A 114935-nucleotide genomic window follows, 5' to 3' on the forward strand; every position below is an offset into this window, starting at 1 on the left:
AACCACCCGAAGCCTTTAGGACGCTCTTCACCCATCGACCTGTTCTCCTCCCTCCAAGTAAAGCATGATCTTACTTTCTGGAATCTCCCAGCTCTCTGAAAGATATTTTTTTACCGGAAGCAGGTCGACAGTTTCTTCTTCGTTCGGTTGCTTAGAGAGGTCAACTCGGACCGTTTGAATCTCACGTGTAGTTGTTTGCTCCTCCATTTGTTCCTCTGACTCTCGAACAACCGCATGGATCTCTACTGCCTCCTCATCTTCCTGACCTCCCTGTCCCGTTTCTTGCAATACTTCTACACTTGCAAATTCGAGTGAGTAGGTGTCTCGCATTGTTTCTTCTGCTTGTTCTACTAGTTGGTCAGCCACCTGTTCAGAAATATATGCAGCTCGTACCTCTTCTAACCCACTTTTCTGCAAATTTATTTGACTTTCAATTGAATTTGTTTCGTAAGGGTCACTCGCTTGAAGATTCCGTACCCACTCATCTGAATCCATTGTGAATAAGGAGAGTACTGGCTTCAGCATGGCAACTAGGATCAGTAAACTAATCACCATTTTGACGTACCCTCTCATCGATGAATTCGGTAGTAGCATCTCAAGGATGATTGCAAGCATGATTAACAATACTAGTCCTGTAATCCAACCTGTCAGCATTCCCAAATCCTCACACCCCTAACGCATCATAAACGAAAGATTACTCGCTGCTACCATTAATGTGACAGCTAAGAAAAACATTAAGCTTACAAGCGCCAATGCAGCAAATACATACATGACTGCTTTTCCAATAATGGATAGGCACTCTATAATAGGACCGCCACCGAGCGGCTGCAAGATAGCTGCTGATAGATTAAAGATGATCCCCAGTGAAAGAACCTTTAGTAATGGAAACACACAGATCATGAACAAAATGCCAAGGCCTGTAACTCCTACTGTGTTTTTTAGAAGAACTGAGGCGCTCATTACTGTATCTGTTGCATCAGTAAACATCTTCCCAACAACCGGTATGAAGTTTCCCGCTATAAACTTTGCGGTCCGTATGGTTAACCCATCCGTTGCAGCAGTCGAAGCACCTTGAACGGAAATGACTCCTAAAAACACAGTCATAAATATCCCTAACAATCCGACAGCAATGTTTCGAAAAAAGTCAGCTAGCTTTGAAACCTTGTATTGATCGCTCAGTGTACTGACCATACCTAACACAGCCGAGAAAAAAAGAAGGGGCAGCACGAATTGATTTACTAAAATCCCGCTTGTATTTACAAGGAAAATAATGAGCGGGTGAAACAGAGCGGACGATGCCATACTACCCATCGAAGCCATTAATGCTAACAGCAAAGGAAGTAAAGCAATCATAAAGTGGATCATACTATTAATGGCTTCCGTTGCGTATGTGATTGCTACGTGGAAGCTATTAATGGCTAAAATCATCAGCACAAGATAGGTGACCCCGTAAGCTGCTTTACTTACATTTTGACTTTCAAAAGCGTTTTGGATGGTTTGCATGATCTGACTAAACAATGTCAATAGGATTAACATGCCAAGTAACTTACTGTTCACAATAAGCTCGTGAAGTAAAAACTTCACAAGTCCCATTCCCCATTCCTTTATTTGAAATTGCTTTTCCCCAGTTATAAATTCTCTAAAAGATCCCTTTTGGCTTTCAGGTAGAAACCCACCGTATTCTGTAGATACCTGCTCCCAATATTGTTGAATTTCATCTAGTTGAAGGCGTTCAATTTGTCTATCTATAAATGTTCCGTCTTCTGCAATGGCCTCTTCATCTGACGGGTTTACTTCATCTGCAGCTTGTACCACGCTCGGAGTTAAGAAAAAGAGAATGGCCATCACGACAATCAGAATGAAACGACGCAAGTGCTACTCCCTCCCTTCACTTAACCTGGTAGCAATGATAGAATCATTTCAATAACTGCTTTGATAATAGGAATGGCTAATACGAGAATTAAGATCTTTCCAGCAAGCTCAATTTTAGAAGCCATCGATGCTTGTCCCGCATCCTTTGCAATTTGGGCTCCAAACTCTGCGATATAAGCGATACCAATAATTTTTAGGATGGTCTGCAAGTACATGATGTGTACATTTGCATCTTTTGCAATTCCTTCGAGTAGGTGGATGATTTTCACTAACTCATCAACAACAAACAAGAAGATCATGACGCCCGCAAACAAGGTGATTAAAAATGCAAAAATTGGCTTTTGTTCACGAACAACAAGCGCTAAAAACGTTGCGATCAGACCGATTCCAACAATTTGAATGATGTCCATCGCAACGCTCACCTCTATCCTTGAAAGAGGAATACTCCTCTAATTTTTTGAAACAAATCATCAACAATGGTAGCTACCATATAAAGTACAACGACAAATCCAATCAATGTGACCCAGTGCGCCCAGTCTTCTTTCCCCATTTGCTTGAGTACCGTGTGAATCATCGCCACCACGATACCAATTCCTGCAATTTGGAAAATAGTATTCACATCATAAGCCAACTGTCATCCCTCCTTTTTTCTACTAAATCATCAGAATGACAATCAGCAGACCGAATAGAAAGCCTAGGCTTTTTAGCATTTTTTCGTAACGAATCTGATTGTCTCTTGCATCAGCCTCTTCGCGTTCAAGATGGACCATGGTAAGTTTGATTTGTTTTTGTTGCTGATCCCGATCATGCTGCCCTAGAGTCTGGCCAAATTGACGTAAGATTTCTCGCTCACTTTTTAATAAGCTTGTTAATGACCATGTTTCCTCTAAGCTTTGTTCCCATGCTATATGAGCCGACTCTCCCTTTAGTTCAAGCTTCCCGGCAAACCGTTCAAATAGTAGATTAACGGGATAACCCAGTTGCTTTGACAATCTGAAACTTGCCTCAGCAAGCGGCGTTAGTCCATATACCATCTCCGCTTCAAGTGCCTGGATGCCGACTTTTAACTGTCTTAATTGCTTTGGTCTGTTACTAATTCGTTTTGCCAGTTCAAAACCAATCCATGTGCAGGTAATAATGATGAGTATGGCCCCTAACCACTTCATAATCCCTTCACCGATTGCATGCGATTCAAGCTTTTCACTCGTCGAATTTGTCCTGGACTCTTCCCTCGCGTTAGCTCAACACACTTATCAAACGCTTTTTCCGCAAATAACGCACGTAAGGCTGGTCTAGAAGCGACTTCCTCCAAAGACGAACCATGTGCAGTAGAGATCACTCTCACTCCTGCATGAATGGCTTCCTGTACTGCCAAACAGTCTTCAGGCCGACCGATTTCATCAACAATTAAAACGTCTGGACTCATGGAACGAATCATCATCATCATTCCTTCTGCCTTTGGACAACCATCTAACACATCTACTCTTCGTCCTAGCTGATGCTGAGGCACTCCCTTGATACTTGCTGCAATCTCTGAGCGTTCATCTACGATCCCAATCTTTAATGGACGTATGCCAGCCGTTGAAACACCCGTACTGATGATACGGGCTAAATCTCTAAGCAGCGTCGTTTTACCACTTTGTGGAGGACCAATAAGTAAGCTATTTTTCCATTCACCTTCATACAGCGTAGATACAAGCGAATCAGCAGCACCAATCGTCTGTCTCGCGACCCGAATATTGAATGAGCTAATATCTCTAATCGTTTTCACTTCACCTTTTTCAAGCGTCACCTTACCTGCTAGCCCCACTCGATGTCCACCTTTAATGGTGATAAATCCTCGCTTTAATTCTTCTTCAAAGGCATACATGGAATATTGACTTAACTGATTTAAGATAAATTGCGCCTCACTTGGCTGCACAATCCATTCCTCTTCACCGTTTGTACTTGGATACATGGGTGTGCCTGCATAGATCACTTCAAGTGGTCTATGGATGCGGATCCGTATTTCCTCCAACCTTTTAATTATGTCGCTAGGAAGCTTCATTAATCGTTCACGTATGGCTGGTGGCAACACAGCTAAAATCTCTTCCATCCTGATTCCTCCTACATTCTCGCACCGATTAAAATGCAAGCAGCACCCGTACCAATTAGCATAAATTTCGGAATGGATAGCTTGTCTGTTAAACCAACTAATCCAATAACGATCGATAATATAAAAATAGTTGGCCCAATCAATGCGAGAATGCCATTTAAAAAGATTGCTTTCTCTATACTATTAAATCGAAGGATGAGCCCTGCTACAGTGATCTCAATTAATCCTGAAAGTACTCTTAGAAGGACCATAACGAGCAGTGTCCATTCAACGGCAACAAACCATTTCAAAATACATCCCTCCAGAATCCTCGTTCTTTAAAAAGGTATGCGAGTGTGGACGAGTTCAGAACATGATCTGGACTTCTTGTAAGACAGACTTCTAAGCTAGACTTCCTTTTGCTATACTAAGACCGAGACTAAGCGGATGAAAGTAGAAAAAGGAAAAGGGGAACAGATATGAGTAAAATAGAGAGGAATATTGTTCTTATCGGATTTATGGGGGCAGGAAAAACAACGGTCGGGAAAGAACTTTCACGACTTCTGGGTTTACACTTTGTTGACCTTGATCAAGCGATCGAAGAAGAAGCCAACCAAAGTATTCAAACGATTTTTAAGATGGAAGGTGAACCAGGATTCCGCAAGCGGGAACGGACACTTTTTCATAAGCTATCAAAGCAATCTGACATGATTTTTTCACTAGGAGGCGGCGCGTTTCTTCAGGAGGAAATCCAACACGCCTGCTTAAATGATAGTTTGGTCATATTCCTTGATATTGACTTCTCAATTTGGGCAGAGCGTATTCCCTTGCTTCAAAAGGATCGACCGCTTCTTCAGCAAAAATCACTTGAGGAAATGAAGGAGTTATACACTTCAAGAAAACAATCTTATTCAAAAGCGCATCTCATCATCCAAACAGGACGACTAACACCTCCACAAACCGCTGAAAAAATAGCAAAAACCATCCACCATGCGAAAGCATAGAGGATGGTTTTCTTTAATTGGTATACGCTTGAATTTCTCTGATCAGCTCGATTGGAGCTTGTCCAGGAGCAGAAGCCTGGTGACCAACGGCAAATGTCATAACTGAACCAAATTGGTCTCCTACTAATCGGCTAGAGATCCCCACACTACCCATCGCAATGGTAATGATCGGAACGGAAAGTGCACTTGATACATCTGACGTTAATGCTAGAAGTGAAAGAACGTCTTCTCTTGAATGTGGCATTACAGCTACTTTTACAAGATCTGCTCCAAGAGCTTCTCCTTTTTGGAGATACGAAAGCATTTGTTCATGTGTTGGTGTTTTTTCAAAATCATGTGTTGATCCAATCCATTTAATCTCAAGATCTTTGCAGAGTGATTTTATATCTTCATCCTCGGCAAATGGAGAAGCAACCTCAAAATCAATCATTTGAATCAAACCACTCGTTAGTACGTGTTGAATTAATTCTTTTTGTTTTGACGTGGGTAATGAAGTAGGTTCCCCACCTTCTTGCTCGGAGCGGATGGTAAACAGTAAAGGAGTCTCCCCTAAAATATTACGAAATGAGTTTAAGACACTTAGTACCGCGTTGGTATCTTTAAGTTCGTTAAAAAAATCCGCTCTCCATTCAATCACATCTGGCTTTTTTGATTGGATGAGTGTTATCTCTTCTACTAATTGAGCTTCAGTTGAACCAATCAATGAACAACAAATGGCAGCTTTGTGACCCTCTCCAAATGTTACTTGGTTCACACTCACTTTCTTCGCACACAACTGGAATCACCTCTCATTTGCTTTAAAACCGAACGAAAGGCGGCGATCTATGTATAGTGATCGCACGCCCTCCTGTTCTAAATCCATATTGAATCTGGATATGTTTTTACGCTCTTGACATATAAGACGTATTTCTCGTATCAATCAGAAGACGATCGCCTTGGTTTACGAAGAATGGCACTTGAACCGTGATGCCTGTTTCAAGCGTAGCTGGTTTTGTACCACCAGAAGCTGTGTCACCTTTAATACCAGGCTCCGTTTCAACAACCTCAAGTTCAACCGTGTTCGGAACCTCAACGCCTAACGTCTCAGCCTGATAACTGATTACTTGAACATCCATGTTCTCTTTAAGGAACTTCAATTCATGTTCAATTTGATTGGTTTGTAATTCAAGCTGCTCATATGATTCTGTATCCATAAATGTGTGCGTATCTCCACTTGCATAAAGATATTGCATACGTCTGTTTTCAATGTGAGCTTTTTCTACTTTTTCACCAGCACGAAATGTTTTTTCTTGGATGTTACCATTTCGAAGATTACGAAGCTTAGAGCGAACAAAGGCTGCGCCTTTTCCTGGTTTAACATGTTGGAAATCCAATACCTGCCAAAGACCATTATCCACTACAATCGTTAATCCTGTTTTAAAATCATTTACTGAAATCATGTTTTGTCCTCCGTATTCCTTGCATAGTTTGCGGAATGTTTCCCATTCATTACTATACCACAGCTTTGCGGCAAGGTGGATATGTAATAGGCCTGATTATTCTCCTACGTGAATTAATTCTTTTGGAGACGAAGTAAACGAACGGTTACCATCAGCCGTAATCAAGATATCATCCTCAATTCTTGTTCCACCTACACCTTGAATGTAGATTCCGGGCTCAACTGTTACAACCATACCTGGCTTAAGAATTGTATCCGATTTAAATGATAACCCTGGCCCTTCATGAACTTCCATCCCTAAACCGTGACCCGTAGAATGACCAAAGTATTCTCCGTAGCCTTTTTCAGTAATATAATCACGTGTTAGTGCATCAGCTTGTTTACCCGTTATGCCTGCTTTAATACCATTCATGCCACGCAGTTGCGCTTCGAGCACTGTATGATAAATGGTGGTTAGTTCTTCGTTCAATTCACCAACCGCAAGTGTACGTGTAATATCTGAACAATACCCGTTGTAATACGCACCATAATCTAATGTCACAAGTTCACCAGATTCAATTAATTTACCGCTTGCCACACCATGTGGCAGAGCCGAGCGATAGCCTGAAGCGACAATTGTATCGAAGGATGAACTTTGTGCGCCTTGCTTACGCATAAAGAATTCAAGCTCATTTGATACTTCAATCTCTGTTACGCCAGGACGAATAAACGAGGTAATGTGCTTAAAGGCCGCATCAGCAATGTCTGCTGCATCTTGGATGAGCTGAATTTCACTCTCATCCTTAATCATACGGACACCTTCTACTAAACCACTTACAGGCACACACTCAATGCCGTCCACAGCCATTTGTAATTGCTGATGCTGTTCATATGTAACATAGCTTTGTTCAAATCCTAAGTTCTTAATCTTAAGCTTTGATGCTTGTTTTCCGACTTCCTCCAGGATCGCAGCTTTGTGTTGAACAATCGTAAAGCCTTTCGCTTGATCTTTCGCTTGCTCAACATATCTAAAATCTGTAATAAAAAGCGCTTCCGTTCCTGTCAGTAAAAGCACTCCTGCACTTCCTGTAAATCCGGAGACATATCTGCGATTATATGGACTCATAATTAGTAGCCCGTCAATCCCATGCTCCTTAAATTCACTGCGTATCGCTTCTAATCTACTCATCATTCCACGCTCCTTCTAAAATTGATCCACAAGGTTAGTATCCACCCCTAGTGTACCACAGAGCGCATGGAGACTCGCAGTGAAATGTTTTCTTACTGTGGTTGTTGTTGCTGTTGATATTCATAGGAAATAGAGTACCCAATAAATAACCCATAAAGAACAAACAGACTAAAAGAGGTCACAAGCGAGTGAATCCCCATATGTTGCACACTTTTTAACCCAGGTATAAATGGATTACAAATATAAAAAACAATTACCCATAAAAGTGCTCCGAATCCAACACCCGCCCACATTGTATTCAGTTTTTGAAATAGCCACTTATAAATGAATGCAATGATAATTGAAACAATCGCAATCACAGCTATACCCACACTCTGCCCTAAGTACGTTGTTTTCCAATCACCTAGCGCCCAAGGCATCAGGATGAGTGCCGGCCCAAAGGTCATAAAATGAAAATAGAAACTAAAAAGGCCTAGGAGAGAGCTTAGCAATCCACCAAAAAAACCAATTAAAATGACTTTGGTGTTATATTTCATTGGCTTTTCTGTTTTGTTTTGTTCATACGCTTGATTCATCAAATCACCTCATTTCAGTATATCCCTAATCCGATCTATTTCATTCAGCGTTAGTCTCGATGAATAGTAATAGAGGAATTGTTTTGTTTCATGTAGAATAGTGAATATACAACACAGAAGAATAGGTTGGTGACTTATGGAAAAGTCTTCAAAACCAGCATATGGCGGTCAAGCCATTGTTGAGGGAGTCATGTTCGGAGGAAAACATACCACTGTCTCCATGATTAGACGTAAAGACGGAAGCTTAGATTCCTTTGAAGTTTGGCGAAATTCTCCCACTTGGGTAACAAAGGCAAAAAAAATTCCCTTTGTACGAGGAATTGCGGGAATTATTGAGGCAAGTATAAATGGATCTAAACATTTAAACTTCTCATCAGATCGTTATGATGTGGATCCTTCCGAGGATGAATCCATTAAACCGACCGAAAAGTCATCAAAGTTAAATTTAATACTCGGAGTAGCAGCGGTTGCTGTTTTATCCTTTCTATTTAGTAAGTTAGTATTTACACTCGTCCCAGCCTTTTTAGCAAACTTATTTACACCCATCCTACCTGGCCATATCGCACAGAATTTACTTGAGGGTGGATTTAAATTAATCTTATTACTTGGATATCTGTACTTATTGTCATTCACGCCTTTAATTCGTCGTGTGTTCCAATATCACGGGGCTGAACATAAGGTAATCAACGCATACGAAGCAGGTCACCCTCTCACTGTCCAGTCGGTTCAGGCGAGTTCAAGACTACACTACCGTTGCGGGAGTAGCTTTATCTTATTTACGGTCATTGTTGGGGTAGGATTATATTTATTTCTTCCATTTGACTCATTATTAGAACGAATCTTACAGCGTATCGTACTAATACCAGTTGTTTTAGGGATCTCTTATGAAGTCTTACAGCTAACAAACCGATTCCGTGACATTCCGGTTCTTAAATGGTTAGGATATCCTGGCCTTGCTCTCCAATTATTAACAACAAAAGAACCAAATGATGAACAAACAGAAGTGGCCATTGCATCCTTTAATGAAATGCTTACTCGGGAAGAATCCTACACACGATCTGCAAAGGCAGACATCGTATAGCTAGATGACATCATGGAGGTGTATAGAATGCGCAAATTCTTTAACGTTGCCTTTCCATTTATCATTATTTTAGCTGTTATTGGATTTGTTTTTACTGTGATAAATAATCCTATGCAGATTGTGCAATCTATTTTATTCCTTGCTGGTTTTATTGCACTCTTCTATTTAGGTTATCGTTTTTACTTATCAAGAAAATATGGGATGCCATTCCTTCGATCCGGTTCTAAGGATGGTCCAACTAGAGCTCAGCTAAAGAAAGCAAAACGAACCAGCTCGGTTCGTTCTGCCGGTCCAACTAACCATACAAAAGTGAAACCAAATAGCACGACTCAGATGAAACGGAATCATAAACCATTTAAGAAAACACCGAAACGAAGATCCGGTCCAACCTTAACGGTCATTGAGGGCAAGAAAAATAAAACGAAACCAAAGAAAAAGAATCGTGCATCCTTTTAGCACGATTCTTTTTTGCTCTTAAAACGACCAGCGACTTAGAAATTTAGTTGTTTTGGCCTCACCAAGCTTAATGAGTTCTTCTTTTTCAATTGGCGTTAAATCAAAATCAGTTGCTTTAACGTCAGTTACAGGAATAAAAATTACGTTCTGTGCATCCTCTTCCTCAATATGCCTTGCATCATGAGCAGCTGTCATTGTATCGAATACAGCTTTATAAAGATCAATTGCATTTTTGATGCGATGAGGCGGCTGATCTTCTATTTTCGGTTTGAGCTGCAACCCGATAACAGGACGTCTCCACGTATTTTTTTCACCATCTCGAAACAACCAGATCGGAAAATTGCTTAATAAGCCACCATCTACAATATATGAATAATGCCCCGAGCGATCGTACAATTTAACAGGCTCAAAAAAATAAGGGATACTGCAACTCATTCGAATGGCTTTTGCCACAGAAAATGATTCAGCTCTTATACCATACTTATCTAAGTCATCCGGTAGGACAACCATTTGACCTCTTGAAAGATCGGACACGACTACGCGTAACGACTGCTCAGGTAAATCACCAAAAGTCACAATACCTTTCGCTTTTAGTAAGTCGCGGATCCACGCTTCAAGGGCATCACCTCTATACAATCCTAGCTTCATATAGACATTGATCCATTTAAGAACCGTGAATGGAAGGAAGGATATCCGATCATCCTTAAACGAATCAATATCAATTTGATCAAGAATGGTCATCATTTCCTCACTTGTATAACCTGCTTTGACTAGCGCCGCAACAATTGAACCTGCACTGGTTCCAGCAACACGTTCAAATTCATAGCCCTTTTCCTCAAGCACCTTTAACGAACCAAGAAAGGCAAACGCTTTAACTCCCCCACCAGCAAAAACAGCATCAATTTTCAAGTGGAATCTCCTCCTATATACATCGTATGTATGCCATAACCATCGTATGTAGGTGATAAACGGGTTCAACGCAAAAACAGCATCAAAAAGTGTCGACTTTTTGATGCTGTTTCTTAGTTTTGATTGGTTTCTTCTTCATTTTTCCGTTGCACTTCACGTAACTCTGTCACACGTTCTTCTTTCTCTGTGAAAAATTGCACGACATCCCCAATACGATCAATGGCATCCCAGCTTATATGATGCTCAATTCCCTCAACGTCTTGATAGATGTGCTCTTTGTCAACACCAATAATTGTCATGAACTCTTCTAACAGTTCATGGCGGTACACAAGTCTTTTTCCGATTTTATTACCTTTTGCAGTTAAAATTAAGCCTCTATAACGCTCATAAACAAGATACTCACTTTTATCTAGCTTTTGGACCATTTTTGTGACGGAAGAAGGATGCACCTCAAGCGCCTCAGCAATATCCGATACTCTGGCATAGCCTTTCTCTTCAATCAACATATATATTCGCTCCAGATAATCTTCCATGCTTGGTGTAGGCATAGGGTCCCCTCCAATTTATCAACGCACAGATACAACACACGCATCCGAACTTATAGTAAAACCACCATCTATTTTACTATACTTGGGGGTAAATAAACAGTACAAATCGAGATCAGCTTGCTAATTACGTGAAGTATTCTAACTTCGCTTCTGGAAAATACTTATCAATATATGTTTGTATCGTGTCTTTAAGCTGACCTGCTTCATCATCTTTATACACATACTTTGTGCGTCCATATTTTCCCCATTTTACTTTACGATCTTCTTCATTCATTTCAAGCTTTGACTTCGGATACCGTTTCTGAATGATTCGTTTTGCCGTTTTTGTGAATCGATGCTGGATAAGCTCAAACGTAACATCCTTCTTGGCATATGTCGGCAGAATGGATTCTAACCGTTCAAACAATTCAAGATACCCTTTTTCCCAACCTTCGTACCAAACGATTGGCGCAACGATAAATCCAATTGGATAGTCTGCTTTGGCTACCTTTTGAGCCGCTTCAATTCGTTCAAGAAACGATGAAGTTCCAGGTTCAAAGTGCTTAATGACGTGATCCGAATTCACACTAAAGCGGAATCGTGTATTTCCGTTATGCTTTGCATCAAGCAAATGGTCCACATGATGATACTTCGTCACAAAACGCAAGCGCCCCCACTCTGTTTGGCCAATATGCTCAATTGTTTTCTTCAGAGAATGGGTTAGATGATCAAGTCCTACAATATCTGACGTACACGCCGCTTCAAAACGTGTAGGCTCTGGCGCTCGTTCCATCATATACTTATCCGCTGCATCAAAAATCTCGTCCAAATTTACATACGTGCGAATATACGGCTTATCTCCAAGCGTTGTCTGGAGATAACAGTAATGACAGTGACCCATACAACCTGTTGCAAGTGGGATGGCATATTCAGCTGACGGTTTTGATGTATCAAATTTCAATGTTTTTCGAACACCTATGACAAGCGTGGATTTGGCATTTCGATATTTTTGTAAATCATTTTTTCCTGGAATGTTTCGTACTTGGTTATGAGACGTTGTTTCTCGTATCTCAACGCCTTCTTTTTCAAATTTTTCTTTTAACTGTCTACCTAACGGATAGTCAAGAGCACCCGGCTCAATATAAACCAATTGCGGATAAAAAGCTTTCATGTTTGCACATCCTTTCGTACCTTTAGGGTGCGCTTGTATGAACCAAATGTTTGTGTAAGGTTCTGGTAATTTCACTCTAAGACTTTTCTTCATAGAGAATGTGGCGTAAAATGATTGACAATTTTTTTGGAACGTGTTCAGATTGTATGGAATTAATAAGTACATTGCGGAGGTCAAACAGATGAATTATGTAATAGATCATATGAACATTGTGCCTGAAAGTGAGGCTGGACTCTCGTTTAACGATCGATCTTATCACTTTGGGGACGGCGTCTATGAAGTCGTTCGAATTTATAATCAAACCCCATTCCAATTACATGAGCATTGGAATCGTTTGTTCCAGAGTGCAAAAAAACTCGATATGAATGTGACATTTACAGCTGAAGAATTAACAAACTTAACAAACAAATTAATTGAAGCAAACCAAGTGATTGATGGTGCGATATATATCCAAATTTCACGTGGTGCCACTCCAAGAAATCATCTCTATTCACGCGAGGAGACACCCGTTGTTACAGGATTCACAATGAATGCACCTGCTTCAAAACAAGAAGATGGCATTGCCGCTTGGGTAACGGATGACATACGCTGGCTCCGTTGTGACATTAAAACAGTGAACTTGCTCGGGAATGTCATGGCTAAACGTGAAGCCGCTGATGCCGATTGCCAGGAAGCCATCTTACATCGCGAAGGTACCGTTACAGAAGGCTCTTCTTCAAACTTATTTTTAGTTAACAACGGCACGTTATACACGCACCCTGCGACCAATCTAATTTTAAATGGCATTACGCGTCAGCTTGTCATCCAACTTGCTAAAGACGCAGGCTATTCAGTCATGGAAGAACCATTCCCGAAAGATGTTCTTGATCATGCTGAGGAAGCTTTTATCACAAGTACAACAAGCGAAGTAACTCCCGTTGTTGAGTTCAAAGGACAGATCACAGCTACGATGTCAATTGGTCCCGTCACAAGACATCTTCAAACATTGTTTAAAGAAGCCATCCAAAAAGAGCAGGAGCGCAAGGACGAGGAACCAACTGAAACAAACGAATAATGTACAGTAAAGAAGCTGGGGCATTACATTCAGGTCGATAGCAAAACTCGAACATAGCACAATATCCGCTACAGGAGAATCAGGTTCTCCTTCCACTTATTTTGTTAAATATACGAATGGCGAATGATTCAACTATAGAATCATTCGCCATTTTCTAATTGATTTTTAGTTATGTCTCAACCTCATCTTTTAAACAGCAAATAGAGAGCCAATCTTACTTTTTCCCGCTCATCTTCCTAAGCACGACGTATTCAATGACCCTCATTGGTAAAAGGGCTTTAAATAGAATCATCAGCCTTGTACTTTTACCAATCGGATACCTGAGCTTCGGACGGCTTACTTCAGAGATTGCAACAATTTTATGAGCCACTTCAATCGGGTCACCTGAAGAGGTCGCCGAATGAGAGGCTTGAGCGACCAAAGTCTGCGTAATTGCCTTGTAATCCTCATCATCAGAGAACTGCGCTTCCTCTAACCCCTTATCCCAAATGCTCGTCCGATAAGCTCCAGGCTCCACTAAACTAACATACACTCCAAATGGAAGCATTTCAAAACGCAAGGATTCACTAAAGCCCTCTAGAGCAAACTTTGAAGCGGAGTAAGGACCGAGTGCGGGAAATCCGAACCTCCCACTAATGCTGCTTAGCATAATGATTCTACCCCGCCTCTGTTTCCTCATGTCTGGTAAGAAAGCCTTAGTTACAGCAATGGCTCCAAGTACATTCGTATCAAATTGATTCTTCCATTTCTCCATTGACACACCTTCACTGGGACCACCTTGGCAATAACCTGCATTGTTAATGAGAACACCGACGGTTACCCCATCAGTATCAAGTTGTTGCTTGAGCTCTTTTAGATCAATTGCATTTGTTACATCAAGCTTTTTAATGATGATTTGCTCGTTAACATTGCGCTTTCGAGCTTCTTCTATCAATAACATGGCTTTTGCTGGATCACGCATCGTTGCAACGACAGTCCACCCATTTTCAGCAAATGCAACCGCTAAAAGCAAGCCAAATCCACTGTTTGCTCCTGTAATGAGCACACAGTCTTTCTTCATCTTGAAACATGCTCCATTTGATACGTCTCTTGTTTTGCTTCTTTTAAGAAAGAACAAGTCTCCCCAAGCGAGAAAAGAATGAGTTCGTGCATAGCTCTGGTACAGACCGTATAGAACAATGTCCGCTCATGTTCATGCGTGTAGATTTGATCGGATGCATCGTGTACAATAACTGCGTCAAATTCAATCCCTTTTGATAAATACGACGGAACCACGTGAATACCTTGTTCGAATTCATACGAGTCTTTCGTAAGTAATTTCAATGAGATTCGTTCATTCAACTTACTGTAGACTTCCTTGCTTTCCTCGGCTGTTTTCGTAATGATCGCAATGGATTGATGACCATGTTCCTTGAGTCGTTCTATATCGTGAATGATGACTTCTAGTAGCCCTTCTGAAGTGGAAACAACCTTTACTTCCGGCTTCTGCCCTTGACGATTAAACGGTTCAATTAAGTCACCTTTTGGAATCATCTGTTTAGTAAATTCAACAATGTCACTAGTAGATCGATAGCTTTTTGTTAAGTGCATGACGTTGTGTTGTTTCCCAGTATGGAGGCTTTCATCGAGCATCGTCCGTTGATGTTGAGACTGTGCATATACAGCTTGATTAATATCGCCTAAGATAGTCATTTGAGCGGTTGGATAGATTAATTTTAAGTACTCAAACTGAAACGGGGAATAATCCTGCGCCTCATCGATAAACACATGCTGAATGGCATGATTTGATTTACTGCCTGCAAGCTGATCTTTGACATACAAATAGGGCGTAACATCTTCAAAGCGAAGCAATCGGTCATTCAAATTTGTAAGTGTTTGTCTGCAGATGGTTTCCCAGTCATCAGGCGTATCCTCATGAGCTTGCTTAAAAAGGTTGACGAACATTCGATCAACATGAACAAAAGCCATTTTTTTAACTGCATTCTTCAACGGTTTAAATTGCTTTGCTACAATCTTTTTTGCTAATTGCTTGCGTTCAAACTTCGCTTCATCAAAATCTCCATCCTGATCCTCGTATTCCTGCTGATATTCTTTCCGTACTTCTTGAAATGCTTCTGCACCTAATAGTTCAATCTCATCTTCAACCCAACCATTATTTCGCTCCAATACCTCAAGACGTGTTAGTTTAATCAGCAGCCACTCTGCAGTGAGCTTCATTCGATTCGCCATTGAGATGGATTGATCTAACGAGTAGAAGTATGCACTGATACGCGAAGCATCGATTAACACTTCTCCCCGGAAACGAACCTGTTTAAATTGCATGCCTTGTTTTGATAATCGAGCTAGGTACCGATCAATAAGCGCTTTAAAAGCTAGGCTTGATTTGTACCGGATGCTTGAAACATTTTGATCGTATGTTGATTCATTAGAAAGAGTTAATAAATTTTCCGTTTGCGTAAATGCATCCTCTACTTCAAATGATTTACCAATGCGTTTTTGAACATATTGCTGGAAGGTGGTTTGCTCAATATTCTCTTCACCAAGCTCCGGTAGTACCTTTGAAACGTAGCTGTTAAATAACGGGTTTGGCGAGAAAAGCATCATTTGATTTGCTTGCAGTGTATCCATGTGACGGTAGAGGAGATAGGCCGCTCTTTGCAGGGCTGCTGATGTTTTCCCGCTCCCTGCTGCTCCTTGTACAACGAGATAACGACTAGACTCATCGCGAATCAAACGGTTTTGCTCAAGCTGAATCGTTGCAACGATACTCTTCATTTGAGGATTCGCTTCATTCCCTAACACTTCTTTAAGTAAATCATCGCCAATAGTTAAGCCGGTATCAAACATACTTACAATTGTTCCATTTTGAATGAGGAACTGACGCTTTTTAGTCATTTCACCCTTTGTTTTTCCTTCAGGAGATGTGTAATACGCTTCTCCTGGCGCAAAGTCATAATAAAGACTAGAGATAGGCGCTCTCCAATCATGGATTAAAAAGTTCTGTTTCTCTTCATCTAATAAGGATGCCACACCTAAATAAATAGGAACCGAATCGTCTTGACCCTCTTCTTTAAAGTCAATGCGTCCAAAATACGGTGAACTTTGGATCTTCTCTAACCGCCTAATCGTTTGGTCCATCGTTCCATGCGTTCGCTCTCGCTCACCAAGAAGCTCTGATTGCTGCTTTATACTTAAAACCGTTTCAAGCGCTTCCTCAGGATTGTCCATATTCACTGTGACATCTTCCCAAAAGGTTTTGCGCAACTGGATGATTTCAGATTTTGTTTTTTGATCGTGCTGTGTGAGCGCAGTGATCTCCCGCTTAACCTGCTCTTTAATTTGGTTGATCCGTTGCTGTTCCGACTCTTTAGAATGATTGGTTGTACTCATTCACTCACGCCCCTTAAAAAGTTACTTGACACCCTGATGGATGTTTGTTAAGATATAATAGAGATATACTGATTTCGAATATAATAAGTTAGACTTGAGCTCTTATCGTACCATGCAGACGTTGCAACAGCAAGGTCTTTTTTATATGAAGTATAGTCCCCTCTACTTGAGAGGGGATTTTTTTATCTTCTGAAATTCCATTCCTCTGTTGCGTATCTTTGATTAATGATTTGTTGAACCGCATGCTCTTCAGCCTCAGTCAGTTCATACGGTTCAAGCTGAATCGATAACCCTTTTTCAAATCCCTTTTTGAAGATCACACTTGCCTCTTCCACAGACATAGGCTTATCTCTTAACGTATTAATTGCTACTGCCTTATGTTTAAAATTGCGTTGCATCCGCTCTCTTAATCGTTCACTTGAATAATTAAATAGATCAAAGAGCTTGTCCTCATCTATATCGAGAATAATCGATCCGTGCTGCAAAATAACCCCTTTTTGTCTTGTTTGTGCACTCCCCGCTACCTTTCGTCCTTCCACAACTAATTCATACCAAGAAGGCGCATCAAAACAAACTGCAGAACGAGGATTCTTTAATGCTTCCTTATCAGCTTCTGAGGAAGGGATTGAAAAATACGCCTCTAACCCAGCCGCTTTAAATCCTTCAAGTAGACCTTCTGAAATGACTCGATAGGCTTCCGTGACTGAAACAGGCATTCTAGGATGTTCTTCTGATACGATAACACTATATGTAAGCTCTTGATCATGTAATACGCCACGTCCACCGGTTGGCCTTCTAATAAAACCTAGTTGATGATCGTTAACAGCGTTCATATTAATTTCTTTCTCAACTTTTTGAAAATACCCAATAGAAAGCGTCGCTGGATTCCAGCCGTAAAATCGAATGGTTGGTGGAATCTTACCCTCACTATGCCAATTCAACAAAGCTTCATCTAAAGCCATGTTGTACTCAGGAGAACGTTTGCCAGAATCAATGAATCTCCACACTTCAGTGTTTTTCATCTCTTTATGACCCCTTTCACTCTACTTCAGTGTATCAAAACTGTGGCGAATCAGCCAAGAAATTGGTGAACACGTTGCCAAAACGTGTTTTGAGCTTTATAATTTAGTAGAAAAGTTTTTTAGTTGAAGGAGCGTGCACCACCCGTTATGGATTTCCAGATTGTTTTAATTATCATCTTAGCAGCACTAATCGTGTTTTTAGTGGTTAGACGATTCTATACACCTAAGTATATTAAAAATTTAACCCAAGAAGAATTTATTAAAGGCTATCGTAAAGCACAGTTAGTTGACGTTAGAGAGCCTAGAGAGTATGACGGTGGACATATCCTTGGCGCTCGAAACATTCCAATGTCTCAAATTCGTCAACGCATCAACGAATTCCGTACGGATCAGCCAATTTATATCTACTGCCAATCAGGTGCTAGAAGTAGACAAGCTGCAAGCATCATACGTAAAAAACGTGGAAACACTGATATTTATCAATTAAAAGATGGCTTCCGTAAATGGTCAGGTAAGATTAAAAAGAAATAATGTAACCTAAACGCTCCTTCACTTAAAGTGAAGGAGCGTTTTTGTAGTAAAATACCTTCGCTTGCTAAGACGTGGAACTCATTGTACAGTATCTTTACAAACTTGTAGGTTGAGGTGGTATGCGAGAATGTTGGATGAAACTCGAATATTGATTGTTGAAGATGAACTGAGTATCGCTCGTATCCTTAAGTTAGAGCTAGAGCATGAAGGGTACCAAACCGAAACCGCTCCAGATGGATTAAAGGCATGGGAAATGATTCAAAACCATTCATGGTCACTTCTTTTATTAGACGTGATGTTGCCAGGTCTGAGTGGCATGGAAGTTCTAAGACGACTACGTGATCGGAATGATCAAACTCCTGTCATTATGCTAACAGCTCGTGACACGGTGATTGATAAAGTTTCTGGTTTGGACTTAGGTGCCAACGACTATGTAACAAAACCTTTTGATATCGAAGAACTTCTGGCACGTATTCGCGTCCACTTAAGGGGAGTTCAAACACTTAAACAAGAAGAGAATCAATTAAAAATTGCTGATTTAGAGATAAATACATCTTCTCATGAGGTTACACGAGCAAAAAAAGAGATTTCACTCACTGCTCGTGAATATGAATTGCTGCTATTTTTCGTCAATCACCCCCATCAAGTCCTCAGTCGTGATCAGCTCCTACAAAAAGTATGGGGTTATGATTATTTGGGAGATTCGAATATTGTTGATGTGTACGTTCGATACCTCCGCCAAAAAATTGATAAGGATGTATCACATAAGCTCATTCATACAGTTCGAGGCGCGGGGTATATGTTAAAGGACCAGAACGCATGAGGCTTCAACGTCGAATTATAGTCGTATCTACTGTTGGTCTTTTTTTGATCCTGTTACTCGTGAATAGTGCTGTGTATCTTTTTTTCAAACAATTTATGGAGCAATCCGAACTTACTCAGATTAAAGACCAAGGTCAGTCTATTGTTGAAACCATTGGAGATCACCAAAACCCAAGTGTATTAATAGACAACTATATCATTGGAGACGCTATGCTTCGTGTCATACGCCCGGGCGATCAAATTGAAAAGGTTCTTACAAAGTCACGCGAGTATCGACAGATCCCTACAACCTATTCCGAAAGCGAAAAATCCTTGATTGTTCACTTTGAAAACAGGGATTACGCAGTATATAAACAGCCTTTCATTTGGAATGATGGGACCGTTGTAACTCTAGAGTATGTAGAATCGATTTCTCACTATTCAAATGCTCTCAGTCTATTACGAACCGTACTAATAACTGCTTCTGTCCTAGTTTTAATACCTTCGGTTTTTGCGAGTGTATGGCTTAGTCGATTTATCTTAACTCCTATACGTGCACTGATTAAAACAATGAACGAAATTAGGAGCAACGGAACGTTTAAAAAAATGGACGTCTCTTCCAAAAATAAAGATGAGTTAACTCAGATGCGTATCACGTTTAACCAAATGATTGACCTGCTAAAAGATAATTTCGAAAAGCAACAGCAATTTGTTTCTGATGCTTCACATGAGTTAAAAACACCACTCACTGTTATTGAAAGTTATTCCACACTGCTTAAGCGCTGGGGAAAAAAAGATCCTGCCATTCTAGATGAAGCGGTTGAAGCCATTTATTCAGAAGCACTTCGAATGCGAGGAATGACGCAACAAATGCTTGATCTAGCACAAGGAGATCAGTATTCGACTCAACCATTAACGAAACTAAATGCAACTGATATTACACAAGAGACAGCTGAACGATTAAGCCGATCGTTTAACCGAGACATTCATTTCGTTGCAAAAGAGCCCATTTCATTCCTGGGGCAGGAGGATCTTTTCAAACAATTGCTTTTTATTTTGATTGAAAATGCAATTAAATATAGCAAAAAAGACATTCTTATCAGGCTGTATACCAATCAAAAATCCCTAACCCTTGAGATTGAAGACAAGGGTATTGGCATTCCTGAGAATGAGCAAACCGCTATATTTGAGCGTTTTTACCGCGTATCAGAAGACCGGAATCGGGAATCAGGAGGCTCCGGACTGGGACTCTCTATCGCCCAAAAGATAGTAGAGCAATTCCAAGGTACCATCCATGTTAAAAGTGAAATGGGGGTAGGATCCTCCTTTATCGTGAATATCCCCATAAGGCCATCTAAGGAGCTGTCTCCACATGATTAACTATCCCGTACGAATGATTCTTTCTATAGCTATACTTACTGGGATTGGTTTTGCCATCTACTTACTGTTCCCATCCTCTGATTCTTCATTGACTTTAGAGAAGGCAGCTGAACAGATTGAAGCTCAATATGGAAGTACCCCTGATGAAATTACTTTAGATGATGGGGTTTATACTGCTTTAATTGAGCGAAAAGAGGGTCATTATAAGGTTGAACTGAGCGAAGAGACAGGATCTATTCTTTCTTTAGTTTTAATTGAAACGATTGCAGGTCAACCGATAGGAGAATCTATATCCGCGAGTGACGCCCGGGAACTGATTCTTGAACTACTCCCTCCTCCAGCTACTATAAAAGACTTAGAGCTTCTCGAAATGGAGGACCCTCCTGTTTGGGAAGCAGAAGTTGAATTCATGGACAGAGGTGGCGAGATTACTCTTCATGCAGAAACAGGAGAAGTCATTCGAAATTCGTTTGAAGAAGATCTCTCACCGTCTTATCTATCAGAACAAGAAGCTATAAATATTGCTCTTCAAGAAATTAATGGCGTGGTGGATGATGTGGATCTTGAAGAGTCCGATGGAAGAATGGTCTATGAGATTGAGATAGAGGATCAGGATACGGATGAGGACGTAACGGTCATTATCGATGCAGTCACCGGACAAATCATACAATTTGAATATTAATCGTTCTCTCATTAAATTCTAATGTTCCATTCATTCTCCTTTCATGTTGAGTTACTATACTGCATATATAGCCAATCAATGAAAGGAAGATGAATATGAAAAAGCCAATGATTTTGACATTAACAACGCTACTGGCGATTGGAGGAACATCTGTTGCGATTGCATCAACAGGAGCAAATGCAACGGAAACGGAACCAACTCTGTCTTTAAATTCTAAGGAGAAGCCCGTGAATGAACAAGAGGCTTCTGCTTTAGCCGAAGCATTTATCGGAGGAAACGTGACAGATATTGAAAAGGATGATGACGGCACCATTGAGATTGAAGTGAAACGTGATAGAGAAGAATTTGATGTAGAGATTCTTCAACAAACTGGCCAAATTATAAATGTCGATGGGAATCTCTTGAAGATTGATCCTACAAATCAAGAGATCATTTCTGTAGAAGAAGCAGAAACAGCTGCAAAAAAAGCGGTTAATCAAGAGGACATCGTGAAAGTTGAACTTGAAGTAGATTACGGACTATATGTATATGAGATTGAATTTAATGTAGATGGTGAAGATGAAGATGTCAAAATCAATGCTGAAACAGGATCCATTATCTCAATGGATGATGCTTTTAAAGCGAATCTCCATGAGCAAGGAGATCTAATCTCTATAGATGAAGCCAAATCAATAGCAACTAGTGAGTTTGATCAACAAGCAACTGTAACAGAAATCGACCTTGATACGGATAACGGTTTATCTATATATGAAATGGAGTTACTAGTTGACGGTGTTGAATATGATGTTGAGATCGACGCTGTCTCAAAATCAATCCTTAAAAATGAAAGAGATTGAAGTGAAATCAAAAAACAAGGAAGGCTCAGAGCCTTCCTTGTTTTTTCCTTTAACCGTTATTCAGCTTTTTGATAACGTAACACTGGCTTACGTGCAGCTAGCGTTTCATCTAAACGTCCGATCACTGTGTGATGAGGAGCTTCTTGAACAATTTCAGGATTCTCTTCTGTTTCTTTAGCAATTTGAATCATCGCTTCAATAAACTCATCTAATGTTTCTTTCGACTCTGTCTCTGTTGGCTCAATCATCATGCATTCCTCTACATTTAGCGGGAAGTAAATCGTTGGTGGATGGTATCCGAAATCAAGAAGTCTTTTAGCGATATCAAGTGTACGTACACCTAGCTTCTTCTGGCGTTTGCCTGATAGGACAAATTCGTGTTTGCAATGCTGTGTATAAGGTAAATCATAATGAGGAGCTAGGCGTCTCATCATGTAGTTAGCGTTTAATACTGCGAACTCTGACACTTGTCGTAAGCCTTCAGGACCCATTGTACGAATATACGTGTATGCACGGACATTAATTCCGTAGTTTCCGTAATAAGGCTTCACGCGGCCAATTGAGTTCGGTCGATCGTAATCGAAATCGTACCCATTTTCTGTTTTAACTAGTAAAGGCTTAGGCAGGAATTCGATTAGATCCTTCTTCACACCGACTGGTCCAGATCCAGGACCGCCGCCACCGTGAGGTCCGGTAAATGTTTTGTGTAAATTTAAGTGAACTACGTCAAAGCCCATGTCTCCAGGTCTTGCAATTCCTAGAATGGCATTTGAGTTCGCCCCATCATAGTAGAGCTTTCCGCCCGCTTCGTGGATAATAGAAGCCATTTCTACAATATAGCTTTCAAATAATCCAAGTGTATTCGGGTTTGTAAGCATTAAGGCCGCTGTTTCTTCACTTACGACTTCACGTAAATGGTCAAGATCTACTAATCCGTGTTCATCAGTCCGTACAGTGATTGATTCAAAGCCCGCAACCGTAGCTGAAGCTGGGTTTGTACCGTGTGCCGAATCCGGAACGATGACCTTAGTACGACGAGCGTCCCCTCTCGCTTCATGGTACGCGCGGATCATCATGAGTCCAGTCCACTCTCCATGTGCTCCGGCAGCTGGTTGAAGCGTAACCTCGTCCATTCCGGTAATTTCAGCAAGTGACGTTTGTAGGTTATGAAGTAACTCCAAAGAGCCTTGCACTTGTTTTACTGGCTGATACGGGTGCACATTAGCAAGCCCATCAATACGTGCAACATCCTCATTAATCTTTGGATTGTACTTCATGGTACATGAGCCAAGCGGATAAAAACCTGAATCTACGCCATGATTCCGTTTCGATAACGCAGTGTAGTGACGCATAATTTGAAGCTCTGATACTTCAGGAAGCTCAGGCTCTTGGGTCCGAATATATTCATCAGGTATAAGTGAGCTAAGATCTACTTCCGGGATATCAAGATCTGGCAAGCTATGTCCAACACGTCCTGGTTTGCTTAATTCAAAAATCAATGCTTGGTTATCTGTGCTCATTGTAATGCCCCCAATTCACTCGCAAATGCATCTAGCTCTTCTTTCGTGCGTACCTCAGTTACACAAAGTAACATTTGACCTTTAAGTGACTGATCGTCACGTTCCAATTCATATCCTCCAATAAACCCTTTCTCAAGAAGCGTTTCATTTACTTCTTTTACAGATTGGTTTAATTGAATAACAAATTCATTAAAAGTTGGACCTTCATGAACAATGTGAATGCCTTCTTCTTTAAGCTTTGCTTTTAAATAAGCAGCTTTTTGTACATTTTGATAGGCCATGTCTTTTACGCCTTTTTTACCAATAGCCGTCATGGCCACAGATGCGGCAAGCGCATTTAATGCCTGGTTTGAGCAGATATTAGATGTCGCTTTGTCACGACGAATATGCTGTTCACGTGCTTGAAGAGTTAACACAAATCCGCGCTGTCCTTGATCATCAACGGTTTGCCCAACTAAGCGACCTGGAACCTTACGCATTAATTTCTTTGTTGTTGCAAAGTATCCACAATGCGGTCCACCAAATTGCATTGAGATACCAAATGGCTGTGCATCTCCAACCACAATATCTGCACCGAATTCACCTGGTGATTTAAGCAAGCCAAGCGCAAGCGGATTACTTGATACAGCAAGTAAGGCTTTTCCTTGATGAGTAATAGCTTCAATGTCTGCAAGAGGTTCTACATGGCCAAAGAAGTTAGGATATTGAACAAGCACACAAGCCGTATCATCATTATAATGTTCTTTCAAAAGATCTAAATCAGTTACTCCATTTTTTGTATCAATCTCAATCACTGTTAATCCTTGGCCATATGCATTTGTTTTAAGCACGTCGCGGGCTTCTGGATGAACAGCTTTTGATACAAGAATGGTTTTCTTTTTCGTATGACCGCAGCTCATCATAGCCGCTTCAGCCAATGACGTTGGCCCATCATACATAGAAGAATTCGCAAGATCCATTCCTGTTAGTTCACAAATCATACTTTGGAATTCAAAGATGGCTTGAAGTTCTCCTTGGGAGATCTCAGGCTGATACGGTGTATATGCTGTGTAAAATTCAGAACGTGAAATCACATGATTCACAATTGAAGGAATGTAGTGATCGTACACGCCTGCCCCTAGGAATGACGGCACGCTTTTTGTAGACGTATTCTTTGCGGCAAGTCCGTTAAAGAATTTAAGCAGTTCAGGTTCTTTTAATGCTTTTTCAATATTTAACTGCCCTTTAAAGCGAATATCGTTTGGGATATCAGCAAATAATTCTTCAATTGAAGCAACACCAATCGTCTGAAGCATTTCATCGCGATCCGTTTCTGTCATTGGTAAGTAACGATTATTCATATTCAACAAATCCTCCTATGGACGTGGTCGTTTGTAAAATGGAGTGCCTACAACTTCAGCTTGTATACGCTTCTTACGTATTTGAACTTCTACATTTGTGCCTAGCTCCGTATAACGAGTATCAAGTATCGCAAGGCCAATGTTTTTACCTAGAGTAGGAGATTGTGTACCTGTTGTCACAAATCCAATCTGTTCTTCACCTACATAAACTTCATACCCCGCTCTCGGAATCCCTTTATCAAGCATTTCAATTCCGACAAGCTTGCGAGTAAGACCGTCTTCTTTTTGTTTCTTAAGTGCTTCTTGTCCGATAAAAGGTTCTTCTTTGTTTACTTTTACCGCAAAACCGATGCCGGCTTCAAGTGGCGAGATGTCTTTTGTTAACTCTTGTCCGTATAATGCGAGCTTTGCTTCAAAGCGAAGCGTATCTCGTGCTCCTAGTCCACATGGGACAAGTCCTTCAGATTCTCCAGTAGAGAGAAGCTGTGTCCAAAGTGTTTGTGCATCTTCTGAAGCAACATAGAGCTCAAAACCATCTTCGCCTGTATAACCCGTTCTAGAAAGGAGAGCTTTCACTCCCGCTACAGTAACTTGGGTCTTAAAGCGGAACGGACGGATCTCATCAAGCGGTTCATCTGTTACCTGTTGAAGAATGGATTCAGCTTGCGGCCCCTGGATAGCAAGTAAAGCCATTTGATCTGACACATTTTTCATTTCAACAGTGCTGGGCTTATGTTGAATCATCCAATCCCAGTCCTTATCAATATTTGAAGCATTTACAACCACAAGATAGTCATTGGCCGCTTTTCGGTAGACTAATAAGTCATCAACGGTTCCACCATGTTCATAGCACATCGCTGTATAGATGGCTTGCTCATCAACGAGCTTTGAAAGATCGTTTGTGAGAAGTTTTTGTAAAAAATCTAGTGAATCTTCTCCCGTCACCTCAAATTCACCCATGTGAGATACGTCAAATAAACCGGCTTTGGTTCTGACTGCCGCGTGTTCAGCCTTAATACTACTAAATTGAACAGGCAGTGCCCATCCTCCAAAATCAATTGTTTTAGCATTGTACTCCTGATACAAATCATGTAATGGGGTTTGTTTTAAGTCAGCCATGCTTCTCCTCCTGATGAACGAATAGTTTGAACTATTAAACAAAAAAGGACAGACTGATACACGATAACTTGTGTATCACCCTGTCCTTGGACCAGAAAGTTTCACTCGGCTGGTTGCCGAATTGTCTTCGTGGGTGGCTTGCAAAGCAAGCTCTCTCCAGAGCTGCGTCACGTAAAAGTCTGTTTGCCTGAGAGATTCACATCACTGCTTGCTCCTTCGGCGTCGGGCCGTTTCGCCCGATCTCTCCCCTTACCTTCATCCGCAAAAAAGATTCGATTATGTTTTTTCAAAATTGGTACATACTACTAATATTCATGTTGCTCTATACACTGTATATCCTATCAATAGTCCTCATATGGCGCAACGATTTTTTTTAAAAGATGTCGAACGATTACGTTAAAAGGAGACCGCAGCTCATGACAGTTCCTATACATTTTGATGATTCATGGCGTTTTGAATTTCTTCACCGGCTTGATTCTGATGGTCAATGGGCCAGTTGGGAAAACTATTGTTTAGCCTATGAAGCTCACCACTATCAGAAAGTTGCAGATTTTCATGGCTTATTGGCTCCTGCACACTTACCCCAGCTCGAACCATTCCCTCATCAATTAGAGGTGGCTAAAACAGTGATTGAAGAAATGAACGGGAAAGCCATTCTCGCTGATGAAGTAGGGCTTGGGAAAACCATTGAAGCCGGTCTCATTCTGAAGGAATATATGATTCGAGGGTTAGCAAAAAAAATCTTGATTCTAGTTCCTGCCTCACTCGTAAGTCAGTGGGCCGTAGAATTAAATAGCAAATTTTATATTCCTGCCATTCCTCAAAAAAAATCATATGTGTGGGAACAATGCGATGTCGTTGTTGCATCAATCGATACTGCCAAACGACAGCCACACCGAGATCTTGTGCTTAACCAGTCCTATGACCTAGTTATTATTGATGAAGCACACAAACTGAAAAACCCAAACACTAAAAACTATGAGTTTATTCGTAGTCTTAAGAAAAAGTTCTGTTTGCTCTTAACGGCCACACCTGTCCAAAACAAATTAGAAGAAATCTTTAATCTTGTTTCCCTTTTAAAACCTGGTCATCTAGGAGACTTAACTAGCTTTGAAAAAGAATTCCGTTCAAACGGACGCTCTCCTAAAAATGACGAGAAGCTGCGTGCATTAGTAAATAAAGTAATGGTTCGAAACCGTCGCGAGGAAACCGGAATTAAGTGGACAAAACGAATTGTTGAAACGGTTCCTATTACCTTTAGTGAAGAAGAAAGAGCATTGTATGACGCCATCTCGCAAATGGGCGCGAACCACTTCTCCCTGCTTACACTAAAGCGTGAAATATGCTCTAGCCGCGAAGCGACATTTATGACATTAAAAAAACTGATTGAAAAAGCAGAAGAGGAAGGTAAAGACAACAAAGAAGCAACGGCTCTCCTAGAGCAAGCTGCAAAGGTTGAGCGACATGCCAAAGCTGAGAAAGCACTTGAACTCATTAAAAAGATTGATGGAAAAGTGATTATCTTTACTGAATATCGGGCTACACAGCTTTACCTCCAATGGTATCTAAAACAAAATGGTATTGTATCCGTACCGTTCCGAGGCGGATTTAAACGTGGAAAAAAAGATTGGATGAGAGAGCTTTTCAAAAATCATGCACAAGTACTAATTGCAACTGAAGCCGGAGGTGAAGGAATTAACCTTCAATTCTGTAGTCATATTATTAATTACGATCTCCCATGGAATCCAATGAGAATTGAACAGAGAATCGGACGAATTCATCGATTAGGTCAGCAGCACGATGTACGTATTTATAACTTCGCCGTCCAAAACACGATCGAACAAAAAATACTAGATCTACTCTATGACAAAATTCACTTGTTTGAAAAAGTCATTGGCCAATTAGATGAAATATTAACACGTATTCAACTACCGAATATCGATGAATATGTGAAGGATGTGATTCTGCATTCTGATTCAGACGGTGAGGTCAATATCAAATTATCTCATCTCGCCTCCGTTATGAACGACGCAGCAAAAGAAAGTGAAGATGAGAACGAGGAGGGGTATCATGAATCAGTCCGAAGTTCGTAAGTACGTAGAGCGGTATTTTGAAGCGAATGACTGTCCTCCTGTAGAACGTCAACCAGACTTTTTAACCGTTCAATTATCCATTGATATGGATAAATTACTTATGAACCGCCCTTTTTACTGGCACTACTTAGAAAAAACCGGTGGTTCACCTAATCCAATGAAAATGACGCTCATTACAGAATCCACGTCGAACACAAAGGAAATGAAGGGAGAATATATTCATTTTGGCTCTCCTCGTCTCCATCAACTATTTCAATCAACAAAATCACTCGGGTCTTTTATCAGAATGTATGAAGATGTTCAGGTGAGCCGGGGTCAATCAACTCCGCTTCAACCGTGGATCAATGTAAATGCAAAGGTATCGTTTCAATGCGATCGAAAAAAGGATGTTATTCTATCATTAGGATTAAATCTCATTCACGGACAGATTGTGACTGATTTCCATGCGAAAATGATGGAAATTCCGCTCACCCCTAAGCTTCCGGATTATTGTTTTACAATGGCTTCCCTTATTAAGCCTGCCAGTGGTCTCATTCGCTTGCAGAAAATGATACAAACCTTTGCTAACAATGAGCCCGACGATTGGGCCGTCCAAGCAAGGCAACGGTGGCAGCAGGATACAGAGTTACTTGAGAGTTTTTATGAAGAATACGCGGAGAAACCAGAAAGCTATCAGTTAGAAAAAGAGGCATTACGAGAACAGTATGAACCTCGAATTGAAGTAGAGATGATTAACGGGGGACTCTTCTTCCTGCAACAGCAAGTATTCACACAAAAAAATGGACATCTCGCTAATTGAGCGAATGTCCATTTCTCCTTACGGGGCACCTTCTCCAGTAGTAATTAATGAGTACAACGTCATTACGGAGAAAAACCCAAAAACTAAAACCGTTACAAACGAAAATCCTACAGCAAACAAGTTCATCCGTTTCATTTCACGAATTCCACCAATCACCGCAAGAATCGTAATAATAAAACACACGATGGCAAGAAACAAATTGAATTCCTCCTTCCACTTACTTCGTACCATTCACAAACGTGAATGTTTTGAACACTCCTAGAAAAACAGTTATGATACGTATATACACTTATTTTCACAAGGAGGATCAATATGACTTGGACCCAACTTCCGCTCGGACCTATTCAAACAAACGCGTACATTTTAACAAATTCTGAAGGTGACGCACTTATTTTCGATCCAGGTGGTGATGCGGACACATTACTTCAATGGTTACAGGATAAAGAGATCACCCCGCTCGCCATTTTACTTACACACGCTCACTTTGATCACATTGGAGCAGTAGACGCTGTTCGGGATGCCTATTCAATCCCATTGTATCTTCACAAAAACGAAGAAAACTGGCTTGAAGATCCTGAGCTTAATCGGTCCACTGCGTTTCTTGGTCGAACAAAGGTAACAGCCAGACCCGCAGAACAGATCATTGAAGGTGAACAAGTGCTACAGATTGGTTCATTCACCTGCAACGTCCTTGAAACACCTGGTCACTCACCTGGAAGCGTGTCCTTCTATTTTGAAAACGAAGGCATTGTCTTTTCAGGAGATGCATTGTTCGCAAGTAGTATTGGCCGTACCGATCTACCGGGAGGGAACCATCAACAGCTTCTCGAAAGCATCCATTCAAAGTTAATGGACTTGCCCGAGCAAACCATCGTCGCATGTGGTCATGGTCCTACAACTACCATTTTAAGAGAGATGGATTCAAACCCCTTCTTAAACGCATTGTAATAAATCAACCGGTGAAGCCTCTCGTACGAGAAGCTCTCCGGTTTTTTTAATGGTGTCCTCCAAAGCTTGGGACAAGAACAAAGGTTGAGTAATACGTAAAGCCAACAAAAAAGATTGTTAAATACGCGCCAAATATGTAGATATATACTCGCTCTGATAGATACAAATAACTTAAAGCAAGCAGGATCGCTGTTTGAGCAAAGAAAAGTAAAGCCATACTATGCATGTCTCCAGCAAAAAACAGTACAGCAAAGATTCCTGTCCAAAAAGCGAGCACACGATACATCCGTTCCATATGCTGTGCCTCCTTCATTAATGTATGCGATTACTAATGATTGCTTCTCTATTATATACCCTAATTTTCCCGTTTGTAAATGCTTTCGCCGCTTCTCATTTTTGAATGTTGGAAGCGGCGTCTATTTAATGGACGATGTTATTTTCTGCGAAAAAACCATCCAATCGCCATCGGTATAATCCCGAACGCCCGAAAAGATAAAGATGCACGTGCTGACTTACGTTGTTTTCGTTCTTGCTTGCGCAATGTAGTCGGCTTATCCATCTGAATGACTGCCTGCTGGGTAATAAATTTGACTAAATCCTGTAATGACAACTTTTCACTTCCCCCGCGACTTTTACCCCTAGTGTGCCCCATTCCCTCATGTTTAAGTCAATCCATATCTCGAAAAGTACTGATGGTTCTATTATCCATGTTGTAATGCATAATTGACCATCTCTTATGGGTCTCACCAATTTTAGCGTGTAACTCTACCTTAAGTTCTCCATCAGTATGTCCAAGCATTGTATACGTAACTGATCCTACTTCATATTGAAAACTACCTTGTTCATGAGCTATGTTTGGTTGCTGCAAAAAATCAACCACTGCCATTTGCATGAGATGGTCCATTTGCATAAGCTTTTCCTGCTCAAAAACAAACCGCTTTTCTAACTCGTACAATTGAATGGCATATAAACAGGATAGTGTGAGCACCGCTACAAGTAGCAACGTAACAGGATAGGCAAATCCCTTTTCACTGTTCATATTGAATACTCACTTTGCTAAACATGCTGCTCATTGAACGCTCGAATTCAAGACCATGCTTCATGACCGTTACACAACTTAATCTCTCTTCCGCATCTATCTCACATGTAAATGATTGAACTGAATCAAGCATCGGGACATACCCTCTCCCTTGAACAAATCGATAAATCGATTCTGTTGATAAATCGTAACGGATCTCCTCCTCTTTTATAAATAAACTCAACGTGTTTTCCTTCACAATGATCTCCTCAGCCCCTCGCACCTCGGAATGCAATTGATTATAAAACACTTGCAACTCAAAGCTTGAGTCATGTTTATAAAAAGGGGACCATGCGATTGAAGTGACAATAAGAGGAACTAAACTAACAATTAGAAGCGTTAAACCAAAAGCAATTGATGCTTCAAGGAGTGTGAATCCTTTTTCATTTTTTAGTATAAAGACAGCTTTCGTAATATCTCGAATTCGCTCCTTCCCACTTAAGACAGAATTGAGTTGAACCATCTACAACAACGTTTTGCTCTAAGTGATAGAGCGAGTGACTGAAAGATGCTGGAGAATCGCCATGCGTAAATGCAAGAGCAAGCTCTTCAAGCAAATAAATCGCTTCCTCCTGTTGTGTAATGACCACTCTTTCTTGATAGACTTTTATGAGAACAGGAAGAATAAAGATTGTGACGATCGACAACAGAACAAGAGAAATCATCACTTCAATTAACGTAAAGCCATTACGTTTGCTTTGAATAACGTATTCTCCCCTTTCCAAGATGGAGAGTATAGATATAGTGTTGTCGATTCGTTCGTAACGAGATGGTTCCAGCATATCTGGGATTGCCCACACGATTAAACATAACTAATGGACCTGTCAAAGACAGAGGTCTAATCTGCATGTCGCTCGTAGCATAAGGTCGTTCAAGATACGATTCCCTATTTAACAGACGAATATGATAGGCTTTTTCTGTAGGGAGAACAAGGGTTATTTCCCCTCTAGCCATTGCCAATTGTTGAGCTAATATGAGATCCTGTTTCAACTGCCAGGACACGTACTCTGATTCATGGGTTTCTCGTACATTGGAAAAAGCAAGCATCGGAAGGATTGTGAGGACAGAAAGAAGTGTGAGAGTAATAAGCATTTCAATTAATGTATATCCTTGCTCATTCATTAAGAGGGTTTGATAACTACAAGTTGGTTATTCAGCTCTAATAGGTCACCATTTGGGCAACTACCTTGATCTGCATATCCCCCATCTAGTAAATCGTCAATGGATGACGGGGCAACACCCTCTTCAATCTGATAGACCGAGACTTGAGACTGGAGTAGTTTTAACGTAGCTTCGCATCCTTTTTCATTCGCTACTTCATTGTTTTTTGTCATATTTGGAATGGCGATTAACAGAAGAATGGAGATAATCATTAACACAACTAACATTTCAACAAGCGTAAATCCTTTTTTACAACGTAACCATTTTTTCATCGATCGATCGCTCCTTTAGTTAGGGGAATGGAGCTGTGGGTAATATAAGGGGGCAAATCGTAACTCTTTTATCTATCCTCCTTTTACTGGAATACTATTCTTATTTGACATTAATAGGCTTGACTCCTTCTTTCAAAAAAAGAATGATTTCTTTTTTTTCTGCAATCTTATAAACTGAAAATGTAAGCGTATTCTTTATAAAAAGAGGGAGGATTAGAATGATCACTTTTTTAGTCGGAATCTTGTTATTAATTATTGGGTATTTTACCTATGGTAAAGTGGTCGAGCGTATCTTTGGAGTAAAAGAAGAACGCCCTACGCCTGCGTACGTGAATGCAGACAATGTTGACTATGTGCCAATTAGCACAACAAAAAACTCGCTCATACAGTTATTAAACATCGCAGGTACTGGTCCTGTGTTTGGACCAATTATGGGAGCTTTGTATGGTCCTGTGGCCTTTATCTGGATTGTTGTAGGCTGTATTTTTGCAGGTGCTGTGCATGATTATCTGACAGGGATGATTTCAATAAGAAATAAAGGGGCACATCTACCTGCATTAGCTAGTAAATTTCTCGGAAATATTATGAAGCATGTTGTAAATGCTTTTGCTGTTTTACTACTTCTTTTAGTTGGAACCGTATTCGTTTCAACACCCGCAAGCTTATTACATTTATTAATGGATGGCCGAATTGCTTTAGGTCTCATTATTGCGGCAATCTTTATTTATTATGTGTTCGCTACACTCATGCCGGTTGATAAGATCATTGGACGAATTTACCCATTTTTCGGTGCCCTTCTTCTTTTAGGTACAGCGGGTATAGGCATTATGATGCTTGTAAAAGGTGCTCCGATTCCTGAGCTGTCGTTTACAAATTTTCACCCTGACAACTTACCTGTTATGCCTTTAATCTTTTTCACGATTACCTGTGGTGCATTATCAGGATTCCATGCCACACAAACACCTATTATCTCAAGGACAACAAAACGAGAAAAGCAAGGCCGGAAGATCTTTTATGGCATGATGATTGCAGAAGGGATCATTGCCATGATTTGGGCTGCGGCAGCCATGAGCTTAGTAAATGGGTACGGAGGTTTAAATGAAATGCTTGCTGCTGGTGGGCCTGGAGCTATTGTTAACGAGGTCTCTACTCTGATGTTAGGAGCAATCGGAGGAACAATTGCTGTTTTAGGTGTTGTTGTATTACCCATCACATCTGGTGACACAGCATTTCGAAGCGCACGCATGATTATAGCCGAGTACTTAAATGTTGCCCAACGTAAGATTTCAAAACGTTTTCTTATTGCGGTTCCTCTCTTTTTAATCTCAGTAGGACTCACACAAATCGACTTTAATATTTTGTGGCGTTATTTTAGCTGGGCCAATCAAGCCACCGCCGTGATTGCTTTATTTGTAGGTGCAATGTATTTGTATATTGCCAGAAAGAACTACTGGATCTCTCTTGTTCCAGGAAGTTTTATGCTTGTCATGGTTATTACGTATATCTTAAATGCTCAAATTGGATTCAGGCTCCCTATGACAGCCTCTTGGATAGGAGGGCTTGTTGGTGCAGCTATTCTTATCACTTTATTCTTCCGAGCAGCTAAAAAGGCACGAGCAAATAATCTCCCTCTAGAGATTGATGTCTCGTATTGGAAGAAAGATTCAGCTTAATTTGTTTTTCATAAGATTTCTTTTAAAGGACCGTAACTCAAGTAGATACGGTCCCTTTTTTATGATAGAAGCCTCTATTATAGTCTCAGCTCACTACAATTAAATAGACAGAAAAAGAGCCTTGATTTTAGTTGATAAAATCAAGGCTCTTTCAGCAATGCGGGTGAAGGGACTTGAACCCCCACGTCATAAGACACTAGATCCTAAATCTAGCGCGTCTGCCAATTCCGCCACACCCGCGTATTTAATTTCTTCAAAATGGCGGAGAAGGAGGGATTTGAACCCTCGCGCCGCTTACACGACCTACACCCTTAGCAGGGGCGCCCCTTCAGCCACTTGGGTACTTCTCCAAGAGTCAAAAAGCATAGCTCTTATCTTAATGAAGAGTATGATGGGCCTGAGTGGACTCGAACCACCGACCTCACGCTTATCAGGCGTGCGCTCTAACCAGCTGAGCTACAGGCCCATACTCTAGAAAAGCGGGTGATGAGAATCGAACTCACATCATCAGCTTGGAAGGCTGAGGTTTTACCACTAAACTACACCCGCATATTCACATACAGCCAATTCATTCGCATACATAGTACAGCGAAGCGGAAGACGAGATTCGAACTCGCGACCCCCACCTTGGCAAGGTGGTGTTCTACCACTGAACTACTTCCGCAAAATGGCTGGGCTACCTGGGATCGAACCAGGGAATGACGGAATCAAAATCCGTTGCCTTACCGCTTGGCTATAGCCCATCAAACAAAAGGTAATTGCGGGGGAAGGATTTGAACCTTCGACCTTCGGGTTATGAGCCCGACGAGCTACCAGACTGCTCCACCCCGCGACGTTATAAAGTTAATAAAAATGGAGGAGGAAGAGGGATTCGAACCCCCGCGCGGTTTGACCCGCCTGTCGGTTTTCAAGACCGATCCCTTCAGCCAGACTTGGGTATTCCTCCGAGAAAAAACAATGAAAGTGGAGCCTAGCGGGATCGAACCGCTGACCTCCTGCGTGCAAGGCAGGCGCTCTCCCAGCTGAGCTAAGGCCCCTCGTTAGTCATGTGACTTGCTATGTATTTCGTTAGTGTTTCGCTGTCGTTCCGAATAACTATCGGCGACGTTTAATAATATAACACGGTACCTTTGATTTGCGCAACCCTTTTTCAAAAAAAGTTTAAATATTTTTTTTGAAAGGGAGAAAAGGCTTGTTTTCTCCCCTTATATTACCGCAAAGCTCCGATCATTTCAAACATGGGAAGCATAACGGATAAAAACACAACAAAGATAAATCCGCCCATACCAATGAAGAATACAGGCTGTAGAAGTGCCAGTCCCTTCCTTAACGATTCTTCAAGATCTATAAAGAGTAACTCACTGTAATTTTGTAAATCAGACGCTAGGTAGCCTGTACGATTTCCATTCTCCACAACAAATGAAAGATCTTTAAGAAAGTAATGACGATTTAAGAGCATCTGGCTGAGCGACTCTCCTTGCTGTAGTTCCCTTTTCATTTGATGAGCCTCGTGTTGAAAAAAAGGGAGATACGTCTGATTCTCGAAGATAGACAATGCATGCTGTATCGACATCCCTCCTCCAAGAAGTCTCCCAAATTGCAAAGAAAAATAGTAAGTAATGATTCTGCGGGTCACCCGTCGCGTTAACTTTAACTGTAATAGCTTATTGATCTTTAAATGCGGTGGGATGGGCTTAATCTTTATACGATAGTACATATAAAGAGAGAAAAGAATGATAAAGAAAACAGAAGCAATGAAGGGAAGATTTTCTAAGAACCTGAAGAAAAACGCGGTTAAAGCTGGAGGATTGCTGTTCATTGAGACAAACAAATTCTGAAAGTGTGGAACGATAAACTGTTGAACGATGATTAAAACCATAACGCCAGCCCAGCCTAAAACAAGTGGGTAGCGTAATAGCTTTTGAATTTGAACTCTTGTTTTCTCTCTCCCCTCAAATACGATTCCTGCCTGGATTAGCCCTTTAGCCACTTCGCCCTGCTCTTCATAAAAATAAATAAACGAAAGGATATCAGCAGGTAGATTCAAGTGTTCAAATGCTTCATGAATGCGTGCACCGCTGTGTAAGTCAGATTGTATTTGTTCAAGTTGAGCTTGAACAGACTCATTCCCATGTAAGGCGATAAATGAAAGGGCTGCATCCATCGAATACCCTTGCTCCAGCAAATTTCCTATTCGAATCAAACGTTTAGCTTGTTCCAATTGATTACGTTTTTTTCGTAATATAATCAGGTCCATTCCTCCATTCGTTTAACCATTGCACTAGAAATAAACCCCAATGCCCAGGCTTTCCTAGCTGCATGGATAAGTTGATAGTAGGCTGGACGTGTACCTGTTAATACAGCCTTCGTTAACAAATCGCCATCAAGGATCTCATAAAGAGCACGCTGGTGACTCCAAACTGTACCAACCAGCCTTTGAGCAACCATTGCTTGGCATACTTCTGCTAGTTCCATTTTTGACAACCCGTATTCCTGAAAACGCAACACAGCCTGATACGCATCTGTTGTATGAATACTTGCAATCACAAGATGCCCCGTTAAAGCTGCCCTGATTGCAAGCGCCGCTGTTTCTTTATCGCGAATCTCCCCTACAATGATGACATCAGGATCATGACGTAGAATGGCTCTAAGCCCAGTCTCAAAGGTCAAACCAGCTCGCCGGTTAACTTCTAGTTGCACAGTTGACGGCAACATCCGTTCTACTGGATCTTCAATTGTAATGAGAGATCTCGTATGTTCCTGGATAATTTCGTTTGCCATCCCGTATAACGTTGTTGTTTTACCAGAACCAGTTGGGCCACAGATTAAAATTAGTCCATTTCGAAGCTGGGTTAGGTGTTGGAGTTTTGTTAATTGAGTTGAGATAAGAGGTAATGCGTCTAACGATTGAAGCTCTGTTTGTGGGATTAGTCGAATGGCCAAGCTTTCCATTCCGTGTGCGGGTAACGTGGATAGTCTAAGTGAATAAAGACCTTTTGTTGAGTGCATATTCATTGCCATGCTTTGGGGTTTTCTGCGTTCGCCGATGTCCATACCAGACATGTATTTAAAATGGCTAATCATCCGTTCTGCTACATGATGCGTGAGCCGACGTTGCGATACCATTTCCCCATGAATTCGGTAATGGACAAAGCAATGATTTTTTTGTGGGATAAAATGAATGTCCGTTCCCTGCTTATGAATGGCATCTTCAATGAGACGGGTGCTTTCTTTATCGATTTCGTACAATGATTCACCTACTTTCTTTTACATCTGTTAAAATTCATTCGACATCTTTTTCTTTTTCCCTTCTATAATCATAAAATTTGGTTAAACGGACATACTAATAGAGTCAACATTACAATGGGCTATAGCCAAGTGGATGGTAGCGAACTCAGAACCCGCTAACGTTGGTTCGAATCCAACTAGCCCAATATATTAGACGAGCACATCCATCGGTGCGCTCGTCTATTTTGATTTCTTTCTTGTTTTTGGAATCGTTTTGGAGGGTTGTTTTCGTATCCACTTAATGAATCTTCTAACTGCTTCATCCTCTTGTAATTCTTTGATTGTTGATAGTCTGGCTGCAAGCTCCTCATTACTATACAATACATGAATTTGCTTATGGCAAGGAATACAAAGCATTGCAGTTTCTAGGTTAGCTCCTCCCTTTTGTCTTGGCGTTAAATGATGGAGTGTTCGTTCAACTTCTTCCCGCAAACAAAGCTCACACTGACCTATGTTCATCTTTTCACCTTCTTACATTCTCGAATGTTCACAACATTCTCCTGAAATTATTCTCCCTTTTCTTTCTTAAATTTGCTACGATTGATAGTATCTTTCTAGAGATGTAGCGATTGATGCAAAGGATGTTTTAGCATGCAAACAGCATTTTATCAACATAAATTAACGACCTTACCTATACTAGACCGTAGTGAGTGGCAGCGAGTGTACCAAGCTGCTAAAAGAGGAGAAGTCACCTGTCCTCATTGTCAGGAGCCTGTGCGTATGAGCATGAGCATAAAGTGCGCGCCCTCATTTGATCACCCTCATTCAGTATTTGATTGTGAGGAACAGGTAAAAAAACTGGAACAGGCACAAACAAAAACAGAACAACCTACTATAAATCAAACAGAAACGAGTGTCGGTGGGTTTATATTACCCAAAGGCCGCTCTATTGAATCTCAATCTAAGCCAGTTAATGATTTGGAGTGGAAGGAACCTGTTTCAATTCACAGCTTTCCCTCCTTTACAAAGTCTTCTTCAGTTAAAGCGAACCAGTCGCACCCTTACCGACAATCACTTGTGGAATCAAATATCGTTCTTGACGAAGCACAGTGGAACGCTGTCACGAAAACCGAAGGACCATTATTACTTGTGGCTGGTGCTGGCAGTGGAAAAACGCGTGTCCTAACAAGTAGAGCGGCTTACATGCTTCAGCACATCGGCATATTACCTGAGCAAATGATCCTTGTTACTTTTACGGCAAAAGCTGCAAGAGAAATGAAAGAACGGATGAAGATTTATCCTGGTCTTTCTAAACAAACCTTGCGGAAATTAATGATTGGAACCTTTCATAGCATTTTCTATAAAATGCTTCTACATCATGAGCCAGAGAAATGGGACAGCCGTTTTTTGTTAAAGGAGTGGCAACGAGTACAAATCATTAAAGAGGCAGGTCGCAACATGGGGCTTGATGAGAAAGAATTCGCCTATGATCAAGCTCTCACTCAAATAAGCTGGTGGAAAAATCACTTGATGACTCCAGATCAAGTGAAACCACTTGACCATTGGGAAGAGCGTTGCGCCTCTTTGTATAAAACGTATGAAGAAACAAGACAAGCTCGATCTACCTTTGATTTTGACGACATGTTAACAGGTTGTTATGACATGCTCACTTCCAATCAAACCTTACTTAAACGATACCAAGAACGGTTTTCTTATGTTTCAGTAGATGAATTCCAAGACATTAATAAAATACAATTTAAGCTGATTCAACTATTATGTGAGCCGAATCGCAACCTTTGTGTTGTAGGTGATGATGATCAATCCATTTACGCTTTTAGAGGAAGTGATCCTGAATACCTCCGCCGTTTCCCTGCTTTATATCCAGAAGGTGAGACGATTATTTTAGATCAGAATTACCGGTCCACTCATCCGATCGTATCCCTTGCCAATAACGTTGTTAAAACGAATAAGCAACGAATGAGTAAGGAACTTCAAGCCCAAACGACTTCAGAAACGGTTCCTTTTCTTTTCTTTCCTTATGATGAAGAAGAGGAAGCAACCATGATTGTGACAGATATGAATGAACGTATTCAAGATGGTGCACGTCCTTCTGATTTTGCCATTCTCTACCGAACAAACGTCCACTCAATGGCTTTATTTGAACGGCTAATTCAGTCGAGCATTCCATTTATGATTGAGCAGGACGGAGAATCCTTCTACAGACGGAAGGTAGTCAAAAAAGCGCTGGCTTACCTCCGGATTGCCCAGCACCCGGATAATACAGAAGCCATGAATGATTTGATTGGTGCGCTGTTTTTAAAACAGGAGCGATTAACAGAAATTAAGAGTCTAAGCATTCTGCATGACTGTTCTTTACTAGAATCCTTAAAGCATCTTAGTGGACTAAAGCCGTTTCAATTAAAAAAAATGGAGGATCTGCCCTCTCAATGTAAAGAGATTAATCAGTCAACTCCTTTAGAAGCATTAAACCGAATTGAAAAGGAGCTTGGCTTTAAGGATTATCTTAAAAAGCAGGGCAGCGAAGGAAATAAGATGGATAAAGGAAGCGATGATCTTGCCAGGTTAAAAGTATCTGCAAGACAACATAACTCGATTCCTTCTTTCATAGAACATGTTGATCATATGGTTGCCAAGCAAGATGAACAACGTGCGCAGCCGATTGATTCTGACGCAGTTCAACTCATGACCATCCACCGCTCAAAAGGGCTGGAGTTCAAACATGTATATATCCTTGGTGCGGTTGAAGGATCTATGCCACATGATTATGCATTGGATGCTTGGCGTGATGGTGATGATCAGCCTCTCGAAGAAGAACGTAGGCTCATGTATGTAGCCATGACTCGAGCTGAACAAGCACTGGCTATATCCATTCCAATGATGTACAAGGGAAAACGTGCACAACGCTCTCGTTTTGTACGTGAGATGAGTCGACAATTAGCCCCCAATAAAATACGATCCGAGGTGAAATGAAGATGAATTCAACAATCATTGCAGAAACCGAACAGTGGGTACGTGAAAAGCTTTCTAGCGATACGTCCGGTCATGATTGGTACCACATCGAGCGGGTGACAACCTTGGCTCGTTATCTTTGCAAAGATACTCGTGCAGACAAAGACACCGTCGTTCTCGCAAGTCTTCTTCATGACTTAGCTGATGATAAATTAATTGAAGATGAAGAAGCAGGTCGGCTAATGATTGCCAACTGGCTAAACGAAAAATCTGTATCTAAAGAGGTCATTGACCACATTCTCCTCATTATTTCTACGATGTCATTTAAAGGCGGAAGCGGTTCGCCTATGAAGACCTTAGAGGGACAAATTGTTCAGGATGCTGATCGACTTGACGCATTGGGGGCAATTGGTATAGCAAGGACCTTTACGTACTCAGGGCATAAGCAGCAACCGATGTATGACCCAAATTTGCCAACTAGAGAAGACATGACCATAGAGGAATATCGGCATGGTCAATCAAGTGCCATTCATCACTTTTATGAAAAACTGTTAAAGCTACCAGCACTTATGAACACTCCAAAAGGAATGGCCTTAGCAGAAGAAAGAACCCAATACATGAAGTCCTTCTTACAACAGTTTTATTCAGAGTGGACATTTAAGGAATAGAGAAAAGAGCCAAAACCATTTAAGGTTTTGGCTCTTTTTATTATCCTTTAAGTTTCATTGTCGTTGCAATATTCCTGGCTAGTACTTCAAGGTATTTCAACCCATTTCCCATCGCATCCTCAAGCGGAATCACCCCCGGAACTAATGAAAATGCCGCATCAATTCCGTGCTCGTGGATAACCTCATATCGCTCTCCCAATTGTCCAGCAACCGCAATTACTGGCACACCAGCTTCTTTCGCGGCTTTAGCCACACCAATTGGCGTTTTACCAAAAATCGATTGATGATCTAGCCGACCTTCGCCTGTTATAACTAGATCTGCTCCTTCTAGGTGTGAGACAAAGTTTGTCAATTCTAACACAAGCGTGATCCCTGAAGCTAAACGAGGACGAACAAACGCCAATAATCCAGCACCGAGTCCTCCGGCGGCTCCTGCACCAGGTGTGTCTTGAACAGTGAGCCCAACTTGTTCTTCTATCACACGTGCATAATGGGCTAGTCCCGCTTCAAGTTGATCTCGAATGATTTGAGTTGTAGCGCCTTTTTGTGGGCCATAAACTGCCGTCGCACCATTTACACCAAGTAACGGATTATCTACATCTGATGCTACCTCAATGGAGGTCTGAGTGAGTCCAGGATGAAGTTCATTGGTTTGAATCGTTGCTAGTGTATGTAAGGCTCCCCCTCCAAATGGTAGCTCTTGTCCTTCCCTATTTAAAAGTTTCACACCTAATGCTTGAGCCATTCCAGCTCCTCCATCATTTGTTGCACTTCCGCCTAGTCCTAAAATTATTTTTGTTGCTCCTTCATTTAATGCGTCCACCATTAATTCTCCCGTACCATAGGATGTTGTAATCAGTGGATCTCTTTGGCCCGGTGGCACTAAATGCAAACCAGAAGCAGAGGCCATCTCAATCACAGCCACTCCTGTGTCTTTAGAAAGTGCATAACTCGCCTCCACTGGTGTTCCTAAAGGGCCTGTTACGGTTACTTTTTTTATTTTTCCATGTAAGGCGTCAGCTAAAGATTCAACGGTTCCTTCTCCACCATCTGCCATTGGAATCTTGAGATATGTACAGCCAGGGAAAACCTGTTTAAACCCTTTCTCTATTGCATATGCAGCTTCGTTTGCTGAAAAACTCTCTTTAAATGAATCTGGAGCGATGATTATTTTTTTCATTTGTTTCTCCCCTTACAGCAAGTGATATATTTTAAATTGATAACGCTTACTATAGTGTTTATTTTATCTAACCTTAAAATCTTCTACAAGGAGAAATAATAAATAAAAAAGCCATTCGTACAAAATGTACGAATGACTAGTTGAATTATGATTTATCGGTTTCTTTATCCACCCAGGTATCAGCGCCTTTTAGACCAGGAATGTTTTTCTGATAAAAGACTGGATCCTTTCCTGCTTTACGTTGCTGTTGGTAATCTTTTATGGCCGCAAAAGCTACCTTACTTATTAACAGGATAACGACTAAGTTCACTGCAGCAGTAAATGCCATAAAAATATCAGCTAAACCCCAAGCTAATCCGATTTCAATATAAGATCCAACGACAATCATAAGAATAACAGCTAAGCGATATACCTGTAACCAAACAGTACCGTCCTTAATAAATTGGATATTTGATTCTCCATAATAATAGTTTCCAATTAAAGAACTAAAAGCAAAGAAGAAGATGGCAATCGCTACAAAACCTACTGCCCAACTACCTAAATGCTCACTTAACGATGCTTGAGTTAGAGCAACACCACTAGTAGCAGTTCCTTGTTGATAAACATCAGATAAAAGGATTGCAAAGGCTGTTGCTGAACAAATGATAATTGTGTCAAAGAAAACGCCTAATGATTGAACTAATCCTTGTTTAACAGGGTGACTTACGTGTGCCGCTGCCGCTGCATGTGGAACACTTCCCATTCCCGCTTCATTTGAAAATAGTCCACGTCTCGTACCTTCAATAAGCGCCCCTACTAATAAACCAACCCCTGCTTCTCTAAAGCCGAATGCTTCGGTAACGATTAAACTTAACACCGATGGAATTAAATTAACGTTTGTAATAACGACAAATGCTACAACTCCAACATAGAAAATAGCCATGACAGGTACGATGATCGAAGTAATTTTAGATATGCGCTGTACGCCACCAAAGATAATGATTCCTGTCAATAAAGCAACAACCATTCCAACAATTATTGGATTGAATGAAAAGGCTTCGTCTAATGCATTTGCGAGAGTATTTGCTTGAAGAGAGTTAAAAATGAGACCAAAAGTGATGGAAATGAGTACAGCAAATAAAACAGCCAACCATTTTTTCCCTAATGCAGTTTGAATGTAATACGCTGGCCCACCCCTAAAATTTTCTCCATCTCTCACTTTATAAATTTGTGCTAACAAACTTTCAATAAGTCCGGTAGCCATCCCAATAATAGCGACAATCCACATCCAAAATACTGCGCCAGGTCCACCTGCAGTGATGGCCATAGCAACACCCGCGATGTTCGCAGCCCCTACTCTTGAAGCTGCACTGATTGAGAATGCTTGAAATGCCGAGACACCATTTTTATTTTCTGATTTTTCCGTTATCACTCTAAACATTTCTGGAAAGAGCCTTACTTGTACAAAGTTTGTTCGAATTGTAAAATAAACACCAACACCGACTAACAAAATAATTAATATGTACGTATAAATAAAGTCGTTCACGTGTCCTATTCCGTTAATAAAAGCATCCATATTCTAACTTCCTCCTTACTTCATTGAATTTTTATCATACCTTTATTACGCGATACAAGCAATCCATGTAAAAAATCCCCATATTAAAAAGGAGAACGAATACCGTTCTCCCTAATTACTACCCAATCCTTATTCGTTTGAATCGTGCTTTGTTAAACCTAGTTCATGTTCAAGGAGTTTTTTATTTGCTAAGATTGTTGTATCCTTTGGTCGATACCCACGAGCCACTTCATTTTTTTCATAAGACTTTTGTTTATCACCTGTTCGATAATAACAAACACACATTTGAAGGTTTGGATACCATGTTGAATAGGCCGGATAACTAAAACTCCATTGATCTGGATCCGGTTTTAGATTCGCAGATACTTCGTACCAATAGATGGCATCTAGATAAAATGCTCTTGTCTGATAATTATATCCGATCCTTGAACAAGCTTCAGGTCTTGGTGTTCTCGTGTATAGGAAAGAATTAAACAACGCTTTAAGTTCTTCATCAACTTGATTTAAGGCCCGGTAACAGTCCGCTTTACCAATGCAAGCATGGAACGTGTCTTCAATCCAGCCATCTCCTTTTTTAATATGAAGGTTGTATTGCTCAATGGCCTTTTCAAATTTTCCTTTTTCTCTTAATTCATTCCCATAATAAAAATAATCTCTAGCAGAGAATTCCTCATTGTTCTCTTCTTTCTGTTGGAAGATTGAATAAATCACCCCTACATTAGTGCTTGCCTTCTCAGGAGTAAATTCTTTTTTATGGGTAATAGAAATGTCAGAGTTAATGATGTTTCCAAACACATTTAAGTACTCGTGTGCATCTCCTCCCCATAGAAAATTCTTCGATCTTTTTACTAATCGATTTCTACGATATCTAAGAGCCACATTACCCTCATCATCAACGCCATTGTCATAATACATGGATACTGAATCAACAGAAGGATCCAATGTTTCTTTTAACTTAAGTAATTTCTCTTGATCTTCCTCAAGTAACACATCATCTGCATCTAGATAAAGAATGTACTCTTTGGTTGCATGTTTAAAAGCTTCATTTCTAGCAGCAGCATAACTGTCGGTCCATTTATAGAAAAAGACTCGATCTGTGTAGGTCCGAGCTAATTCTTCCGTTCCATCTGTAGAACCTGTGTCCAAAATATTAATCTCATCGACAATGTGCTTCACCGTATCAAGGCAACGTCCAAGTAATTTTTCTTCGTTCTTCACAATCATACATAAACTGATCGTAATCATTTAGGCTCACTCCTAACTTTTATCTTCCTACTATCTGTATACTATGAGAAAAGTGTAAGTACGTGAAAAAACAGCTACTTGAAAAAGTAGCTGCTTTAAAGTCATTAAGATAAACGAACGATATTCAAACTAGCTCCAACACCTGGTTGTAACGTAGCTGCTCCGAGTAAGCTGTACAACTGGACACTAATTGTTGCTCCAGCAGGTACCTCTTGGATAAATTGGGCAGTGAAGAGATTTGTTGATATACCCGGCGCTACAACTGAGCGATCCACTTGAGTGCCATTTAGTAAAATCCTTGAGTTGAGTAGTAATCCGAGTGTAGTTTTAATGTTATAGCCAATTTGGTACGTTCCTGCTTGTGTAACCGTAAAGATGGTTCCACCAGCATTTGACGTTACACCTGATAGAAGCTGCAAGTTTGGTAAAGGGACGAGTGTTCCTAATAAAATAACTGCGATCGCTGTTCCTTGAGTGTTTCCAGCATAACCAAAGGTTGAGGTGACACTTGGTCCTGTGGGTCCTGTGGCTCCCGTCGGTCCGGTAGCCCCTGTTGCTCCGGTTGGTCCGGTTACTCCCGTCGCTCCCGTTGGCCCTGTTGCTCCCGTCGGTCCGGTTGCTCCGGTAGCCCCTGTTGCTCCTGTCGGTCCGGTTGGTCCTGTTACTCCCGTTGGCCCTGTTGCTCCTGTCGGCCCTGTTGCTCCCGTGGCTCCCGTCGGTCCGGTGGCTCCCGTTGGCCCTGTTGCTCCCGTGGCTCCCGTCGGTCCGGTGGCTCCCGTGGCTCCCGTCGGTCCGGTGGCTCCCGTTGGCCCTGTTGCTCCCGTTGCCCCTGTTGCTCCCGTGGCTCCGGTTGGCCCTGTTACTCCTGTTGCCCCTGTTGCTCCCGTCGGTCCGGTGGCTCCGGTTGCCCCGGTCGCTCCGGTTACTCCCGTGGCTCCTGTCGGCCCTGTTGCTCCCGTTGCCCCTGTGGCTCCGGTTGGCCCGGTTGGCCCTGTTGCTCCGGTTACTCCCGTTGCCCCGGTTGCTCCCGTCGGTCCGGTGGCTCCGGTTGCCCCGGTCGCTCCGGTTACTCCCGTGGCTCCTGTCGGCCCTGTTGCTCCCGTTGCCCCTGTTGCTCCGGTTACTCCTGTTGCCCCTGTGGCTCCCGTTGCCCCGGTTGCTCCGGTTACTCCGGTTACTCCTGTTGCCCCGGTTGGCCCGGTTGCTCCGGTTACTCCCGTGGCTCCGGTTGGCCCTGTAGTCCCCGTTGGCCCTGTTACTCCTGTGGCTCCGGTTACTCCTGTTGGCCCTGTTACTCCCGTTGGCCCTGTTGCTCCCGTGGCTCCCGTCGGTCCGGTGGCTCCTGTTGCCCCTGTTGCTCCCGTTGGTCCCGTCGGTCCAGTGGTTCCTGTTACTCCCGTTGCTCCGGTTACTCCGGTCGCTCCGGTTACTCCTGTTGGCCCTGTTGCTCCCGTGGCTCCCGTCGCTCCGGTTGCTCCGGTTACTCCCGTTGCTCCGGTTACTCCCGTCGCTCCGGTTACTCCTGTTGCTCCCGTTGCTCCGGTGGCCCCTGTTGCCCCTGTTGCTCCCGTTGCCCCGGTGGCTCCGGTTGGCCCTGTTGCTCCGGTTGCTCCTGTCGGTCCTGTTGGTCCGGTAGCCCCTGTTGCTCCCGTTGGCCCGGTAGCCCCTGTTGCTCCGGTTGGCCCTGTTACTCCTGTTGCCCCGGTTGGCCCGGTTGGCCCTGTTGCTCCGGTTACTCCCGTTGCTCCGGTTACTCCCGTTGCTCCGGTTGCTCCTGTTGCTCCCGTTGCCCCGGTTACTCCGGTTACTCCGGTTACTCCTGTTGCCCCGGTTGCTCCCGTTACCCCGGTGGCTCCGGTTGGCCCTGTTGCTCCGGTTACTCCTGTTACTCCGGTCGCTCCGGTTGCCCCGGTTACTCCTGTTACTCCTGTTGGCCCGGTTGGTCCTGTTACTCCCGTTGCCCCTGTTGCTCCCGTTGCTCCGGTTACTCCCGTCGGTCCAGTGGTTCCTGTTACTCCCGTTGCTCCGGTTGGCCCTGTTACTCCGGTTGCTCCTGTTGCTCCCGTTGGCCCTGTTACTCCTGTGGCTCCCGTTGGCCCTGTTACTCCTGTTGCTCCGGTTGGCCCTGTTACTCCTGTTACTCCTGTTGCTCCCGTGGCTCCGGTTACTCCCGTGGCTCCGGTTGCCCCGGTCGCTCCGGTTACTCCGGTAGCCCCTGTTGCTCCGGTTGCTCCGGTTGCTCCGGTTGGCCCTGTTGCTCCCGTGGCTCCCGTCGGGCCGGTGGCTCCTGTTGCTCCGGTTGCCCCGGTCGCTCCGGTTACTCCGGTTACTCCCGTCGGTCCAGTGGTTCCTGTTACTCCCGTTGCCCCGGTTGCTCCGGTTGACCCTGTTGCCCCGGTTACTCCCGTTGCCCCGGTGGCTCCCGTGGCTCCGGTGGCTCCCGTGGCTCCGGTTGGCCCTGTTACTCCTGTTGCCCCTGTGGCTCCCGTGGCTCCCGTCGGTCCGGTGGCTCCCGTTGGCCCTGTTACTCCCGTTGCCCCTGTGGCTCCCGTGGCTCCCGTCGGTCCGGTTGCTCCTGTCGCTCCTGTTACTCCCGTTGCTCCCGTTGGCCCTATTGCCCCCGTTAATCCAGTGGCTCCTATCGGTCCGGTTACTCCCGTTGGTCCAGTTGCTCCGGTTACTCCTGTCGCTCCTGTTTCTCCAGTCGGCCCGGTTGCCCCTGTCGGTCCCGGCGGACCAGGTGGGCCGGTCGGTGGCGGCGGACCCTCAAGTACAAGCAACCCGACATCATCTATAAGCATGTCTGATCCTCCCACCTGAGGGAGTGAGTTAAGTAGCACCATTGCTTGAGTGGCATTTAAAGGAACAGTGAAGGTCGTTTGGCTAATTTCTAGCCAAGTGTTTGTTGAGATACCTGGAATATTTTGAGGAGGAATACTTATAATTAGACCGTAGCCAATAAAATTAAAATTATCATCGTAATAGTTTACAGATATTGTTATAGGAGCTGCAACTTCAACATCTGAAACTTTTGAAATTGAAGTATAAAATTGAAATGTTTCTCCTGGAGCAATATTAACAATTTGATAAATATAAGCGTTATTAAATGTATCGTTTAAAAGAAGGCTATAAAATCCTGAATGGCTATATAAAGCTGTCACTTCTGCATTAAGTGGCACCCAAGGACTTATTGATCCTGTTTCGAATCCTCCATTTATAATTTTGTTTATCATTTCCTCTCCTCCTTAAACGCCATATAATCTATAAATATTCAACATTACTCATTTTGTTTGAACCTTCACCCACTTATTAAGTCCTGGTTTTTCTTCAATAAAAAAAAGCCCAAACGAATGGGCTTAAATCATTTATTAATCTACTCTAATCGCTACGAGTGAGGCACCTACTCCTGCTTGTAGTGTGGCTACTGCAACAACTCCAAATAATTGTAATCCAATTGTCGTTCCTGCAGTTAACGTAGTAATAACATCAGCTTCATAACTACTTAATGTTAAAACTGGAGATATAATTGTTCCAGGGATCGGTACTCCATTCACTACAGCTTGAGCCCCTGCTAACAATCCTGCAGTCAGGTTTATACGATAAGTGATAAAATATCTTCCAGTTACAGGTACTGTAAATAGAGTTGACGCACCATTTGCTACAAACCCATCTAAACTTTGAGCACCTGTTAATGGTACTGGAGTTCCTCCTAAAATAACAGCTACAATTCCTCCAGCCGTGTTCACTGCTGACATACTATTTGCAGTGACAGATGTTCCAGTTGAACCTGTGGCTCCCGTCGGGCCAGTGGCTCCGGTTACTCCGGTCGCTCCCGTGGCTCCCGTTGGTCCGGTTACTCCTGTTGCTCCGGTCGCTCCCGTGGCTCCTGTTGGTCCGGTTACTCCTGTTGCTCCGGTTACTCCTGTTGGTCCCGTTGGTCCGGTCACTCCGGTCACTCCGGTCGCTCCCGTTTCTCCTGTTGCTCCGGTTACTCCTGTTGGTCCCGTTGGTCCGGTCACTCCGGTCACTCCGGTCACTCCGGTCGCTCCGGTCGCTCCCGTTTCTCCTGTGGCTCCGGTTACTCCTGTTGGTCCCGTTGGTCCGGTCACTCCGGTCACTCCGGTCGCTCCGGTCGCTCCCGTTTCTCCTGTGGCTCCGGTTACTCCTGTTGCTCCCGTGGCTCCCGTTGGTCCCGTTGGTCCGGTTACTCCGGTGGCTCCCGTTTCTCCTGTTGGGCCGGTTACTCCGGTCGCTCCTGTGGCTCCCGTCGGGCCTGTTACTCCGGTCGCTCCCGTGGCTCCCGTTGGTCCGGTCACTCCTGTTGCTCCCGTGGCTCCCGTTGGTCCGGTTACTCCGGTGGCTCCCGTTTCTCCTGTTGGTCCGGTTACTCCTGTTGCTCCCGTTGGTCCGGTTACTCCGGTCGCCCCCGTGGCTCCCGTTGGGCCGGTTACTCCGGTGGCTCCCGTTGGTCCGGTCACTCCGGTCGCTCCCGTTTCTCCTGTTGGGCCGGTTACTCCGGTTACTCCTGTTGCTCCCGTTGGGCCTGTTACTCCTGTTGCTCCCGTGGCTCCTGTTGGGCCTGTCACTCCAGTTGCTCCCGTTGGGCCTGTTACTCCCGTTGGTCCGGTTACTCCCGTTGCTCCCGTGGCTCCTGTTGCTCCCGTGGCTCCTGTTGGTCCGGTTACTCCTGTCGGGCCTGTTGCTCCCGTCGGGCCTGTTGGACCTGTTGGACCTGTTGGGCCTGTTGGGCCTGGAGGTCCACTTGGTACAAAAAGAGCACCTATCGTGATCATTGAAACATCATCTACTACAATATCAGCTGTACCTAGCGAGGCGGCAACTGTTATCGTAATGGATGCGAATGCAGTTCCTACGGGTGCAAGTTCTGTTGTTTCATAGACTGTCAGCCACGTAGCAGCAGTGGCTTCTGGTACACCCTCCGAAAGAACATTTACGAGTAAACCTGAGCTTAAAAAGACAAAACTCGCATCGTAATAATTAACTGTAATTGTTACTGAAGGAGATGGTAAGACACTTGTTTTAGCAAGCGAGATTAGAACTTCAAAGCTTTCTCCTTCATTAACTGAAATGGTTTGTGATAAGGTTGACCCTATTGCTGGCAATTGAACTGCATATATGCCTGTATGACTAAATGTAGTTGTTATAAATCCATTTACACTAGTCCAAGGAGTCAAAGACCCTGTTTCAAACCCACTATTTTCAATTCGATTGATAACCATATTTCCCCTCCTTTGCTTCTAATGCTTCACACATAAGAAGCTGTATTATTTTATGAATCTTAAACTAAACGGACCGCACACTCGCCTAAATGTATCTATTTTTTCATCAACACATTAAGGATGTTCAATAACTAAATTGAAATCTAATGAAGGAGGAGCTAAGTCTTCACCGTTCTTTTTCACGTTTGATTGAAATGTCTTCTTAAGAAAAAGCGGGTTTTCTTCCAGTACACTTCTATTGCGTCCTCCATCTGAAAAACTTCCTCGAGCACCCTTTTCATCAATCCAATACTTGAACCCTTTAAGTATTGAGGACAGTATCATTTGCTCATTTTTTTCTATATATTTACTGGCTGGTATGGATAAGGGAGCAACAATGTGATGACCCAACTCAAGTAATTTAAGATGTCCCTCCCCTAAAGATTGAAAAGCAGAACGATTAAAATCTGAGAAGACGGATCGTTTTATCACGAATGGTGGAATCAGTAATGACGAACCCGGAAAATCGTGGCAACCAGCAGTCACATTTAATAATGTATTGCCTATATGAACGAGCATCATTTTTTCAATGGAGCTTTGGGTACTGGATTGATCATTTAGGCAAACATCAACTCCTGGTTTTTCAACTTCATCAAAAAACAGGAGAATTTCGTTTTTTGTGATTGGAATATCTGCCGAATGAAATAGTAATCGATTTCCTTGAGCAATCTGACTTCCAATATAGAAAGCCGTATCAAGTGAGCATGACTCGTCAATTGTGATATAAGGCATAGATTGATGAGCAAAAATATCAACTGCTTCTAGATGAGTTGACGCTATTATAGGGACCCACTCAATCTGATTGTACTCCAGTAAATCCTCAATATTTGATAGGTCAGCCCCATGTGGCACATAGAAAATGACGCTCCTGTCACTCGCTTTAGACAAGGCCTGCCACTTTAAACGATCTGAATAAAGGAGAAGAAATCCTTCTAATTGTTTTGGATAATGTAGTGTTGGTCCACACGTATCAAATAAATAATCAAGAGCTTCTATGAAATCGCCATGCATTCGTTGCATCGCCTCACCAATAACCTCTCCTGGCTTCGGTAGATGATTTGTACGCATTTTGTTCATTCCCAGTACATCAATCGTATGAGGAATTGATATTTTAAGCTGCTTTTCAACGGCGATTGTATTTGCTAAAACAGGGTTGGACAATTCACTGCGTCCAATTGTATCAAGCGCCTTACGACTAAAAGCATGTGGAATCGTTAAGATATTCTCCGCACGCAAATCTCTTCTCTCTTGGATGGCATTTAAGAAAAACCTAGATTGTGAGATAATATCCGCCTTTTCCACTTTCGTAATCCAATCAATTGAATTAATCGCCATATCTATCCCATTTTCAATATCTAGGATAAAGGGTAGATAATCCTCTGCTTTTATCACAATATCTCCATCCGTAAATAAATAAATATCTGCTTTTGCATCAAGCGCACCTATTGCTCGACCTACATCATTACCGAGCGGTTGAGCATAGTTTAAGACCTTTGCGCCATGCCACTCTGCAATGCGCGCGGTATGATCCTTAGAACCGTTCACAACCACGATGATTTGATCTGGTTTTAGACGCTTTAGCTCCGCGAGTACTCCAGGTAGCGTATCAGCCTCGTCCATTGCAGGGACAATTACGTGTAACGTATAGTCCAGATTTCGTTTGACAATACCAGTTGAAACAGGTTGAGGTAATTGCCCGTTCAACCGTTTTAAATAATCCTCTTTATTCGTGATCACTCGATAGGAAAAACTATTCCTCATGGGGCGCTCCCCCTTTTTAAGATTGATCTGCATGTTCCAATTCAATTGGACATATACACTATATAAACACTATTAATGAGGTGATTCGTATGGATAACAAGCAGACTTCCTTTCGAACAAAATTAACACCTGTTCAATTACAGCAACGTTTGATTTACACACAATCTGAGCTTAAAAAATATAAGGCGCAAGTTGAAAAATATCAAAATGATTATTATTACAATATGATTGATGAACTCAAAGAAAAGGAACAATCTTGGATTATAGAAAAGGATGAGCTTCAACAAAGCCTTTTAACGGCAAACGAAACCATTCAACTTCTTCAAAACGAGCTCACAACGTTGAAAGCACAAGAAAAGGCAGATCAAGCATCTGCCCCAAAAGGTAAAAAAGAAACACCTACTTCAACTCAGCCTGTCTTGGGTCCTGAAACTACTCAGGCAAAGGAAATACCTTTTCATCAAGGAGAAGAAGAAACATCTGTGTCAACTTCAAAAAACCAGGATTGGTTTTTACGATCCGTAAAAGGTTCTAAGAAAGACTCGTCTTTTGATAAGAAGTAACAAGTGCTTGAATGCCTTCGATTAAGTCTGTTTCAGGAACATAGTTTAAAAGGTTCTGGGCTTTCTTTATAGATGGTACTCTTTTTCTCATATCCTCAAAGCCTTCTCCGTACGCTTCCTCATAGGAGATTTGTTTGATGGGTGAGCTAGATTGAGTGCATTTTTTTACAACCTGAGCAAGTTCTGAGATAGATGTGCCATGATTCGTGCCAATATTAATAATTTGTTGATCTGTTTTTTTTATTAATACCAAAGCCGTTGCTTTAGCTGTATCTTTCACAAATGTAAAACAACGGCTTTGGGTTCCATCTCCAAAAAGAGTAATGTCTTTGTTTTCAATGGCTGCTTTAACAAAGATTGGAACGACTCCACCATAGATTGAATCGTTTGCTCTTGGCCCGTATGCATTAAAATATCTGAGTATGGTCACCGGTAGCCCTTCTTTTCCATATGCAAGACAAAGATGCTCTTCCATTGATTTAGCCGTTGAATAGCACCATCTGTGGATATGTGTTGAGCCAAGTAGGCGGTCACCATCTTCTTCATATGGAAGATCTTCACTTTTCCCATAGACTTCCGAGCTTGATGCAAAGATTACCCTTTTGTTGTATCGGGCGGCACTCTCTAAAATCGTTGAAGTCCCTGATAAATTTTCTTTAATGACCTTTAACGGTGAATCTACACAGTGCTTTACACCAAGCACAGCAGCCAAATGGAACACGACGTCATGCTTATCTATGAGTGGATCCACGGTAGGAACATGACTACAATCCCCTTCAATTAATCGAAACTTGGGATTTTCACGTAAATGGGCGACATTTGATTGATTTCCATTTGAGAAATTATCTAGAGCTGTGACATCATGCCCCAACTCCAACAGCTCTTCACAAAGGTGGGAACCAATAAATCCCGCTCCACCCGTAACCAGAAGATTCACACTCTCACCTCTTTTATAATCGTATTACATGATCATAGGTTCCTTTAATACAGTTTCTCGTATCAAACAATAAGGAAGCTCCTTTAATTAAAGCCTTATAATCAATTTGGCTATGATCTGTTAAAATAACAGCCGCATCATAGAAAGAAAGCTTTTGTTGATCATATTGAATACCGTGATATGTTTTACCTTGTAACGTAATGTCTTCTACAAACGGATCATGAAAATCAACGTTCCAGCCACGTTTGATTAGTTCCTCCATAACCGGAATGGATACAGATTCCCTCACATCGTTAACGTCTTTCTTATACGTTAATCCGATTAATAAAACGCTTGGTGTTTTCTTTTCTAAGCCAAGTGCCTTTTCTAAACGATCGACCACATACATAGGCTGCTCGTCATTCACCTTCTTGGCTAGATCAATAAATGGTGTATGAAGCTTTTGTTCGTTTGCTTTCCACTTTAAGTAAAGAGGATCAACGGGTATGCAATGCCCTCCAATTCCTGGACCTGGATAATATGGGGTAAATCCATATGGCTTTGTACTTGCCGCGTCAATCACTTGCCATATATCAATGTTTAGCTCGTGACAGATTTGACTCATCTCGTTCATAAATGAAATATTAATTAATCGCTGGGTATTCTCTAAGATCTTTGTCATTTCTGCTACACGCGTATTATCAACAGGTACAAGTGATGTAAAGGCCTTACCGTAAATGGCTTGCACTTCTTGTAAACACGCTTTTGTGACACCACTCACAACCTTTGCTATATCTTCCAGCTCATAATCTACATTCCCTGGGTCAATTCGTTCAGGAGAATAACCGAGAAATAAATCCACTCCTACCTTCAGACCACTTTTCTCTAGAAGTGGGACTAGAACTTCTTCTGTTGTTCCTGGAAAGGTTGAGCTTTCAAGCACCACAAGCTGCCCATGACGAAGATGTGGTAGCATAGCCTGCGCTGCAGACTCTAAATAACTTAAATCTGGATCTTGATGATTTCTAAGCGGGGTCGGAACACATAAAATGATTGCATGAGCTGTTTCGATTCTCTTAAAATCATTCGAGAAACAAAATCGCTTTGAAGCTGTCAGCTTTTTCATGTCTTCATCTGAGTAATCAGACAAGTAGGATGTGCCTTCCTCTAAGCAATCTAGCTTTCTAGAATCTATATCAATGCCAATTACGTCATATCCACTTTTATGAAATAATGTCGCCAATGGTAACCCTACATACCCGAGACCAATGACAGCAATTTGAGTCGTCATTCTTGCAGCCCTTCTTTCAAATGGTTAGATTATCAGTCTAACTATTGATATGTGGCTGTTTATTGATTCGTTAAAGCCAATATCCATATTCATCAGCTGAAAGAGCAAAATAATGAACTAGCCTACCTTGAAACAATCATTAACTTCTGACTCTTGCTGGGTTCCCAACTGTGACTGCTTTTTCTGGAACATCTTTAGTGACAACAGCTCCCGCACCAACAACGGCGTGCTCCCCTATTACAATGGCCGGTAAAAGTGTAGCATGGTTCCCAATTTTGGCATGCGCTCTAATATGCGGTCCTGTATGCGTTCCTTTGCCACTTGCCATATATTTATCATTCGACATGGAACAACATGGACCAATAAACACATGATCTTCAATGATGGTGTCCGCTGTCACATAACATCCGGTTTGAATGGTCACATTCTTTCCAATTCGGGTGTTCGGTTCAATCATGGCATGCCGGCCGATGATCGTATTCCGATCAATAAAAATCTGCTCACGTATACTGACATGATCTCCGATAAATACTCCTTCTGCTAGGGAAAGTCCTCTGTACAGAGTGACATGACTCCCAATCACGACGTTATTATCGATAGCGAGCGGTGCTAACTCAGTAGCTGGTTTTCTAGCCATCTTCTTATTTGAACCAGGGCGCTTCCCGAGCACTACGTGATCACCAATTTCCACGTCATTTCCTATGACTGTCCCTTCTTTGATTACGGCATGGGAGCCAATGCTGACTCGATCGCCAATGCGTACACCCATTTCAATGACAGCATATTCGCCTACTTCTACATTCGTTCCTAAAATGACACTTGAATGGATGCTCATTCGCTATTCAGTCTCCTTCGTAACCGTTTGATAGATTGATAGTAATGTTTGTGTGACGGTATTTGCATGATGATGCCTTTCTACATACATTCGTCCTTGAACTCCAAGTTCATACCGCTTTTCGGGGTGTAAAAGTAAGTCCTTTACAACTGTCTTAAACGTATCAGGGTTTGCTGATTGAACAGGAACATCCGTTGGAAGGGTTTGATACAAATCCGGTCTAATAAATGCTATAACTGGTTTACCTAATGCCATCGCTTCAATGCTCAAATTCCCATACATTCCACATAAAATCTGATCGATAATAAGATCTGCATTCCTATATTGTTGAATGGCCTCTTTATGACTCGTATTCTCTATCAGTTGAAAATCAAAGGAGCATTCGTCCTGTAAGTCTGAAAGTACGTCTTCAATGACATCCGTTCCTTTGAACTCCCGCTGTGAAGGTGCATGAACGACAAGAGGTCTCTCTTTATTAATACTTGGGTAGCTGGGTGTGTACTTTTGGACATCACATAATCTTGGAAGAACATAAATAGGTACGCCACTTTTTTCGTAATATGGTTGAACATATTTGTATAATTCATAGTCCTGTACGATGGCTACATCAATGAGTTCTGCGAAGACGGTTAAATTATGATGAATGGTCTCATCCGGCAAGGAAGATTCGGCATTTACATATTCGTTGCGATAGTCTTCGCCTTGTCTAGCCAATTGTCGTGTTCTTACATCGGTGCCACGATGATGCATAATGATTTTCCCACCGTGCTTTTTGATCCAATGTAAATCCCTAAAGTCTCCGATAAACGTACCGCTGTTATGAAAATGAAAAATATCAAAGAATGGGATCGCTGCGAGAGCTACTTTTTGCATATCAAACGAATCTGTTGGATACGTTCCAGGATAGTTAAAGCTTGTTTGGAAGTAATTAAAAGCAGCTGAGATAAAGCCTTCCTCACGAAGTTTTGTATTAATTAGACCCACCTGGCCTGCAATTTCCATTGGCGCGTGGCAAATTTTCAAACCAGCTCCCCCCTTATAACTTCTGGTAAATTAATTCTAGACTCTCAGCAATATGATCTGCATGATGAAACGTTTCAACAAATGCACGCGATCGTTTTCCAGTCTCATGTCTCAGTAAAGGATTTGTTACGTAAGTCTTTAACACCTCGATTAATGTATCAGGCTTTGCAATGACAATGGGGAAATCATCTGGCAAATGCGAACGGACGTCCTGACGAATGTTTGCCATGACTACTTTACCAAGTGCCATCGCTTCTACACTTAACACTCCGTAAGTCCCGCATAATAATTGATCAATAATGATGTCAGCCTCTTTATACAGTTCTAGTGCTTTGTCATGACTTAACTGTTCGACCTTCTTATATTCAAAGTCATAGCCTTCCGCCTCCAGCTGGTTAAGCGCCTCGTGTACATATTGCGTCCCTTTAAATGCTTGATTTGTAGGTGCATGAACGATTAAAGGCTTTGTAACTGTTGGTGAAGGATAGTGCGGGACGAATTTTTCTGTCTGACAAATGAGTGGAACCACGTGAACATTTTTATAGTATTCTTGTACATAAGGAACCATTTCGTAATCTTGAACAATCGCCGTATCAATGTACTGAGTGAGATACAACAATCTCTCATGAATGTATTCATCTGTGTTATAGCTTGGAGGAAGAGGGTAAGGATTTAATTCTTCAACCTTTTTAGCTGTTCGCACATCATTCCCCCAGTGATGCATCACAAGTTTTTTTCCTAGATCTTTTAGGTAAGGAAGTTCTTCTCCTTTTACAGTAAACGAATTGCCATTATGAAAATGACACACCTCTGCAAACTGACTGAGTGGAAGTAAGTATTTATATAGTTCATACGCATCCGTTGGTACAATATGATCCTGATAATTTAAATACGTGTGAAACCAATTTAATCCATTCACTTGATGTCCTCTTTTTTTTAGCGCATCACACATCATGCCCATTTGCCCGGATATTTCAGTTGGAACATGAATAATCTTCACTCGACATTCCCCCGATTCTTAACCTAGCTGCCTTTTCTATATCTATTCAACCAACCGCCTATTCGTTAACAAAAGCTGTGAAATGAAGCGAATCATTTTTTTATGGCGTCTTACATAAACTGTTCGTAGAGAAGAGTTTGGGGAAAGGTGGCATAAATATGAAAGGCTTGTTGAAAGGTGAGACCATAGGGGTTAAGAATCATCTTGCAATCATTAATATAGGGGGATTTGACGACCAAAAGATTAGATCGTGGGGGAAAGAGGAATTGCGTCCCGCTGTATCCTATCAATTAAACGGAGCGGCAACAGGCGAAACCTACTTTGAAGGATTTATTTTTAATCCCATCTCATCAAAGGATGATTCTTATATTCATCCTCTTTATGACGGATTCGGTGAACGTTCAACTGAAGAGGATTGGATTCTATACCTCGAACTTCTTTTTGAGGAGGAAGCCAATCTTCATGCCCTGCATTCATTAACTGAACATTCTCTAGATATTTGGATAGGTTTACCTTATCCGTTAGTCGGTGAAACCACCTTCGGGTTGGGAGGTACAAATACTCAATTAGTCTTTAACAACATGTCTAACCGACTAACAGCATTAACATGGTGGTATAAACTGTTCCTCCAAGCGTGGGATTCCGCCGGCTTTACAAAATTAAAGCTTCAAGGGTTCTACTGGATTAAAGAAGTATTAAATGAGCCTGATGAAGAGTTGATACAGCACATTAATACTCATATTCATGAAGATGGATTTAAAACGATGTGGCTTCCTAATTACGGCGGGTTTGGTGCGATGAAACCATGGAAAGGCGATCATTTAAAGTTTAATGTAACCGCCGTAAATACGAATTACTATGGGAACACCATGATGGGTACAGAGTGGATCAATTATGCTTGTATGTTCTCAAATGTATTTGGTTGTGGCATTCAAATGAACATTGGTAAAGGCTGGACCTTCAGCCCTTATCATGTCTATGACTTTCTGAATCTAGGCCTACCCACACGTAATAATTATATAGATAATTATTTACTCGTATTTAATTTCTATAACATTACGTGTAAAGAATTTGCGGAAGATCATCCAGCTGAATATCAGCAGGTGCGTCACTTTTTGAAGAAGCAATACGTCGATCAACAATATCCTGGAAGAGCGTATTAAATAACGATGAGTTTGGACCACAACTAAAAATTAATTAAAAAATGGCGAATGATTCTTCAATCGAATCATTCGCCATTCGTGATTTTATTTGAACCTGGGACTTCAACGGAACAGGATGCGGTGAAGGCACTCTAGCGGCGCCTTACCCGTTAAAGGGGTTGAGGCCGTCCTCATGGGTGGGAGGGATTCTCCTGCAGCGGATATTGTGCTTGTTCGTGTTTTGCTATCCACATTAATGTTATGATCCGGCCGCTCTATTTGATTTCTAACAGTCCAACAAAAATTGATAAATCTTATCTGGTTGACCTGGCAGCTGCTCATGTGCGAAATCAGGATATAACACATATGTTTTTTTACTAGTAATTTTATTATATGCGGCGAATTGAGTGGATGGCGGACAGCTATTATCCATTAAACCAACCCCCATTAATACTTCACCTTTAATTCGATTGGCTAAATTCTGAATATCAATATAACCAAGTGTTGTAAAAAATTCTTCCGCACGTTCATGTCTTGGATCAAACCGTCTAAAATAATTGTGGATTTCATTATAAGAAGAGTTCTGTGCATCAATTTCCCATACACGTTTATAGTCACTTAGAAACGGATAGTTTGACGCTAGCTTCTTCACCGTTGGCGCAAGTGCACCACATGCGAGTGTTAGAGCTCCTCCTTGCGAGCTACCTGTTGCAACAATTCGTTCCGCGTCCACTTCAGGCAGTTCTTGAGCGACTCTCACTAATTGCGCTGTATCCAAGAATACATTGCGAAAGAATAAATCTTTCGGGTTTTGCACACCACGAATAATATGTCCATTCAGTGTATTCCCTAGAACTTGTGCGTTATCCTCTGATCGTCCTCCCTGACCACGCACATCCATCGCTAGCACTGAGAATCCTGACGCTGCGTAACCGAGCAAATCTGACCACTCTGGAGAATGACCAGAATACCCATGGAAATGTAATAAGGCTGGGTGAGCGTCTTTCGGTAAGGCTGGCTTAATATACTTTGCATAAACACGGGCGCCCCCTACTCCGGTAAAGAATAGATCATAACACTCGGCAAAGGGTGCCTGAAAATCACTTTTCTCAAGTTGTACATTCGGGTCCGTGTTCTTTAATTCCTCTAGAGCTTCTTCCCAATACGAATCAAAATCATCTGGGCGTGGATTAATTCCCTTGTACTCTTTGAGTGCTTCAATTGGCATATCTACAAATGACATATGTATCCTCCCCTTTTAAAAGCGCTTACAAATAAATAGTATAATCGAAACAGAGAGAAATGGAAACATTTTCTCTGTTTCAATTTAATTCACTACAAGGCTGGAAGAGTGTGGTAAATATCTTTTATTTGTTTGGCTACTACTTGACTATCATGATAGGTTTCAACATACTTTCTTCCTCTTTGACCAATCTCTTGCCACAATTCTGGAGCGTCTAATAAACCTTTCACTGTTTCGTAGATGGTATTAGGGTTTGCATTCACCACAGGTGGGACCTCAGTGAACTTTGTGAGTAAGTCGTCTCTTACAAAGGTCACGACTGGTTTTCCTAAAGCCATTGTTTCAACAGAAAGTAATCCATATGAACCACACAAAATTTGATCTAAGATAATGTCTGCTTCTTTATACAGTTCTACAGCCTTTTCATGGTTCATATGTTCAATTCTTTGATAGTTAAAGGCATGCGTTTCTTTTAATTGTTTGATCGCACGTTCCACATGCACAGTTCCTTTAAAATAAGGATTCGTTGGAGCATGAACTAGAAGTGGTACGCTTTTTGGTGTGGTCTCAACCTGTTGAATTTTAGTTAGATCGATCGCAATCGGTACAACATGCACCCTTTTGTAATAATCTTTCACATACTCATATACTTCATAATCCTGTACAATAGCATCTTCAATCACTGAACTAATTTGTCTTAAGCGATAATCAATATATTCATTTGGTGGCGAGTCGCCTGTATAGGCATGGGGATTTTGAACTCTTGCCATATCATGAAATCTGACATCATTACCCCAATGATGCATAACCGCCTTTTTTCCACTTCCTTTTAATCGTTGCAAATCCGTATAATCATCTCTTAAAGATTGAGCATAATGAAAGTGAAACAAGTCATGCTGGTCAATTAACTGGTCAGCAATTTGAGCAATTTGTCCTTTCTCCATATAGTGCAAATGCTCTTCATAGCCTAAATAGGATTGAAAGGTATTATAACTGTTTACTTCGTGACCTTCCTTTTTGAATTCACCTGCCATAATTCCCATTTGCCCCGCAATTTCCGTAATTCCTTGAAAAATCTTCATTTTTGTCCTCCCATTATCCAGTCATGGGTTTGTTTAATCCCTTCTTCCAACGTAAATGCGGGTTCCCAGTTAAGAACTTCGCGGGTTCTCTTAATATCTAAACATCTCCTACTAATGGTATCGACTGTTCGTTTTGTGGCGAATTGCTGATTGACTTGTGCATCTCCAAAAACTTTTCCAATCTCAGTTGATAAGGCTACGACACTCGTCTCTATTCCTGTCGCTACGTTTAATGTTTCACCAATAGCTGCCTCGCGCTCTGCGGCTAGTAAAATCACATGAACGGCATCTTCAATGTAGGTAAAGTCACGCGTTTGACTGCCATCGCCGTAGATTGTCATGGGTAAACCGGCCATTCTTGCTTCAAAAAACTTCGCAACCACACCACAATAAGGGTTTGTTGCAACTTGCCCAGGTCCATAGACATTCGAAAGCCTTAAGATTGTTACTGGGAGCTGATGAAGGGAATGAAATACTTGTGCGTACTGTTCAGCCCCATATTTACTTGCTGCATAAGGCATTCGAATTTTTACTTCACCTAAAGGCGTCGGGATCTGATCAGCATCTCCATAAACGGAGGCTGTTGATGTGTAAACAAAGCGCTTTACTTGTTTACCATGCTTCCTAATTTGTTCAAGTAATGTGTAGGCTCCACGTAAATTCACTTCAAAATCTTGTTTCATGTCGGTGACAGACAAAACAAGATTTCTGCAAGCAATATGAAAAACAACATCAATATCGGGTAGAATGGATTCAAGTAGCTGTTCGTTTAAAATACTGTCCTCTAAAAATGTCACATTTGCATCGTTTGGAACTTCAGAAAAGGACCCGGTTGATAAGTCATCAATAATGGTGATTTTGTCTGCCTTTTTTTGTAGTGCGCGAACAACTCTTGAACCAATGAACCCTGCTCCACCAGTTACTAAAACATGCTTATATCTGGCACTCACTAATCAGTCACTCCCTTCATGTCCGTTGTTTTAAATTGATTTAATGGAAGAATAACAGGACTCTTTTGCTTATGAGATTGATATAATGCAAAAATGGTTTCTAATGCTCGTTCAGACTCATCAGCCGTAACCGCATCATTTGGTTGATTGTTTATATGCTTGACGATTTCCCGGTACATGATGGTTTGTTCATTTTTCTCAGATAGGAACTTTGTAAACTCTTTCTCACTTGGTCCGTCCTCAACCATATAAACGGAGAGCTGATCATAGTTTTTACCTTCTAAAATGATGGTTCCTTTTTCACCAAAAACCTTCAAGCCATAGCCATAATTTGTTGGCCATGTCACTGAGTTTGCTTCGATTAACCCTGTAGCACCTGACTGAAATTGAATGGTACCTAATGCAACGTCTTCTGTTTCCTTATGTGTATGAATCCATTGCAATTGCCCTGATACTGTCCTTACCTCTCCCAGATACCAACATAGTAAGTCAATCATGTGAATGCCTTGATTGATCAACATCCCCCCGTCTTGCTCCCATGTTCCTCGCCACGGAGCCGCTTTGTAATAGTCAAGTGGACGTTGAATAGCCATTGACACGGTCCCTGTATAAATTTGACCAAGTAATCCCGCTTCAATAAATCCCTTAATCTCATGGAGAGCCTTGCGGAACCTGAGTTGATGGCATACGAATAGATGCTTTTTTTGAACAGAAGCGAGAGTCCTTAACTCACGAGATTCTTCAATTGAAAGTGCAAGTGGTTTTTCAACAAGCACATGCTTGTTAGCTCGCAAGGCATCACGAGCAATCGAAACATGCGTTCCTGATGCCGTCGCTACTAGGATTAGATCACAGTCCGACAATAGTAGCTCATGATAATCCTCATACAGCTTTAATTCACTACTCTTAAAAGGTATTAATGCTTCAGCCTGTTTCATTCGTTCAATTGACAGATCACTTAAAGCAACGATTGATATCTCTTGTACTTGAGCTAATGCTAACAGGTGTTTTTCTGTAATTCTTCCACATCCTACGATTCCAAGCTTCATTTGTTAATCTCTCCCATTAACGATGAGATGGTTTCAACAATTTTTTTCTGTTCATCATTTGTAACAAACGGATGCATTGGAATGGCTAATAATTGTTTGGATTTTGCTTCTGCAACTGGAAAGCTACCAGCCTTGTACCCTAACGATTGGTACACCTCTTGTAAATGTAACGGAAGTGGATAATACACCCCATTAGCAATGCCTGCTTTCGTTAGACCTTGAGACAGCAGATCACGCTCATCAACCTCAATACAATAGAGATGGTAGATATGCTCGATCGTAGCCACCTCACGTGGAACTAACAAACCTTTTAATGAAGAGAGATGTTTTTTGTAATTGGCAGCAATGGTTTGTCTGTTCTGATTAAGCTCATCAATTTTCCTAAGACTAATCCGAAGGAACGCTGCTTGCAATTCGTCTAAACGACTGTTATAACCGATTTCCTTATGAAAGTATTTCTTTGTGCTACCGTGATGACGAAGCATACGAATACGTTCATTCACATGAGCATGTTTTGTTACAACAAGTCCACCGTCGCCCATCGTTCCGAGATTCTTAGTAGGGAAAAATGAGAAACATCCTACATCACCAATGGTTCCTGCTTTTTTCCCTTTATACGATGAGCCAAATGCCTGACATGCATCTTCAATGACATAAAGCTGATGTTTGTTAGCGATATTCATAATTGCATCCATATCTGCCGGGTACCCAAATAAATGAACAGGCATGATGGCCTTTGTTTTATCAGTCAAAGCCTTTTCAATTTTTTTAGGGTCTATGTTATATGTGTCTGTTTCAATATCAACAAAGATTGGAGTGGCCCCAACACGTGAGATCGCTTCAGCTGTTGCAAAAAATGTGAAGGGTGTCGTAATGACTTCATCTCCCACACCGATCCCTAGTGCATCCAAAGCAAGCACCAGTGCATCCGTTCCATTACCAACCCCAATGGCAAACGGGGTCGTAAGATACTGTTTTACTTCCTCTTCAAATGCCAGACCTTCCTTGCCGAGAATATATTGACCACTATTATAAACACGTGCCATTGCTAGTAACGCCTCATCTTTAATCATTTGAAACTGACGATCTAAATCAATAAGTGGGATCACAGCTTTCACTCCTTGTGCCTCATTTTTCTTCTGTCTACTTATATGAGAGGAGCGTGATCAAAGGAACGGCATTTCCACTCAATCGAGTAAAAAACCATCCATTTTTTCATAAATAAGAGCTCACATGAGAACATACTCTCAATGGAGCTCACACTTCAACATACATTAGCGTTGTCCACAGCACTTTAATGGTTTTGGTTGTTTGGGTTGAGGAGGTTTAGGCAGCGAAGCGAATGGACGTTGCTTTGCTTTTTGTCCCGCCGTTGGTTTCGCTTGATAAACGGGTCTAGCGTAAAGTGGTTTCATAGTAGGATCTTGATTCATCACAAACACTCCCTTTCTTCTATAGGATATGTAGGAGTCTAAGAATGGTTAGTTAAAAAATGATGCCCTCTTCAAAAAATCTTGGGACATTTTGCACCAATTTAGATGCCACTCATACAATACAGTAGTTTGAACACCCAGCCCGCAAGAAATTGTTTGGATGGGTAAACTTTAGAGGAGGTAAGATAATGAGTTTAAAAAAGCATAGCGTCGTAATCAATGTTCCCAAAGTATTTGATTGGGTTACTCGTCAAGTTGATCTTCAAACCATTAGCTTCAGAGAACCAGAGCTTTCTAATCTGTTCCCTGGATTAATCGGTCCATCTCCAGGTGAGAATGAATTATGCTCTTTCCTTCAAACTGTTCCTGGTTACACAACTGTTGCTCGTGTTTTAGATGAATCTCTATACACATCAGAAGTAACAAACCCATTAGATCGAGTGAGCGTTGAAGTAACACTTCCTAGTGGAAAAGAAGTTGTCCTTGAGAAGGTTAAAATTCTAGCTCGCGGATTATTAGAAGTAGATATTCTAGATGCAAATGAAAATATCATTCTTACATCTAATCCAATTGAGTTCGCGACAATTCAGACGTTCTACTTATCTGCACCAGATGATACGGTAGTAAGTGCATTTATCTCTTCTGGCCAGTGGGATGCTGAAGTTGTATGTGATTCTGCATTCTCTCAATTAGATATTTGCCTAACATTCTGCTTAGATGTTCATGTATCAGCTGATGTTCGTCTTGAAGTAGAAGCTTCTTATGTGAAACCTCGCCTAGAGTTCCCGATTTCTGACCTAATTTGCAGAAATCAAAACTACTATCCTAACCCTGTTTCACCAGTTGTCTTCCCTGGTCTAACAAGCGCAGAAACAGAATAGAAATGTGGGGCTGTATTCATATACAGCTCCATTTTTTCTTCTTTTATTTGATTTTCAGTCATACATATAAACTAATTGAGTCAGTAAGGGGGGGACACCGTGTCCAATCAATCAAAAGATAAAGCACCAGTTAATCATGATATACAATTGGAGCAGAAGCTTCTGCACTATCGTTCAGAAATTAAGAAATTTCAACGAATTATCCACCTACAAAAAAAGAAATTGAATTCTCAAGAAGAGGAGATCGAAGCATTTAAGCAGCAATCTCTCTTTAATCAGCCGCTGTATCAGCATAAACAGCCACCTATTAAGCAAAACCCAGAGGCGATGGCTGGTGTGTATTCTTTCTTTTCGTATTCAACCTTCTTACCAATAAAACCGTCAGCCGGTTCTGAAGAGCCTTGTTTTATTAATGGAAATTTCACCATTCGAAACGACTCTGGTGTACCGCTTCGTGACCCGTTAATTTGTTTAAGATTTAGTAAGCCTAATTTAGCTAACTTGTCAGGGAAGATGAATCAAAATAAACAAAATTATGCGAGCGAACACATCGTTGCAGACGAATCCGATCAAGCCTGGTCGTTTCTTCCTGATCACTCATTAAAGAAAGTAAGAGAAACAGGTGAGTTTTGGTTACGTCCTACAGTGAAACAGCTTGATCATCAAAAAGAACTAGTATTTCAGCAATTTGAAATCCTGCTCCCCTACAACGGGTCTAGTTTTTCTGTGAGTATTAATGGTTATATTTACGGCTTAGAGATTCCAAATGGTCGAAAAGCACTAAATACAATCATTTGTAACGTAACATAATGCGATGAAGGTATTATTTTTAAGCTCTGGCTACCGAGGCAGTTATACGTATATCGAACAATCGATCGTACATGCATTTCGTTTAGAATCCATCCCGATCATTCAAGACCAATGTCTAAACGAATTTCGCTTTCACAAGCTGGTCATGCTTTGTCAGACAGAAAAGCCTACATTTATTTTCACCGTACTAGGATATCAATTACCTCAAGCCTTTTTACGTTGGGCTAAAAATCAGCAGATCCCAGTACTATGTTGGTTAACGGAAGATCCATATCTGCTTGATCACTCATTAAAACTCGCTCCAGATGTAACTGCATTAATTACAGTTGAAAAAAGGGCTTGGAGTTACTATGAAGAACAAGGATATAACTCCCTTCACTTACCGCTTGGAGCCGATTATTCTATGTTTAAACCGAAAGATGCAGATCAAGCTAAACAAAGTGATCTCTGTTTGATTGGTTATCCTTACGAGGATCGTGTGAATTTGATTCGATATGTGGCAAATCAACTCCCGATTGAAATAACAGTCGCTGGAAATTGGTATCCTTATCCCTTACCAAAGAATGTAACTATCGCTTCCCTTTGGGTGACTCCAGAGGAAGCCGTTACGTATTACACAAGCAGTAGCATTGTGCTAAATACGTATCGAAAACGAAGTCAACCCGAAAATAAAAATGCAGTGGGGCTTGAAGGGATCAGTCCAAATAACCGAGTGTTTGAAGTAGCTGGCTGTAAGGTTTGTCTGTTAAGTGAAAGGCGAAAGGATTGGTCAACATGGTTCAATGAAGAGGATGTCCCTCTTTTCCAAACAAAGCGTGACCTTGTTGAAATGATTGAATCGCTTTTAAGTAATAGCAGCACCCGTGAAAAATACGCCTTAAATAGTTACGAGACTGCTTTGTCATCCCATTCCTATGCTCATCGTATCAAGCAATTAATCAAGTGGATCCAAGAAAAAAATCTGACTCCTTAGTCAGATCTCTTTAAACTCTCCTTCACACGATGGAGAGTTTCTTTTCGTTTTCGATAAATTCTCTCCGGGTTATTTACAAGCTCAGATACCTTTGAGATAAGCGAATGAGGAGTTTTGATTGAGACAACCCAACCTGCTTCTAACCGATTGACCACTTCTGCTTGTGCCCCTAAATCAAAGCATAAAACAGGATAGCCCATTGCAATGGCCTCATGGGTTGTATATGAAAAGGTTTCGGGACAAATAGAGGGAATGATAACAAAATCAATACGGTCTTCTTGCAAGAGGTGAGGAAGCTGTTTTGGGGAGGAGTAGCTACCTCTTTTAAAAAAATGAGGGAATTGATGCTTGTCTATTGTGCGACTTAGACCTCCATAATGGTAGAACTCACACTGAGTTTGCATTCGATTTGTCTGGATAAGCAAGGCACGTACTTCTTGATCACCTTTGTGATAGGCCAGGTTTCCAAGGAGTGCAATTCGTACAGGTACCTGAGTAGTCTTTAGTGGATTGTGTTTAACCGAGATAGCTAAGGAATGAGGTAAAACATTCATCTTCAAATCTGGCACATACTCCTGAATGATACGTTTTGTTGAATCACTAGGTACAATGACTTGATCAGCACCTTTTAACAATTGTTCAAATAACATTCGCCACTTTTTTATACTTGGTTCGCGAGATGAAAGCATTTGTTCCATTTGTACTCGTCTCGCTCCGTGTGTTGCACAAGCCTCACACACCCTCACCTGCTTAGGTCTGCCACAGTACTTCCCCTTTTGATCCACAAAGAAAACAAATGGACAAATGGCATAAAAATCATGGATCCAGAATGTATATGGAATCTTTGTTTCTTTAAGAACGGTTACTAAAGAAGGCAGCTCCATTTGCCAAAGATGATGAATGTGAATATACCCAATTGCTAATTGTATGATTTGTTCATCTAGTGCTAAAAAAGGAATTTGCAGATCTGACTGACCCTCCCAACGAAGGGTTAAGGTTTGATATTCAACAAACGCTTCATAGATAGTATAATCTTTGTGTTCATTCTTCCAACGAGAAATAAACTGACTGACCCCTCCTCCTCCGTTGTGATGAATAATAAGAACATTAGAATTCATCATGTAAACGCTCCTCCATGTATTCTTCCAATGCTTTTCTCCAATGTCGCACATCCTTTCCCGTGACTTGTTTCCACTTTTCATTTGAAAGGATTGTATGAGAAGGCCTTTGAGCCACACTGCTTTCACGAGTTGTTGCAACCGGTCGAAGTGATCCCTTTATTGATAGATACGAAACAATAGTTTTTGTCCATTCATATCTGCTGCATGCACCTTCGTTAACAAAATGATACACTCCCGGCGGATGCTGTAACAGTTGAAGTGAGCCTTTTACAAGATCCTTAATAAAGGTAGGCGTCCCAAATTGATCATCCACCATTGAGATTTCTTCTGTTTGTTTTATCTTTTGCAATATTTTATCGACAAAATCTCCTCTACCACCAAATAACCAGGAGGTCCTTATCATATAAACAGAAGGATGGGACTTAACTAATTCCTCTCCTAGCCATTTGCTGTAAGCATATATTGAATGTGGTGTAGGTGCCTCTGCTTCTTTATAAGGTATCAGTGAAGGTTCTCCGAATACATAATCAGAGCTAAACAGCATCAAAGGTCGTGTCCCTGCCGCTTCCACTATGTGAGACACCGCTAAGCTATTTATCATAAACGCCTTAAGCGGATCCCGTTCACACGCATCAACATTGGTCATAGCGGCACAGTGAAGAATGACGTCGGGGTTAACCTTCTCTACGATTTGGATAACCAGACTTCGATTTGTACAATCTAACATTTCCTTTGAGAAGGCAAATACTTCCTCCTTCTCTAGCATCGCTTGAAATGCTTTACCCACCCTGCCTTCAGATCCAGTAATGAGTACTTTCATTTTTAACCTCCTTACACTATTACTCCATGTATCTTTTAAAAACTGCTTCAAGTATGGCTGCTGCACCCGCCAAAGCTAATATTTGAATAACATAAATTGAAGGAGGGGATAACAAAATCCAACTTACATACAAAAGAGTTGTTGTCCAAATCCCCATACACCAGTAACAACTAAGAAGCATACCTATCCACCGTCTGATTCCTTTACCCTTTGGTTCAATATAATAATAGGGTTGATCGGTTGTATGATCTTCTTTCACCTCTAAAAAAGGCTTGCGCAACCAACTTGTAATCTGATCATGTATTAATAACCTAGTTAACCGAAAAGAAGCTAATACAAGGACAATCCATTCATATCCTCCTAACACCGACTCTCCCCCTTTTCTCATCTATACAAGATGTATGAGGAACGACGCTTGTCTTATTCATTCTTTCATTAGACAAACACCCACCTACTATAAGCTGCATATAGTATTGGAGAACTGTAAAGGAGAGATGACTAAAGATGAATGCATTTTTCAGACGAAACCAGCGTCAACAACCATCTGTATATCTTTTACCTCCCGTTGTGGTTGAGCAATATCTTAATCAATGGGTGACCACGACGATTCCAGGCTATGGACGTGTGATTGCCTATGTCGCGGATTTTAATCGGAACACTGGCATGGTATCCCTACTTGTGTATCAGCCCCCGTTTTATAATCAACAATTTGTTCAAGTTCACAACACTGATCTTGTTAGTATTAGTCCATACTTTGGACCAACTCCTCCAAGACCTGGTCAAGGTGGCGGCGGACAGGGTCCTTGGAATCCCGGCGGTGGGCAGGGCCCTTGGAACCCAGGTGGAGGTCAAGGACCGTGGAATCCAGGTGGAGGCCAAGGCGGCGGTGGTGGTGGATTTTGGCCATGGCTTTGGAATCAAGTTGGCGGAAGTCAGCGATAATAAAAAAACTGGAGACAAACGTTTTAGAAACGTTGTCTCCAGTTTGAACAGCAAATCAATTGATTTGTTGTTTTTTTATAGAGAAATAATGTTGTAACCACCATCTACATGTAGGATCTCACCAGTAATTCCTCTTGCTAAGTCACTAGCTAGGAATAAAGCCGTATCTCCTACCTCTTCTTGCGTGGTTGTTTTACGTAAAGGAGCTTTCTCTTCGATTGTTTTTAACACATCGTTAAATCCACCGATTCCTTTTGCAGCAAGCGTACGAATAGGACCTGCAGAGATCGCATTCACACGGATACCATCTTTACCAAGATCATTCGCTAGGTATTTTACACTTGCATCAAGCGTTGCCTTCGCTACACCCATGACGTTGTAGTTTTTAATCACTTTTTCTCCACCAAGATACGTTAGAGTTATAATACTTCCACCCTCAGACATAAGTGGACGAGCTTCTTTTGCTACTGCAGTCAGAGAGTATGCACTGATATTTTGCGCAAGTAAGAAACCATCACGTGTTGTATTCAAATACTCACCCTCAAGTTCTTCTTTGTTTGCAAAAGCAATGCAGTGAGCTAAACCATGAATGGTTCCAACTTCTTCTTTGATCTGCTTAAAAGTCGTAGCAATTTCTTCGTCACTCGTAATATCACAAGGTAATACAAGATGATCATCACGATCTAAGCTTTCTGCTAATTGACGAACATTTTTTTCTAGACGCTCACCAGCATATGTAAAAATTAAACGGGCTCCAGCCTTCGCTAAAGACTGCGAAATTCCCCAGGCAATACTACGTTTGTTCGCAACACCCATAACGACGAATGTGCGGTTTTCTAAAGATAATTGAAACATGAATTTTCCTCCTATTGGTTGTTGCTAGTAGTTGGTCCTAATGATTGTACCACATTTTATTCCGACTTTTCGAGATGAGCCAGTAATCGTCTAAAATCATCTGGTGGTTTTACTTCAAACACCAACCTTTTAAGGGTAAAAGGATGGGTAAAAGAAAGCTTATAGCTATGCAAGGCTTGGCGATCTAATCCTAAGGATTCTCCACCATATAGTTCATCTCCTGCTAAAGGATGTCCAATCGATGAAAAATGAACTCTAATTTGATGGGTGCGCCCTGTTTCAAGTGCGATTCGGACATACGATAACGAAGAGGTTGCTTCTTTTGTCTGATAATGAGTAACGGCTGGTTTACCATCTGATGTTACCATACGTTCAATAATACTATCAGGCTTCCGACCAATTGGTTGATTAATCGTGCCTTCCCGTGGTTCTACCACTCCTTGGACAATCGCCTCATATCGCCTTTGCAATCGTCCTGCTTTTTGCTGTTTGCTCATTTGATCATGAGCATATCGATGCTTTGCAATCACCAAAAGACCAGATGTCCCCCGATCTAGCCGATTAACCGGGTGAAATGTCGCTTGGATGTTGTGTGTTAGATAATAAGCTAAGACTCTATTTGCGAGCGTTCCTCGTGGATATTCACGTGATGGAATGGTTGCGATACCCGCAGCCTTATTGACAATTAGAAAGTGATCATCCTCAAACACAATCTCAAACGGATTCGCTTCTGGAATGAGCCCTTTTGAAGGAATTTCCGGAGAGAGCTGAACACTGACTTCATCCCCCTCCATCAGAATAGCTCTCACCGTTTTCTCCTCACCATTTACTCGTAATGAGCCGCCATGGTATTTAATCGAAGCGAGCATTTTTTTTGATAATTGTTTCTGGACTCTTAAAAAGGAGCGCAAACTTGTGTTTGCCAAAGAAGCTTCAACCGTCCAGACAAACGTAGGCTGATTATTCACCAATAAACGACTCCTTCACTCTTTTCCAAAATGGGAAAGGGCGAAAACGAGCAAATCTGATCTTCTCTTCCGCAACTCTACATTGAATGGAAGCAATCTCCTGGTGATTAATGGTATGATGGTCAATCGTAACTTGTACGTCTTCATTTTGAATGAGCTTTAACAAACAGGTATGATGCTGCGGCAAAACAAGCGGCGAGCCGATTGTTCGGTAGACGCGATTGTTAATAGAAGCCATCTCAGAGATTTGTAGAGAAGCAAGTGACGGATGAAGAATAGCACCACCGAGCGCCTTATTATATGCCGTACTACCAGATGGCGTAGAAATACAAAGCCCATCCCCTCGAAATGTTTCAAAGGTCTCCCCTTTTATTTCCACATTACAGACAAGGGAAGAGCCTTGAGAATTCTTAACCGTTGCTTCGTTAAGTGCCAAGTAACGCCTTGGCGTTGAACCATCCGCATAGCGTACAACCACTTCTAAAAGAGGATACTCTACTACTTGAAACGGTGTTTTTGCAATATGAATAATCAAATTCTCTACTTCGTCTGGTATCCAATCCGCATAAAAACCTAAGTGGCCTGTATGAACACCAACAAAAGCCGTTTCTTCAAGGCGGTGACTGTAATCGTGGAACGCTTGCAAAAGGGTTCCATCTCCGCCCACTGAGATAACAATCTCCGGTTCTTGTTTATTTTCTGTTAAACCAAATTCATTAAGTGATCGTATGATTTGTTCAACCAATGCATCTGATATTGAATCGCCACGTGATGCAACTGCATAATTCATTGGATCACCTCATTTCACATTACTGTATAGTTTGTTGCTGTTGATGTTTTGCTGATAGGAGCCGTTGGGCCTCCCTAACCTCGTCTCGAATAATGGACATTTCTTCATCTAATTGAAAAGCCGCTTCTGATGCTCGCATCAGTCTCATGCTAATATCTTCAGGAATTTCTCCACTATACTTATAGCGCAAGGAATGTTCGATTGTTGCCCAAAAGTTCATCGACAAAGTGCGTACTTGAAGTTCAACCTGAATCTTTTTTTCACCCTGGATGGTTTGGACCGGATACCCGATAATTAAATGATAAGAACGATACCCGCTCGGCTTCTGCTCGATAATATAATCACGTTCTTCAATAATTTCAAAGTCTTTCCGTTTACGAATGAGTTCAACAACCGTTTCAATATCTTCAACAAACTGGGTGACGATTCGAACACCCGCTAGGTCTTGTATCTCTTTTTCGAGGTCATCAAACGAAATCTTTTTGCGTGCAGCCTTATTTAAAATACTTGAAACAGGCTTAACTCGCCCTGTAACAAATTCTATAGGTGTATGGTTAGAGCTTTTTTGATATTGCTCCCTGATTCCCTTTAACTTAACCTTTAGTTCCTCAACTGCCTGTTTATATGGTGACAGGAGTTCATCCCAGCTATTCATTTATAATCACCACCTAATTAGTTTCGTTCAAATGAAATGCTGTTGATACGGCTTGTTCAAAGTCAGCACCGTAGTTCCCGTTGCCTTTTATATTTTCCAGAAGGAAATCAAATTCTTCATGGAATCCGGAAAGCTCCATTCCTTGATTTTCTCCTAGTTCAAGCCAAATAGGCTTTTTTGATTGATACGTTTTGTTTACGGTTTCCCACATTTCTTGATGGAACAAAATATGATGAAAACCTGTATCATCTTCAATTATGTATACAAATGCAAATCCATCAGAATCAACAAGCAAACGATTCCCTGGTTTCACCTTTTTTGCGGTTTCAACTGGTATGTTTTCATGACCTACAGCACGCCACTCGGCATCCGTTTCAATCATTTCTATAATGTGTATTTTGTGCATAGTATGTACCCCTCATTCTCAATGAAAAATCAAGCGTATCCCACTTACCAGTTTATCATATTTTTAATCATCAAAGAATTGATTCACCACAGAACTGAACCAAGTTGAGCTAAAAAAATCTCTATGTCATAATAGATAGATGATTAATCAGCTGATCAACCAGGAGGACTTTACCTAAATGGCTCAAGAACTTGAATTCGAAACAAAAACATTAGTACTTTCTGATGAATTTAAAGCATTACACACTTTTTTTCAAACAACAAATCAACAAGCGACGACGCAACATAATCACTATTTTGAAACGCTAGATTTCGGTTTGAAAGATGCAGGTTCTGCCTTACGCATACGAGAGAAAAACGGAAAATCCACCCTAACATTAAAACAACCTGCCCATAGCGGCGGGTTACTTGAAACGCATCAATCAGTAACTGAGGATGAACAAAAGGTGGCCATTCACAAAAACAAGCTGCCTGACGGAGAGGTATTAGAGCGAGTACATTCCTTACAGGTTCAGTCAAATGATTTGCAGTTTATCGGAACATTAACAACAGAACGCTTAGAATTCCCTTATGATGGAGGAACGGTTTGCCTTGATAAGAGTAGCTACCTTGGCGTCATTGATTATGAGCTTGAGTTTGAAGGAACATCAATGGAGCACGCTGAGCAAATATTAACCTCCATTCTTAAGCAAACTAACATTCAACGAAAAAACACACCGAATAAGGTCGCTCGATTCTTTGCACAAAAAGCGAGTAGCCATTCATAAACAGGATAGATGTACGAATAAATAAAAGACGAATGGACGGGGGTGTATCCCGTCCATTCGTCTTTTCATCATTTCAACTAGATCTGTAGGGGCTGTTTTACAACTAATTAAACAGTCTGAAACGTGTTCATCACTTTTGGAACATAGGCCATTGTTTCTTTAAATGGCGGGATTCCATTGTATTTATCGACATTTCCTGGACCAGCATTATAAGCAGCAAGAGCTTTTTCAATGGAACCATTGTATTTGGTCAGCATGCTTTTTAAATACTTTGCGCCTCCGTTAATGTTTTGTTCAGGATCAAATACATTTTGCACGCCAAGCCCTCTAGCTGTTGCGGGCATTAATTGCATGAGTCCCGAGGCCCCTGCATGACTTTTAGCATTTGGATTAAAATTTGATTCTTGTTTGATTACAGCATAAAGTAACTTAGGATCTAATGAATAGCGAGCTGCCGCTTTATCGATTAGATCTTTATAAGGAAATGCAACTCCAGAAGTATTTGTACTGACTGAAGTAGCTGCTGGAGCTTTTGATTGAGTAACCTGCTGCTGAATGGATTCAAACCGTTCTTTAGCTGCTTGTGATAAAAATAGATCGCTTATACCCGTTCGTGGAGGTTCCAACAAAGGTTGTTGATCAAGCTGATTTTGAAGTACATTAGAAAATAACTCACTTGCTTCGTTCGTCGAATCACCAAACCGTTGATTTGACCAGGATAGCTGAGTTTGGTTTCTCATATTTACTAACTGATTCTGTAACAATGAATAGTTCACATTCTCACCCTCATCTCTTCCATTCACTCTTTTAACTATACCAAAGCCGTTATTCCAATCCAACCATTAAACCAAGTTTAAATTCCAATATATTCAATTGTCGTACAGATTATTTGAAGTTCTTAATCAAGGTTGCTACAATGTAGAAGAGGTTGACAAAGGAGTGTAACTGTCATGCCAGATTCCAACTTTACTCCGTTTATAGCTCTAGGTGGTGAAGAGGTGCTTTCTAAATTAGTAGACACCTTCTATTTTCATGTAGGCAACCATACTCTATTATCGGAACTATTTCCTGCAGACTTAACAGAAACAGCGTATAAACAAAAACAATTTCTGACTCAATTTTTGGGAGGCCCTTCTCTATATACTGAAGAGTTTGGACATCCAATGCTTAGAGCTAGACATCTTCCATTCCCTATTACTGAGGAACATGCAAAAGCTTGGTTACAATGCATGGAGCAGGCACTCGAAGATGTACAAGTTGACCAAACAGTGCGTATGTATATGATGGAACGCCTTACTTTAACCGCTCATCATATGGTGAATACGCCTTAGAAAGGAGAATGACCATTGAATCCTCAAGAGATGTTAGCAACGTGTGATGATAAACAGGGCGTATGTGGTCTAAATCCAGGTGTATCTTATCCAACTAAACAATTAAAACCTATTGAAATTTATACTTTTATCGATCCACTATGTTCTGAATGCTGGGCCATTGAGCCTATTCTAAAGAAGCTGTACCTAGAGTATGGCGCGTACTTCCGTATCCGGGTGATCTTAGCCGGAAAATTAAAAGTTTGGAATGCCTGTCCTTCACTAGTTTCAACAAAAAGAAACAAACGCTTTAAGGAGGATCCTCCAGGTGCAAAAGGCATGTCCTGTGAAGGTGCTGTGCGATTTAAACCAGATGAGCTTGAACCTTATCGTGCTTCACTTGCAATTAAAGCGGCTGAGCTGCAAGGCCCACAAGCTGGAACAAGATTTTTGCGTAAGTTAAGAGAATACCTTTTTCTCGAAAAACTAAATATTACCGATGAAAAGGTGCTTAAAAACTGCGCAAGAGATGCTGGACTCGATCTTGAAGCTTTCACATTTGATCTGCATTCTCCTTCTTCCGCAAGGGCGCTTCAATGTGATGCTAAGACGACAAAAGAGATGGATGTAGAATCCGTACCGACGTTTGTTTTCTTTAATGATAATGTTGAAGAAGAAGGCATGAAGGTCTCTGGTCAGTATCCATATCACGTCTACGTTCAAATTTTAGAAGACATGCTTGGATTTAAACCTGAACCTGCAGAACCAATTGGATTAGAGGGATTTTTAAAGCAACATTCATTTGTAGCAACCGTCGAATGTGCAGCAGTACTAAATATTTCAGAGGAAGAAGTGACAAAGCAATTAAAATTGCTTAAACTTCAACAAAAGGTTGAAGCTGTACCATATAAGTATGGAACGTTTTGGCGCTACATTAAAAAAGAATAGCATGGACGATTTGTTCATTTCATAGACTAAAACAGGACACCATCACGGCGTCCTGTTTTTTCTATAGAAGGAGTGGAATCTGTGAAAGTAATTACGCTGATTTTTAAACTGAGCATCGTAATCGTGACGTTCTTTTTGTATTTGCTCGGCCTTATGAATGTAGTTCCCATATTAATTGGTGGGCCACTGTTCTTTCTTTCCATTCTCTTTTTGCTATACCCTTCAGTTAAAGCCAATCGGTTTAAGGGATTTCGCCCTTAGCTCTCCAGTAACTCTTCCATTTGATCAAGTGTTTGTTCAAACAACTGCATGGCCTGTTTGATAGGATCCGCTGTTGTCATATCCACCCCAGCCTTCTTTAGCATATCAATTGGGTATTCAGAGCTTCCGGTTTTTAGGAAAGAAAGGAATCGGTCTACGGCCGGTTGTCCTTCTTCTAAAATTTGTTTAGATAATGCTGCCGCCGCACTATAACCCGTAGCATATTGGAACACGTAGAAATTGTAATAGAAATGAGGAATTCTTGCCCACTCATATCCAATCTCTTTATCAATTACCATGTCCTGTCCATAGTACTTCACGTTTAAATCATAGTAAGCACGAGTTAATTCATCTGCAGTTAATGAGCCTCCTGCTTCTACTTTTTCATGGATAAGCTTCTCAAATTCAGCAAACATGGTTTGACGGAAAACCGTCCCCCTAAATCCTTCTAAGAAATAATTTAAGATGTAAAGTTTCTTTTCTTTATCTTCTAATGTTTCTATAAGGTGATGATGTAACAAGGCTTCATTTAATGTGGAAGCAACCTCCGCTACAAAAATTGTGTAATCACCGTACACATAAGGTTGATTACTTCTTGTATAATCACTGTGTAAGCTATGTCCAAACTCATGAGCTAGTGTAAACAGATTATCAACATCATCCTGCCAGTTCATTAGTATAAATGGCTTTGTTCCATACGTTCCTGATGAGTAAGCTCCACTTCGCTTCCCTTTATTCTCTTGAACATCTACCCATCTTTCATCAAACCCTCTTTTAAGTCGACTCACATATTCGTCGCCTAAAGGTTCAACTGCTTCAATGACCTTGTGCTTGGCTTCCTCATATGTAACGCTGAACTCTACATCCTGAACAATTGGCGTATAAAGATCATACATATGTAATTCTTCCACACCTAAACATTTTTTTCTCAGGCGAACATAACGGTGTAATAACGGCAGATGATCTTCTACAGTCTCAACGAGTTGATCGTATACACTTAATGGAATGTGCGTTTCAGATAAAGCGGCTTCTCTTGCACTATTATATTTTCTTGATTGAGCATGAAAAATATCGCCTTTTACTTGTCCGCTTAAAGTAGCAGCAAACGTATTTTTATAGGATTCGTACGTAGCATAAACCGCTTCAAATGTTGCTTTGCGGACCTCACGATTTTGGCTTTGTAAGAGCGAGACAAAACGACCATGAGTGATTTGAACCTCTTCTCCATCCTCACCCTTAATAGTTGGGAATTCCAGGTCAGCATTATTTAGAGCGCCAAATGCCTGACTTGATGCTAGAAGCGCTTCTTTTGCTCTGGCCAAGAGCTCTTCTTCCTTCTCGGAAAGAATATGATCTCTCTGCTTTTTAAGCTGGTCAAACATATGAGCAAATGCTTGTAGTTCTTTCTTTTCTGAAACGAAGGCGTCAAGCTCTTGTGGATCCATTGCTAATAGTTCCGGCGTTACAAATGCAGCCTTTTGATCAAGAAGCGACATAAGTCCATATGCTTGATCTTGTAATGCTGAGTAATACGAATTTCCTGTATCTTGATCATGTCTCATATGAGCATAAGTGAATAATTTACCAAGCTGTTCTTCAAGCTCTAATTGTTTGCTTAATGCTTGAAATAACGTATTTGAGGACTCATGAAGCTTCCCACGGAATTCATCCATTTCAGACATTTGCCCCTTGAATTGCTGGGCAACTTGCTCCCACTGTTCATCGTTTTTAAAAATTGATTCTAAGTCCCATGTATCTTCTACAGGTACTTCATGTCTTTCTAAGACTTTCTTATTCAATGAATACACCTCCAATAAACTAGCTCTACATATTGAGCTTCATTCACTATTATCTCTGAATTTGATGGATATTGGGAGTATTTTGACTTATTTTCGATAAATTTTGATCTAATTGATTGGCTTGATTAGGCGTTAAAGGAAGAGTAAGACTTTTTTGTATGACAAAGATCTGTTTATCTTTTTCATAACAAACACCAAACGATTTTAATAGACACATGTACTCCTCTATCATTTGATTGAGCAAATCAGAATCGTCATAAAACGGGTGTGAACGAAATGTAAGGATTCTATTATAGAGAAATGGGGTAAGATTGGTTTTAATTTCGGAAAGCGATATGATTTGGTTTGAAGTTAGGGGCAAGACACTTGTCACTAGTATAATGGTTTGCCATATGTGGGGAGAGGTTTGAATGAAATGTTGTACTGGGAGATACCAACCTGCTTCAGCAGGAAATTGACCAGGAGTGATGTTGTGGTGATAAAGCCACTTTTGATACAGTCGACGTTCTTTTGATTGATAAGGGTGTACAGGAGGAAAACGCCAGGCTCTTTTTACTCGTAGCCAAGATAGCGAATCAAGGGAAGGCATTATCGAAGGATTAAGAATATCGTTCAATGTGACAAGTTCTATCCTTTTGCAAATTAACTGTGCTAGTGCTCGAGTCGTAGAGAATGAACGGATTTGTTTTAAGAAGATCCACTGCGAGGCCTCCGGACAGTAATAGCTCATGTTCATCTGTTCCATACGATCTTTTCTAGCAGTCAGCCATTCAAATCCTAAGATCTGAAACACGTCTCCTTGCTTACGCCGGAGCCTATTCCCACCAATTACCCAAATCGGCGTTATTCCTATTTGCTGGTAGCCACGTGTGCGTTCCTGGTATCGCTCTTCAGATAATGAAGAACATTGAAATTCAATTGCAATGAGTTGGTTGCCTACTTTACAAAGCAAATCGGGACGTTGTTGGATGAGTGGTAAATACACTTCCAATGAAACGGGGATATTCTGTTTGATAAGCCAGTTGTATAGTCGTAACTTTCCGCTTAAGTGGTAAGGAGATTCTGGTTCAAGCGAGAGTCTGCATGTCGTATGTTTGTAATGAGCGAAGTGCCATTGACGTTTTGAACCTAGCTTTAAGGTCACTCTGGCATCACATGCAGGACACACAAACTGTTGCTTTGACCTTAAATCCTTTAATTCTTTTTCAAACCATTTATCAGCCATTGATATTTTTGTCCCATCTTCAAGGACAGCAGTTAGCATAGAAGCACCTCCATGCTACGTTAAGTTCGACAAAAAGTGTAGTAATCCTTTTATGCAATAGAAAAAAGTCTGAGACAAAACAAGAGATTATGCATTTTATAACATGAACATAGCCATCTATTCCCTACAGAAGAATCAGTACACCCGCGTGGAACGGTATAAGGTTCTCCTTTCGCTCGTCTATAAAAAAATAAAAAGATGGCAAAGGATTCAACCGTCGAATCCTTTGCCATCTTTTTTTGATATCAGTTATATCCATTCTCTAGCTCTTATGCTCTTTGTGAAAACTGTTGTCTTAATGTTTCAAGTGCAGACTCATCAATGATTGACTTTCCATACTCTGCCACACGATGAACGGTAATATCTGATTCAAAGCCATATTCCAGGATGTGGCTTAGCATGTTATCTTGTTCATCTTCGGTATATCGCTCATCATCAAAAACGATGTGCAAATAATAGTGTCCTTCAAAGTGGAAGAGTCTGTTATCCAGATCAACTTCTAAAAAGCTATGGCTTAAATCAATTAAGTCCTCAAAGTCTCTAAAACCAATCATAAGCTCTAGTGGCTCGTGAACGGATTCATCTTGATCTAGAAGCTCAGCTCCATTATCTGTTTCACTGTCTCCATCAGCAAGCGCTTGTTTGTCCTGCCAATCAGGTACGTCTAGCTTCATGCTTCCGTCTGTTACTTGTCCTCTTGTTACTAAGATTTCAAGGCCCCGGTCCATTGCATGAACCTGGATCCATAATGGACCATCTAATTCAAAATCATCACGATTATTGGCTTCATTCATCATTTCAAAGAAGAGCTCTTCTCCACGCTCACGATTGTACCAAATTTCGTCTCGTTCAAAACCTCTTGACTCTATATCTTTATACGTAATAAAAAATTTAATGGTTGTGTCATTCACGCGTTCGATATCCATAATCGCTCTCCTCCGATCATTTACTCTAAGCAAGACCTCTGCTTGAAAAGTATAGTTACACTTTACCCTTTGTATGAATAGGGTAACCTCATAATAAAAGGGATCGTAACTTTCTTCTATTTTATGATAGTTTAAGGAAAAAAGGAATGATAAAATCAGATTTTTCTAAAATCCATTTTATCTAATAAATCCTTTTGTAATTCCTTATTTTCCTTTATTGGATACGTACTGTCAAGTATACGAGCTTATAAATAAAACCTTCTACACATGACTGTAGAAGGTTTATTGTTAATTAACAAGTCGCTGTGCTTCTTGTAATTGGAATGTACGAACTTTTCTAGGTAAGAAGCGACGAATCTCAGCTTCGTTATAACCTACCTGAAGGCGCTTTTCATCGAAAATGATTGGTCGACGTAATAGACCTGGATTTTCACTAATAATTGTAAAAAGAGTTTGTAATGAAAGGTTCTCAACCTCAACATTAAGCTCTTGAAAAACTTTGGAACGAGTTGAAATGATCTCATCTGTTCCATCCTCAGTCATTCGAATCACTTCTTTAACCTCGTCCACTGAAAGCGGTGAAGAAAAAATATTACGTTCCTCAAACGGAATGTCATGCTCCTCTAACCATGCTTTTGCTTTGCGACAAGATGTACAGCTTGGTGAAGTTAACAATGTGACCATCTTACCAACCTCTCCCTTCAAGGAATCAATCTTTTGACTAAAAATGAGAACGTCTGTTTCACACTACTTATTATACAGAAAGTACGGTTGAAAGTACATAGTAGTTACAAAAAAGTTATACAAAACTTCTACATTGAAAGTCGATCGTTTAATATGTAACTAGTGATGTACATTCCCCGTAGTTCTTTAACTTAAACATAGTATACTAAAAATCTTTTTAAACAAAAATGTTTCATAACTATTTTACAAGTTGTTACTCAATTCAAAAAAAGTCCACCATAATGGCAGACATTTAAGCAATAATTTTACGATATGATTGAGGAGTTGTTTGTTTTAATGGCGACCTTTTCCAGTTATCAACATTTTTCTTTAGAAGGTCTTTTAACATTTCTCGCTTTTTCTTCTGATGCTTCGCTTTTTCTTTATTCTTCAATTGGCACACCACCCTTTGCCGAGTTGCCTTTAGTCAATCGCCTTTTCGTCCTTTTTGTACGTAACAGCCTGATCTACTGCATCATACGATTCACCGTATAAATCTTGATCCTTATACGTGTGAATAGTTTCATACGTGTGCTTCATTTTCTCATAAATACTATGCTCTGTTTCATCTGTCGGTGACCAGTACAAGATTTCAAGCTCATTCACTTTGTTCGTTGCCAAAGACTTTTTGCGGTATCCTACAGACTGGGCATGAGTAAACCCTTCTCTAGAATAAAATCGATTGCGTTTTACCGTATCTGTATCTTCATAATCAACCGGTTCAACTTCTAGAATAATTGGTTTATTCTTACGTTTAAGTTTTTCGAGTAGTTGCTTTCCTAGTCCCTGACCGCGAGCATCCTTGGAAACAAACAGATAATCAACAAAGACAAAGTCATTTGTTTCTACATACATAATAACATGATTCTCACCTTCGTCTTTATGGTAAATATCTGCTTTCTCTTTTAAGAGTAATTCCATATGCTCTTTTGATTTCATTTCTTCAATCGGAAAATACTTACTAAGTTTTTCATACCAACTCATTGTACACTCATTCCTTCCTTATTTCTTCATTACTTTTAACGTTTGGGCATTACTATATTCCTTTTTTTCAAAAAGAGTAAACGCTATCTTTTTTCATAAAGCAAAGTGCCTTAGACAAAATAGAAAAAAAATATTGAAAACACGAATATAGCAACAACTCCGCTATAGTTGCTTCACCACGCACTGTACCATAGAAGTCTCGGGTTCACCTTACGCTTGTTCAATAAAATCACGAATGGCGAATAATTCAATTAATGAATCATTCGCCATTGTTCAATTGATTTTTAGTTATGTCCTAAGGCCTTAACTTTTAGATTGTTTTCAATTGGTCTAAAAACCCTTAAGGAGAATAATTTACGCCTTGTGAATATGTGTTCCCGGCATTCCATAGAAGAAATTCAGTAATACCTTCCTCTTTTAAGCCTTTAATTTGATCTTCAACTTGCTCTTTTCCATATGTTTGCCACTCTCCAGAAGGTAAGTAACTTGCCGTAAAGTCTTGAAGCCACGGTCTAGAGACTGGACCTTCTTCAAGCTCGGAAAGAAGCTCATTTTCTACTTTAGCGTACTCTTTTGACATTTCATACGGATATAGATCTGGCTTATCAATTCCAAAGTATGATGTCCAGTGACTCGGATAAATCATGGAAGAAATGACATCGACGTTATCAGAAATACCCAAGAAGCTTTGTCCAATTCCTGGTGCATACTCTACAGTCGCTGCATATCCAAAAATATCAACCGATACATCTACGTCATATGCACTCAACTCTTCTTTTGCATACGCAACAAAATCGTTCACTGCATTTACGCGGCGGTGAATATTATCTCCATCGCCACCCTCATACTTTCCTGTGCTATATTCTAAGTCCTCATCACGATTCTCAAATCCTTCGGGGAAACGAACATAGTCAAACTGAATTTCTTGAAAACCCATTTTTGCAGCTTCTTCAGCAATATCTACGTTATACTCCCAGACTTCTTCAAGGAATGGGTTCACAAACGCCTCATTACGGCCATTTTTCCAAACTTTACCATTTTCTTTGAAAGACCATTCTGGTTTTTCTTCTGCAAGTACCGTATCCTTAAACACGACCACACGTGCAATTGGATAAATGTTATTTTCTTCTAATACGTCAAACATTTTTTCTGGATCACCTATGTAATTATGTGCGATATCATAGTAGGGTGAATCTTCGTCCGGGCGATATGTAAGATGTCCATTATCTTCTTTGATGTCAATAACCATTGAATTTAACTCTGTGTTATTTAACATGTCTACTAACGTATTAAAACGTTCCCCACCAGCTGAGTTACCTGTTACATAAATTCCTTTTACGCCATCCTCCGGGTAATCGAATTGTCGATCTGAAGAGTGAACAAATCGTGCCAGTCGGTCCGGCAGGCTGTAAGCTTTAAGTTCAGTTACTTTATGAGCAAGTTCTTTTGCTTCGTTCTCGTCCTCTGCTTGAGCCGTGTGGCTGATTCCCACTACAGCAAGTCCCATTGCAACAATGGATACTGCTTGCTTCCACATTTTTGCCACAACCCTTCTTTTTTAGATTAATCCTCATCCTTTGCATCCCAATCCTCAGGGATCGGTTCATTCATTTCATGCTCCATTGCTTTTCTTTTGAGATTAATCTGGTCCTTGTACCACTCAAACTGTTTCTTGCTTACTACATACTCTTCCCCATTATGTAATGCTTTGATGTTTCCTGCTGCAACCTGTCCTTTGATGTATGCAAGCGGAAGATCTAAGTATTCAGCTAATTCCGATAACGATATGTACATACGTAACCTCCATGGAGAGTATATCTTTTTTTGACAATATCCGACTACCCATGCTGGAAAAATAGATAATTTTACGTATTTATTCTCTACAATACCCGTTTTTGAAAAAAACATGCCTAAATTAAAAAAAGAGCCTGAATTCTTTCCAGACTCTTTACTGAATAGGCAAAATGTACATAATAACTAAAAAGAAATGGAGTACTGTTCCTCCTAGTACAAACAAATGCCATACAGCATGATGAAATTTAAATCCTCTCCATATATAGAAGATGGTTCCTAAGCTATACAAGACTCCACCACCAATTAAGAAAAGGGTTCCTTGAATTGGTAAGGTTAAAACAATAGGTTTGATCGCAAAAAGCGCCATCCATCCCATGAGTAAATAAAAGATTGTTGAAATCACTAAGAACTTCTTCACGAAGAAAATTTTAAATACAATCCCAATCGTTGCTATACCCCAGACAATACCAAACAACGTCCAGCCTAAGGCACCTTGCACAACGATGAACAAGATGGGCGTATACGTTCCAGCGATAAAAAGATAGATCGCCGAATGATCAAGAATCTCAAAGAGGTCCTTGGCTTTACCGGGCGGAAAACTATGCACAAGTGTTGAGGATGCATATAATAGGAGCATTGAAGTCCCATAGATGGAGAAGCTAACAATATGCCACGCGTTCCCATACAAACTCGCAAAGACAATTAACAATGTCAAGCAGGCAATACTAATTACAGCACCAATCCCATGAGTAATTGCATTAGCGAGTTCTTCGTCTTTTGAAAAAACATGTGTAGTTGCCAATCAGTCATCCTCCTTTATCAGGTTTCGGGTTCTTCATTATATGGAAAGGGTGAATTTTTGTTGCAACTAGGTTCATCCTGTTTATATAATAGATAAACTAATCGTACCAGTTTAATTGGAACTTTGAAAGGAGTGATTACATGAGAGATGTAACGCTTGTCCAAATCTTTGATCACCCCATCACACAAAAATATGTGAAACGATCAGGCATGGCTCACGCTATCGCTTGTGCGTACCATGCGTTTAAGTTAGCTAAAGAGTATCACGTGAACCCTGATTTAGCTGTAAAAGCCGCTCTTTTACATGATATTGGTCATTATACGTGGTATCGAAACGGCAAATGGGATTATTCGTTATATAAAGAAAACGATATTCATGCGATAAAAGGCGCAGAGCGCGCTCATAAATTACTCATTCGACTTGGTGAACACCCTAAAGCCGCAAAAGAAATTTCTCTAGCTGTTCTTTTGCATACAGATTCATACTTACCACAAGGCGAGCTTCATCTTAAACCTTTACAAAAGGTCGTGAACCTAGCGGACGAGGCAGATGAGGAACCAAGTGGTGGACATCATTATCGGGTGATTGATGATGACAAAGCACGGATCATGCTCGCAAAACTTGATCAAATGGTTGAAGACGAATTAACCAACATGAAACAAAAGGGCGAAGATTAATCGCCTTTTTTGTTTGCCATAATGTACGAAGATGCAATGTCAGAAGGAAGCATTCCATTAATCCGCTGAACTTCCTTTCCTTGCTCATCTAAAAAAACAGTAGTTGGTATCCCAACAATATGATATTTGTTCATCCACTCTCCAGTTTGATCAAGCCAAGGATCAAACGAAGCTTGATAATGACTTAAAAATGCTAGTAGCTGCTCAAGATCAGGGTCTACCTTTGTAAGGTGGATTGGCACAAACCCGACCCCTTCTTGCTCAAGTTTTTTGGAGAACTCAACGATGTCTGGCATTTCCTCTTGGCACGGTTGACACCATGTTGCAAAGAAATGAACCACTACTTTCTGTCCTTTAAAGTCATCTAATGTTTTGGCTTGTCCAGATAAACTTTTAGTTTCAATTTGGATCACTTGTTTTTCTGCTGCTACAGCCTGGTGAGGAGATAAAGAATAGCCGATTAAAAGGAGAAAAGCTGTTAACAGGTAAAGGAATATTTTTTGATTCATTTGACTCCTCCTTTTTACTGATACAAACCCTTGTTATACTTAAATTGAAAGGGAGTTGATTACGCATGACTAAAATTCAAATCAGTCAGGTTATCGCCATTGTTATCCTCATTGCTTTTATGTTCTATACATATCAAACAGAGGAGCGACTACTTTATTTATTTATTCCCATCGCCCTTATAAATATTCTGCTGTGGATTCTGCGTCAACGGGAACGCAAAGTGGCTCGTAACCGTTCGTCTCAACCATAATTTGTTGGATGATCTGCCTAGTTGCGTGAGGTTTACTTAGCGCTTGGGCTTGTTTAAGATACGCGCATCGTTTTTCTTGGTTAAATAAGACAGTTTGGACTGCTTTATGAAGCTGAACTTGATGTTCAGCAAATATCGCAGCCTTTTTTTCTTTTAAGAGGCGTGCATTCTCCATTTCTTGACCTGGCAAGGGTCGATAGATGACGATTGGTGCTGTTTCTGTAAGTGCTTGAGCAAGTGTAAGACCGCCTGCTTTTGTAATCAGAACGTCCGAGGCGCTCACATATGTTGTAAACTGTTTTGTAAATGGAATCACCTTTATCGTATGTTGATCATTCCTAAGTCGATTGAGCTTCAAAGAAATTCGTTGGTTTACGCCTGTAAAACAAAGAATGGTGCTCTGCTGGATGTCTTTTAATGCATTAATAATTTCTTCGTACCTTGCTATCCCTTCTCCCCCTCCTGCAATCATGATCACCGGCTTTCCTTTTGAAAGACCTAATGCTTCTTTCACCTTTGCTTTCATTGCATAGCCATTCACAGGGCGTTCTATAGGAATGCCATATGAATAGTAGCAAGAGGGTACGTCCATGTGTGGAGGAAAAGATTCTAAACCAGATAAAAAATATCCCGAAACCTGCGGGTGAATTGCTAGACGGTGTAATTTAAAATCAGTACTTATATGATAGAGTGGCATGTCCCTTTTGGACCACCTTATCCAAGTTGCAAGTAATCTTGTGATGAGAACATGAGTAGAAAGATAAAAAGGGCGAGGACCCTCGAGTATGGATTGACCGAATTTGATATAAAGGTTTTTAGCCATTCTCTCAAACAATCGATCCCCTTTCGTTGTCTTGGACGTATAGCGATAACACACGTCCCAGATAACAGGGGTATCAGAAATCATATGAAAGTACCCTTTGCGTATAATCCTTTGCTGCCAGACCGACAGACGATCGAATAGATCCACTACTTCAGGTTTATACTGGGTCAGGCGTTCACATTCACTTGCTAGTATCTTAGCGGTTTTTGTATGACCATAACCAATTGATGCATGAAGAATTAAGGGTTGTGCCTTCATTTTGACCAACCTCCTTAAAGCTTTTTAAGAACGTAATACAAGTATATGGACAACCTATTTCTTTATTCATTCGAGACTCAAATGTAATAGAGGAAAGAACACGATCAATTATGGTATGATACTCAGGAGACATACGTAGTAATGGAGGAGAATGTAATGAAAACCGTTTTTTCAGGAATACAGCCTAGTGGCACTGTGACACTAGGAAATTATTTAGGAGCGATGAAGCATTTTGTAGACATGCAGGAAGACAACCAGTGTTACTTTTGTATCGTAGATCAACATGCAATTACTCAACCTCAGGATCGTTTAAAGCTTAGAGAGAACATTCGCAGCCTAGCCGCTTTATATGTTGCAGTCGGACTTGATTCAAAAAAGGCTGTTCTGTTTGTTCAATCTGAAGTACCTGCTCATGCACAATTAGGTTGGATGATGCAATGTGTTTCATATATTGGTGAATTGGAGCGAATGACTCAATTTAAAGACAAATCATCAGGGAAAGAAGCGGTATCTGCCTCACTTCTTACGTACCCTCCATTAATGGCAGCGGACATTCTGCTTTATGGAACAAACGTTGTACCTGTTGGAGAAGATCAAAAACAACACTTAGAGCTCACTCGCAACCTAGCCGAACGCTTTAACAAGAAATACAATGATATCTTCACAGTCCCTGAAGTGCAAATTCCTAAAGAAGGCGCACGGATTATGTCACTCACTGACCCGACTAGTAAAATGAGTAAATCCAACCCAAATCCTAAAAGCTACATCTCAATCTTGGATGAGCCACAAACCATTCGCAAGAAAATAAAGAGTGCTGTCACCGATACGGAAGGAACCGTACGCTATGACAAAGAACAAAAACCAGGTGTTGCGAACCTATTAACGATTTACTCTTCAATTACAGGTGAGACTATTAGTACTCTCGAAGAACGTTATCATGGGAAGGGATATGGCGATTTTAAAGCAGATGTCGCTGAGGTTGTAGTCAATGCCCTAACGCCAATTCAAGAAAAATACCATGAACTTATTCAATCAGATGAATTGGATACGATTTTAGATGACGGAGCTACCCGAGCAAATACTCAAGCAGTTCGTATGTTACACAAAGCAGAACGAGCAATGGGACTTGGTCGACGTACTAGATAATCTCAGTTAGCAAACGATCCAGTTTGGGTCGTTTGTTTTTTTGCATAAAAAAAGCGAATGCAAAGGCACCCGCTTAGTATCCGTTATTCTTTTTCCAAACCTTACCTACAAAAAAGGACAGGCCTAACGTACCCACTAACAAAATCACTGTGAATACTTGCATGACTGTATAAGCTAAGCCATCCATTGTTTCTCCAACCATGTAACCGCCTCCACATACTATTTTCTTAAGTATAGTAGAAGTTGACAGGTAAGTAAACGGAAAATAGCTTATTTCACACTTTCAGGATGCTCTTGTTCCCACAACTTCTCAAAAAATGGTTGTCCTTTAATCATTGCTTCGCACAGTTCAATGTGACGACTTGTCCATCCTAGCTGGACTTCACTAATAAAATGATCCCAGGCTTCGTGACGCTGCATGCATTGAATTTGCTCATATGCTTCTGGCTTCCATTCCGTGTACCAATATCTAACCTCAGCATCCGTACCCGATTGATTTAATTCGTCTAATACCATATGAAGCAAAAGCTTTAATTGCCTTTCCTTACGAGTAAGACCGATCATTTCCTCAGGTGATGGGGACAAAATATGATATTCCTTTTGAAGTGGTGGATGCTCAAGTTCAAATACCTTCCATTCACCATTTTCTAAATGCTCATAAACAAGCTGTTGCTGTCTAGGTGTTAGACGGCTTTTTCGAATAGGTGTTTGAAAACCAGCTGTATCAACAGCTAAAATACGTCTGCCATCTGAGGCGATAAAGCAGTAATCAAGCTGGATTCTCGACATGTTTTTTCGCAAATAGCTTTTTTGGTACACTTCCTGCAACAAAGCTTCTGGTAATTCAGCTAAATCATTTTCGAGATAATCCATAAATGAATCGGTTACTTTCACTAAAATGGCCTGGTCCAGCACTTCTACCCGATCACTCGGACGCCATTCTACAAAATCACACACATTATAGCCGTTCTCTTCCCCTTCAAACCAGTTAACCCATACATCACGCATGACGACCATTTTAAACCCTCCTTGCGAGCATAATCGATAGTACCCACAGTATAGGCAATGGCTAACCAGTTTATTCCACGAAACTCATACTCTTTAAAACTTCTTTTAGCCAAGCCTTACAATTCGGCCCTTTAAACGTCAGCCAATCTGTAGTTGTCCAAGCTGGTCGTTTTTCGTGAGAGGTCTTAGCGAGTTGATAACCAACGTAGTAACCGAGCAACGGAGGGATCTTTAACCTGGCATCCCCATACAAGTATTTTCGATGAGCCGATCGACCCTTTACATTCAGATTAGGTGCTACCCATTTTTTGAACCACTTTTTATCAAAGCGCTCATCGTATAAGGATGTCCAAGGGGCCAATTGATCTTCTCCAACATATTCAAGTACAGCTAATTCGGCTAATCCTTCCATATAAATAGATTCAAGCAGCGAGATGGATTCTTCCGTCTCATCCGAATGCATTAATCGAACCGCATGATGATATTCATGAACAAGTAAAGAGTGGATCTCCTTATCACTCAAATGCGTGCCCACAAATAAAAAAAGAGCAAACGGAAAACTAATTCCTGCTTTTTTAGAAGAATCATCTATTCCTTTATTCACTGGCAGAAGATAGATAGGCAGGTCTGGACCATCCCACTCTTTTTTTAAAAGTAGAAATTGAGTTTGAACTTTCTCCCATATTGGCCTAGTAGCTAGCTCCTCTAGATCCTCCAACTCTTGCTCATTTACTAAAAATAATCCTTGCTCCAATAAAAACGGATGAAGCTGCTCCGTCATCTCTCCATCAAACCGTTTTACTAGAGGCTCCACAAACCATTTTTTCTGTGATAGATGCAACGTTTGTTGCGAACTTCTTTGCTGAGCCTCTTGTAAATAATATCTTATCCATTTATCTGTTCGAACGACGCTCATAACTTCCTCCTCCTCTCAACTCATAATTCTAGACAACGTTCCACACTCATTAACTTGACTTCGCATGCGCTTCCTTTCAAAATTAGAATAGATACAAGACATTATTTAAGGAGACATTCAATGGCTAATTTGGATATAAAAAACCTTCAGTCTTTTAAAGTAGAATTAACACGATTTATGATGACTTATAAATTTGCACTTGATGAAATGAATACAAAGATCAAGATCCTTCAGGAAGAATTTGAGTATGTCCATGAACACAATCCAATTGAACATATAAAATGCAGACTAAAATCACCAGAAAGTATTTTTAAGAAGGTTCTTCGCAAAAACTGTCAGCCTTCTCTTGAGAGCATTAAGGCTCATATAAAGGATATTGCCGGTATTCGTATAACATGTTCGTTTCTTTCAGATATCTATACTCTTTCTGAGATGCTTCAAAATCAAAGTGATATTCGGGTGCTTGAAGTAAAGGATTACATAAAGCATCCCAAAGACAATGGATATCAAAGTCTTCACCTTATCCTTGAACTCCCTGTCTTTATGACCGACCGTACCGAGTATGTTTGTATGGAGGTTCAGATCCGAACTATTGCAATGGATTTCTGGGCAAGCCTAGAGCATAAAATCTATTATAAATATGAATCTGATGTGCCAAAGCACCTACTACAGGAATTAAAGGAAGCTGCTGACTCAGCGGCCGCACTTGATCGGAAAATGGAAGGGATTCACAATGAAATTGATACGATCAAGAAACGAAAGAAAGTGTATGATGAGAATCACAAGCTTCAGATTAAAGATCAAACCTTCGAGCTACCAGCCGACCTTCTGAAGTTACTTGAGACAAAAGATGAATAATTGATTCGAAGAGCGGTACACTTTTAAAACAGTGCTACGGCTCTTTTTTTCAGTTTTTGTAAGCGACTTCTATTGATTCTACTCCCCTCAAGTGATACTCTGCTAACAGATACTCTTTTATCCCTTAAAGCGTTACAAGCAGGAGGGTGAACTCTCTAAAAGGAGATACGTATGTTAACTAAAACGACACCGACAACTACAGATGCGTACACAACTTTCACTAGAAGCGAATGGTCTTCGCTAGCGTATCAAGCCTCTGTAAGTCTCACAGATGAGGAACGAACACAATTACAAGGAATTAATGAAACCGTCTCGCCAGATGAGGTCGAGCAAATTTACGTCCCTTTAACGGAACTATTATATATGCATACATCTCATGCCGTTAACTTGCATAATGATCAAAATCGCTTTTTTCATAGAGAAACAAAGAAGGTTCCTTTTGTCATTGGCATTGCAGGCAGTGTATCTGTCGGCAAAAGTACAACCGCACGCTTAATCCAAGCCCTTATTAGCCGTTGGCCCAACCGCCCAAAAGTTGATCTTGTCACAACTGATGGATTCCTTTATCCAAATAAGGTACTTGAAGAACGTGGATTAATGAAAAGAAAGGGCTTTCCCGAAAGCTACGACATCCGGAAGCTTATTCGCTTTCTTTCCGATATAAAATCAGGTCGCAAAAGCACAGAGGTCCCACTCTACTCTCATCTTACGTATGACGTGTTAAGTGAAAAATCTCAGCCGATCGACGAGCCTGATGTTGTGATCGTAGAAGGAATCAATGTTCTTCAAGTAAACAAAAAAGACCGGCGCATTTCACCTGTCTTTGTCTCCGACTTCTTTGACTACTCTATCTATGTAGATGCAGACGAAGAAAATATTATCAAATGGTATGTCGATCGCTTTAAAGTGCTTCAACACACAGCATTTCAGGATCCAAATTCCTTCTTCCACCGATACCGACACTTAAGCGAATTAGAAGCCGAAGAAGTAGCCTTTTCCATATGGAAAACCATTAACGGCGTCAACCTCGAAAAAAACATACGCCCCACTCGTTACCGTGCTGACATGATCCTCACAAAAGGAACCGGCCACCGTGTGGAGCAAGTACAAGTGAAAAAGAGCTAAGAAAAACGGATCCCATTTAAGGGTCCGTTTTTTGCTGGAAGGAAGATCTGTTCCCATTATTGATTCTTTGCTCCCTTTGTTGATTCCTTACTATCTTTGTTGATACTGCCTTATCTCCGCCGAATATAGCTTCTCCGCACTACTCCCCCCGCTACTAGGTCAACCACATTTCCCTCGGGTTCAACTGATACACGCTTTCTATTCGGTTCATAAAGTGGCAGATGATCCATTCACGGCGAATGGTTGCATAGTCAGCAAAATATTGCTGAATGTGCTCATTGATTTCTTTTTCGCTATAGGATTCTCCCTCGATTAGTCCCCTCAACATATATTCCAAAACAATAAGCTTCTTTTTCCGCTGTGCGGGAAAGGTTTTAAGCTGGTTCTGTGCATTAAAGAAATTCTTGATCACAGCAGATTTTTGATCGTCGGTTACATGAAAGTCTTGATTCATTTCATTCTCCCCAATCTTGGTCACGGCCATTGCGAGCGCCATTAACGTTTTTTCGTTTAGATGATAATACACTGTGTTCTTATCTCGAACCTGTTTAACTACGTCAATCTCTTTTAATTTTGCCATGTGATGCGATATGGTTGGTGGTTTTAAACCGAGCTTTCCTGCAATCGCTTGACCGTGCAGCGGACCCTTTTTTAACATAGAAACGATTTGGATACGGGTTTTATCCCCCATAACCTTATGGAAGTTAACAATCCGACTTAATTGCATGGCTCTCCTCCTTCTACTTCGATATATATCTAATTTTATATTAATCTAATTAGATAATCATGTAAATAGATTACATAAAAAAAGCTCGTTGCAAATCTACCATTTGCAACGAGCCTACTCTAGTTATAAATTACCCTTTGAACATTTGAACGAACATCTTACCGTAAGGACCGCCATCAACAATACCGATTCCTACGTTTGTGTAGTCAGCTTTCAGAATGTTCTCGCGGTGACCTTGTGAGTTCATTAGTGCTTGGTGAGCTGCTTCTACTGTTTGGTTTCCAGCAAGGTTTTCACCAGCTGTACGATACTCGATTCCGAACTGATCCATCATTTGGAAAGGTGAACCGTATGTTGGAGAGTTATGGTCAAAATAGTTATTATCAATCATGTCTTGTGCTTTTACACGTGCTACTTTTGCAAGCTCTGGGTCAGCTTTAAGTGGAGAAAGTCCAACACTTTCGCGCTCTTTATTTACTGAATCTAGCATTTTTTGCTCTTCTGCTGAGAATTCAGATGATGCTTCTGAATCAGCTGCTTCTTCCTGTGAAGCTTCCTCTTCTGCTTGTAAATCTTCTTCAACTGGAGCAGGTGCTTCTACTGCCTCTTCTTCAACTACTTCTTCAGCTTGCTCAGGCTCTTCTACTACTTCAGCTCCTGGCTGCTCTGCTGCTTGTTCGAAATCAAATTGGTTAAAGAAATCGATTACCCATTGACCGTTTTCGAAATTAATATTTTCAGCTCCTGGGAACTTAGCAAGGCAATTAAAAGCCTGCTGTGCATCTTGAGCGTCAAATTGGATTACGTAAGGACCTCCTACCTGTGTATTGGAAGCTGCATCAGCTTGTCCAGAAAAACCTACTGCTGTAATTGCCGCTGCTGCAGCAGATGATAATACGATTTTCTTGAAATTCATCTTTGAATTCCTCCTCAGAAAGTTTGTGTTTCGTTTCTACAATTCGCATCTTAGCATAGCTTTTTTTACTAGAGCCATGGTAAAAGTTTCATCATTAGGAAGAGTACTAGATTCCTTCACATCGCTGATAATCGTTGTGACTCTAAGGATTATCCTTTCTATTAAACACTAAGTAAAAGGAAATATGTCAAAGATCCATTGAACTTTAATATTTCGTTACATAACTGTAAAAAAACGCATTGAAGCCACGGGTATCAAGGAAATCCTCCAATTTAGCGGCAGATTGGCTAAATTTACATGCACACTTACACTTAAAAGTTTGATAGGTTAGAAAGCAGATTGTACACAGGAGGTATTTTCATTGAAAAAGAAATTATTAGCCAGTTTACTAGTGATAGGGTTAGTTGCCACGAGTACACAAATAGTCGAAGCAAAATCAACTCATACCATTAAAAAGGGAGAAACCCTTTCAACCATAAGCAATCAATATGCCATACCAACGGCAGCAATTAAAAGAAGTAACAACCTTTCTTCTACTAACATCGTTGCAGGAGAAACATTAACAATCCCTACTACTGTTTCATCTAATGAAAAAGAATTGTTAGCGCGCCTTGTGCACGCTGAAGCAAAAGGTGAGCCATACGCAGGTAAAGTAGCAGTAGCAACCGTTGTATTAAACCGTGTCGATAGTGATTTATTCCCTGACAATGTAAATGACGTTGTTTATGAAAGAAGCGCATCCGGGCATTATGCTTTCTCTCCAGTTTTAGATGGTTCCATTTCAAATAAAGCAGATAGTGAGTCCATTCGCGCGGTAGAAGAAGCTACCCAATTTAGAGGACAAGGACAAAATTCTTTATACTTCTATAATCCGGCGACGGCAACAAGTAAATGGGTGTCCACTCGTGAACAGACGCTTGTAATCGGTGACCATGTATTTGCTAAATAAGTCATTCTCTTAAGACCCCAAAAAAAAAGGGGTCTTTTTTCGTAGCTTAATTTAATGGACAGAGGGAATAGAATGATATAGATAGACAAAGGAGGACCCAATTATGGTACGTATAACTAAAACACCGACTTTACAGATGCATCGTGTCTTGCAGCACCGTTTACAAAATGCTGTGCGTCCAAACTCGGCAGCACCAGTTGAAAAAGTGTCCTCCATAGCTCCAGTAACAGAAGTTGTAGCAAATGAGTCAGCCAATTATTTATATGAGTATGAACGTTATGGATGGGTCAACCGACTCCGTACAACATTAAAGACCTTTTACAAAAAAGAACGAGCTCTTTGGAAACAAGCACGTATGCAGCGACGAACGCTTGCTCAGTTTGAACAATTTATTGAGACTTGGAACGAAACGGCCAAGCAAATGGAGAAGCTTGAGCAAATGGGATTATCCTTTCAAGGTGACTTACGCACTTCCCTGAAGCAGCAGTCAGACTCACTTTCTAAAGTCGGTGTAACGGTTGATGGATTAACTCTTACGTTTCAAAAACAGTCTACCCGCCCCAAAAATCAATGGATTGATCAGTTACAATCAATAAAAGTTAACCTGTACCAAACCTATCATCAACTCTTTACACTCACCTTTCAGGAATCTAGTTCCCCTTACGAACAAGGTCCTACAGAACTACAAGGTCTGATCTACGAGAAACGTGGGTAGACTTTTAAGACACAGTCGTGACGAGCGACTGTGTCTTTTGCTACAATAAAGAAAGATTATAGATATGAGGAGACTCTATTAGATGAAATTACTTGCCTCTCATGTACAAATAGATTTTGATGGGCTGGCTTCATTAATTGCTGCCCAAGCCTTATATCCTGATGCCACCATTGTCCTTCCCTCACAACAACAGGAGAGCGTAAAACAAGTCCTTTCGTTGTATCGGGATACATTTAAAGCGGAAGCGATTGAAAAAATCGATTGGGGTGAGGTCACGGATATTGTGATTGTTGATGCTTCTTCACTTAAACGCTGTGGCATCCCTCAGGAAAAGCTGTCAGCTCTTAATACGTTAACAATCTATGACCATCACCAAACGGATCCAGATTCTTTTGCTACCAAAGTGGTTCAGGAACCTGTTGGTGCCTGTGCGACTCTGCTTATAGAGAAGTTCCAAGAACAGAACATTACGTTAAAGCCTTCAGAAGCATTATTACTCGGACTTGGGTTATACAGTGATACTGGTTCATTTCAACATATGCAAACAACAGAGCGAGACTTATCCGCTGCTGCCTATCTTTTATCTCAAGGGATGGACCTGGACGTAATGAAGCCATTTCTAGAAGACCATTTAACAGATACACAGGAATTACTGTATCAACGATTAATTAAATCTATCGACATATATGAAGAAAATGGCTTAGAGATCGCTATTTGTTCCACAACTTGTGATTCATTCATTAGCGGGCTCGCTCCAATAACTGAACGATTAGTTAACACTCTTAAGGCAGATACTGTTTTATCTGTTGTTCAAATGGGGTCAAACACTTACATAACAGGCAGAAGTCAAACCATGCGAGTGAATATTAAAAAGATCATGACGGCGTTTGGAGGCGGTGGACATGCTCAAGCCGCTGCCGCCTCCGTTAAAAGAGGAGTTGTACAGGATGTTCTTGAACAAGTGAAGTCTGAGCTTCCCTCAGCCATTCAACCTGCCATTACTGCAGGCATGATCATGAGTTCTCCAGTGCATACGATTGAAGAAAGCAACACCCTAGACGATGCGGCTGATGCCTTAATAAGATATGGGCACACAGGTATGCCAGTTTTAAACGCAACTGGGCAATTGTCGGGAGTTCTTTCGCGAAGGGATTTGGATAAGGCTCAACGTCACGGATTGGGACACTCCCCTATTCACTCTTACATGACAAAAGAGGTGCTTACATTAGGTCCAGAGGCATCACTTGAAACCATTCAAGAGTTAATGATTACCCATAATATTGGTCGCATCCCAATCGTAGATCACAAATCGTTAGTAGGTGTTGTATCAAGGTCCGATGTTCTTTCCATTTTACACGACGAAGCCAAACGAAAGCATTTCGAGTCAGAAGCTGAGCGGCTCTCCACACATGCCTTACAAAAAGCACTGGCTCAGCATTTTGATCCAGCCATCTTTGATTTACTTGTACTTATAGGTAATACAGCCAGCGATTATGGTTATAAAAGCTATCTGGTTGGAGGTGGCGTGCGTGACGTGTTACTTGGTCGCTCAAATGAAGATGTGGATATTGTTATCGAAGGAAATGCCATTGAATTTGGTGAACAACTAGTCGCTATTCATGGCGGTAGTACAAAGGCACATCAAAGCTTTGGGACAACCACTTGGACGACTCCATCAGGAATAAAAGTCGACCTTGCTACTGCACGGTCTGAACACTATGAGCAGCCTGCTTTGTTACCTGAAGTATCACCATCAAGTATAAGAGAGGATTTATCAAGGCGAGACTTCACGATAAATGCCATGGCCATTAGTCTCCATCCTGATACCTTTGGAGAGCTTTTAGATCATTTCCAGGGTCAACGTGATTTAAAAAATGGTCATATTCGAATTCTTCATTCACTTAGCTTTATTGAAGATCCAACGAGAATCTTCCGAGCGGTTCGGTTTGCCAATCGATTTACTTATCAGCTTCACCCTGAAACAGAAGCACTTGCAAAAGGAGCAAAAGCCTCACTACTTGGTTTATCCGCAAGCCGGGTGATGCACGAAATGGATTTAATGAAACAAGAAGATCAACTTCTATCTTCTTTTCACTCATTAGATCAACTTGATGTTTGGCATACTCTTCTTAAGACTGAAACGACTGAAAACAAGTGGACGCATATTAACCAATTAATGACACACGGATTTGTTGAGCCATTTCTATTTATGGCTGCGCTCTGCTATGAGGGAAATGGAGGTTTTGCTGAAGCTATTGACTACTATGCGTTAACGAGTATAGACCAACGTCTGCTTCGCACTGTCAGAGAAGCCGACATTTATCAAGACGTGGACAATCAAACGCTAGGAGAGTGGCATAAGCAGATCCACACCCTATCAGCGAGAGACCTACTATTTATTGCAACTAAGCCTGACTTTCAGTATAGTGAAACACTCATTGCTTATCTTCAAAAGCGCGATCACTTAGCTCCACTTCTTGCGGGAAAAGATCTTGTAACAGAGTTAAATCTTGACCCTGGACCAATCTTTTCTTCTATCCTCACTGGAGCGTATAGTCTTCAACTGGATGACAAACTGTCGACCAAGCAAGAAGCACTTGATTGGGCAAACGAATATTACAAAAAAAACGCTGACTTATTTTAAAGTTAGCGTTTTTTATCATTAATGAACAAGACCGTCCAGTAGGTGGGCTATATATACTTCGATACTTGTCACCAAAAAAAAGAAGGAAAAGATCGAATAGAGTAAGATGAGCACGGCCAAGCAAAGCGTAAGCAATAAAGGTTTCGCACGATCTCTCTTTAAATAATACAACTGTAACATGTATAAAAGAATTAAAACATAAACAGGAGTTGCCATACCTATGAAATATAAAAAGCTCGCTCCAAATGCCATACCGCCAAAGCCTAAGATACTTGCTTTCGTTAGTAGAGCTAAGCCTATTAATAGATTGACAGTATGGATAAAAACTCTTTTATCCTTTACCGAACCTCTAAAAAGTAAGAATGCTAATATCATGATGTTTAAACAAATAGCGATTAACAGAAGCAAAGGAAACATATACTGTTCACCATAAACAAGGTTTAAAGCACGGTACGAACTATAGAATAAGATAAAAAGTTGAACGTATAAAACACTATAAAGCCATTGCCGCTTAAAATCTGGTTTCAAAGAGAAAATAAATACGAGAATATGGAGAGCAACTAGTAGAATGAATTCGATTGAAGAAATAACAGAATGAAAAAATCCGGCAAACGAATAAATTCCAAACGTACTACTTAACCCTGCAAGACATAAAGCGGCCAATAAGATTCGCTCAAACGGAAAAAGATTCCCCTTCCCGATTTCCTTATCCATGTAATAATTCCTTTCATTGGATGATATGTTTGATCTTATTTTATGTCTAACTCTCCTTCATTACAACAAAAAATTAGAAATTGACGCTCCCTCTCGCTTCTCCTATACTAGTACCATTGCCTAACTTTCTTTAGAGGAGTTTATCCACATGGATTTTGAAATACAGTTTTTGTCCTTTTATTTAATTACGGTAGATGGTCGCGATGAGCAAGCAGACAAACGATTTAAGCATTTTAAAACGCTCGACAAACACGAATTTGAGCATAGTGAAATGAAGGACTTTCTTGATGGGGAGCTTAAGAAAATTGTGAAGCGAAAAGCCGAGCATCATCCTAAGTCCGATCAAGTCCCAACGAAGATCGGTCATTTTGTCACAGAGCCTGGTCACCCACTTGAATCAAATCCGAATTATGCGTTGCTTCACAAAACACGCTTTGCCGAGACAAAAGAAGACTTTAAAAATGTGAGTGAACAGCTTGTACGCATTTATCTAAATACGAGCGCAGTGCGTGGTGGAGTCTTTCTTGTGGCTACTGCCATTCCGCGAAAGTTCTTTGATGACTCTTTTGTATTTATTATGAAATGTGACTTTGAACCGAAAGTAGCTTCCATTGCTGATGAAGCTTCCCTCATTCAGAAAGTGGAGTATGCGATTACCACTAAAAACATGAAGTCGATTCAGTATCCCTATATGCCTGAAGAAGGCATGCTTGAACATACAGAGGTGAAGATTCATCAAGCCTCCCATGCCAGGTATTTTGAAGACTTCTTAAAGTATGTAGAATACGGAGAATCCTTACCTGTCATTATGAAAACCCAGGTCATGAATATGGTTCAGGAGCATGTATATGAAACATATGAGGAACAGAGCGAAGAGCGGCAGAAGTTTGAGCACGATCTTGAAATTTGGGAAGGAAGCGAAACGCGTGAGCTTCAGGAACGCTTGGATACGCATCAAGTGATGGAAGCTGCCGCTCAAATTGTTGATCATACACCAGAAGCCGAAATTAAGATGAAGGTTGGAGAAACGTCGATTAAAGGGCTCCTTGCTGACTTCGGTGAATCCATTCATCTCGGAAAAATAAATGGACGTTATGTGCTACTTTTAGATGCCGAAACCATTCAATTTGAAAAAGGGGTTTCCCCTATTGAATTTCATAAACCCGATGACTTACATCACATTATAGAAAAGCTCGCTCAAAAACCATCAAATCAATAAAGGTAAAAAGACTTCTTTCCACGTGTTGGAAAGAAGTCTTTTTGCGATTAGCTTGTTTTCAATTGTAACTGAGACATTTCTTCAACAGCCTGCTTAATGCTACCGCTGTTTTGAATGTATAGCGAATGCCAGATTAAGAAACAAAGAATCGTCCATAGCTTACGACTATTGTCTCTCTTCCCTGCCGCATGCTCTTCAAGTAAAGCGAGGGCTTCTTTTTGATTAAAAATGGTCCCTGCTGCTTGGTTGATTGTTAAAATATCCTTTGCCCAATCGTATAGCTCATTTTTCAGCCAATGACGAATCGGAACTGGGAACCCTAGCTTTTTGCGGTTTAAGATTGAATCTGGAACCACACCTTTAATCGCTTCACGAAGTACATACTTTGTTGTTCCGTTTGCGATTTTTGCGGATTCTGGAATTCGGCTTGCGACCTCAAATACCTCTTTATCTAAAAATGGTACACGTAACTCAAGTGAATGAGCCATCGTCATTCGGTCAGCCTTCACTAAAATATCTCCTGGTAACCACGTATGCAAATCAATGTATTGCATTTTAGTGGAATCTGTATAGGAAATCGCTTTTTGATAAAGCCCTTTCGTTAAATCAGTAAAGGAATAATCATTGTGATACGTTCTTAGTATTTGCTCTTTTTCAAGTTCTGTAAAAATCTTTGCATTCCCGATATAACGCTCTTCAATTGGCGTTGTCCCGCGAAGGAGATAGCTGCGTCCACGCATTCCCTCAGGTAATCCTAGTGCCATTTTATTAATCGTGCGTTTCATTTGGCTTGGCCAACGATTAAAATATCGAAGTGCTTGCGGCTCGCGGTAGATGTTATATCCACCAAACAGCTCGTCCGCTCCTTCACCAGACAGAACAACCTTTACATGTTTGCTGGCCTCCTTTGCAACAAAATAAAGAGGTACTGCTGCTGGGTCAGCAACCGGGTCATCCATATGCCAAATGATCTTAGGTAGTTCACGAATGAATTCTTCAGGTGTGATGTGCTTATGAATATTCTCGACGCCTAACTTCTCGGCCGAATCTTTTGCAATGTTCACTTCACTAAAGCCTTCGTGGTCAAAACCTACTGTAAAGGTTTTAAGATTAGGATTGTGTTCTTTAGCAAGTGCTACAATCGTTGTCGAATCAATTCCACTTGAAAGGAATGCTCCGACAGGCACATCACTACGCATGTGCTTCGCTACTGAATCCTTTAACACTTCAATTGTTTGCTTTGCATAGCTTGAGAGTGATTCGTTTCCTTGATGGAAGCTTTTTGTATAATAGGCTTTAATCTTTGCAGGCTGATCCTTTTTCTTCGTCAGCATATGACCTGGCTCAAGCTTTTGAACAGATGGCGCTAAGCTCATAGGCTCAGGAACGTACTGATAAGTTAAATAATGCTGGATGCCTTCTGTAGAAATCTCAAGCTGCGGATCAATCATACGAATGCTTTTTAACTCAGAGGCAGCAATAAGTCTTTCACTTGTCTCTATGTAATAAAAAGGCTTGATCCCAAATGCGTCACGTGCACAGAATAATTCTTCACGCTCATCATCCCAAATCATAAACCCAAACATTCCTCTAAGCTCTTTGACGCAGTCTTGTCCTTTTTGTGCGTATAATGCAACAATTACCTCTGTATCTGTATGCGTTTGAAATTCATACCCTGCTTCAATTAGATTCGCACGAAGCTCTTTATAGTTATAAATCTCACCGTTAAAAATGATGTGATACTTGTTTTGATAAGACAGCGGCTGTGTACCATGCTCTAGGTCAATGATACTTAGTCGTTTAAAACCAAAAGATATATAGTTGTTTTTGTATGTCCCAGTTGAATCTGGTCCTCTATGATGAATCGCTTCAAGTGCTTCTAACCATTTATCTTCATGGATAAATGAAGCACCTCCTGTAATCATTTCACCAATAAATCCGCACATATCTGTTCCTCCAACTGTTTAAACTCCAGAATATCGCTGTTCGGAAAAAGAGAAATAGATCTCTTTCATCACATGTTAAGCTTAAAAAATCTAGAATTCAATTACCTGTATTTACCTCAAATATTTCATTTGCGTTACAAACGATAATGATTTGTACACCTCATCTTACTTGATATGTTCTCTAAAGAAAACCCATTTTTCGATATTTTATATATTTTTTACAACAGAACAAGAGTTCGGAAATAAGTTAAAAAAAGAGTGCCACCTTGGACACCCTTTTCTTACCGCTTATTCTCTTAAACATACTTCTTAAAGATTAATGTCGCATTATGTCCACCAAAACCAAGTGAATTACTTAATACAGCATCAACCTCTGCGTTTCGTGCTTTATTTGGAACATAGTCCAAGTCACAATCCGGATCGGGTGTCTCATAATTAATTGTTGGCGGTAGTACCTGTTCCATTATCGCCTTAATAGAGAAGATCGCTTCTACAGCACCAGCTGCTCCAAGTAAATGACCAGTCATTGATTTAGTAGAGCTCACCGCCATGTTGTAAGCATGCTCTTTAAAGACAGACTTAATGGCCATCGTTTCAAATTTCTCGTTCATTGGTGTACTCGTTCCGTGCGCATTCACATATTGAATCTCTTCCGGCTTAAGACCTGCATCATCTAACGCCATTTGAATCGCACGTGCCCCACCTTCTCCACCAGGAGCAGGAGCTGTAATATGATGAGCATCTCCTGAAGCACCATACCCAACAATTTCAGCATAAATGTGAGCACCACGTGCTTGAGCAGATTCTAAGCTTTCTAGGATAAGAATTCCTGATCCTTCTCCCATAACAAATCCATCACGGTTTGCATCAAATGGTCTAGAAGCTGTAGCCGGGTCCTCATTATGCGTAACGGCTTTCGCTGAACAGAATCCAGCAATCGACATGTTTGTAATTGGCGCTTCGGCACCACCTGTAATCATGGCATCAGCATCTCCACGCTGAATTACTTTAAATGCATCTCCAATGGAGTTTGTCCCACTTGCACAGGCTGTAACGGAACAAGAGTTAACCCCTTTTGCACCAGTGATGATAGAGACCTGTCCAGAGGCCATATCAGGGATCAACATCGGCACAAAGAATGGACTAACACGACGTTGTCCTTTTTCAATAAAGTTATGGAACTGCTGCTCGTAGGTTTCCATTCCACCAATTCCTGAACCAATCCAAACCCCTATACGAGGTGCATTCGTCTCAGTAATCTCAAAGCCTGAATCTTTAAGTGCCATTAATGAGGCGGCTACCGCATATTGAGTAAAGCGATCCATTTTTCTTGATTCTTTCTTGTCCATAAATGAAGCTGGATCAAAGTCTGTAATCTCAGCAGCAACTTTCATTGGAAAGGCATCTGCATCCACGCGTGTTAGGGGACCTACTCCTGAAACACCTTCTTTAATTCCGTTCCACGTCGACTCTACATCAAGCCCAAGCGGGGTCACGGCTCCCATTCCTGTTACAACTACTCGTTTCTTTTCCATATTATCTACTCCTTTACGTAAGCTCTTATCTACCCCAACGAAGCGCCACCGCGCCCCATACTAAACCAGCACCAAAACCAACTAAAACAACGACATCTCCGTCTTTGATTTTGCCTTCATTTAATTCATCTACTAACGCCATCGGAATGGAAGCTGATGATGTGTTTCCATATTTTTTAACAGTGACAGACATTTTATCAACTGGTAAATCTAATTTCTCACGTGCTGATTCCATAATTCGGATGTTCGCTTGGTGTGGAATAAGATAATCCACGTCTTCCTTTGTTAAACCTGCTTTATCTATTACCTTTAAAGAAGATTCACCCATTTGACGAACAGCGAACTTAAAGACTTCACGACCGTTCATTTCCATGAATTCACCTTGTTTGTTAATATGCATCGCACCACCGCCATCAGAGCCTAGATCATAGGATAAAATTCCTTTTCCTTCTGACACGGGTCCAACAACAGCAGCACCAGATCCATCACCAAACAAAACAGCGGTGTTCCGGTCTGACATATCTGTAATCGTAGAAAGCTTCTCTACGCCAATGACTAAAACATGTTTGTAGGCACCATTCTCTATAAACTGTTGCGCCGTAACAATACCATAGATAAATCCAGCACAAGCCGCGCTGATATCCATAGCAGAAGCATTCACTGCACCTAGTCTCTTTTGTACAAGAGTGGATACCGTCGGGAACGCCATATCCGGTGTTACGGTTGCTACAAGGATTAAATCAATGTCTTCTGGCTTCACGTTCGCTTGATCTAATGCTTTAACAGCTGATTCATACGCCATATCAGATGTTTTCACATCATCACCAGCAAATCGACGTTCCTCTATTCCCGTTCTTGTACGAATCCACTCATCCGATGTATCTAAAACTTTCTCAAAATCTGCATTTGTAAATACTTTTTCAGGAACATAGCTACCCATGCCCAAAATTCCCGCATTCGTCATGTCTCTTTCTCCTCTCACAACGAGCGCTCACTCGCTGTTTCGACAAATTCTTAGTACCTGATACTAATTTTACTGTAAACTTTGCTTTCTGTCTAGACTGAACCTACGCTCAGATTCAGTGGAAAGGGGCGAATACCCCTACACATCAGGCTCTTTTAAACATACAGTAAAGAGAGGAGTTGATTTTTTGTGAGTGAACAAGACAATAAACGCGAGAATCAAGGTGATTTTTTTTCAAGCATGATGTTTGGTCGTAGACCAGAACCACCTAAAGAGGAAAAGAAAGAGAAAGAAACCAAACAAGACGCCAATCAGATTGAACAAGTAATTGAACTCGTGCAAGCGTTGGGTCCTGTACTGGAACAATTTGCTCCCGTTGCAACGGCGGCTAAAACATTCCTTTCAAAAAAATTAAAAGATTGGTCCGTTGATTCTAAAACAGACGATCCTAAAGAGTGAATCGATATCCGAGGATACGATTCCTCTTTTTTTATTCGTCACCAGCCATACGTTCCATTAATAAACGAAACCATTCGTCCATTTCTTTTTTTAGATGAGCTTCTTTGTCATTAGTAGGTGTAATACCTTGAACATCTTCATACGTTTGTAGAAATCCTTCAATGTCGTGAAGTCTGAGCTGGGCTAGGCCGATATTCACAAAAACACGCATTTGCTTAGCATCCCCTGCGCGCATGATTTCTGCAAATGGTTGAAGCTTTTCTAGGCCTTCCTTATCTTTCTTATCTCTTATTAATTCAATCCCCTTTTTCATTTCCTCGCCAAGCGCTTTTAACTTCGTTTCTTTATCCATTAAACTCAATCCTTTCTATAGAAAAAGACTCAAAACGTTTACCGTTCGAGTCTTATATATTTATTCTTTGATGCTTGCCTCTTCTTTTCCTAACTCATAGGCTTCTGTCATCACTTTTAGAAAAAGTTCCATCATCGGCTGTAAGTCTTCAAAGCCAAGTTCAATTCCTTTTTCTTGGAAAAACGCTTGTCCTTCAGGAAGATGCTTCATTGCCACCTGCATCAATTTCATATTAAGCTCTGGATTCGCCATGCTCTCCACCTCGTTCATTATTTTCTATACAAAGATACTATGTAGGTTGGTGAATCGCAAGTTTTAAGGTTGATACAACGAATATATCCGCTCCAGTGGGAGCTTCGCTTTCCGTGGGTGCGGCCTCAGCCTCCTACGCGGAAGTTCACCGCTTCATAGTCTTCACCACGCACTGTATCCGTTGGAGTCTACGGTTCTCCATTCGCTAGTTTACAGCTTTAAGACTAATGACTCGATTAGAATCATTAGTCTTTTGTAATCCATAATAAACTAGAACTAAATTAACCTTCCTTAACTCAACCCGCGTTGCTCGGTCAGATCCACAATTTTAACACTCATCACTTTAGATAGATTCACAAGCTCTCCTTTAATTGTCCACCAGTTTCCTTTAGCTTGAGTGATTTCATCCTCTAGTTGTTGGTAGGACTCCTTTGAAATCATAATTTGCTTTGAACTTGAATTCTCAAATTCGAATGTAATAATAAAGTCATGCATTTCTCATCGCTCCAATCATTAGATTCTCTCCCCTTCTTTACGAGAGAGCCTATAGATGATTTTCACTAAAATGAGGAATCTTAAACTTCAGATGAATTCAATCTCAATTATTGCTATAATAGAGGGCAGTGTGCATAGGAATGAATTAGGCTCAACTGATAGAAATGAGGACGGATCATGAATTATAAAGAATCAGTGAAAACAAGACGTACGTTTGCTATCATCTCTCACCCCGATGCCGGGAAAACCACGTTAACAGAGAAACTGTTGTTATTTGGTGGAGCCATTAGGGAAGCTGGTACCGTAAAAGGTCGTAAAAACAGCAAACATGCGGTGAGTGACTGGATGGAAATTGAGAAACAACGTGGAATCTCAGTAACGAGTTCGGTACTTGAATTTGAGTACGATGGATATAACGTCAATATATTAGATACACCTGGTCACCAGGACTTTAGTGAAGACACATACCGGACGCTGACCGCTGCCGATTCAGCAACAATGTTAATTGATGCTGCCAAAGGAGTAGAGGCACAAACGAAGAAGCTTTTTAAAGTGTGTCGGATGCGTGGCATTCCAATCTTTACATTTATGAACAAGCTGGATCGTCAAGGACGTGATCCTTTTGAATTAATGGAAGAGCTTGAAGACTTACTTGGCATTCGTTCCTATCCAATGGGCTGGCCAATCGGGATGGGGCAATCCTTTTCAGGAGTGTACGACCGTCATCAAAAGAAATTAGAGTTATATAACCCTAAAAATCCAAAAGACATTGATGTCATTCAATTAACAGGACCAAATGATCCTAAGTTGGATGAAGCCATCAACGATGAACAGCTAGTCGCCCAATTCCGTGAAGAAATTGAGCTTTTAGATGTTGCAGGTGATGAATATGATGCCGAGCTCATTGCTAAAGGCGAGCTAACACCGATGTTCTTTGGAAGTGCTGTATCAAGCTTTGGTGTACAAACGTATCTTGAGCATATGCTGACACTCGCACCAAGCCCTGTTCCACGTGAGAGCTCAAAAGGAATGATTGATCCACTTGAGCATGAGAAATTCTCTGGATTCATTTTTAAGATTCAAGCAAATATGAACCCTGCTCACCGTGACCGGATTGCGTTCTTACGTATTACTTCTGGGAAGTTTGAACGAGGTATGACCGTTAAGCATGTTCGGATTGGAAAAAACATGAAGCTTGCTCAACCTACACAATTACTTGCTCAATCAAGAAGTATTGTCGAAGAAGCCTATGCAGGGGATATTCTTGGGTTATTTGACCCAGGTAACTTACGCATTGGAGATACACTTGTTGAAGGAGATTCCTTTGAATTTGCGGAGATGCCACACTTCTCTCCTGAACACTTCAGTGCGATCTCTGTTAAAGAGGCGTTGAAGCATAAATCTTTTGAAAAAGGGATTCACCAACTAACTGAAGAAGGAGCTATCCAACTGTTCAAAACGTACAATCGCTTTGCAGAACAGCAAATAGTTGGTGTAGTTGGTGTGCTTCAGTTTGAAGTGTTGGAGCAACGACTAAAAAGCGAATACCATGTTGATATTCAACTGGACCGTCTACCGTTTACCTTTGCTCGTTGGGTCGTAGGACCGGCTGAAGCATTTGAGAAGTTTAAGAAAGCACAGAAAAACTTAGTGACGGATCGTGATTCTAGAATCGTTGCATTATTTGAAAATGAATTTCAGATGCGTACAGCGCAGGAGAAATACCCTGAGCTTTCCTTCCATGAAAATTCATTCTTTAAAACAGAAGAATAAGGTTAAAAAACCTAAAGCACCTGGAGCAACCGGGACGCTTTAGGTTTTTTCGTTTATCGACAGGATTCTACTTATGTCGCAACTCTCATCATGTACAATGTAAGAAAAAGGAGGAATAGATATGTCGACTTTTTTTAAACATATTCACCATGTACAACTAGCTGCACCCATTGGAGCTGAAGACGAGGCACGAACGTTTTATACAAAGGTACTTGGGTTTACTGAAGTTGAGAAGCCTGCTGAAATGAAGAAAAACGGCGGATGTTGGTTTGAGCAAGGAGATGTTTCTTTACACATTGGCATTGAAACGCCGTTTGTTCCAGCTGATAAAGCTCATCCCGCATTTTACACAGATGATCTTGAAGCCATTGTCCGCCATTTAGAAACATTTGGCGTCAAGATAGAGTTTGATACACGTTATCCAGGCTACAAACGTTTTTATGTGTACGATCCTTTCCAAAACCGAATCGAGATCCTTCAAAAACAATAAACTATCTCATTCTATTTCGTTTTTGAACATGTTCTTCCTGTTGTCGTATTCCTTCTTCTATTGAGATATCCGGCCTAAACTGCAAGTGTTCTTCGGCTTTTTTCGGCGAGAGTGAGGATTTTGTTTGAGACGCTTTGAGAAGCTCCTCCCCTGCTCCGAGTTGTTTTGCTCCAATAAACCATTGATCACGTTTTCCAGAGGTTAAGTGATACATGCTTGATTGATCTCCTTGGCCTGCTACCTGAACAAATCCCTTTACGGCATCTGTCACAAAAAGGGCATCCAACGTAGATCGATCTTGATAGATTTCTTCCTCGTTATTCAGTAATTGAGCAAAGGTCATGTCAGCGCGTTGCCACGGTCCATACACCGTTGGTAATCGGAGAATCGCATATCTAAGCTGATGGGCAACCGCTTCTTTTGCAATACTTTGTTCGAGTTCATATTTAATCAGACCATATGGTGAAGTCGGTTGTGGTGGCGTCTCTTCTGTAATAAGTCCTGGAACATCTCCATATACTTCAACGGTTGATGGAAAAATGAGCATGGCATCCTTTTTCATTGATTGACAAATGGTTTGAATCCACTTTGTTGCCTGCTGAACAGTTTGGTTTTTTAGTTGCCATTTACTTTCAAGTGAAACAGGTGAGGCCATATGAAAGACGGTATCGGCCTCTTTTAGTTTTGCATACATGCGCTCATCTTTATCATCCAAATCACCTAGCATCCATTCAAAGGATGCATTTCGTCCCACATACATCAGCTTTTCATCCAGCTCCGGGTATGCGTGTGGATCTTGCTTTTCAATACAAACCACTTCCACCCCATTCTCTAGAAGCTCCTGACATAGGTGGAATCCAATAAATCCTAAGCCTCCAAGTACAACAGCCCTTCGCACATACATTCTCCTTTCAATAGCTTTGACCCTCTCTGTTGAACAAAGAGGGTCATAACATTTGTTCATGTTTCTGAAAAAAATGAACAGTCGGCTCACTAATCGCATCAAAACGTCTTGTTGAGCTAAAAAGCTTTAACTGTACAGAATGCTTATGCTTTAACAGCTCACCCTCGAGTCTTCTTGAATGATTTGGCAGCGGGTAACGTCTTTCATTCACTTGATGAATTAACATCAGGGGCGGCCAGACTTTCGTAAGAGGTGGATTGGATATATGTCGAACCCATTGATGATTAATTCGTTCTGACTTTACACCATAGGCTTGAGATAATTCGTGCTTTAATTTTTTATAATACAGCTTGTTCTGATATTCAAATTCATAATAAGCTTCTAAATAAATACAAGGATTAAAAAATAACATGGACCGGATAGCCGTTCGTCCTCGTGAAACTAATTTAAGAGCAGTAATTGCCCCTGTTCCCTCGGCTAAAAGGTGAATGTGTTTGTTTAATATTTCTGTTTTAAGCAGATGTTGTACAAGCTGTTCACAATACGTACATGCTGCATCGTTCCCCCACTGCTTCGGATCTAGCTCCGTCGTCAAGATGGTGTATCCTCTAGCAAGTAAATAATCCATAAAATTCCTTTTCTCAGGATGGTTTTCCCATATACAACTAGCTTCCTCCACGGTTCCATCCTGACCACTTAACAAAAAAACAGCAAAGCCGTTTGGTTTTTCCGGAAGAAACCTAACATTCCACTTACCCTTCCACTTAAAGTATCGTACGTCAACCATCGTGCATTCTCCTAATCATGACACTTATTGCTCTGGTTAGCGTATGCATTCGTGACCCATTATGGACCACCTATCTTGGAAATAAGGACAGCTCTTCTCCTTTTTCTCTTATCTATCCATTATGCATAAATCCTCTTAATTAGAATTCGTCCCCTAAAAAACCCTCGTAAAAGGGTAATCCTTTTTCGAGGGTTTCTATAAGAGGTTATGGTTTTCGTTTGTACGTCCATTTACGATCTTGGTTTGTTAATTCAGGGAATGAGTCGCCTGCTTTTAACCTAACAGATTGTGGTGCATTAACGGTACTACCTGTTTCACCAATTTCAACGTAAATCCCATTATTGGGTGCTTTTTGCCCCGAAATAAATTGACGACTTTGTCCCAAATGAATCCCCTCCTGGAACTAGTATGCCCGTTTGAATTCGATACGCATGCAGAAGGTTTAACCAATTAAGGCAGCTAAAATGGCTTGCTGCGCATGTAGGCGATTTTCTGCTTGATCATAGACAAATGAATGTCTCCCATCAATCACGTCGGATGTCACTTCTTCTCCACGGTGAGCAGGAAGACAGTGTAAGAACATATAATCCTCTTTAGCTGACGTAAGAAGCGCTTCATTCACTTGATACTTGGCAAGAGATTGCTCCCTTGTTGTTTGCTCTGCTTCAAAGCCCATGCTGGCCCATACATCTGTATAAATGACATCTGCATCTTTTGCTGCAGCAACCGGGTCGTTTGTTTCTTCAATGATTGCGCCCGTCTGTTTGGCGATTTCACGTACCTTTGCAACAATGTCTTGATCTGCCTTATGTTCATCTGGAGTAGCGACGACAACATGCATACCCATCTTCGCTCCAGTCACTAATAGAGAGTGAGCGACATTGTTTCCGTCTCCAAAGTAAGCAAGCTTAAGTCCAGCAAGCGTTTGTTTTTGTTCAAGAATGGTAAGAAGATCTGCCACAGCCTGGCACGGGTGATACGCATCCGTTAACGCATTGATCACTGGAACCGTAGCATAATGTGCAAATTCTTCAACCAACTCATGTGAATTTGTGCGAATCATTATCGCATCCAAATAACGTGATAATACCTGAGCCGTATCTCTTACTGGTTCGCCGCGGCCAATTTGCAAGTCACGCGGACTTAAAAACAAAGCGTGACCTCCCATTTGTGTTAAACCAACCTCAAAGGAAACACGCGTGCGAGTGGATGCATTCTCAAAAATCATACCAAGTGATTTGTCCGCAAGAACCCCTTTTTTTGATTCGGGGTTCTCTTTATAGGATTTTGCTGATTGAAGCAACTGTTTGATTTCATCTGGAGTGTAATCAAACAATGTTAGAAAATCACGGCCTGTTAATGTGTGAGCTGGTACTTCAGTAGTCTGTGACATGTTTTCTCCTTCTTCCCACTTATAAAACGGGAATTTGATCGTTTTGCATCCATTCCTGGAGCGAGAATAGCGTATTTGATGTAGCTGTGCGTCCTTGAAGCATGACATCCAGCGTATTTAATTCTGTAATGACAGTTAGTCGTTTTCCAAGTGCAGCTATCCGCTGTTCTTTTCCTTCCTTAAAACCAAGTTTCGGAAGACTGATTAGAGCAATGGCCTCTTTTTGATTCAGCCACTGATCAAACTCATTCCGTACAATAGTGAAACCATGATCTTCTAAAAGCTGTTGGTATGTTTCGAACTGCTCTTCATAATCCGAATGAATATCAACATATACTAAACCTTTAGACTGATACAAGGCTGGCTTTTGCCCTTGAGCCCAAGCAAATGCTTTTTTGTAAGCCTCAGGTAGTGATGTGCTAATACTAATTAATTCACCTGTTGATTTCATCTCTGCTTCAAGAAGTGGGTCGAGTCCAGATAGCTTTAAGTAAGAGAAAACAGGAGCTTTTACTGTAAAGAAAGATTGTTCAGGTGCAAATCCAGGTGTTAGACCTAGATCGTTTATACTCGATCCAAGAAGCAATTGAACCGTTCCATCAATGAGCTGAACGCCAGTGACCTTACTGAAGATCGGCACTGTTCTTGACGCACGCGGATTAATTTCAATCACGTACAGTTGACCCTGGTATAAGACAAACTGAACATTAAAGATTCCTTTAAAGTTCATTCCATTTGCAATTTGTTTTGTATAAGCCAGAATCGTTTCTTTCACTTCAGCAGACAACGAGAATGGTGGTGTCACAGCCATACTATCTCCTGAATGTACACCTGCTTTCTCAACATGTTCAAAGATTCCAGCAATGTAAACGTCCGTTCCATCTGTTAGAACATCGACCTCAAGCTCTTTTCCAGGATAATATGCGTCTAACAATAAAGGATACAGAACCGTTTCCTCTTTATTTAAATAAGCTGTAAGCTCTTCTTCTGTTGTACAGATAAGCATTCCCTGACCACCAATGACATAAGAAGGACGTATCAATAAAGGATAGCCAAGCTTTTTGGCACGTGCGAGAGCATCTTCTTTTGAGTCAGCTGTTTGTCCCGGAATATGCGGGACATGTACGTCATTCATAAAGCTGTAGAAACGGCCCCGGTCTTCAAGCATATCAATCGTATCAAAACTTGTTCCATAAACATGCACGCCTGCAGCTTCTAGACCTTCTAAAAGCGAAATAGCCGTTTGACCGCCAAGTTGAATGATCACACCTTCAACGTTTTCATGCTCGACAACTGCAAGCACATCTTCAACCGTTAGCGGTTCAAAATACAGACGATCCGCTGTTACATAATCCGTACTCACGGTTTCAGGATTGTTGTTCATAATGATCGTTTCGTACCCTAACTTACGCAGGCTATACGCACCGTGAACGGAACAATAGTCAAACTCAATTCCTTGCCCAATCCGAATGGGACCTGATCCTAGAATTAAGATTTTTTTGTTTGAGGAAGGAATAGCTTCATTCTCTCCGTCCCAGCTTGAATAATAATAAGCAGTTGATGCAGCAAATTCACCTGCACATGTATCTACCATCTTATAAGAAGGCTGTAAATCATGGGTTTTACGTAGCTCTCTCACTTCTGACTCTTCAACATTCCAGCTATCTGCTAAATGAGGGTCCGTAAACCCTAGTTTTTTATAATGTAAAAGCTCTTCCTTCAAAACGCTCATAAGCGACGTTTTTTTGATTTCTTTTTCTGCTTTCACTAAGCGGGCATAGGCTTGAAGGAAGTATGTGTTAATGCCTGTAGCACTAGCCATCTCCTCAACCGTAACCCCTTGTCTAAGGAGCTCAAGCATCGAGAAAAATCTCCGGTCGTCGGCTTCCTTTACAACTTGCCAATGCTGTTCAGTGGTCCAGTTCGCTAAGGCATTTAGCGAAAGTCCAGACGTTTTTAACTCAAGAGAACGAATGGCTTTTTGTAATGCCGCTTCTAAGTGACGCTCAATTGCCATGACTTCGCCTGTCGCCTTCATTTGTGTACCTAACAACCGATCGGCTTGCGTGAACTTATCAAATGGCCAACGCGGAAATTTAACGACTACATAATCAAGTGCTGGCTCGAAGCTCGCATACGTATGACCGGTTACCGGGTTCTTAAGTTCATGAAGCATATAACCAATGCTTAATTTGGCAGCCATTCTGGCAATGGGATAACCTGTTGCCTTTGAAGCAAGTGCAGAGGAACGACTTACCCGCGGGTTCACTTCAATTAAATAGTACTGCTTACTATTCGGATCAAGCGCGAATTGAATGTTACACCCTCCAACAATTCCTAGAGCGCGAATGATTTTAACCGATACAGTACGGAGCATTTGATACTCAACATCCGTTAGCGTCTGTGAAGGGGCAACAACAATCGAGTCTCCTGTATGAACTCCAACAGGATCAATATTCTCCATATTACAAACAGTAATACATGTGTCGTTTGAATCACGCATCACTTCATATTCAATTTCCTTAAACCCAGCAATACTTTTTTCAATTAAGCACTGATTGATTGGGCTTAGATCAAGACCACCCTCGACAATTTGAGCAAGCGCGTGCGTGTCCTTTGCAATGCCTCCACCAGCTCCACCTAATGTGTAAGCTGGTCTAACAATAATCGGATAACCAACCTTATCCGCAAAAGCTAAAGCTCCTTCAGCTGTTGTCACAATCTCACTTTCAGGTACAGGTTCGTTTAACTCATTCATGAGTGAGCGGAACAGATCCCTATCCTCTCCCTTTTTAATCGAATCAATCGGCGTTCCTAAAAGCTCAACATTGTTTGCTGCAAGAATACCTGAATCATGAAGCTCAAGTGCCAAGTTTAACCCCGTTTGACCTCCCAGTGTAGCAAGTAAGCCATCTGGTTTCTCTTTTTTAATGATTGCTTCAATA

Annotated in this window: 122 protein-coding genes, 10 tRNA genes and 1 riboswitch (2 of these 133 only partly in view); of the genes, 37 read left to right on the plus strand and 95 right to left on the minus strand. The window is 41.0% G+C overall.

What is annotated here, in order from left to right; all coding sequences use genetic code 11:
• The 8 genes in view from spoIIIAG to ACQKKO_RS06720 are tightly spaced (at most 22 nt apart) and all read right to left on the minus strand, a layout consistent with a single transcriptional unit that may run on beyond the window.
• Positions 1 to 35 carry the beginning of a stage III sporulation protein AG gene (gene spoIIIAG / locus ACQKKO_RS06685; protein ID WP_498645528.1) on the minus strand. Its footprint begins 631 nt before the window's first position, so only the first 35 of its 666 coding nucleotides appear in the window; it begins with the start codon at positions 33 to 35; its stop codon lies off the left edge, out of view.
• Positions 28 to 654, minus strand: a complete 627-nt coding sequence (gene spoIIIAF / locus ACQKKO_RS06690; RefSeq protein WP_498645803.1) for a stage III sporulation protein AF — start codon at positions 652 to 654, stop codon at positions 28 to 30. Before spoIIIAF ends, spoIIIAG begins: the two co-directional genes overlap by 8 nt.
• An 18-nt stretch (positions 655 to 672) precedes the next feature.
• Entirely contained in the window at positions 673 to 1872 is a 1200-nt protein-coding gene (spoIIIAE, locus tag ACQKKO_RS06695) for a stage III sporulation protein AE (protein ID WP_498645530.1), read from the minus strand.
• Between the two features lie 20 nt (positions 1873 to 1892).
• Positions 1893 to 2282, minus strand: a complete 390-nt coding sequence (spoIIIAD, locus tag ACQKKO_RS06700; RefSeq protein WP_203090700.1) for a stage III sporulation protein AD — start codon at positions 2280 to 2282, stop codon at positions 1893 to 1895.
• Between the two features lie 14 nt (positions 2283 to 2296).
• Positions 2297 to 2503: a stage III sporulation protein AC gene (gene spoIIIAC / locus ACQKKO_RS06705; protein WP_010898943.1), complete on the minus strand. Its 207-nt coding sequence runs from the start codon at positions 2501 to 2503 to the stop codon at positions 2297 to 2299.
• 22 nt (positions 2504 to 2525) lie between these two features.
• Positions 2526 to 3038, minus strand: coding sequence for a stage III sporulation protein SpoIIIAB (gene spoIIIAB, locus ACQKKO_RS06710; protein ID WP_498645533.1), 513 nt, complete (start codon positions 3036 to 3038; stop codon positions 2526 to 2528).
• Positions 3035 to 3967, minus strand: coding sequence for a stage III sporulation protein AA (spoIIIAA, locus tag ACQKKO_RS06715; protein WP_498645535.1), 933 nt, complete (start codon positions 3965 to 3967; stop codon positions 3035 to 3037). The genes spoIIIAB and spoIIIAA overlap by 4 nt, the downstream gene beginning before the upstream one ends.
• A gap of 11 nt (positions 3968 to 3978) precedes the next feature.
• Positions 3979 to 4257, minus strand: coding sequence for a YqhV family protein (locus ACQKKO_RS06720; protein WP_498645537.1), 279 nt, complete (start codon positions 4255 to 4257; stop codon positions 3979 to 3981).
• Between the two features lie 168 nt (positions 4258 to 4425).
• Between ACQKKO_RS06720 and ACQKKO_RS06725 the strand changes: the two genes are divergently transcribed.
• Positions 4426 to 4950 carry a shikimate kinase gene (locus ACQKKO_RS06725; RefSeq protein ID WP_498645539.1) on the plus strand — a complete coding sequence of 175 codons (525 nt, stop codon included), beginning with the start codon at positions 4426 to 4428 and terminating at the stop codon, positions 4948 to 4950.
• 13 nt (positions 4951 to 4963) lie between these two features.
• Here ACQKKO_RS06725 and aroD read toward each other — a convergent pair whose 3' ends face one another.
• From aroD to ACQKKO_RS06745, 4 genes are all read right to left on the minus strand, one after another.
• Positions 4964 to 5725: a type I 3-dehydroquinate dehydratase gene (aroD, locus tag ACQKKO_RS06730; protein WP_498645540.1), complete on the minus strand. Its 762-nt coding sequence runs from the start codon at positions 5723 to 5725 to the stop codon at positions 4964 to 4966.
• A 106-nt stretch (positions 5726 to 5831) separates the two neighbouring features.
• Positions 5832 to 6389 (minus strand): elongation factor P, encoded by a 558-nt coding sequence (gene efp / locus ACQKKO_RS06735; RefSeq protein WP_203090706.1) that lies wholly within the window; start codon positions 6387 to 6389, stop codon positions 5832 to 5834.
• A 96-nt stretch (positions 6390 to 6485) separates the two neighbouring features.
• A complete protein-coding gene (locus ACQKKO_RS06740) occupies positions 6486 to 7556 on the minus strand; it encodes a M24 family metallopeptidase (protein ID WP_498645543.1) in 1071 nt (356 codons plus the stop codon).
• A 92-nt stretch (positions 7557 to 7648) separates the two neighbouring features.
• Positions 7649 to 8131: a YqhR family membrane protein gene (locus ACQKKO_RS06745; protein ID WP_498645545.1), complete on the minus strand. Its 483-nt coding sequence runs from the start codon at positions 8129 to 8131 to the stop codon at positions 7649 to 7651.
• Positions 8132 to 8267: 136 nt separating this feature from the next.
• On the opposite strand from ACQKKO_RS06745, the gene ACQKKO_RS06750 reads away from it, so the two are divergent.
• On the plus strand, positions 8268 to 9212 hold the full coding sequence (locus ACQKKO_RS06750) for a DUF1385 domain-containing protein (RefSeq protein WP_498645547.1): 945 nt from the start codon (positions 8268 to 8270) through the stop codon (positions 9210 to 9212).
• A 27-nt stretch (positions 9213 to 9239) separates the two neighbouring features.
• Positions 9240 to 9668: an SA1362 family protein gene (locus ACQKKO_RS06755; RefSeq protein ID WP_498645549.1), complete on the plus strand. Its 429-nt coding sequence runs from the start codon at positions 9240 to 9242 to the stop codon at positions 9666 to 9668.
• Positions 9669 to 9686: 18 nt separating this feature from the next.
• Here the strand turns inward: ACQKKO_RS06755 and ACQKKO_RS06760 are convergent, their stop codons facing one another.
• From ACQKKO_RS06760 to splB, 3 genes are all read right to left on the minus strand, one after another.
• Positions 9687 to 10577, minus strand: coding sequence for a patatin-like phospholipase family protein (locus ACQKKO_RS06760; protein WP_498645552.1), 891 nt, complete (start codon positions 10575 to 10577; stop codon positions 9687 to 9689).
• Positions 10578 to 10690: 113 nt separating this feature from the next.
• Entirely contained in the window at positions 10691 to 11125 is a 435-nt protein-coding gene (gene mntR, locus ACQKKO_RS06765; RefSeq protein WP_479825081.1) for a transcriptional regulator MntR, read from the minus strand.
• A gap of 124 nt (positions 11126 to 11249) precedes the next feature.
• The gene (gene splB, locus ACQKKO_RS06770) at positions 11250 to 12275 is read right to left on the minus strand and encodes a spore photoproduct lyase (protein WP_479825079.1); all 1026 of its coding nucleotides are present in this window, start codon (positions 12273 to 12275) and stop codon (positions 11250 to 11252) included.
• A 181-nt stretch (positions 12276 to 12456) separates the two neighbouring features.
• On the opposite strand from splB, the gene dat reads away from it, so the two are divergent.
• Positions 12457 to 13329 (plus strand): D-amino-acid transaminase, encoded by an 873-nt coding sequence (gene dat, locus ACQKKO_RS06775; RefSeq protein ID WP_498645555.1) that lies wholly within the window; start codon positions 12457 to 12459, stop codon positions 13327 to 13329.
• Positions 13330 to 13543: 214 nt separating this feature from the next.
• Here the strand turns inward: dat and ACQKKO_RS06780 are convergent, their stop codons facing one another.
• The 3 genes from ACQKKO_RS06780 to ACQKKO_RS06790 all read right to left on the minus strand — a co-directional run bounded on the left by ACQKKO_RS06780 (position 13544) and on the right by ACQKKO_RS06790 (position 17741).
• A complete protein-coding gene (locus ACQKKO_RS06780) occupies positions 13544 to 14389 on the minus strand; it encodes an SDR family oxidoreductase (RefSeq protein ID WP_498645557.1) in 846 nt (281 codons plus the stop codon).
• Positions 14386 to 16719, minus strand: coding sequence for an RNA polymerase recycling motor HelD (gene helD, locus ACQKKO_RS06785; RefSeq protein WP_498645559.1), 2334 nt, complete (start codon positions 16717 to 16719; stop codon positions 14386 to 14388). Before helD ends, ACQKKO_RS06780 begins: the two co-directional genes overlap by 4 nt.
• 182 nt (positions 16720 to 16901) lie before the next feature.
• Positions 16902 to 17741, minus strand: coding sequence for a lipoate--protein ligase family protein (locus ACQKKO_RS06790; protein ID WP_498645561.1), 840 nt, complete (start codon positions 17739 to 17741; stop codon positions 16902 to 16904).
• A 147-nt stretch (positions 17742 to 17888) separates the two neighbouring features.
• On the opposite strand from ACQKKO_RS06790, the gene ACQKKO_RS06795 reads away from it, so the two are divergent.
• From ACQKKO_RS06795 to ACQKKO_RS06815, 5 genes are all read left to right on the plus strand, one after another.
• A complete protein-coding gene (locus ACQKKO_RS06795; protein WP_498645563.1) occupies positions 17889 to 18272 on the plus strand; it encodes a rhodanese-like domain-containing protein in 384 nt (127 codons plus the stop codon).
• A gap of 127 nt (positions 18273 to 18399) precedes the next feature.
• Positions 18400 to 19095, plus strand: a complete 696-nt coding sequence (locus tag ACQKKO_RS06800; RefSeq protein WP_498645565.1) for a response regulator transcription factor — start codon at positions 18400 to 18402, stop codon at positions 19093 to 19095.
• Positions 19092 to 20453 (plus strand): HAMP domain-containing sensor histidine kinase, encoded by a 1362-nt coding sequence (locus ACQKKO_RS06805; RefSeq protein WP_498645567.1) that lies wholly within the window; start codon positions 19092 to 19094, stop codon positions 20451 to 20453. Before ACQKKO_RS06800 ends, ACQKKO_RS06805 begins: the two co-directional genes overlap by 4 nt.
• Positions 20446 to 21135: a PepSY domain-containing protein gene (locus ACQKKO_RS06810; protein WP_498645569.1), complete on the plus strand. Its 690-nt coding sequence runs from the start codon at positions 20446 to 20448 to the stop codon at positions 21133 to 21135. Before ACQKKO_RS06805 ends, ACQKKO_RS06810 begins: the two co-directional genes overlap by 8 nt.
• 95 nt (positions 21136 to 21230) lie before the next feature.
• Positions 21231 to 21971 (plus strand): PepSY domain-containing protein, encoded by a 741-nt coding sequence (locus tag ACQKKO_RS06815; protein WP_498645571.1) that lies wholly within the window; start codon positions 21231 to 21233, stop codon positions 21969 to 21971.
• Positions 21972 to 22027: 56 nt separating this feature from the next.
• On the opposite strand, the gene gcvPB is transcribed toward ACQKKO_RS06815, so the two are convergent.
• The 3 genes from gcvPB to gcvT are packed head-to-tail and all read right to left on the minus strand — an operon-like array spanning position 22028 to position 25950.
• Positions 22028 to 23491 carry an aminomethyl-transferring glycine dehydrogenase subunit GcvPB gene (gcvPB, locus tag ACQKKO_RS06820; RefSeq protein WP_498645573.1) on the minus strand — a complete coding sequence of 488 codons (1464 nt, stop codon included), beginning with the start codon at positions 23489 to 23491 and terminating at the stop codon, positions 22028 to 22030.
• Positions 23488 to 24831, minus strand: a complete 1344-nt coding sequence (gcvPA, locus tag ACQKKO_RS06825) for an aminomethyl-transferring glycine dehydrogenase subunit GcvPA (protein ID WP_498645575.1) — start codon at positions 24829 to 24831, stop codon at positions 23488 to 23490. Before gcvPA ends, gcvPB begins: the two co-directional genes overlap by 4 nt.
• Positions 24832 to 24846: 15 nt before the next feature.
• Positions 24847 to 25950: a glycine cleavage system aminomethyltransferase GcvT gene (gene gcvT / locus ACQKKO_RS06830; RefSeq protein WP_498645577.1), complete on the minus strand. Its 1104-nt coding sequence runs from the start codon at positions 25948 to 25950 to the stop codon at positions 24847 to 24849.
• A 165-nt stretch (positions 25951 to 26115) separates the two neighbouring features.
• Positions 26116 to 26209: riboswitch (glycine riboswitch) on the minus strand.
• Between the two features lie 157 nt (positions 26210 to 26366).
• Here gcvT and ACQKKO_RS06835 point away from each other — a divergent pair.
• Positions 26367 to 28043: a DEAD/DEAH box helicase gene (locus ACQKKO_RS06835; protein ID WP_498645579.1), complete on the plus strand. Its 1677-nt coding sequence runs from the start codon at positions 26367 to 26369 to the stop codon at positions 28041 to 28043.
• Positions 28021 to 28842: a YqhG family protein gene (locus tag ACQKKO_RS06840; RefSeq protein ID WP_498645583.1), complete on the plus strand. Its 822-nt coding sequence runs from the start codon at positions 28021 to 28023 to the stop codon at positions 28840 to 28842. Before ACQKKO_RS06835 ends, ACQKKO_RS06840 begins: the two co-directional genes overlap by 23 nt.
• Before the next feature lie 18 nt (positions 28843 to 28860).
• On the opposite strand, the gene ACQKKO_RS06845 is transcribed toward ACQKKO_RS06840, so the two are convergent.
• The gene (locus ACQKKO_RS06845; protein WP_498645585.1) at positions 28861 to 29040 is read right to left on the minus strand and encodes a DUF2759 family protein; all 180 of its coding nucleotides are present in this window, start codon (positions 29038 to 29040) and stop codon (positions 28861 to 28863) included.
• A gap of 114 nt (positions 29041 to 29154) precedes the next feature.
• Between ACQKKO_RS06845 and ACQKKO_RS06850 the strand changes: the two genes are divergently transcribed.
• Positions 29155 to 29790, plus strand: coding sequence for an MBL fold metallo-hydrolase (locus tag ACQKKO_RS06850; RefSeq protein ID WP_498645587.1), 636 nt, complete (start codon positions 29155 to 29157; stop codon positions 29788 to 29790).
• A 46-nt stretch (positions 29791 to 29836) separates the two neighbouring features.
• Here the strand turns inward: ACQKKO_RS06850 and ACQKKO_RS06855 are convergent, their stop codons facing one another.
• The 7 genes from ACQKKO_RS06855 to comGC all read right to left on the minus strand — a co-directional run bounded on the left by ACQKKO_RS06855 (position 29837) and on the right by comGC (position 32301).
• Complete coding sequence (locus ACQKKO_RS06855) at positions 29837 to 30085, minus strand: DUF2626 domain-containing protein (protein ID WP_203090729.1); 249 nt, start codon at positions 30083 to 30085, stop codon at positions 29837 to 29839.
• Between the two features lie 138 nt (positions 30086 to 30223).
• Positions 30224 to 30400, minus strand: coding sequence for a YqzE family protein (locus tag ACQKKO_RS06860; RefSeq protein ID WP_498645590.1), 177 nt, complete (start codon positions 30398 to 30400; stop codon positions 30224 to 30226).
• A gap of 57 nt (positions 30401 to 30457) precedes the next feature.
• Complete coding sequence (comGG, locus tag ACQKKO_RS06865) at positions 30458 to 30829, minus strand: competence type IV pilus minor pilin ComGG (protein ID WP_498645592.1); 372 nt, start codon at positions 30827 to 30829, stop codon at positions 30458 to 30460.
• The gene (locus ACQKKO_RS06870) at positions 30819 to 31331 is read right to left on the minus strand and encodes a competence type IV pilus minor pilin ComGF (RefSeq protein WP_498645594.1); all 513 of its coding nucleotides are present in this window, start codon (positions 31329 to 31331) and stop codon (positions 30819 to 30821) included. The genes comGG and ACQKKO_RS06870 overlap by 11 nt, the downstream gene beginning before the upstream one ends.
• Positions 31252 to 31650 carry a prepilin-type N-terminal cleavage/methylation domain-containing protein gene (locus tag ACQKKO_RS06875; protein ID WP_498645596.1) on the minus strand — a complete coding sequence of 133 codons (399 nt, stop codon included), beginning with the start codon at positions 31648 to 31650 and terminating at the stop codon, positions 31252 to 31254. The genes ACQKKO_RS06870 and ACQKKO_RS06875 overlap by 80 nt, the downstream gene beginning before the upstream one ends.
• Complete coding sequence (gene comGD, locus ACQKKO_RS06880; RefSeq protein ID WP_498645598.1) at positions 31556 to 31990, minus strand: competence type IV pilus minor pilin ComGD; 435 nt, start codon at positions 31988 to 31990, stop codon at positions 31556 to 31558. Before comGD ends, ACQKKO_RS06875 begins: the two co-directional genes overlap by 95 nt.
• A complete protein-coding gene (gene comGC, locus ACQKKO_RS06885) occupies positions 31990 to 32301 on the minus strand; it encodes a competence type IV pilus major pilin ComGC (protein WP_498645600.1) in 312 nt (103 codons plus the stop codon). Before comGC ends, comGD begins: the two co-directional genes overlap by 1 nt.
• A 218-nt stretch (positions 32302 to 32519) precedes the next feature.
• Between comGC and ACQKKO_RS06890 the strand changes: the two genes are divergently transcribed.
• The gene (locus ACQKKO_RS06890; RefSeq protein ID WP_498645602.1) at positions 32520 to 33974 is read left to right on the plus strand and encodes a carbon starvation CstA family protein; all 1455 of its coding nucleotides are present in this window, start codon (positions 32520 to 32522) and stop codon (positions 33972 to 33974) included.
• Between the two features lie 158 nt (positions 33975 to 34132).
• On the opposite strand, the gene ACQKKO_RS06895 is transcribed toward ACQKKO_RS06890, so the two are convergent.
• The 11 genes from ACQKKO_RS06895 to comGA all read right to left on the minus strand — a co-directional run bounded on the left by ACQKKO_RS06895 (position 34133) and on the right by comGA (position 37223).
• A tRNA-Leu gene (locus ACQKKO_RS06895) sits at positions 34133 to 34214 on the minus strand.
• Between the two features lie 19 nt (positions 34215 to 34233).
• A tRNA-Ser gene (locus ACQKKO_RS06900) sits at positions 34234 to 34324 on the minus strand.
• A 42-nt stretch (positions 34325 to 34366) separates the two neighbouring features.
• Positions 34367 to 34440, minus strand: a tRNA-Ile gene (locus ACQKKO_RS06905).
• Between the two features lie 12 nt (positions 34441 to 34452).
• Positions 34453 to 34523, minus strand: a tRNA-Gly gene (locus tag ACQKKO_RS06910).
• Positions 34524 to 34566: 43 nt separating this feature from the next.
• A tRNA-Gly gene (locus tag ACQKKO_RS06915) sits at positions 34567 to 34638 on the minus strand.
• A 4-nt stretch (positions 34639 to 34642) separates the two neighbouring features.
• Positions 34643 to 34717 (minus strand) — tRNA-Gln (locus ACQKKO_RS06920).
• Between the two features lie 15 nt (positions 34718 to 34732).
• Positions 34733 to 34806: transfer RNA gene (locus tag ACQKKO_RS06925), tRNA-Met, on the minus strand.
• A gap of 21 nt (positions 34807 to 34827) precedes the next feature.
• A tRNA-Ser gene (locus tag ACQKKO_RS06930) sits at positions 34828 to 34920 on the minus strand.
• Positions 34921 to 34938: 18 nt separating this feature from the next.
• Positions 34939 to 35011 (minus strand) — tRNA-Ala (locus ACQKKO_RS06935).
• A 173-nt stretch (positions 35012 to 35184) separates the two neighbouring features.
• Positions 35185 to 36231 carry a competence type IV pilus assembly protein ComGB gene (comGB, locus tag ACQKKO_RS06940; RefSeq protein ID WP_498645604.1) on the minus strand — a complete coding sequence of 349 codons (1047 nt, stop codon included), beginning with the start codon at positions 36229 to 36231 and terminating at the stop codon, positions 35185 to 35187.
• Entirely contained in the window at positions 36222 to 37223 is a 1002-nt protein-coding gene (comGA, locus tag ACQKKO_RS06945; protein ID WP_498645607.1) for a competence type IV pilus ATPase ComGA, read from the minus strand. The genes comGB and comGA overlap by 10 nt, the downstream gene beginning before the upstream one ends.
• A gap of 115 nt (positions 37224 to 37338) precedes the next feature.
• Between comGA and ACQKKO_RS06950 the strand changes: the two genes are divergently transcribed.
• Positions 37339 to 37408, plus strand: a tRNA-Leu gene (locus ACQKKO_RS06950).
• A gap of 34 nt (positions 37409 to 37442) precedes the next feature.
• On the opposite strand, the gene hlpB is transcribed toward ACQKKO_RS06950, so the two are convergent.
• Entirely contained in the window at positions 37443 to 37721 is a 279-nt protein-coding gene (gene hlpB, locus ACQKKO_RS06955) for an HNH nuclease-like protein HlpB (RefSeq protein ID WP_498645609.1), read from the minus strand.
• Positions 37722 to 37853: 132 nt separating this feature from the next.
• On the opposite strand from hlpB, the gene ACQKKO_RS06960 reads away from it, so the two are divergent.
• Both ACQKKO_RS06960 and ACQKKO_RS06965 read left to right on the plus strand, forming a co-directional pair.
• Complete coding sequence (locus ACQKKO_RS06960) at positions 37854 to 40193, plus strand: ATP-dependent helicase (RefSeq protein ID WP_498645611.1); 2340 nt, start codon at positions 37854 to 37856, stop codon at positions 40191 to 40193.
• A gap of 2 nt (positions 40194 to 40195) precedes the next feature.
• Complete coding sequence (locus tag ACQKKO_RS06965; RefSeq protein ID WP_498645613.1) at positions 40196 to 40840, plus strand: HD domain-containing protein; 645 nt, start codon at positions 40196 to 40198, stop codon at positions 40838 to 40840.
• Between the two features lie 40 nt (positions 40841 to 40880).
• On the opposite strand, the gene ACQKKO_RS06970 is transcribed toward ACQKKO_RS06965, so the two are convergent.
• The 6 genes from ACQKKO_RS06970 to ACQKKO_RS06995 form a co-directional block, all read right to left on the minus strand.
• Positions 40881 to 42020: a glycerate kinase gene (locus tag ACQKKO_RS06970; RefSeq protein ID WP_498645615.1), complete on the minus strand. Its 1140-nt coding sequence runs from the start codon at positions 42018 to 42020 to the stop codon at positions 40881 to 40883.
• Between the two features lie 145 nt (positions 42021 to 42165).
• A complete protein-coding gene (locus ACQKKO_RS06975; RefSeq protein ID WP_498645617.1) occupies positions 42166 to 43575 on the minus strand; it encodes an alanine/glycine:cation symporter family protein in 1410 nt (469 codons plus the stop codon).
• A gap of 129 nt (positions 43576 to 43704) precedes the next feature.
• Positions 43705 to 44820, minus strand: a complete 1116-nt coding sequence (locus tag ACQKKO_RS06980) for a glycosyltransferase (RefSeq protein WP_498645619.1) — start codon at positions 44818 to 44820, stop codon at positions 43705 to 43707.
• Between the two features lie 104 nt (positions 44821 to 44924).
• Positions 44925 to 48053, minus strand: coding sequence for an NTTRR-F1 domain (locus ACQKKO_RS06985; RefSeq protein WP_498645621.1), 3129 nt, complete (start codon positions 48051 to 48053; stop codon positions 44925 to 44927).
• A gap of 135 nt (positions 48054 to 48188) precedes the next feature.
• Positions 48189 to 50060: an NTTRR-F1 domain gene (locus ACQKKO_RS06990; RefSeq protein WP_498645623.1), complete on the minus strand. Its 1872-nt coding sequence runs from the start codon at positions 50058 to 50060 to the stop codon at positions 48189 to 48191.
• 114 nt (positions 50061 to 50174) lie between these two features.
• Complete coding sequence (locus ACQKKO_RS06995) at positions 50175 to 51860, minus strand: glycosyltransferase family 2 protein (RefSeq protein WP_498645626.1); 1686 nt, start codon at positions 51858 to 51860, stop codon at positions 50175 to 50177.
• 89 nt (positions 51861 to 51949) lie between these two features.
• Here ACQKKO_RS06995 and ACQKKO_RS07000 point away from each other — a divergent pair, with 89 nt between their 5' ends.
• Complete coding sequence (locus tag ACQKKO_RS07000) at positions 51950 to 52423, plus strand: hypothetical protein (protein WP_498645629.1); 474 nt, start codon at positions 51950 to 51952, stop codon at positions 52421 to 52423.
• Here ACQKKO_RS07000 and ACQKKO_RS07005 read toward each other — a convergent pair.
• From ACQKKO_RS07005 to ACQKKO_RS07025, 5 genes are all read right to left on the minus strand, one after another.
• Positions 52392 to 53360, minus strand: a complete 969-nt coding sequence (locus ACQKKO_RS07005; RefSeq protein WP_498645631.1) for an NAD-dependent epimerase/dehydratase family protein — start codon at positions 53358 to 53360, stop codon at positions 52392 to 52394. The genes ACQKKO_RS07000 and ACQKKO_RS07005 overlap by 32 nt on opposite strands.
• 13 nt (positions 53361 to 53373) lie before the next feature.
• On the minus strand, positions 53374 to 54630 hold the full coding sequence (locus ACQKKO_RS07010; RefSeq protein ID WP_498645633.1) for a nucleotide sugar dehydrogenase: 1257 nt from the start codon (positions 54628 to 54630) through the stop codon (positions 53374 to 53376).
• Positions 54631 to 54769: 139 nt separating this feature from the next.
• Positions 54770 to 55465: an N-acetyltransferase gene (locus ACQKKO_RS07015; RefSeq protein ID WP_498645635.1), complete on the minus strand. Its 696-nt coding sequence runs from the start codon at positions 55463 to 55465 to the stop codon at positions 54770 to 54772.
• A gap of 3 nt (positions 55466 to 55468) precedes the next feature.
• The gene (locus ACQKKO_RS07020; protein ID WP_498645637.1) at positions 55469 to 56488 is read right to left on the minus strand and encodes a glycosyltransferase; all 1020 of its coding nucleotides are present in this window, start codon (positions 56486 to 56488) and stop codon (positions 55469 to 55471) included.
• Between the two features lie 13 nt (positions 56489 to 56501).
• Positions 56502 to 57488: a glycosyltransferase family protein gene (locus ACQKKO_RS07025; RefSeq protein WP_498645639.1), complete on the minus strand. Its 987-nt coding sequence runs from the start codon at positions 57486 to 57488 to the stop codon at positions 56502 to 56504.
• A 158-nt stretch (positions 57489 to 57646) separates the two neighbouring features.
• Between ACQKKO_RS07025 and ACQKKO_RS07030 the strand changes: the two genes are divergently transcribed.
• Entirely contained in the window at positions 57647 to 58651 is a 1005-nt protein-coding gene (locus ACQKKO_RS07030) for a DUF4855 domain-containing protein (protein ID WP_498645642.1), read from the plus strand.
• 265 nt (positions 58652 to 58916) lie between these two features.
• Here ACQKKO_RS07030 and ACQKKO_RS07035 read toward each other — a convergent pair whose 3' ends face one another.
• The 6 genes from ACQKKO_RS07035 to ACQKKO_RS07060 form a co-directional block, all read right to left on the minus strand.
• A complete protein-coding gene (locus tag ACQKKO_RS07035) occupies positions 58917 to 59873 on the minus strand; it encodes an alpha/beta fold hydrolase (protein WP_498645644.1) in 957 nt (318 codons plus the stop codon).
• A 92-nt stretch (positions 59874 to 59965) separates the two neighbouring features.
• The gene (locus ACQKKO_RS07040; RefSeq protein WP_498645645.1) at positions 59966 to 60955 is read right to left on the minus strand and encodes a glycosyltransferase family protein; all 990 of its coding nucleotides are present in this window, start codon (positions 60953 to 60955) and stop codon (positions 59966 to 59968) included.
• Complete coding sequence (locus tag ACQKKO_RS07045; protein ID WP_498645647.1) at positions 60952 to 61905, minus strand: NAD-dependent epimerase/dehydratase family protein; 954 nt, start codon at positions 61903 to 61905, stop codon at positions 60952 to 60954. Before ACQKKO_RS07045 ends, ACQKKO_RS07040 begins: the two co-directional genes overlap by 4 nt.
• Positions 61905 to 62954, minus strand: coding sequence for a Gfo/Idh/MocA family protein (locus ACQKKO_RS07050; protein ID WP_498645650.1), 1050 nt, complete (start codon positions 62952 to 62954; stop codon positions 61905 to 61907). The genes ACQKKO_RS07045 and ACQKKO_RS07050 overlap by 1 nt, the downstream gene beginning before the upstream one ends.
• Entirely contained in the window at positions 62951 to 64063 is a 1113-nt protein-coding gene (locus ACQKKO_RS07055) for a DegT/DnrJ/EryC1/StrS family aminotransferase (RefSeq protein ID WP_498645805.1), read from the minus strand. Before ACQKKO_RS07055 ends, ACQKKO_RS07050 begins: the two co-directional genes overlap by 4 nt.
• A 165-nt stretch (positions 64064 to 64228) precedes the next feature.
• Entirely contained in the window at positions 64229 to 64387 is a 159-nt protein-coding gene (locus ACQKKO_RS07060; RefSeq protein ID WP_498645651.1) for a hypothetical protein, read from the minus strand.
• Between the two features lie 188 nt (positions 64388 to 64575).
• On the opposite strand from ACQKKO_RS07060, the gene ACQKKO_RS07065 reads away from it, so the two are divergent.
• The 3 genes from ACQKKO_RS07065 to ACQKKO_RS07075 all read left to right on the plus strand — a co-directional run bounded on the left by ACQKKO_RS07065 (position 64576) and on the right by ACQKKO_RS07075 (position 67051).
• The gene (locus tag ACQKKO_RS07065; protein WP_498645653.1) at positions 64576 to 65268 is read left to right on the plus strand and encodes a BMQ_0737 family morphogenetic spore coat protein; all 693 of its coding nucleotides are present in this window, start codon (positions 64576 to 64578) and stop codon (positions 65266 to 65268) included.
• A gap of 99 nt (positions 65269 to 65367) precedes the next feature.
• Positions 65368 to 66078: a hypothetical protein gene (locus ACQKKO_RS07070; RefSeq protein WP_498645654.1), complete on the plus strand. Its 711-nt coding sequence runs from the start codon at positions 65368 to 65370 to the stop codon at positions 66076 to 66078.
• A gap of 4 nt (positions 66079 to 66082) precedes the next feature.
• A complete protein-coding gene (locus ACQKKO_RS07075) occupies positions 66083 to 67051 on the plus strand; it encodes a CgeB family protein (RefSeq protein WP_498645656.1) in 969 nt (322 codons plus the stop codon).
• On the opposite strand, the gene ACQKKO_RS07080 is transcribed toward ACQKKO_RS07075, so the two are convergent.
• Genes ACQKKO_RS07080 through ACQKKO_RS07090 form a run of 3 tightly spaced genes read right to left on the minus strand, consistent with a single transcriptional unit; the run spans position 67048 to position 69359 of the window.
• On the minus strand, positions 67048 to 68172 hold the full coding sequence (locus ACQKKO_RS07080) for a glycosyltransferase (protein WP_498645659.1): 1125 nt from the start codon (positions 68170 to 68172) through the stop codon (positions 67048 to 67050). The two genes, ACQKKO_RS07075 and ACQKKO_RS07080, sit on opposite strands and share 4 nt — an antisense overlap.
• Positions 68159 to 68992: a dTDP-4-dehydrorhamnose reductase gene (gene rfbD, locus ACQKKO_RS07085; protein WP_498645660.1), complete on the minus strand. Its 834-nt coding sequence runs from the start codon at positions 68990 to 68992 to the stop codon at positions 68159 to 68161. The genes ACQKKO_RS07080 and rfbD overlap by 14 nt, the downstream gene beginning before the upstream one ends.
• Before the next feature lie 19 nt (positions 68993 to 69011).
• A complete protein-coding gene (locus ACQKKO_RS07090; protein ID WP_498645662.1) occupies positions 69012 to 69359 on the minus strand; it encodes a DUF1360 domain-containing protein in 348 nt (115 codons plus the stop codon).
• A gap of 137 nt (positions 69360 to 69496) precedes the next feature.
• Between ACQKKO_RS07090 and ACQKKO_RS07095 the strand changes: the two genes are divergently transcribed.
• A complete protein-coding gene (locus tag ACQKKO_RS07095; RefSeq protein WP_498645664.1) occupies positions 69497 to 69934 on the plus strand; it encodes a hypothetical protein in 438 nt (145 codons plus the stop codon).
• Between the two features lie 75 nt (positions 69935 to 70009).
• Here ACQKKO_RS07095 and fabI read toward each other — a convergent pair whose 3' ends face one another.
• From fabI to ACQKKO_RS07120, 5 genes are read right to left on the minus strand one after another with little or no spacing between them, the layout of a single operon-like run.
• Positions 70010 to 70789, minus strand: coding sequence for an enoyl-ACP reductase FabI (gene fabI, locus ACQKKO_RS07100; RefSeq protein WP_498645666.1), 780 nt, complete (start codon positions 70787 to 70789; stop codon positions 70010 to 70012).
• A gap of 56 nt (positions 70790 to 70845) precedes the next feature.
• Positions 70846 to 71757 carry an RluA family pseudouridine synthase gene (locus ACQKKO_RS07105; RefSeq protein WP_498645669.1) on the minus strand — a complete coding sequence of 304 codons (912 nt, stop codon included), beginning with the start codon at positions 71755 to 71757 and terminating at the stop codon, positions 70846 to 70848.
• Positions 71750 to 72547: an NAD kinase gene (locus tag ACQKKO_RS07110; RefSeq protein WP_498645671.1), complete on the minus strand. Its 798-nt coding sequence runs from the start codon at positions 72545 to 72547 to the stop codon at positions 71750 to 71752. The genes ACQKKO_RS07105 and ACQKKO_RS07110 overlap by 8 nt, the downstream gene beginning before the upstream one ends.
• Positions 72548 to 72566: 19 nt before the next feature.
• Complete coding sequence (yjbM, locus tag ACQKKO_RS07115; protein WP_498645673.1) at positions 72567 to 73202, minus strand: GTP diphosphokinase; 636 nt, start codon at positions 73200 to 73202, stop codon at positions 72567 to 72569.
• Between the two features lie 13 nt (positions 73203 to 73215).
• Positions 73216 to 73608, minus strand: a complete 393-nt coding sequence (locus ACQKKO_RS07120; protein WP_498645674.1) for a UPF0738 family protein — start codon at positions 73606 to 73608, stop codon at positions 73216 to 73218.
• Positions 73609 to 73786: 178 nt separating this feature from the next.
• Between ACQKKO_RS07120 and ACQKKO_RS07125 the strand changes: the two genes are divergently transcribed.
• Entirely contained in the window at positions 73787 to 74374 is a 588-nt protein-coding gene (locus ACQKKO_RS07125; RefSeq protein ID WP_498645675.1) for a CYTH domain-containing protein, read from the plus strand.
• 107 nt (positions 74375 to 74481) lie between these two features.
• Here ACQKKO_RS07125 and ACQKKO_RS07130 read toward each other — a convergent pair whose 3' ends face one another.
• Positions 74482 to 75150 (minus strand): lytic transglycosylase domain-containing protein, encoded by a 669-nt coding sequence (locus tag ACQKKO_RS07130; RefSeq protein ID WP_498645677.1) that lies wholly within the window; start codon positions 75148 to 75150, stop codon positions 74482 to 74484.
• Positions 75151 to 75324: 174 nt separating this feature from the next.
• Between ACQKKO_RS07130 and ACQKKO_RS07135 the strand changes: the two genes are divergently transcribed.
• From ACQKKO_RS07135 to ACQKKO_RS07145, 3 genes are all read left to right on the plus strand, one after another.
• Positions 75325 to 75705 carry a globin domain-containing protein gene (locus ACQKKO_RS07135; protein ID WP_498645679.1) on the plus strand — a complete coding sequence of 127 codons (381 nt, stop codon included), beginning with the start codon at positions 75325 to 75327 and terminating at the stop codon, positions 75703 to 75705.
• Between the two features lie 15 nt (positions 75706 to 75720).
• Entirely contained in the window at positions 75721 to 76632 is a 912-nt protein-coding gene (locus ACQKKO_RS07140; protein WP_498645680.1) for a ClpXP adapter SpxH family protein, read from the plus strand.
• Between the two features lie 123 nt (positions 76633 to 76755).
• Entirely contained in the window at positions 76756 to 76893 is a 138-nt protein-coding gene (locus ACQKKO_RS07145; protein ID WP_498645807.1) for a hypothetical protein, read from the plus strand.
• Here the strand turns inward: ACQKKO_RS07145 and pepF are convergent.
• From pepF to trhA, 9 genes are all read right to left on the minus strand, one after another.
• Positions 76890 to 78707, minus strand: coding sequence for an oligoendopeptidase F (gene pepF / locus ACQKKO_RS07150; RefSeq protein WP_498645682.1), 1818 nt, complete (start codon positions 78705 to 78707; stop codon positions 76890 to 76892). The genes ACQKKO_RS07145 and pepF overlap by 4 nt on opposite strands.
• Positions 78708 to 78741: 34 nt before the next feature.
• Positions 78742 to 79956 carry a competence protein CoiA gene (locus ACQKKO_RS07155; protein ID WP_498645684.1) on the minus strand — a complete coding sequence of 405 codons (1215 nt, stop codon included), beginning with the start codon at positions 79954 to 79956 and terminating at the stop codon, positions 78742 to 78744.
• Between the two features lie 269 nt (positions 79957 to 80225).
• Positions 80226 to 80882 (minus strand): adaptor protein MecA, encoded by a 657-nt coding sequence (mecA, locus tag ACQKKO_RS07160; RefSeq protein WP_498645686.1) that lies wholly within the window; start codon positions 80880 to 80882, stop codon positions 80226 to 80228.
• A 288-nt stretch (positions 80883 to 81170) separates the two neighbouring features.
• Positions 81171 to 81566, minus strand: coding sequence for a transcriptional regulator SpxA (spxA, locus tag ACQKKO_RS07165; protein ID WP_203090215.1), 396 nt, complete (start codon positions 81564 to 81566; stop codon positions 81171 to 81173).
• Positions 81567 to 81858: 292 nt separating this feature from the next.
• Positions 81859 to 81999 carry a hypothetical protein gene (locus ACQKKO_RS07170; protein WP_479821993.1) on the minus strand — a complete coding sequence of 47 codons (141 nt, stop codon included), beginning with the start codon at positions 81997 to 81999 and terminating at the stop codon, positions 81859 to 81861.
• A 29-nt stretch (positions 82000 to 82028) separates the two neighbouring features.
• Complete coding sequence (locus ACQKKO_RS07175) at positions 82029 to 82589, minus strand: GNAT family N-acetyltransferase (RefSeq protein ID WP_498645689.1); 561 nt, start codon at positions 82587 to 82589, stop codon at positions 82029 to 82031.
• 340 nt (positions 82590 to 82929) lie between these two features.
• On the minus strand, positions 82930 to 84126 hold the full coding sequence (locus ACQKKO_RS07180) for a putative glycoside hydrolase (RefSeq protein ID WP_498645691.1): 1197 nt from the start codon (positions 84124 to 84126) through the stop codon (positions 82930 to 82932).
• A 26-nt stretch (positions 84127 to 84152) separates the two neighbouring features.
• Complete coding sequence (locus ACQKKO_RS07185; protein ID WP_498645693.1) at positions 84153 to 84383, minus strand: hypothetical protein; 231 nt, start codon at positions 84381 to 84383, stop codon at positions 84153 to 84155.
• Between the two features lie 154 nt (positions 84384 to 84537).
• Positions 84538 to 85185, minus strand: a complete 648-nt coding sequence (gene trhA, locus ACQKKO_RS07190; protein ID WP_498645695.1) for a PAQR family membrane homeostasis protein TrhA — start codon at positions 85183 to 85185, stop codon at positions 84538 to 84540.
• Between the two features lie 140 nt (positions 85186 to 85325).
• Here trhA and ACQKKO_RS07195 point away from each other — a divergent pair, with 140 nt between their 5' ends.
• Positions 85326 to 85862 (plus strand): HD domain-containing protein, encoded by a 537-nt coding sequence (locus tag ACQKKO_RS07195; RefSeq protein ID WP_498645697.1) that lies wholly within the window; start codon positions 85326 to 85328, stop codon positions 85860 to 85862.
• Here ACQKKO_RS07195 and ACQKKO_RS07200 read toward each other — a convergent pair.
• Both ACQKKO_RS07200 and ACQKKO_RS07205 read right to left on the minus strand, forming a co-directional pair.
• On the minus strand, positions 85859 to 86371 hold the full coding sequence (locus ACQKKO_RS07200) for a TlpA family protein disulfide reductase (protein ID WP_498645699.1): 513 nt from the start codon (positions 86369 to 86371) through the stop codon (positions 85859 to 85861). The two genes, ACQKKO_RS07195 and ACQKKO_RS07200, sit on opposite strands and share 4 nt — an antisense overlap.
• A gap of 177 nt (positions 86372 to 86548) precedes the next feature.
• The gene (locus ACQKKO_RS07205; protein ID WP_498645701.1) at positions 86549 to 87703 is read right to left on the minus strand and encodes an MGDG synthase family glycosyltransferase; all 1155 of its coding nucleotides are present in this window, start codon (positions 87701 to 87703) and stop codon (positions 86549 to 86551) included.
• 156 nt (positions 87704 to 87859) lie between these two features.
• Here ACQKKO_RS07205 and trpS point away from each other — a divergent pair, with 156 nt between their 5' ends.
• Positions 87860 to 88849, plus strand: a complete 990-nt coding sequence (gene trpS / locus ACQKKO_RS07210) for a tryptophan--tRNA ligase (RefSeq protein ID WP_498645703.1) — start codon at positions 87860 to 87862, stop codon at positions 88847 to 88849.
• Between the two features lie 73 nt (positions 88850 to 88922).
• Here trpS and ACQKKO_RS07215 read toward each other — a convergent pair whose 3' ends face one another.
• From ACQKKO_RS07215 to ACQKKO_RS07225, 3 genes are all read right to left on the minus strand, one after another.
• Positions 88923 to 89051, minus strand: a complete 129-nt coding sequence (locus tag ACQKKO_RS07215; protein ID WP_498645705.1) for a hypothetical protein — start codon at positions 89049 to 89051, stop codon at positions 88923 to 88925.
• Between the two features lie 68 nt (positions 89052 to 89119).
• Entirely contained in the window at positions 89120 to 89866 is a 747-nt protein-coding gene (locus ACQKKO_RS07220) for a DUF3603 family protein (protein WP_498645707.1), read from the minus strand.
• A 61-nt stretch (positions 89867 to 89927) separates the two neighbouring features.
• Positions 89928 to 90773 (minus strand): DUF2268 domain-containing putative Zn-dependent protease, encoded by an 846-nt coding sequence (locus ACQKKO_RS07225; protein ID WP_498645709.1) that lies wholly within the window; start codon positions 90771 to 90773, stop codon positions 89928 to 89930.
• A gap of 120 nt (positions 90774 to 90893) precedes the next feature.
• Between ACQKKO_RS07225 and ACQKKO_RS07230 the strand changes: the two genes are divergently transcribed.
• Both ACQKKO_RS07230 and coaA read left to right on the plus strand, forming a co-directional pair.
• Entirely contained in the window at positions 90894 to 91631 is a 738-nt protein-coding gene (locus ACQKKO_RS07230) for a GTP pyrophosphokinase (protein ID WP_498645711.1), read from the plus strand.
• Between the two features lie 171 nt (positions 91632 to 91802).
• The gene (coaA, locus tag ACQKKO_RS07235) at positions 91803 to 92756 is read left to right on the plus strand and encodes a type I pantothenate kinase (RefSeq protein ID WP_498645713.1); all 954 of its coding nucleotides are present in this window, start codon (positions 91803 to 91805) and stop codon (positions 92754 to 92756) included.
• 154 nt (positions 92757 to 92910) lie between these two features.
• On the opposite strand, the gene ACQKKO_RS07240 is transcribed toward coaA, so the two are convergent.
• A complete protein-coding gene (locus ACQKKO_RS07240) occupies positions 92911 to 93483 on the minus strand; it encodes a DUF2087 domain-containing protein (RefSeq protein ID WP_498645715.1) in 573 nt (190 codons plus the stop codon).
• 130 nt (positions 93484 to 93613) lie between these two features.
• The gene (locus ACQKKO_RS07245) at positions 93614 to 94399 is read right to left on the minus strand and encodes a CAP domain-containing protein (protein ID WP_498645717.1); all 786 of its coding nucleotides are present in this window, start codon (positions 94397 to 94399) and stop codon (positions 93614 to 93616) included.
• Positions 94400 to 94760: 361 nt separating this feature from the next.
• Here ACQKKO_RS07245 and ACQKKO_RS07250 point away from each other — a divergent pair, with 361 nt between their 5' ends.
• The 3 genes from ACQKKO_RS07250 to ACQKKO_RS07260 all read left to right on the plus strand — a co-directional run bounded on the left by ACQKKO_RS07250 (position 94761) and on the right by ACQKKO_RS07260 (position 98707).
• A complete protein-coding gene (locus tag ACQKKO_RS07250) occupies positions 94761 to 95348 on the plus strand; it encodes a cell wall hydrolase (protein ID WP_498645718.1) in 588 nt (195 codons plus the stop codon).
• Between the two features lie 103 nt (positions 95349 to 95451).
• Entirely contained in the window at positions 95452 to 96063 is a 612-nt protein-coding gene (locus ACQKKO_RS07255) for a hypothetical protein (RefSeq protein WP_498645720.1), read from the plus strand.
• 82 nt (positions 96064 to 96145) lie between these two features.
• Positions 96146 to 98707 carry a CBS domain-containing protein gene (locus ACQKKO_RS07260; RefSeq protein WP_498645721.1) on the plus strand — a complete coding sequence of 854 codons (2562 nt, stop codon included), beginning with the start codon at positions 96146 to 96148 and terminating at the stop codon, positions 98705 to 98707.
• 18 nt (positions 98708 to 98725) lie between these two features.
• Here the strand turns inward: ACQKKO_RS07260 and ACQKKO_RS07265 are convergent, their stop codons facing one another.
• On the minus strand, positions 98726 to 99421 hold the full coding sequence (locus ACQKKO_RS07265; protein ID WP_498645722.1) for a hypothetical protein: 696 nt from the start codon (positions 99419 to 99421) through the stop codon (positions 98726 to 98728).
• 148 nt (positions 99422 to 99569) lie between these two features.
• On the opposite strand from ACQKKO_RS07265, the gene ACQKKO_RS07270 reads away from it, so the two are divergent.
• On the plus strand, positions 99570 to 100640 hold the full coding sequence (locus ACQKKO_RS07270; RefSeq protein ID WP_498645725.1) for a DUF3900 domain-containing protein: 1071 nt from the start codon (positions 99570 to 99572) through the stop codon (positions 100638 to 100640).
• Between the two features lie 47 nt (positions 100641 to 100687).
• Here ACQKKO_RS07270 and asnB read toward each other — a convergent pair whose 3' ends face one another.
• From asnB to ACQKKO_RS07285, 3 genes are all read right to left on the minus strand, one after another.
• Entirely contained in the window at positions 100688 to 102586 is a 1899-nt protein-coding gene (gene asnB / locus ACQKKO_RS07275; protein WP_498645727.1) for an asparagine synthase (glutamine-hydrolyzing), read from the minus strand.
• Positions 102587 to 102882: 296 nt separating this feature from the next.
• Positions 102883 to 104121: a beta-ketoacyl-ACP synthase II gene (gene fabF / locus ACQKKO_RS07280; RefSeq protein WP_498645729.1), complete on the minus strand. Its 1239-nt coding sequence runs from the start codon at positions 104119 to 104121 to the stop codon at positions 102883 to 102885.
• Positions 104122 to 104146: 25 nt separating this feature from the next.
• Complete coding sequence (locus tag ACQKKO_RS07285; RefSeq protein ID WP_498645731.1) at positions 104147 to 105085, minus strand: beta-ketoacyl-ACP synthase III; 939 nt, start codon at positions 105083 to 105085, stop codon at positions 104147 to 104149.
• Positions 105086 to 105274: 189 nt separating this feature from the next.
• Here ACQKKO_RS07285 and ACQKKO_RS07290 point away from each other — a divergent pair, with 189 nt between their 5' ends.
• Complete coding sequence (locus tag ACQKKO_RS07290) at positions 105275 to 105544, plus strand: hypothetical protein (RefSeq protein ID WP_498645733.1); 270 nt, start codon at positions 105275 to 105277, stop codon at positions 105542 to 105544.
• A gap of 31 nt (positions 105545 to 105575) precedes the next feature.
• Here the strand turns inward: ACQKKO_RS07290 and ACQKKO_RS07295 are convergent, their stop codons facing one another.
• The 3 genes from ACQKKO_RS07295 to ACQKKO_RS07305 form a co-directional block, all read right to left on the minus strand.
• A complete protein-coding gene (locus ACQKKO_RS07295; RefSeq protein WP_498645734.1) occupies positions 105576 to 105896 on the minus strand; it encodes a hypothetical protein in 321 nt (106 codons plus the stop codon).
• A gap of 60 nt (positions 105897 to 105956) precedes the next feature.
• The gene (locus ACQKKO_RS07300) at positions 105957 to 106148 is read right to left on the minus strand and encodes a ComZ family protein (protein ID WP_498645736.1); all 192 of its coding nucleotides are present in this window, start codon (positions 106146 to 106148) and stop codon (positions 105957 to 105959) included.
• 291 nt (positions 106149 to 106439) lie between these two features.
• Entirely contained in the window at positions 106440 to 106643 is a 204-nt protein-coding gene (locus ACQKKO_RS07305) for a hypothetical protein (protein ID WP_498645738.1), read from the minus strand.
• 177 nt (positions 106644 to 106820) lie between these two features.
• Here ACQKKO_RS07305 and ACQKKO_RS07310 point away from each other — a divergent pair, with 177 nt between their 5' ends.
• Complete coding sequence (locus tag ACQKKO_RS07310; RefSeq protein ID WP_498645740.1) at positions 106821 to 108416, plus strand: peptide chain release factor 3; 1596 nt, start codon at positions 106821 to 106823, stop codon at positions 108414 to 108416.
• Between the two features lie 121 nt (positions 108417 to 108537).
• Positions 108538 to 108906 (plus strand): VOC family protein, encoded by a 369-nt coding sequence (locus tag ACQKKO_RS07315; protein WP_498645742.1) that lies wholly within the window; start codon positions 108538 to 108540, stop codon positions 108904 to 108906.
• 1 nt (position 108907) lies between these two features.
• Here the strand turns inward: ACQKKO_RS07315 and ACQKKO_RS07320 are convergent, their stop codons facing one another.
• From ACQKKO_RS07320 to carB, 5 genes are all read right to left on the minus strand, one after another.
• Positions 108908 to 109804, minus strand: coding sequence for an NAD-dependent epimerase/dehydratase family protein (locus tag ACQKKO_RS07320; protein ID WP_498645744.1), 897 nt, complete (start codon positions 109802 to 109804; stop codon positions 108908 to 108910).
• 49 nt (positions 109805 to 109853) lie between these two features.
• Entirely contained in the window at positions 109854 to 110597 is a 744-nt protein-coding gene (locus ACQKKO_RS07325) for a hypothetical protein (RefSeq protein ID WP_498645746.1), read from the minus strand.
• A gap of 205 nt (positions 110598 to 110802) precedes the next feature.
• Positions 110803 to 110982 (minus strand): YjzC family protein, encoded by a 180-nt coding sequence (locus tag ACQKKO_RS07330; RefSeq protein WP_498645748.1) that lies wholly within the window; start codon positions 110980 to 110982, stop codon positions 110803 to 110805.
• Positions 110983 to 111039: 57 nt separating this feature from the next.
• Positions 111040 to 111990: an ornithine carbamoyltransferase gene (gene argF, locus ACQKKO_RS07335; RefSeq protein ID WP_498645750.1), complete on the minus strand. Its 951-nt coding sequence runs from the start codon at positions 111988 to 111990 to the stop codon at positions 111040 to 111042.
• 19 nt (positions 111991 to 112009) lie between these two features.
• A protein-coding gene (gene carB, locus ACQKKO_RS07340; protein ID WP_498645751.1) for a carbamoyl-phosphate synthase (glutamine-hydrolyzing) large subunit crosses the window boundary here: on the minus strand, positions 112010 to 114935 show its 3' portion. Its footprint extends 218 nt past the window's final position; 2926 of the gene's 3144 nt are visible here — the last part of the coding sequence; its start codon lies off the right edge, out of view; the stop codon is at positions 112010 to 112012.

Origin of the sequence: Alkalihalobacillus sp. NPDC127517 (genome assembly GCF_050276055.1) — a bacterium.
Classification (GTDB): domain Bacteria; phylum Bacillota; class Bacilli; order Bacillales; family Bacillaceae_D; genus Alkalicoccobacillus.

Bases quoted from the DNA above. Each gene is read 5' to 3' on its own strand.
- ACQKKO_RS06890 (WP_498645602.1), top strand. From the start codon at position 32,520: ATGATCACTTTTTTAGTCGGAATCTTGTTATTAATTATTGGGTATTTT.
- ACQKKO_RS07200 (WP_498645699.1), bottom strand. From the start codon at position 86,371: ATGAATCAAAAAATATTCCTTTACCTGTTAACAGCTTTTCTCCTTTTA.
- ACQKKO_RS06805 (WP_498645567.1), top strand. From the start codon at position 19,092: ATGAGGCTTCAACGTCGAATTATAGTCGTATCTACTGTTGGTCTTTTT.
- ACQKKO_RS07265 (WP_498645722.1), bottom strand. From the start codon at position 99,421: ATGGATAAGGAAATCGGGAAGGGGAATCTTTTTCCGTTTGAGCGAATC.
- ACQKKO_RS07065 (WP_498645653.1), top strand. From the start codon at position 64,576: ATGAGTTTAAAAAAGCATAGCGTCGTAATCAATGTTCCCAAAGTATTT.
- ACQKKO_RS07110 (WP_498645671.1), bottom strand. From the start codon at position 72,547: ATGAATTATGCAGTTGCATCACGTGGCGATTCAATATCAGATGCATTG.
- fabF (WP_498645729.1), bottom strand. From the start codon at position 104,121: ATGGAAAAGAAACGAGTAGTTGTAACAGGAATGGGAGCCGTGACCCCG.
- mecA (WP_498645686.1), bottom strand. From the start codon at position 80,882: ATGGATATCGAACGCGTGAATGACACAACCATTAAATTTTTTATTACG.
- fabI (WP_498645666.1), bottom strand. From the start codon at position 70,789: ATGTTTCAATTATCTTTAGAAAACCGCACATTCGTCGTTATGGGTGTT.
- ACQKKO_RS07325 (WP_498645746.1), bottom strand. From the start codon at position 110,597: ATGGTTGACGTACGATACTTTAAGTGGAAGGGTAAGTGGAATGTTAGG.
- ACQKKO_RS07000 (WP_498645629.1), top strand. From the start codon at position 51,950: ATGGATAACAAGCAGACTTCCTTTCGAACAAAATTAACACCTGTTCAA.
- ACQKKO_RS07010 (WP_498645633.1), bottom strand. From the start codon at position 54,630: ATGACGACTCAAATTGCTGTCATTGGTCTCGGGTATGTAGGGTTACCA.
- coaA (WP_498645713.1), top strand. From the start codon at position 91,803: ATGTTAACTAAAACGACACCGACAACTACAGATGCGTACACAACTTTC.
- ACQKKO_RS07225 (WP_498645709.1), bottom strand. From the start codon at position 90,773: ATGAGCGTCGTTCGAACAGATAAATGGATAAGATATTATTTACAAGAG.
- ACQKKO_RS07245 (WP_498645717.1), bottom strand. From the start codon at position 94,399: ATGAATTTCAAGAAAATCGTATTATCATCTGCTGCAGCAGCGGCAATT.
- ACQKKO_RS06835 (WP_498645579.1), top strand. From the start codon at position 26,367: ATGACAGTTCCTATACATTTTGATGATTCATGGCGTTTTGAATTTCTT.
- ACQKKO_RS07300 (WP_498645736.1), bottom strand. From the start codon at position 106,148: ATGGCGAATCCAGAGCTTAATATGAAATTGATGCAGGTGGCAATGAAG.
- ACQKKO_RS07240 (WP_498645715.1), bottom strand. From the start codon at position 93,483: ATGCAATTAAGTCGGATTGTTAACTTCCATAAGGTTATGGGGGATAAA.
- argF (WP_498645750.1), bottom strand. From the start codon at position 111,990: ATGTCACAGACTACTGAAGTACCAGCTCACACATTAACAGGCCGTGAT.
- spoIIIAA (WP_498645535.1), bottom strand. From the start codon at position 3,967: ATGGAAGAGATTTTAGCTGTGTTGCCACCAGCCATACGTGAACGATTA.
- spoIIIAD (WP_203090700.1), bottom strand. From the start codon at position 2,282: ATGGACATCATTCAAATTGTTGGAATCGGTCTGATCGCAACGTTTTTA.
- ACQKKO_RS06750 (WP_498645547.1), top strand. From the start codon at position 8,268: ATGGAAAAGTCTTCAAAACCAGCATATGGCGGTCAAGCCATTGTTGAG.
- trpS (WP_498645703.1), top strand. From the start codon at position 87,860: ATGAAAACCGTTTTTTCAGGAATACAGCCTAGTGGCACTGTGACACTA.
- ACQKKO_RS06795 (WP_498645563.1), top strand. From the start codon at position 17,889: ATGGATTTCCAGATTGTTTTAATTATCATCTTAGCAGCACTAATCGTG.
- ACQKKO_RS06800 (WP_498645565.1), top strand. From the start codon at position 18,400: ATGTTGGATGAAACTCGAATATTGATTGTTGAAGATGAACTGAGTATC.
- ACQKKO_RS07230 (WP_498645711.1), top strand. From the start codon at position 90,894: ATGGCTAATTTGGATATAAAAAACCTTCAGTCTTTTAAAGTAGAATTA.
- ACQKKO_RS07215 (WP_498645705.1), bottom strand. From the start codon at position 89,051: ATGGTTGGAGAAACAATGGATGGCTTAGCTTATACAGTCATGCAAGTA.
- gcvPB (WP_498645573.1), bottom strand. From the start codon at position 23,491: ATGAGCACAGATAACCAAGCATTGATTTTTGAATTAAGCAAACCAGGA.
- ACQKKO_RS07315 (WP_498645742.1), top strand. From the start codon at position 108,538: ATGTCGACTTTTTTTAAACATATTCACCATGTACAACTAGCTGCACCC.
- ACQKKO_RS06985 (WP_498645621.1), bottom strand. From the start codon at position 48,053: ATGATAAACAAAATTATAAATGGAGGATTCGAAACAGGATCAATAAGT.
- ACQKKO_RS06855 (WP_203090729.1), bottom strand. From the start codon at position 30,085: ATGGAACGGATGTATCGTGTGCTCGCTTTTTGGACAGGAATCTTTGCT.
- dat (WP_498645555.1), top strand. From the start codon at position 12,457: ATGAATTATGTAATAGATCATATGAACATTGTGCCTGAAAGTGAGGCT.
- ACQKKO_RS07310 (WP_498645740.1), top strand. From the start codon at position 106,821: ATGAATTATAAAGAATCAGTGAAAACAAGACGTACGTTTGCTATCATC.
- ACQKKO_RS07080 (WP_498645659.1), bottom strand. From the start codon at position 68,172: ATGATGAATTCTAATGTTCTTATTATTCATCACAACGGAGGAGGAGGG.
- ACQKKO_RS06815 (WP_498645571.1), top strand. From the start codon at position 21,231: ATGAAAAAGCCAATGATTTTGACATTAACAACGCTACTGGCGATTGGA.
- ACQKKO_RS07060 (WP_498645651.1), bottom strand. From the start codon at position 64,387: ATGAATCAAGATCCTACTATGAAACCACTTTACGCTAGACCCGTTTAT.
- ACQKKO_RS07295 (WP_498645734.1), bottom strand. From the start codon at position 105,896: ATGGATAAAGAAACGAAGTTAAAAGCGCTTGGCGAGGAAATGAAAAAG.
- spxA (WP_203090215.1), bottom strand. From the start codon at position 81,566: ATGGTCACATTGTTAACTTCACCAAGCTGTACATCTTGTCGCAAAGCA.
- yjbM (WP_498645673.1), bottom strand. From the start codon at position 73,202: ATGAATAGCTGGGATGAACTCCTGTCACCATATAAACAGGCAGTTGAG.
- ACQKKO_RS07305 (WP_498645738.1), bottom strand. From the start codon at position 106,643: ATGCATGACTTTATTATTACATTCGAATTTGAGAATTCAAGTTCAAAG.
- efp (WP_203090706.1), bottom strand. From the start codon at position 6,389: ATGATTTCAGTAAATGATTTTAAAACAGGATTAACGATTGTAGTGGAT.
- ACQKKO_RS07155 (WP_498645684.1), bottom strand. From the start codon at position 79,956: ATGCTAACTGCTGTCCTTGAAGATGGGACAAAAATATCAATGGCTGAT.
- ACQKKO_RS06870 (WP_498645594.1), bottom strand. From the start codon at position 31,331: ATGGTTCAACTCAATTCTGTCTTAAGTGGGAAGGAGCGAATTCGAGAT.
- ACQKKO_RS07285 (WP_498645731.1), bottom strand. From the start codon at position 105,085: ATGACGAATGCGGGAATTTTGGGCATGGGTAGCTATGTTCCTGAAAAA.
- ACQKKO_RS07135 (WP_498645679.1), top strand. From the start codon at position 75,325: ATGCCAGATTCCAACTTTACTCCGTTTATAGCTCTAGGTGGTGAAGAG.
- ACQKKO_RS07260 (WP_498645721.1), top strand. From the start codon at position 96,146: ATGAAATTACTTGCCTCTCATGTACAAATAGATTTTGATGGGCTGGCT.
- ACQKKO_RS06810 (WP_498645569.1), top strand. From the start codon at position 20,446: ATGATTAACTATCCCGTACGAATGATTCTTTCTATAGCTATACTTACT.
- ACQKKO_RS06745 (WP_498645545.1), bottom strand. From the start codon at position 8,131: ATGAATCAAGCGTATGAACAAAACAAAACAGAAAAGCCAATGAAATAT.
- ACQKKO_RS07015 (WP_498645635.1), bottom strand. From the start codon at position 55,465: ATGAGCATCCATTCAAGTGTCATTTTAGGAACGAATGTAGAAGTAGGC.
- ACQKKO_RS06990 (WP_498645623.1), bottom strand. From the start codon at position 50,060: ATGGTTATCAATCGAATTGAAAATAGTGGGTTTGAAACAGGGTCTTTG.
- ACQKKO_RS06960 (WP_498645611.1), top strand. From the start codon at position 37,854: ATGCAAACAGCATTTTATCAACATAAATTAACGACCTTACCTATACTA.
- splB (WP_479825079.1), bottom strand. From the start codon at position 12,275: ATGAAAGCTTTTTATCCGCAATTGGTTTATATTGAGCCGGGTGCTCTT.
- comGD (WP_498645598.1), bottom strand. From the start codon at position 31,990: ATGAATGAGCAAGGATATACATTAATTGAAATGCTTATTACTCTCACA.
- comGG (WP_498645592.1), bottom strand. From the start codon at position 30,829: ATGAACAGTGAAAAGGGATTTGCCTATCCTGTTACGTTGCTACTTGTA.
- ACQKKO_RS06965 (WP_498645613.1), top strand. From the start codon at position 40,196: ATGAATTCAACAATCATTGCAGAAACCGAACAGTGGGTACGTGAAAAG.
- ACQKKO_RS06790 (WP_498645561.1), bottom strand. From the start codon at position 17,741: ATGAAAAACACTGAAGTGTGGAGATTCATTGATTCTGGCAAACGTTCT.
- comGC (WP_498645600.1), bottom strand. From the start codon at position 32,301: ATGAAAAAATGGTTACGTTGTAAAAAAGGATTTACGCTTGTTGAAATG.
- ACQKKO_RS06740 (WP_498645543.1), bottom strand. From the start codon at position 7,556: ATGAGTAGATTAGAAGCGATACGCAGTGAATTTAAGGAGCATGGGATT.
- ACQKKO_RS07030 (WP_498645642.1), top strand. From the start codon at position 57,647: ATGAAAGGCTTGTTGAAAGGTGAGACCATAGGGGTTAAGAATCATCTT.
- ACQKKO_RS07185 (WP_498645693.1), bottom strand. From the start codon at position 84,383: ATGTACATATCGTTATCGGAATTAGCTGAATACTTAGATCTTCCGCTT.
- gcvT (WP_498645577.1), bottom strand. From the start codon at position 25,950: ATGGCTGACTTAAAACAAACCCCATTACATGATTTGTATCAGGAGTAC.
- gcvPA (WP_498645575.1), bottom strand. From the start codon at position 24,831: ATGAATAATCGTTACTTACCAATGACAGAAACGGATCGCGATGAAATG.
- ACQKKO_RS06980 (WP_498645619.1), bottom strand. From the start codon at position 44,820: ATGATTACGATCAGTTTATGTATGATTGTGAAGAACGAAGAAAAATTA.
- ACQKKO_RS06850 (WP_498645587.1), top strand. From the start codon at position 29,155: ATGACTTGGACCCAACTTCCGCTCGGACCTATTCAAACAAACGCGTAC.
- ACQKKO_RS06725 (WP_498645539.1), top strand. From the start codon at position 4,426: ATGAGTAAAATAGAGAGGAATATTGTTCTTATCGGATTTATGGGGGCA.
- ACQKKO_RS07205 (WP_498645701.1), bottom strand. From the start codon at position 87,703: ATGAAGGCACAACCCTTAATTCTTCATGCATCAATTGGTTATGGTCAT.
- ACQKKO_RS07050 (WP_498645650.1), bottom strand. From the start codon at position 62,954: ATGAAGCTTGGAATCGTAGGATGTGGAAGAATTACAGAAAAACACCTG.
- ACQKKO_RS06875 (WP_498645596.1), bottom strand. From the start codon at position 31,650: ATGCTGGAACCATCTCGTTACGAACGAATCGACAACACTATATCTATA.
- ACQKKO_RS06975 (WP_498645617.1), bottom strand. From the start codon at position 43,575: ATGGATGCTTTTATTAACGGAATAGGACACGTGAACGACTTTATTTAT.
- comGB (WP_498645604.1), bottom strand. From the start codon at position 36,231: ATGGACCTGATTATATTACGAAAAAAACGTAATCAATTGGAACAAGCT.
- ACQKKO_RS06995 (WP_498645626.1), bottom strand. From the start codon at position 51,860: ATGAGGAATAGTTTTTCCTATCGAGTGATCACGAATAAAGAGGATTAT.
- spoIIIAB (WP_498645533.1), bottom strand. From the start codon at position 3,038: ATGAAGTGGTTAGGGGCCATACTCATCATTATTACCTGCACATGGATT.
- ACQKKO_RS07075 (WP_498645656.1), top strand. From the start codon at position 66,083: ATGAAGGTATTATTTTTAAGCTCTGGCTACCGAGGCAGTTATACGTAT.
- ACQKKO_RS06970 (WP_498645615.1), bottom strand. From the start codon at position 42,020: ATGAAAAAAATAATCATCGCTCCAGATTCATTTAAAGAGAGTTTTTCA.
- ACQKKO_RS07195 (WP_498645697.1), top strand. From the start codon at position 85,326: ATGAGAGATGTAACGCTTGTCCAAATCTTTGATCACCCCATCACACAA.
- ACQKKO_RS07255 (WP_498645720.1), top strand. From the start codon at position 95,452: ATGGTACGTATAACTAAAACACCGACTTTACAGATGCATCGTGTCTTG.
- hlpB (WP_498645609.1), bottom strand. From the start codon at position 37,721: ATGAACATAGGTCAGTGTGAGCTTTGTTTGCGGGAAGAAGTTGAACGA.
- ACQKKO_RS07180 (WP_498645691.1), bottom strand. From the start codon at position 84,126: ATGTGGAAGCAAGCAGTATCCATTGTTGCAATGGGACTTGCTGTAGTG.
- spoIIIAF (WP_498645803.1), bottom strand. From the start codon at position 654: ATGCTGACAGGTTGGATTACAGGACTAGTATTGTTAATCATGCTTGCA.
- ACQKKO_RS06840 (WP_498645583.1), top strand. From the start codon at position 28,021: ATGAATCAGTCCGAAGTTCGTAAGTACGTAGAGCGGTATTTTGAAGCG.
- ACQKKO_RS07270 (WP_498645725.1), top strand. From the start codon at position 99,570: ATGGATTTTGAAATACAGTTTTTGTCCTTTTATTTAATTACGGTAGAT.
- ACQKKO_RS07220 (WP_498645707.1), bottom strand. From the start codon at position 89,866: ATGGTCGTCATGCGTGATGTATGGGTTAACTGGTTTGAAGGGGAAGAG.
- helD (WP_498645559.1), bottom strand. From the start codon at position 16,719: ATGAGTACAACCAATCATTCTAAAGAGTCGGAACAGCAACGGATCAAC.
- asnB (WP_498645727.1), bottom strand. From the start codon at position 102,586: ATGTGCGGATTTATTGGTGAAATGATTACAGGAGGTGCTTCATTTATC.
- ACQKKO_RS07120 (WP_498645674.1), bottom strand. From the start codon at position 73,608: ATGCACAAAATACACATTATAGAAATGATTGAAACGGATGCCGAGTGG.
- mntR (WP_479825081.1), bottom strand. From the start codon at position 11,125: ATGCCTACACCAAGCATGGAAGATTATCTGGAGCGAATATATATGTTG.
- ACQKKO_RS07095 (WP_498645664.1), top strand. From the start codon at position 69,497: ATGAATGCATTTTTCAGACGAAACCAGCGTCAACAACCATCTGTATAT.
- ACQKKO_RS06780 (WP_498645557.1), bottom strand. From the start codon at position 14,389: ATGAAGAAAGACTGTGTGCTCATTACAGGAGCAAACAGTGGATTTGGC.
- rfbD (WP_498645660.1), bottom strand. From the start codon at position 68,992: ATGAAAGTACTCATTACTGGATCTGAAGGCAGGGTGGGTAAAGCATTT.
- ACQKKO_RS06755 (WP_498645549.1), top strand. From the start codon at position 9,240: ATGCGCAAATTCTTTAACGTTGCCTTTCCATTTATCATTATTTTAGCT.
- ACQKKO_RS07175 (WP_498645689.1), bottom strand. From the start codon at position 82,589: ATGAGTTGGTATGAAAAACTTAGTAAGTATTTTCCGATTGAAGAAATG.
- ACQKKO_RS07125 (WP_498645675.1), top strand. From the start codon at position 73,787: ATGGCTCAAGAACTTGAATTCGAAACAAAAACATTAGTACTTTCTGAT.
- ACQKKO_RS07035 (WP_498645644.1), bottom strand. From the start codon at position 59,873: ATGTCATTTGTAGATATGCCAATTGAAGCACTCAAAGAGTACAAGGGA.
- ACQKKO_RS07040 (WP_498645645.1), bottom strand. From the start codon at position 60,955: ATGAAGATTTTTCAAGGAATTACGGAAATTGCGGGGCAAATGGGAATT.